Source organism: Chitinimonas koreensis, from assembly GCF_014353015.1.
GTDB classification, from domain to species: domain Bacteria; phylum Pseudomonadota; class Gammaproteobacteria; order Burkholderiales; family Chitinimonadaceae; genus Chitinimonas; species Chitinimonas koreensis.
Map to the genome: position 1 here is coordinate 983,268 of NZ_CP060704.1, position 112,972 is coordinate 1,096,239.

Here is a 112,972-nt window from a genome sequence, read left to right on the forward strand (position 1 = left end):
GGCCAGCGCGATCTTCTCGAGATCGGTCAGCGGGGCGGCCTGCTTCTGCTTGGCCCAGGTATCGAACAGGAAGCGGCGCGCCTGGTCGCGCGAAGGATTGAACATGGCGGTGCGGTCGGGAAGGAATCGCCGCCATTTTACCGGAGCGCAGCCACCACCACGCTCTGGTGCAGCAGCCGGGTGGAGGCGCCCAGCGTGGCGATCTGGGCGTTGCCGTAGAAGCCGGCCAGCGGCGTGGCGGGCCAGGCGCCGACCAGTGCCTGCCATTCGGCGTCGAGCCCGCCGTGCAGCGCCGGGCCTCGGCTGCCGCAGGAGAACATCAGCGCGGCGGCCGGCGTCGGCTGGCGCGCGATGGCGCGCAATTCGTCCAGCGCGGCGGCGGCCGAGCGGCCCATCCAGGCCACCCGCATGCCCGGCGTCAGGCGTGCCGCCACTGTCACGCTGCCGTCCGGATTGAGCGAAACCAGCGGCCAGCAGCCGCTCGGCCGACCGTCGTCGTCGAGCACGGCCAGCGCCAGTTCGTGCAGCGGCGGCAGCGGATCGAGACTGCGGCGCAGCGTGGCGCTGGCCATGCGGCCGTCGAGCGTGCGCAGGTCGAAGCCATCCGTTTCGGTGACCTGGAACGGCCGGCCGACCTGGCTCAGGCCGAGCGAGACATGGACTTGCGCACCCGGCAGCGCCAGCTCGCAGCGGCCGTCGCCGGCCAGTTGGCCGTGCCGCCAGACCTTGTAGGGGCCGAGCCCGGTCGCATCGCCGGCCACGCCGCCGAAGCGCTGCGGCCCCTGCTCGAGCCAGCCGAGATCGAGCGTGTTGGGCGCGGCCAGCGTCAGCCGCGGCGCCGGCGGCTCGTCGCCGGCCGCGTTCATGTCGGCGATCGCCAACGCGCAGGCGGCCGGCGCGTCGAGCACCCAGTCGTCTTCGGTCAGTACGCCGAGCGCGGTGCAGCCGGTCACCGCCAGCGTCTGGCCGGCGCGGGCGGCGGCGACCAGCGCCGGGCGCGGATCCTGGGCGAAATCGGCGGAGAGGAACAGCAGCACCGCGTCGGCGCGCGGCCGTTCGAGCCGCTGCAGCGCTTGTTCGACGGCCTGGGCGGCCAGCTGCGGGGAAGGGCGGGTGGATTGGGCGAGGCCGGAGGCATAGGGCATGGCGCCATTATCGGCGATCCGGCGGCGCGCCGCTCCGGCCCAGGCGCTATCATGCCGGCATCGCCCCCAGACCGGAGAACCGCTCATGTCGTCCGCCCCGCTCTACGATTTTTCCGCCAAGCGCCTCGACGGCGCGCCCGCCGACCTGTCCCAGTGGCAGGGCAAGGTGCTGCTGATCGTCAACACCGCCAGCGAATGCGGTTTCACCCCGCAGTTCACCGGCCTGCAGGCGCTGCACGAGCAATACAAGGAGCGCGGCTTCGAAGTGCTGGGCTTCCCGTGCAACCAGTTCGGCGGCCAGGAACCGGGCGACAGCGAGCAGATCGGCGCCTTCTGCCAGAAGAACTACGGCGTCGACTTCCCGATGTTCGAGAAGATCGAGGTGAACGGCGACGGCGCCCACCCGCTCTACCAGTATCTGAAGAAGGAAGCGCGCGGCGTGCTCGGCACCGAGGCGATCAAGTGGAATTTCACCAAGTTCCTGGTCGACCGCCAGGGCCGCGTGATCGACCGCTTCGCGCCGACCACCAAGCCCGAGGAACTGGCGGCCAAGATCGAGGCTTTGCTGTAGCGCCTATTCGGGCTTCGATCCTGAGCGGTGGCCTGACGATCAGAGCGGGCGTCCGGGAAACCCGGACGCTTGCCATGCGTTCGGGCTGGGATAACGGCTCCCCTTGATTTCATTCCCACCCCGCCGCCCCGCCGCGGGGAACCTCGCTTCGCTCGCCGGCGCGTCGAACTGCTTTGCCGCCGCTGGAAGGTTGGCGCCGATGTCGAGACGGCGGTCGGCTTCGATGCGATTCATGCGCTGTCAGGGATGCCCGCGGATTGCCGGGCAAGGCGCTTTCGGCTAAAATTCGGCCCGAAAATCACAGCATTACCGAGGGAACGGGATAGGCGCGCCTATCCCGTTTTCTTACGTCTAGGGTAGGGGTTTCATCCTCCCGACTTCCCTCGACCCCAACGCATTCCAGGAGCCGCAGGTGTCCCAACAACGTTCCCCAGCCCTGCTCGCACTCGCCGACGGCACGCTGTTCCACGGCAGCAGCATCGGCGCAGCAGGCCAGACCGTCGGCGAAGTGGTGTTCAACACCGCGCTGACCGGTTATCAGGAAATCCTCACCGACCCGTCCTACAGCCGCCAGCTGGTGACGCTGACCTATCCGCACATCGGCAACGTCGGCGTGAACCGCGAGGACGCCGAGTCGAACGCGGTCTACGCCGCCGGCCTGATCGTGCGCGACCTGCCGCTGCGCGCGTCGAACTTCCGCCTGGAAGAGACGCTGGACGCCTATCTGGCCCGCACCGGCACGGTGGCGATCGCCGACATCGACACCCGCAAGCTGACCCGCATCCTGCGCGAGAAGGGCGCCCAGCCCGGCTGCATCGTGGCGGCCGACGGCAGCGGCCCGATCGACGCCGACCGCGCGGTCGAACTGGCGCGCGGCTTCGGTTCGATGGCCGGCCAGGATCTGGCCCGCGTCGTCAGCTGCAAGCAACCCTACGTCTGGACCACCCGCGAGTGGCGGCTGGGCCTGGGCTACGCGACCCAGACCGAAGCGAAGTTCCATGTCGTCGCCTACGACTACGGCGTCAAGCACAACATCCTGCGCATGCTGGCCGAGCGCGGCTGCAAGCTGACCGTGGTGCCGGCGCAGACGCCGGCCGAAGAGGTGTTCGCACTGAACCCCGACGGCGTCTTCCTCAGCAACGGCCCCGGCGATCCGGAGCCGTGCGACTACGCGATCGCCGCGATCCGCGCCTTCCTCGACCGCAAGCTGCCGGTGTTCGGCATCTGCCTGGGTCACCAGCTGCTGGCGCTGGCCGCCGGCGGCAAGACCAGCAAGATGAAGTTCGGCCACCACGGCGCCAACCACCCGGTGCAGGACCTGGACGACCGCCGCGTGCTGATCACCAGCCAGAACCACGGCTTCCAGGCCGACGAGACCAGCCTGCCGGCCAACGTCCGCGTCACCCACCGCTCGCTGTTCGACGGCACGGTGCAGGGCATCGCGCTGACCGACCGGCCGGCCTTCAGCTTCCAGGGCCACCCGGAAGCGAGTCCGGGGCCGCACGACGTGGCGTACTTGTTCGACCGATTCATCGCCTCGATGGAACAGGCGAAACGTGAAATGTGATGGCGCGCAGCGCCTGTGAAACGTGCGCGGCAAGGCCGCGCTAACCGCCCACCTTTCACTTTTCACGTTTCGCCTTTCACGGGATACACGCAATGCCCAAACGTACAGACATCCAGAGCATCCTCATCATCGGCGCCGGCCCCATCGTCATCGGCCAGGCCTGCGAATTCGACTACTCCGGCGCGCAGGCCTGCAAGGCGCTGCGCGAGGAGGGTTACACGGTCATCCTGGTCAATTCGAACCCGGCCACGATCATGACCGACCCGAACATGGCCGACGTGACCTACATCGAGCCCATCACCTGGGAAGTGGTCGCCAAGATCATCGAGAAGGAACGCCCCGACGTGGTGCTGCCCACCATGGGCGGCCAGACCGCGCTCAACTGCGCGCTCGACCTGTGGCGCCACGGCGTGCTCGAGAAGTTCGGCGTCGAGCTGATCGGCGCGACCCCGGAAGCGATCGACAAGGCCGAGGACCGCCAGAAGTTCAAGCTGGCGATGGACAAGATCGGCCTCGGCTCGGCGCGCTCGGGCATCGCCCACACGCTCGACGAGGCGCTGGCGGTGCAGGCCAAGGTCGGCTTCCCGGCCATCATCCGCCCGAGCTTCACCATGGGCGGCACCGGCGGCGGCATCGCCTACAACATCGAGGAATTCATCGAGATCTGCACGCGCGGCCTCGACCTCTCGCCGACCCACGAGCTGCTGATCGAAGAATCGCTGCTCGGCTGGAAAGAGTACGAGATGGAAGTCGTGCGCGACCGCAACGACAACTGCATCATCGTCTGCTCGATCGAGAACTTCGACCCGATGGGCGTGCACACCGGCGACTCGATCACCGTCGCGCCGGCGCAGACGCTGACCGACAAGGAATACCAGATCATGCGCAACGCCAGCCTGGCGGTGCTGCGCGAGATCGGCGTCGACACCGGCGGCTCCAACGTGCAGTTCTCGGTCAATCCGAAGGACGGCCGGCTGATCGTGATCGAGATGAACCCGCGCGTCAGCCGCTCCTCCGCGCTGGCGTCCAAGGCCACCGGCTTCCCGATCGCCAAGGTGGCGGCCAAGCTGGCGGTCGGCTACACGCTCGACGAACTGAAGAACGACATCACCGGCGGCCTGACCCCGGCCTCGTTCGAACCGTCGATCGACTACGTGGTCACCAAGATCCCGCGCTTCGCCTTCGAGAAATTCCCGCAGGCCAACGACCGCCTGACCACCCAGATGAAGTCGGTCGGCGAAGTGATGGCGATCGGCCGCAGCCTGCAGGAATCGATGCAGAAGGCGCTGCGCGGCCTCGAGACCGGCCTCGCCGGCTTCGACGAGCGCACCACCGACGCCGACAAGCTGGCCGCCGAGCTCGGCGCGCCCGGCCCCGAACGCATCCTCTACGTCGCCGATGCCTTCCGCGTCGGCATGTCGCTGGACGAGGTGTTCAGCCACACCAAGATCGATCCGTGGTTCCTGGCCCAGATCGAGGACATCATCCGCGACGAGCAGGCGCTGCGCGGCCGCACGCTCGACACGCTCGACGCGGCCGAACTGCGCCGGCTCAAGCGCAAGGGCTTCTCCGACCGCCGCATCGGCATCCTGGTCGGCAGCGAGGCGGCCGCGGTGCGCAGCCGCCGCCACGGTTTCGGCATCCGCCCGGTCTACAAGCGCGTCGACACCTGCGCGGCCGAGTTCGCCACCAACACCGCCTACATGTACTCGACCTACGAGGAAGAGTGCGAGGCCCAGCCGACCAATGCGAAGAAGATCATGGTGCTCGGCGGCGGCCCCAACCGCATCGGCCAGGGCATCGAGTTCGACTACTGCTGCGTGCACGCCGCGCTGGCGCTGCGCGACGACGGCTACGAGACCATCATGGTCAACTGCAACCCGGAGACCGTCTCGACCGACTACGACACTTCCGACCGCCTCTACTTCGAGCCGCTGACGCTCGAGGACGTGCTCGAGATCGTCCACGTCGAGAAGCCGGCCGGCGTGATCGTGCAGTACGGCGGCCAGACGCCGCTGAAGTTGGCCCGCGCGCTCGAGGCCAACGGCGTGCCCATCGTCGGCACCAGCCCCGACATGATCGACGCCGCCGAGGACCGCGAGCGCTTCCAGAAGCTCTTGCACGACCTCGGCCTCAAGCAGCCGCCCAACGCCACCGCGCGCAACGAGAAGGACGCGCTGGTGCTGGCCGCCGAGATCGGCTACCCGCTGGTGGTGCGCCCGTCCTACGTGCTGGGCGGCCGCGCGATGCAGATCGTGCACAGCGAGGAAGACCTGACGCGCTACATGCGCGAGGCGGTCAAGGTCTCGAACGACAGCCCGGTGCTGCTCGACCGCTTCCTCAACGACGCGATCGAGGTCGACGTCGACGCGATCAGCGACGGCGAGGCGGTGGTGATCGGCGGCATCATGGAGCACATCGAGCAGGCCGGCGTGCACTCGGGCGATTCGGCCTGTTCGCTGCCGCCCTACAGCCTGTCGCAGGCGCTGCAGGACGAGCTGCGCCGCCAGACGGTGGCGATGGCCCGCGCGCTCAAGGTGGTTGGCCTGATGAACGTTCAGTTCGCCATCCAGGGCGAGACGGTCTACGTGCTCGAAGTGAACCCGCGCGCCTCGCGCACGGTGCCCTACGTGTCCAAGGCCACCAGCCGCCCGCTGGCCAAGATCGCCGCGCGCTGCATGGTCGGCCAGACGCTCGAGCAGCAGGGCGTGCACGGCGAGGTGATCCCGCCCTACTACTCGGTGAAGGAAGCGGTGTTCCCCTTCATCAAGTTCCCCGGCGTGGACAGCATCCTCGGCCCCGAGATGAAGTCGACCGGCGAAGTGATGGGCGTGGGCGATACCTTCGCCGAGGCCTACGTCAAGTCGCAGCTCGGCGCCGGCGAACGGCTGCCGACCTCGGGCAAGGTGTTCATCTCGGTGCGCGATGCCGACAAGGGGCAGCTGGCCGAGATCGGCCGCATGCTGGTCGACGCCGGCCTCGAGCTGGTGGCGACGCGCGGCACCGCGGCCGTGCTGCACGCGGCCGGCATCCCGGTCAGCGAGGTCAACAAGGTCAAGGAAGGCCGTCCGCACATCGTCGACATGATCAAGAACGGCGAGATCGCCCTGATCGTGAACACGGTTGACGAGCGCCGCGCCTCGATTCAGGATTCCTACTCGATCCGCTACGAAGCCCTCAAGGGTCGCGTGCCCATCTACACCACCGTCGCCGGTGGCCGGGCCGCCGCCTACGGCATCAAGCACATGAAGGAATGGACGGTCTATTCGGTGCAGGGCCTGCACCAGCGCCTGGCGACCGCCTGATCTAGGATCGTCATGAGTCGGCCGCCGCGCCTCGCGTGGCGGCCCATGTTTTTGTCCCGATGGTCTTGCGCCATCGGGTTTGTTTTTAGCCCGGCCCGAAAGGCGGCCGGTATGGAGATAGTCAGAATGGTCAAAGTGCCGCTTACCGCCATCGGCGCGGAAATGCTGAAGTCCGAACTGCAACGCCTCAAGAGCGTCGAGCGCCCGCAGGTGATCGCCGCCATCGCCGAAGCGCGCTCGCACGGCGATCTGTCGGAGAACGCCGAATACGACGCCGCCAAGGAACGCCAGGGCTTCATCGAGGGCCGCATCGCCGACCTCGAGGGCAAGCTGTCCAACGCCGTGGTGATCAACCCGGCCGAGATCGACGCCGAGGGCCGCATCGTGTTCGGTACCACGGTCGACCTCGAGGACCTCGAGTCCGGCGACAAGGTCACCTACCAGATCGTCGGCGACGACGAGGCCGACATCAAGCAGGGCAAGATCTCGGTATCGAGCCCGATCGCGCGCGCGCTGATCGGCAAGTCGGCCGGCGACGTGGCCGAGGTGGTGGCGCCGGGCGGCATCCGCGAATACGAAGTGCTCGACGTCAAGTACATCTGAGCCAGGGACGCCGCCGGCCATGCAGACCTTTCCGAACGCGTTGCGCTCCTTCCTCTCCGTCTTCTGGATTGGCGGCCTGTGGGTGGTCGGCGTGCTGGTGGCGCCCATCCTGTTCCACCAGGTCGACAACGCCAGCGCCGGCCGGCTGGTCGCCCACCTGACGCGCGCGCTGGCCTGGGTCGGCATCGTCGCCGGCCTCTACATCCTGTTCCACATCCTGTGGGAAGAAGGCCTGCGCGCCTTCCAGACGCTCGAGCTGTGGCTGATCCTGGCCATGCTGGTGCTCACGCTGATCAACCATTTCGCCATCTTTCCGGTGATCGACGACGTCAAGCCGCAGATGCACACGGCCGCCGAGGGCGTGTTCGGCGGCGGCTTCCAGAGCTGGCAGGCGATCTCCAGCCTGATCTACCTGATCCAGAGCGTGTTCGGCCTGATCTACGTGGTGCGCGGGCCGGTCAAGTAGCCGTCGCCCCGGGTGCGCCCCAGGCGCCCGGCGTCTCGGCTCGCAGCGTGCCGCCCGGAGGGGGCGGGCGCCGCCGGACTATATAAATCAATCGCTTGCTCCGGTTTCGCTGCAATTCGTGCGGCTTTCGTGCCAGGGAATGGTGTTGCGCACACGCACGAACCGCAGCGATCCGGACGCGCGGCGGACCGTCCAGCCCGATCGGCGCGACCGTCTGTCTCATCGTCACGACGAGGCGGTTGAATATTAGGGTTTTCTATACCATCGGCCGCCCTCCGACGTTAATCTCCCTCCCTGCGCCCGCCTACCCCCGGCGGGTTGCCCAGGGGAGAAAAGAAGACATGTCCGAGATGAATCTGCTGGCGGTCTACGCCAGAACGGCGGCCGGGGACGGCGAGCTTGCCTCGCCCGCCAACGGCCTCAGCATCAACCAACGCAAGCTGCTGCAATGGTGCGACGGCAACAGTATGCTCAGCGAACTGGTCGAGCGCCTCGGCTCGGGCCAGACCGTCGATGCGACCAAGGTCGCGCGCGACGTCGAGCGGCTCGAAGCGCTGGGCCTGGTCAGCGTGGTCGGCGGCGCGGCCAAGGCCAAGCCGATCGAGGTCGGCAAGACCTTCGGCAGCAAGAAGAAGGTGCCGTGGTGGCTGGCCGGCGCCAGCGCCTGCGTGCTGGTCGGCGGCCTGGTCGCCTTCGCCCGCCAGTCGCCCGATCCGGCCGCCAGCCATCCCCAGCAGCCGGTCGGCGGCGAGATGCAGCAGGCCTCGCTCGACACGACCGAGAGCGAAGGCCGCATCTTCGGCGTGATGCCCAATCCGGCGCGCTGGTTCTCGCCCGGCAAGAAGGAAGCGCCTGCGCCCAAGCCGGTCGAGGAGAAGCCGACCGCCAAGCCCGAGACCAAGCCCGAGGCCGCGGTCGCCGACGCCAAGCAGGCCAAGCCCGAGCCGGCCAAGCCGGTGGTCGCGGCCGCCGCGGTGCCGGCCCCGGTCACCCAGACCACCGCGCCGGCCACGCTGGCGGTCGATCCGGCCGCCACCAAGCCGACGCCGACCGCGGCGCCGGTCCAGCTCGCCAGCGCCCAGCCGATGCTGGCCAAGCCCGAAGTGCCGGCGGCGCCGAACAAGAAGCCGATCTACCGCGAAGCGCCGGAGTTCCCGCGCGAGGCGATGCGCGACGGCGTCGAGTCGGGCCTGGTCAAGGCACGCATCAGCGTGAACGAGGCCGGGCAGGTGGTGAAGGTCGACATCCTCGAATCGAAGCCGCGCCGCGTGTTCGATCGCGCCGTGGTCAGCGCGTTGTCGAAGTGGCGCTTCCAGCCGGCGGCGGCCGGTTTTTCGGTGGATACCGAAATCAATTTCACCGAGAATTGAGCCTGCGACCAGGCAATAAACAGACAGGCCGGCAAATGCCGGCCTGTTCGTTTTGCGGGCGCTGCCGGCGAATGCCGGCCGGGATCAACTGCGCGGCGCCTTGGCCTTGGCTTTCGCCTTGGCGTTCTGCTTGCCGCCGCCGGCGCGGCCGGTATCGACCTTGGCGGCGGGCTTGGCCGTCTTGTCGGCCGGCTTGGCCGGGGTCTTGCGGCCCTCGCCAGGCAACTCGAGCCTGGACTTGCCGTCCGTGATCGGGCGGTAGAGCACCAGCAGCTTGCCGATGTGCTGCACCGCGGCGCAGCCGAGCGCTTCGCAGATCTCGGCATACCAGGCTTCGCGCTGGGCGCGGTCGTCGCCGAGCACGCGCACCTTGATCAGTTCGTGGGCGTCGAGGTTCACCGCGATTTCGCGGATGACCGCATCGGTGAGACCATTGTTGCCGATCATCACCACCGGATCGAGGCCGTGGGCCTGGGCGCGCAGGTAGAGGCGCTGGTCTCGGGTCAGTTCCATCTGGGTAACTCCGCGAAAAAACGGCTGATTTTAGCCGAAACCGCACACGGCATAACGACTTATCGGATGTAGTCGAACCAATGGCAAGAAGCAAAACCAGCAAGGCGTGGCTGCAGGAGCACGTCAACGATTCCTATGTGCAGCAGGCGCAGAAGGACGGCTACCGTGCCCGCGCGGCCTACAAGCTGCTCGAAATCGACGAAAAGGACAAGCTGCTCAAGCCCGGCCTGTGGGTCGCCGACCTCGGCGCGGCGCCGGGCAGCTGGTCGCAGGTGGCGCGGCGCAAGGTAGGCGACAGCGGCCGGGTGTTCGCGCTCGACATCCTCGAGATGGATCCGATCCATGGCGTCGAATTCATCCAGGGCGATTTCCGCGAGGATGCGGTGCTGGCGCAATTCACCGAATTGCTCGGCGGTCGTCTGGTGGACCTTGCGATCTGCGACATGGCCCCCAATATGAGTGGCATGGCGGTCACCGATCAGGCGCGCAGCTTTCTCCTGTGCGAGCTCGCGCTGGAATTCTGTCGCGACTGGTTGAAACCAGGCGGGCATTTTCTGGTCAAGACCTTCCAGGGTTCGGGATATACCGAGTATCTGCAGCAGATGCGCGAGATGTTCCAGACCGTCACCACCCGCAAGCCGGCCGCCTCGCGCGACCGTTCGTCTGAGATCTACCTGCTGGGCAAGGGAAAAAAGCCCTGACTGACCAGCATTCAGCCGATAAAATCGCTCCGTACTTTCAGGCCGTCGCCGGCGCGGCCGATTCCTTCGCCGGCAAGAGGAGTGTCCCGTGAATAATCTGGGCAAGAACATCGCCATCTGGGTGATCATCGGTCTGGTGTTGATGACCGTGTTCAACCAGTTCTCCAAGCGGCAGGAACAGAAGAGCCAGGTCAGCTACTCGTCCTTCATGCAGGACGTGCAGGAGGGCCGCGTCAAGGAGCTGGTCATCGAGAACAGCCGCGCCTTTCCCTTCGTGACCATCCGCGGCCGCAAGAGCGACAACTCGACCTTCACCACCATCGGCGTGCCCGATCAGCGTCTGACCGACACCCTGATCAAGCACAACGTCGACTTCTCGGCCCAGCCGCTCGAAGAGCAGTCGCTGCTGATGAGCCTGTTCCTCAACTGGTTCCCGATGCTGCTGCTGATCGGCGTGTGGATCTTCTTCATGCGCCAGATGCAGGGCGGCGGCAAGGGCGGCGCGTTCAGCTTCGGCAAGAGCCGCGCCCGCATGCTCGACGAGAACAACAACTCGATCACCTTCGCCGACGTCGCCGGCTGCGACGAGGCCAAGGAAGAAGTGACCGAGGTGGTCGATTTCCTGCGCGACCCGAGCAAGTTCCAGAAGCTCGGCGGACGCATCCCGCGCGGCGTCCTGATGGTCGGCTCGCCCGGTACCGGCAAGACGCTGCTGGCCAAGGCCATCGCCGGCGAGGCCAAGGTGCCATTCTTCTCGATCTCGGGTTCCGACTTCGTCGAGATGTTCGTCGGCGTCGGCGCCGCCCGCGTGCGCGACATGTTCGAGAACGCCAAGAAGAACGCGCCCTGCATCATCTTCATCGACGAGATCGACGCGGTCGGCCGCCAGCGCGGCGCCGGCCTCGGCGGCGGCAACGACGAGCGCGAGCAGACGCTGAACCAGATGCTGGTCGAGATGGACGGCTTCGAAGGCAATTCCGGCGTGATCGTGATCGCCGCCACCAACCGTCCCGACGTGCTCGATCCGGCGCTGCTGCGCCCCGGCCGCTTCGACCGCCAGGTGGTGGTGCCGCTGCCGGACATCCGCGGCCGCGAGCAGATCCTCAACGTGCACATGCGCAAGGTGCCGATCGCCAACGACGTCGACCCGTCCGTGCTGGCGCGCGGCACGCCCGGCATGTCGGGCGCGGACCTCGCCAACCTGGTCAACGAAGCCGCGCTGTTCGCCGCGCGCAGCAACAAGCGCCTGGTGGACATGGACGACTTCGAGAAGGCCAAGGACAAGATCTTCATGGGCCCGGAACGCCGCTCGATGGTGATGACCGAGGACGAGAAGAAGGCCACCGCCTACCACGAGTCGGGCCACGCCGTGGTCGCCCGGCTGCTGCCGGGCACCGACCCGGTGCACAAGGTCACCATCGTGCCGCGCGGCCGCGCGCTCGGCGTGACCTGGCAACTGCCCGAGCGCGACGCGATCTCGCTGTACAAGGACCAGATGCTGTCGCGCCTGTCGATCCTGTTCGGCGGCCGCATCGCCGAGGATCTGTTCGTCGGCCGCATCTCGACCGGCGCCTCGAACGACTTCGAGCGCGCCACCTCGATCGCCCGCGACATGGTGACGCGCTACGGCATGTCCGAGACGCTGGGCCCGATGGTGTACGGCGAGAACGACGGCGAGGTCTTCCTCGGCCGCTCGGTCACCACCCACAAGAATCTCTCCGAGGCGACCATGCAGAAGGTCGACAGCGAGATCCGCCGCATCATCGACGAGCAGTACGCGCTGGCGCAGAAGCTGCTCGAAGAGAACCGCGACAAGGTCGAGGCGATGACCGCGGCGTTGCTCGAATGGGAGACCATCGACGCCGAGCAGGTCGAGGACATCATGTCCGGCCGTCCGCCGCGGCCGCCCAAGCCGGCTGCCGGCCTCGCCTCCAGCAGCGGCGGCGACAGCCCGAGCGGTCCCGCGCCCGAGCCGACCACCCGGCCGGCGCAGGAACTCTAGTCCGATCGATCATGACGACAGCGGCTCCGCCGCTGTCGTTTCCGTTTGCGCCCTATGTCCCGTTTGCTCCAGGCCGGCCGTTTCCAGCTCACCCTCGACCGACCCCTGGTCATGGGTATCCTTAACCTGACTCCCGATTCGTTCTCCGACGGTGGCCGGCACGCCTCGCTCGAGGCGGCGCTGGCGCATGCGCGCCGCATGCTCGACGACGGCGCCGATCTGCTTGACGTCGGCGGCGAATCGACCCGGCCCGGTGCGGTGCGGGTCACGGTCGAGGAGGAGCTTGCGCGGGTGCTGCCGGTGTTGCGCGAGCTGGCGCGCTGGAACGTGCCGCTGTCGATCGACACCTGCAAGACCGAGGTGATGCGCGCCGCGCTCGAGCTCGGCGTCGACCTGGTCAACGACATCGCCGCGCTCGAGGCGCCCGGCGCGCTCGAGACGGTGGCGGCCAGCGGCGCGGCGGTCTGCCTGATGCACAAGCAGGGCGAGCCGCAGACCATGCAGGCGGCGCCGCACTACGACGACGTATTCGAGACGGTGTGCGCCTATCTGGCGCAGCGCCGCGAGTCGGCCCGTGCGGCCGGCATCGCCGACGCGCGTATCGTGCTCGACCCCGGCTTCGGCTTCGGCAAGACTTTCGAGCACAATCTGGCGCTGTTCCGCCGCCTGCCCGAGCTGGCTGCACGCTGTGCGCCGGTGCTGGTCGGCGTATCGCGCAAGTCCATGCTCGGCCGGTTGCTGCCGGCTTCGCGCAGCGCGGCCGAGCGCGACGCGGCGAGTGTGGCGGCTGCGCTGCTGGCGGCGCAGGCCGGCGCGTCAATCCTGCGGGTGCATGCGGTGCGTGATACCGTCGATGCGCAGAAGGTATGGCATGCGCTGGCGGCTGCAACCGAGGCCGATTCGGCGCATGGTGAATTTCCTTACGGCTAAATTTCACTAAATTTCAATAGAATTCCACGTGATGGGCGGGCTGCCGGTCCGCCCGATCGCCGCATAGACGGCGTTACGAAGGGAGCGGTAGATATGAGCAGAAAATATTTCGGTACCGATGGGGTGCGCGGCCGGGTCGGCGACTACCCGATCACGCCGGATTTCGCCATGCGGCTCGGCTACGCGGCCGGCAAGGTACTGGCGGCGCGGCGCGGCGACGGCACCCATGCGGCGGTGCTGATCGGCAAGGACACCCGCATCTCGGGCTATATGCTCGAATCGGCGCTGCAGGCCGGCCTGTCGGCCGCCGGCGTCGACGTGCACCTGACCGGCCCGCTGCCCACGCCGGGCGTGGCCTACCTGACGCGCGCGCTGCGGTTGTCGGCCGGGGTGGTGATCTCTGCCTCGCACAACCCGTTCGAAGACAACGGCATCAAGTTCTTCGGCGAAGGCGGCCTCAAGCTCGACGACGCGGTCGAGCTGGAGATCGAAGCCGAGCTCGACCAGCCGATGAGCTGCGTGGAGCCCGACAAGCTCGGCCGGGTCTGGCGGGTGGCCGACTCGGCCGGGCGTTACATCGAATTCTGCAAGAGCACCTTCCCGAACGAGCTGGACCTGCGGGGCCTCAAGATCGTGGTCGACTGCGCGCACGGCGCCGGCTACCAGGTCGCGCCGCACGTGTTCCACGAGCTCGGCGCCGACGTGATCGCGATCGGCAACCAGCCCAACGGCCTGAACATCAACGATGGCCTCGGCGCCACCGCGCCCGAGGCGATGCGGCAGCGCGTGTTGGCCGAGCATGCCGACTTCGGCGTCGCGCTCGACGGCGACGGCGACCGGCTGATGCTGGTCGACCGCCACGGCAAGCTCTACGACGGCGACCAGCTGCTGTACGTGATCGCCAAGTTCCGCCACCAGCAGGGCACCTTGTCGGGCGGCGCGGTCGGCACGCTGATGTCCAATCTCGGCCTCGAGCATGCGCTGGGCCGGCTCGGCATCCCGTTCGCGCGCTCCAAGGTGGGCGACCGCTACGTGCTCGAGCTGCTCAAGAGCCGCGATTGGCTGGTCGGCGGCGAGAATTCCGGTCACCTGCTCTGCCTCGACAAGCACAGCACCGGCGATGCGCTGGTGTCGGCGCTGCAGGTGCTGGCGGCGACCCGGCTGTCGGGCCGTTCGCTGGCCGAGTTCTGCGCCGACCTGATGATCTACCCGCAGGTGCTGAAGAACGTGAAGGTGCAGAAGGGCTTCGACTTCCACGACAACCTGGCGATCCAGGCCGCGCTGGTCGAGGCCGAGGTCGAGCTGGCCGGCCGTGGCCGCGTACTGCTGCGACCGTCGGGCACCGAGCCGGTGCTGCGGGTGATGGTCGAGGCCGACGATGCCGCGCTGACCGAGCGCTGGGCGACGCGGCTGGCCGAGGTGGTGGCCAAGCAGGCGGCCGTGGCGGCCTGATCCGCTACTCGCCCGGGCGGCCAAACAAAAAAGCGACGCATGGCGTCGCTTTTTTGTTGCCTGGGGCCCTGCGATGGACGCATCGAGCGTCCCAGGGCCAGGCTATTTCAGCCGAACTTGCCGGTGATGTAGTCCTCGGTTTCCTTCCGGCTCGGCTTGGTGAAGATCTTGTCGGTCTCGCCGACCTCGACCAGCTCGCCCAGGTACATATAGGCGGTGAAGTCCGATACGCGCGCCGCCTGCTGCATGTTGTGCGTCACGATGGCGATGGTGTAGTCCTGCTTGAGCTCGTGTACCAGCTCCTCGATATGGGCGGTCGAGATCGGGTCGAGCGCCGAGGTCGGCTCGTCCAGCAGCACGACTTCGGGCTTCACCGCCACCGCGCGGGCGATGCACAGGCGCTGCTGCTGGCCGCCCGACAGGCCGAGGCCGGATTGACGCAGCTTGTCCTTCACCTCGTTCCACAGCGCGGCCTTGGACAGCGCCCACTCGATCCGGTCGTCCATCTCGGAGCGGCCCAGATTCTCGTACAGCTTCACGCCAAAGGCGATGTTGTCGTAGATCGACATCGGGAACGGCGTCGGTTTCTGAAACACCATGCCGACCTTGGCGCGCAGCGTGTTGAGGTCGGTGCCGCGGTCGAGCACGTTCTGGCCGTTGAGCAGGATCTGACCTTCGGCGCGCAGCTTGGGGTAGAGGTCGTACATGCGGTTGAAGGTGCGCAGCAGCGTCGACTTGCCGCAGCCCGACGGACCGATGAAGGCGGTGACCTTGCGCTCGGGATGTCGAGGTTGATGTTCTTCAGCGCATGGAAATTGCCGTAGTAGAAATTCAGGCCACGGACGGCAAGCTTGGATTGGGCGTTGGTCGAGGTCATGTCGTCACTTTCTGGCGAGTCGTCGAAGCGCGATCGCGTGGTCTTATTACGAATGTTCTTTCCTGACCAGGGCGCGGGCCAGGATGTTGAGCGTCAGCACCGCCAGCGTCACCAGCAGGGCGCCGGCCCAGGCCAGCGTGATCCAGTTCTCGTACGGGCTCATGGCGAACTTGAAGATGGTCACCGGCAGGTTGGCCATCGGCTGGTTCATGTTGGCGCTGAAGAACTGGTTGTTGAGCGCGGTGAACAGCAGCGGCGCGGTCTCGCCCGAGATGCGCGACACCGCCAGCAGCACGCCGGTGATGACGCCGGCCTTGGCCGAGCGCAGCGTCACCGAGCTGATCACCTTCCAGCGCGGCGTGCCGAGCGCGTAGGCCGCCTCGCGCATCGCATTGGGCACCAGCTTCAGCATGTTCTCGGTGGTGCGCAGCACGACCGGGATCACCAGGAGCGCAAGCGCGAAGCTGCCGGCCCAGCCGGAGAAGTGGCCGACATACTGGACATAGACGATCCAGACGAACAGGCCGATCACGATCGACGGCGCGGACAGCAGGATGTCGTTGATGAAGCGCACGGTCGGCGCCAGCCAGCCGCGCTGACCGTACTCGGCCAGGTAGATGCCGGCCAGGATGCCGATCGGCGTGCCGATCAGCGTGCCGAACAGGCCCATCAGCAGGCTGCCGAAGATGGCGTTGGCCAGGCCGCCGCCGACGCTGTCGGGGCCGGGGGTGGCGCTGGTGAAGACGTGCACGCTGAGCGCCGAGAGGCCGTTGGCGAACAGCGTGAACAGGATCCAGCCGAGCCAGAACAGGCCGAACAGCATGGCCAGCGTGGACATCGTCAGGTTGAAGCCGTTGATCAGGCGACGGCGGGTATAGATGGCGTTGTTCATCGTGGTTCCGTCCGGATCAGGAGTGGCTGCCTTCGCCGCGTTGCAGGCGCAGCAGCAGCAGCTTGGAGCAAGACAGCACGACGAAGGTGATCAGGAACAGGATCAGGCCCATTTCGATCAGCGCGCCGTAGTGCAGCTCGGCGCTCGCTTCGGCGAACTCGTTGGCGAGGATCGAGGCGATCGAGTTGCCGGCGTGGAACAGCGAGGCGATCTCGTCGTAGGAATTGCCGATCACGAAGGTGACCGCCATGGTCTCGCCGAGCGCACGGCCCAGGCCGAGCATGATGCCGCCGATCACGCCGGTCTTGGTGTAGGGCAGGACCACGTTCCAGACCACTTCCCAGGTCGTGGCGCCGAGGCCGTAGGCCGATTCCTTCAGCATGGCCGGCACCACCTCGAACACGTCGCGCATCACCGAGGCGATGTAGGGGATCACCATGATCGCCAGGATCAGGCCGGCGGTGAACATGCCGATGCCGAAGGGCGGGCCGTCGAACAGCCTGCTGATCAGCGGGATGCCGGCGGTGGCCTCGGTCAGCCAGGGCTGGATCGGCGGGATGGTGATGCCGAGCCAGGTCAGCTCCTTGCCTTCCATCAGGATCGGGCCACCACGAACAGGCCCAGATGCCGTAGATGATCGACGGGATGCCGGCCAGCAGTTCGATCGCGATGCCCAGCGGGCGGCGCAGCCAGATCGGCGACAGCTCGGTCAGGAACAGCGCGATGCCGAAGCTGATCGGCACGCCGATCAGCAGGGCGATGAAGGAAGTGATCAACGTGCCCTGGATCGGGCGCCAGGCACCGAAGTTCTCGCCGACCGGGTCCCACGACGGCGAGAAGATGAAACCGAAGCCGAAATGAGTCAGCGAATCCCAGCTGCCGTGCACCAGCGAGATGATGATGGCGGTGAGCAGCAGCAGGACCAGGATGGCGGCGGCGCGCGTCAGGTTGAAGAACAGGGTGTCGGCCAAATGAAAGCGCGAGGGGCGGGCTTGGTCGGACATGGGGTCACTCACGGCTCGTTACGAACGAATCGGCAGGAATCGGTGTTGCTCGATTCCTGCCGTTGCAGGCGGACCTGCGCCGCAGGGCGGCGCGGGGTACGCAGCTTACTTCACGATCGGCGCGCCGGCGTTGTCGGTGATCTGCTTCCACGACGCCTTGATCTGGGCCACGACTTCTTCCGGCATCGGGATGTAGTCGAGGTCCAGCGACATCTTGTCGCCTTCGGCGCTGTAGGCCCAGTCGAAGAACTTCAGCACTTCCTGCGCGTTGGCCGGCTTGTCCTGCTTCTTGTGCACCAGGATGAAGGTCGCGCCGACGATCGGCCACGAAGCCTTGCCCGGCTCGTTGGTGAGGATTTCGTAGAAGCCGGGAGCATTCTTCCAGTCGGCGTAGGAAGCGGCCGCCTTGAAGGCATCCTCGCTCGGCGTCACGAAGGCACCCTCCTTGTTTTGCAGGGCGACGTAGGACAGGTTGTTCTTCTTGGCGTAGGCGTACTCGACGTAGCCGATCGCGCCCTTCAGGCGCTGCACGTAGGCGGCCACGCCTTCGTTGCCCTTGCCGCCGATGCCGGCCGGCCAGGCCACCGCCGTGCCTTCGCCGACCTTGGTCTTCCACTCGGGGCTGACCTTGGACAGGTAGTTGGTGAAGATGAACGAGGTGCCCGAGCCGTCGGCGCGGCGCACGATGTTGATGGCCAGTTGCGGCAGGTTCACGCCCTTGTTCAGCGCGGCGATCGCCGGATCGTTCCAGGACTTGATCTTGCCGAGGTAGATGTCGGCCAGCACGGCCGGGGTCAGCTTCAGCTGGCCGGCGGCGACGCCGGGCAGGTTATAGACCGGCACCACGCCGCCCATCACGGTGGGGAACTGCTGCAGGCCGTTCTTGGCCAGGTCTTCGGGCTTCATCGGCGCGTCGGAGGCGCCGAAGTCGACCGTCTTGGCCTGGATCTGCTTGATGCCGCCGCCCGAACCGATCGACTGGTAGTTCAGGCCGGTACCGGTCTTCTGCTTGTACACCTCGGCCCACTTCGCGTAGAGCGGGTAGGGGAAGCTGGCGCCCGCGCCGGTGATGTCGGCTGCGTGGGCGTAGCCGAAACCCAGGCCCAGGATGGCGGTCGCGATCAGTTTGCGGCCAAGAGACGAGTACATGCTGAGTTCTCCGTTATGGATTTGGAACCAATGCTCTGATAGGTGGAGCGAGGACGGTGCGGAAGTCGAACCGGTACTGCGATGGCGGCGATAGTAATGTTCGTATATTGCGGAAACATTACAACTCGGCGACATTCCGGCGCGCCGAACGGCCTCGGCCGGCGGTTTGACGCACCGCAAAACAGACCGTAAAATGCGCGGCCTTTGCTAAGTGGCAGATGGACGAAACGGCATGCGCAAACAGGTGGTCGGCAACTGGAAGATGAACGGTTCCACCGCCGTGATCGACGAGGTGCTCGACGCCTTGAAGACCGAGCGCCACGCTGCCGACGTCTCGGTCTCCGTGCCTTATCTGTATCTTGGCGGGGCGGTGGCGAAGCTGGCCGGTACGCAGTACCGGGTCGGCGCGCAGAATGTCAGCGAGTTCGGCGACGGCGCCTATACCGGCGAAGTGTCGGCTCGCATGCTCAAGGATGTCGGCTGTTCGCTGGCGATCGTCGGGCACTCGGAGCGGCGCCGCTATTTCGCGGAGTCGGACGAGGCGGTGATCGCCAAGCTGGCGCGCTTGCTTGAGGTGGGTCTGTATGCGGTGGTCTGCGTCGGCGAGACGTTGGCCGAGCGCGATTCAGGGCGTGCCGAGTCTCGCATCGAGGCGCAGCTCGCCAGGTTGCACACGCTGATGGCGCGTGGTGCGGGGCCGGATCGGTTCTGCATCGCCTACGAGCCGGTATGGGCGATCGGAACCGGTCGCGCGGCTTCGGGCGATCAGATCGCGGCCATGCATGAGGTCATTAAGCGTCACCTTGGAGCGTCCTATGCGGTGCTTTACGGTGGCAGTGTGAAGGCGGCGAACGCGGCGAGCATCATGGCCCTTCCGGGGGTCGATGGGGTGCTGGTCGGCGGTGCGTCGCTGGATGCCAGGGAATTTGGCGAAATCTGCCGGGCTGCGGGCTGAAAGCAAAATGGAAGTCTTCAAGGGTTTGATCCAGATCATCAACGTGCTGTCGGCGTTGACGGTCATCGTGCTGGTGCTGCTGCAGCACGGCAAGGGCGCCGACATGGGCGCCGCGTTCGGTAGCGGCTCGTCGGGCAGCCTGTTCGGTGCTTCAGGTTCTGCAAATTTTTTGAGTAGAACCACGGCGGTCTGTGCTACAATCTTCTTCTTGACGCTGTTCATGTTGGTCAAGGTCGATGCGGGCGGTGCGGTCAAGTCCGACGGTGTAATGTCGGGCGTCGTGCAAGAACAGCAAAAGACCGACAAGCAGGGTCAGCCGGCCAAGCCGGCGCAAAACAATGGTCAGAGCAGTATCCCTAACTGATTGTTGTTCAAATATTTGGTGCGCTGCCGTCATGGTGGAATTGGTAGACACGCTATCTTGAGGGGTAGTGGCGAAAGCTGTGTGAGTTCGAGTCTCACTGACGGCACCAAATTCAAGTACGCCAACGCAGGTCCTTCCCGATGTCCGGGCTTGCGGTGGTTTCAATGAGGGCTAATCTCTAAGCCTTCATCAAGTCTTAAAACGTAAACCGTACCTGGGAGCTTTCATGCTCGAGAACTACTTCCCAGTCCTGCTATTCATGCTGGTCGGGTTGCTGGTCGGTGTCGCGCCTATGGCGCTCGGCAAGGCGGTCAGCCTGCTGCTCGGCACCAATCGACCCGACGCTGAAAAGCTCTCTCCCTACGAGTGCGGTTTCGAGGCGTTCGAAGATGCGCGCATGCAGTTCGACGTGCGTTACTACCTCGTCGCCATCCTGTTTATCCTGTTTGATCTCGAAGTGGCTTTCCTCTTGCCGTGGGCTGCCGTCATCAAGGACGTCGGCTTCGCCGGCTTCGTCGCCATGATGGTCTTCCTCGGCATTCTGGTCGTCGGCTTCGTCTACGAGTGGATGAAAGGGGCGCTGGAATGGGAGTAGCCGAGAATCCGGTGGCTCAAGGCGTGATGGACAAGGGTTTCATCACCACCACGGTCGATACCGTCGTCAACTGGACGCGCACCGGCTCGCTGTGGCCGATGACCTTCGGTCTGGCCTGCTGCGCGGTCGAGATGATGCATGCCGGTGCGGCGCGCTATGACCTCGATCGCTTCGGCATCGTGTTCCGCCCGAGCCCGCGCCAGTCCGACCTGATGATCGTCGCCGGCACGCTGTGCAACAAGATGGCGCCGGCGCTGCGCAAGGTCTACGACCAGATGCCCGAGCCGCGCTGGGTGCTTTCGATGGGCTCCTGCGCCAACGGCGGCGGCTACTACCACTACTCCTATTCCGTGGTGCGCGGCTGCGACCGCATCGTGCCGGTCGACGTCTACGTGCCGGGCTGTCCGCCCACGGCCGAGGCGTTGCTCTACGGCCTGATCCAGCTCCAGAACAAGATCAAGCGCACCAACACCATCGCGCGCTAACCCGAAGACGCAACATGGCGACCAAACTCGAAGCGCTGTACCAAACGCTGCAAACGGCCTTGGGAGACAAGGCCGTTTCCTTGATGAACACCCTCGGCGAACTCACCCTGGTGGTGAAGGTCGCCGACTGGCCGGCCGTCGCGGTCGTGCTGCGCGATCATCCCGAACTCGCTTTCAAGAGCTGCGTCGATGCCTGCGGCATGGACTACAGCGCCTACAAGGACGGAGCCTGGGACGGCGCGCGTTTTGCCGTCGTCTACCACCTGCTCTCGTTGTCCAATAACAGCCGCCTGCGCGTGCGGGTGTTCTGCGAAGACGACGACCTGCCGACCATCCCGACGATGCTCGACGTCTGGCCCGGCCTCAACTGGTACGAGCGCGAGGCGTTCGACCTCTACGGCATCGTCTTCATCGGCCACCCCGACCTGCGTCGCATCCTGACCGACTACGGTTTCGTCGGCCATCCGTTCCGCAAGGACTTCCCGCTGTCGGGCCACGTCGAGATGCGCTACGACCCGAGCCAGGGCCGGGTGATCTATCAGCCGGTCACCATCGAGCCGCGCGAGATCACGCCGCGCATCATCCGCGAGGAGAACTACGGTGGCTGAGATCAAGAACTACACGCTCAACTTCGGTCCGCAGCACCCGGCCGCGCACGGCGTGCTGCGCCTGGTGCTCGAGCTCGACGGCGAAGTCGTGCAGCGCGCCGATCCGCACATCGGCCTACTGCATCGCGCCACCGAGAAGCTGGCCGAGCACAAGACCTTCATCCAGTCGGTGCCCTATATGGACCGGCTGGACTACGTCTCGATGATGTCCAACGAGCACGCCTACGTGATGGCCATCGAGAAGCTGCTCGGCATCGAGGTGCCGATCCGCGCCCAGTACATCCGCGTGATGTTCGACGAGATCACCCGCATCCTGAACCACCTGATGTGGATCGGTGCGCACGGTCTCGACTGCGGCGCGATGACCATCTTCCTGTACGCCTTCCGCGAGCGCGAAGACCTGATGGACTGCTACGAGGCGGTGTCGGGTGCGCGCATGCATGCGGCCTATTACCGGCCGGGCGGCGTCTATCGCGACCTGCCCGACACGATGCCGCAGTACCAGGCCTCGAAGGTGCGCAACGCGGCCGCGATCAAGCAGCTCAACGAGAATCGCCAGGGCTCGCTGCTCGATTTCATCGAGGACTTCACCCGTCGCTTCCCGACCTATGTCGACGAGTACGAGACGCTGCTGACCGACAACCGGATCTGGAAGCAGCGCACCGTCGGCATCGGCGTGGTCTCGCCCGAGCGCGCCGTCGCGCTGGGGCTGACCGGCGCCATGCTGCGCGGCTCCGGCGTCGAGTGGGATCTGCGCAAGAAGCAGCCCTATGAGGTCTATGCCGATCTCGACTTCGACGTGCCGGTCGGCGTCAACGGCGACTGCTACGACCGCTATCTGGTCCGCATGGAGGAAATGCGCCAGTCCAACCGCATCGTCAAGCAATGCGTGGACTGGCTGCGCAAGAATCCCGGCCCGGTCATCGTCGACAACCACAAGGTCGCGCCGCCGAGCCGCGAGTCGATGAAGTCGAACATGGAAGAGCTGATCCACCACTTCAAGCTCTTCACCGAAGGCATGCACGTGCCCGAGGGCGAAGCCTATGCCGCCGTCGAGCATCCGAAGGGCGAATTCGGCATCTACCTCGTGTCGGACGGCGCCAACAAGCCTTACCGCCTGAAGATCCGCGCACCGGGCTTCAACCACCTGTCCGCGCTCGACGAGATGGCCCGCGGCCACATGATCTCGGACGTGGTGGCCATCATCGGCACCCAGGACATCGTGTTTGGGGAGATCGACCGCTAATGGATACCAACCTGCTTTCCGCCGAATCGCTCGCCCAGATCGACCGCGAAGTCGCCAAGTACCCCGCCGACCAGAAGCGCTCCGCCGTGATGTCGGCGCTGCGCATCGCCCAGGTCGAGAAGGGCTGGCTGTCCACCGACACCATCAAGTTCGTGGCCGACTACCTCGGCATCGCGCCGATGGCGGCCCACGAAGTGGCGACCTTCTACAACATGTACGACCGCAAGCCGGTCGGCCGCTACAAGCTGACTGTCTGCACCAACCTGCCGTGCGCGCTCTCGGGCGGCGCCGATGCGGGCGAATACCTGCAGAAGAAGCTCGGCGTCGGCTATGGCGAGACCACCGCCGACGGCAAGTACACACTGGTGGAGGGCGAGTGCATGGGCGCCTGCGGCTACGCGCCGGTCCTGCTGGTCAACAACCACACCATGTGCAACCACATGACGCCGGATGCGCTCGACCGCAAGCTGGCCGAACTGAACTGAACTGAGCCGAGGCGAAAGCGATATGACCGTTTACGTCAAAGGCGTGGTATTCGACGGGGTCGATTTCGACGACCCGAACTGCTGGACGCTCGACGCCTACGTCAAGCGCGGCGGCTACGCGGCACTGCGCAAGATTCTCGACGAAAAGATCACCCAGGACGCGGTGATCGCCGAGGTGAAGACTTCCTCGCTGCGCGGCCGCGGCGGCGCCGGCTTTCCGACCGGCCTCAAGTGGTCGTTCATGCCGCGCAGCTTCCCGGGCCAGAAGTACCTGGTCTGCAATACCGACGAGGGCGAGCCGGGGACCTTCAAGGACCTCGACATCATCCAGTACAACCCGCATGCGCTGATCGAAGGCATGATCATCGGCGGCTACGCGATGGGCATCACCGTCGGGTACAACTACATCCACGGCGAGGTGTTCGAGGCGTATCAGCGCTTCGAGGCCGCGCTGGAAGAAGCGCGCCGCGCCGGCTTCCTCGGCGACAACATCCTCGGCACCGACTTCAGCTTCCAGCTGCACGCGCACCATGGCTACGGCGCCTACATCTGCGGCGAGGAAACCGCGCTGCTCGAGTCGCTCGAGGGCAAGAAGGGCCAGCCGCGCTTCAAGCCGCCGTTCCCGGCCAGTTTCGGCCTCTACGGCAAGCCGACCACCATCAACAACACCGAGACCTTCGCCTCGGTGCCCTACATCATCCGCGAGGGCGGGCAGAAGTTCCTGGAACTCGGCAAGCCCAACAACGGCGGCACCAAGCTGTTCTCGGTCTCCGGCCACGTCAACCGCCCCGGCAATTTCGAAGTGCCGCTGGGCCTGCCGTTCGCCGAGCTGCTCGAGATGGCCGGCGGCATGCGCGGCGGCAAGAAGCTCAAGGCGGTGATCCCCGGCGGCTCGTCCGCCCCGGTGCTGCCGGCGCACATCATGATGGAAACCACGATGGACTACGACGCCATCGCCAAGGCCGGCTCGATGCTCGGCTCGGGCGCGGTGATCGTGATGGACGAGACCGTCTGCATGGTCAAGGCGCTGCGTCGCCTGTCCTACTTCTACTACGAGGAATCGTGCGGCCAGTGCACGCCGTGCCGCGAAGGCACCGGCTGGCTCTACCGCGTGGTCGATCGCATCGAGAAGGGCCAGGGCCGGGTCGAGGATCTCGAGCTGCTCGAATCGGTCGGCAAGAACATCGCCGGCCGTACCATCTGCGCGCTCGGCGACGCCGCCGTGATGCCGGTGCAGGGCATGCTCAAGCACTTCCGCGACGAGTTCCTGTACCACATCGAGCACAAGCAATGCATCGTGCCGGGCTACTGAGCCGGGCATGAACGAGCGGGGCGCCAAGCGCCCCGCGCCCTGTACCGCCGGCATGAGCGCCGGCAGGGCAGGGGACAGCGCAATTTTATCTAGCGGAAAGTTCGGGCAGTCCGACCATGCTTGAAATCGAAATCGACGGTAAGAAACTGACGGTACCCAATGGCACGACGGTCATCGAGGCCGCACGTTCCATCGGTACCCACATCCCGCACTTCTGCTACCACAAGAAGCTGTCGATCGCGGCCAACTGCCGCATGTGCCTGGTGCAGGTCGAGAAGGCGCCCAAGCCGCTGCCCGCCTGCGCCACGCCGGTCAACGACGGCATGAAGGTGTTCACGCATTCGGACATGGCGGTCAAGGCCCAGCAGGGCGTGATGGAATTCCTGCTGATCAACCACCCGCTCGACTGCCCGATCTGCGACCAGGGCGGCGAATGCCAGCTGCAGGATCTGGCGGTCGGCTACGGCAAGTCCGGTTCGCGCTACGAGGAAGAGAAGCGCGTGGTGCCGAACAAGGATCTCGGCCCGCTGATCTCGACCGACATGACGCGCTGCATCCACTGCACCCGCTGCGTCCGCTTCACCGAGGAAATCGCCGGCCTGCAGGAAATGGGCATGGCCGGCCGCGGCGAGCATTCCGAGATCATGTCCTTCATCGGCATGACGGTGGATTCCGAAATTTCGGGCAACGTGATCGACCTGTGCCCGGTCGGCGCGCTGACCTCCAAGCCATTCCGCTACACCGCCCGTACCTGGGAACTGTCGCGCCGCAAGAGCGTGAGCCCGCATGACGGCCTGGGCGCCAACCTGATCGTGCAGGTCAAGGGCGATCGCGTGATGCGCGTGCTGCCGCTCGAGAACGAAGCGATCAACGAATGCTGGATCGCCGACCGCGACCGCTTCTCCTACGAAGCGCTGAACGCGCCGTCGCGCCTGACCCGCCCGATGCTCAAGCAGGGTGGCCAGTGGATCGAGACCGACTGGCAGACCGCGCTCGAATACGTCGCCAACGGCCTGAAGTCGATCGTCCGCGAGCACGGTACCGATGCCGTCGCCACGCTGGCCACGCCGCACTCGACGGTCGAGGAACTGTTCCTGCTGAACAAGCTGAGCACCGCGCTCGGCACCGGTGCCGCCGCCTTCGGCGCACGCCATGCCGATGCCCGTCTCGGCGCTGCCCGCCAGGGCGCTGCCTGGCTCGGCCAGCCGATCGCCGAACTGGCCGCCAACAAGGCCGTGCTGGTGATCGGCTCGACGCTGCGCAAGGAACAGCCGCTGCTGGCTCAGCGCCTGCGCCAGGCCGCCAAGCGCGGCAGCAAGCTGTCGCTGATCCACGCGGCCGACGACAACCTCTACAGCACGCCGGTCGGCAAGCTGATCGTGCGCCCCGACCAGTGGGTCGAGGCGTTGGCCGCCGTGGTCAAGGCCGCGGCCGAAGCCAAGGAAATCGCGGTGCCGGCCGAAGTGGCCGCTGCCGAGGCGAGCGACGCCGCCCGCGCCATCGCCCGCAGCCTGATCGATGCGACCGCCGCCGATGCCGAAGGCAAGGCCGGCCGCGCTGCCGTGCTGCTCGGCCACGCTGCCGCCCATCATCCGCGCGCCGCCGAGCTGGCCACGCTGGCTGGCCTGCTGGCCGCGACCACCGGCGCCACCGTCGGCTGGCTGGCCGAGGCCGCCAACACCGTCGGCGCCCAGGTGCTCGGCCTGGCCGCGCAGGACGCGCTGGCCGCACCGCGCAAGGCCGTGCTGCTGTTCAACAACGAGGTCGAATTCGACAGCCACGACGCGCAGGCGGCGCTGGCCGCGGTGAAGTCGGCCGAGATGGTGGTGGCCTTCTCCGCCTTCAAGCATGGCGGCCTCGACTACGCCGACGTGCTGCTGCCGATCGCGCCGTTCTCCGAGACCGCCGGCAGCTTCGTCAACATGGAAGGCAGGCTGCAGACCTTCAACGGCGTGGTGAAGCCGCTCGGCGAAACCCGTCCGGGGTGGAAGGTGCTGCGCGTGCTGGGCAACCTGCTCGAACTGCCGGGCTTCGATTTCGACAGCGCCGAAGCGGTGCGCAAGGCCGCGCTGCCGCAAGGCGAGGCCGGCATCGCCGCCAAGCTGAACAACGACGTGACCGGCGTCGCGGTCGCGCTCGCACCGGCCGCCGCCGGCCTGGTCCGGCTCGGCGAAGTGCCGATCTACCAGAGCGACGCACTGGTCCGCCGCGCCCCGTCGCTGCAGAAGACGCGCGATGCCGCGGCACCCGTGGCCGGCCTTTCGGCCGCCACCGCCGCCAAGCTCGGCCTCGCCGCCGGCGACAGCGTGAAGCTCGTCCAGGGCGAGGGCGAAGCGGTGCTGGCCGTGGCCATCGACGCCGGCCTCGCCGACGACGTGGTCCGCGTCGCCGCGGCCCATCCGGCGACCGCCGCGCTCGGCGCGATGTTCGCTCCCATCCAACTGTCGCGCGCCTGAGGAGAGCCAGATGATCGACGCGCTGCATAACGGCTTCCTCTCGCTGCTGGGCCCGACGCTCGGCACCCTGGCCTGGACCCTGCTCAAGATCGTGCTGATCGTCGCCCCGCTGTTCGGCGCGGTGGCCTACCTGACGCTGGCCGAGCGCAAGGTGATCGGCTACATGCAGATCCGCATCGGCCCGAACCGGGTCGGCCCCTTCGGCCTGCTGCAGCCGATCGCCGACGGCGTGAAGCTGCTGCTCAAGGAAATCGTTTCCCCGTCGGCCGCTTCCACCGGGCTGTTCTTCTTCGCCCCGATCATGGTGCTGGCGCCGTCGCTGGCGGCCTGGGCGGTGGTGCCGTTCGCGCCGGAGGTGGTGCTGGCCAACGTCAACGCCGGCCTCCTCTATGTGATGGCGATCACCTCGCTCGGCGTCTACGGCATCATCGTCGCCGGCTGGGCCTCGAACTCGAAGTACGCCTTCCTCGGCGCGCTGCGCGCCTCGGCCCAGGTGATCTCCTACGAACTGGCGATGGGCTTCGCCCTGGTCGGCGTGCTGATGGTGTCGGGCAGCCTGAACCTGACCGACATCGTCAACCAGCAGGGCCATGGCATCGGCGGCGGTTCGATCCTGTCGTGGAATCTGATCCCGCTGTTCCCGCTGTTCCTGGTCTACCTGATCGCCGGCGTGGCCGAGACCAACCGCGCGCCGTTCGACGTCGCCGAAGGCGAATCGGAGATCGTGGCCGGCCACATGATCGAATACTCGGGCATGTCGTTCGCGCTGTTCTTCCTCGGCGAGTACGCCAACATGTGGCTGATCGGCGCGATGACCTCGATCATGTTCCTCGGTGGCTGGCTGTCGCCGCTGCCGGCCTCGGTGCCCTTCCTGGGCGCGCCGAGCGCGTTGTGGCTGTTCGCCAAGATGGCCTTCGTGATGTTCTGCTTCCTGTGGTTCCGCGCCACCTTCCCGCGCTATCGCTACGACCAGCTGATGCGCCTCGGCTGGAAGGTGTTCATCCCGGTGACCCTGGTGTGGATCGTCGTGGTGGCGGCCTGGATGCAGACCCCGTATTCGCTCTGGTAAGCGGAGAGAGGAGAGCGAAATGGAAAAGATTCAGAACTTCTTCAAGACCTTCCTGCTGGTCGAACTGGTCAAGGGCATGGCTCTGACCGGCCGGCATTTCTTCCAGCGCAAGATCACGGTCCAGTTCCCCGAGGAAAAGACCCCGTACAGCCCGCGCTTCCGCGGCCTGCACGCGCAGCGCCGCTACGCCAACGGCGAGGAGCGCTGCATCGCCTGCAAGCTGTGCGAGGCGGTCTGCCCGGCGATGGCCATCACCATCGAATCGGAAGTGCGCGACGACGGCACCCGCCGCACCTCGCGCTACGACATCGACCTGACCAAGTGCATCTTCTGCGGATTCTGCGAGGAAGCCTGCCCGGTCGACGCGATCGTCGAGACCCATGTGCTCGAGTACCACGGCGAGAAGCGCGGCGACCTGTACTACACCAAGCCCATGCTGCTGGCGGTGGGCGACCGCTACGAAGGCGAGATCGCGAAGAACCGCGCTGCCGACGCCAAGTACCGCTAACAGTAACCGACCGGAATCGACGAGCGGGCCATGACCCTGACTACCGTGATCTTCTACATCTTCGCCGCGATCCTGATCGTGTCCGCCCTGCGCGTGATCACGGCCAAGAACCCGGTGCACGCCGCACTGAGCCTGGTGCTGTCCTTCTTCACCGGCGCCGTGCTGTGGATGCTGATCGAGGCCGAGTTCCTCGCCATCTCGCTGGTGCTGGTCTACGTCGGCGCGGTGATGGTGCTGTTCCTGTTCGTGGTGATGATGCTCGACATCAACTTCGAGGAGCTGCGCAAGGGCTTCTGGAACTACCTGCCGGTGGCCGGCCTGGTGGCCGCGATCATGGCCGGCGAGATGGTGATGATCCTGGCCGCACAGAGCACCGGCCTGTCCGGCTTCTCCTCGGTGCCGCCGCTGCCCGAGGGCGTGTCCAACATCAAGCAGCTCGGCGTGCCGATCTACACCGACTACCTGCTGCCGTTCGAGCTGGCCGCCGTGCTGCTGCTGGTCGCCATCATCGCCGCCATCTCGCTGACGCTGCGCCGCCGCAAGAACACCAAGTACATCAATCCGGCCGACCAGATCGCGGTGAAGCGCAACGACCGCGTGCGCATCGTGAAGATGGCCGCCGAGGTGGAAGCGCCCGAGGCGCCGGCCGAGGGCGGCGACAAGCCCGCCGCCTGAACCCAGACGAGATCAACACGCCATGACCCTGACTCATTACCTCGTGCTGGCCGCGATCCTGTTTTCGATCTCGGTGTTCGGCATCTTCATGAACCGCAAGAACGTGATCGTGCTGCTGATGGCGATCGAGCTGATGCTGCTCGCCGTCAACATGAACTTCATCGCCTTCTCGAAGTACCTCGGCGATACCGCCGGCCAGATCTTCGTCTTCTTCATCCTGACCGTGGCGGCCGCCGAATCGGCCATCGGCCTCGCGATCCTGGTCGTGCTGTTCCGCAACAAGCGCTCGATCAACGTGGAAGACCTCGACAGCCTGAAGGGCTGATCGAACCCATCGAATCAACAAGAGAATCGACAAGAAATAGCCCGCGCCATGGATAAACCGACGCTCTACCTGCTGATTCCCCTGTTCCCGCTGTTCGGCGCCATCCTGGCCGGCCTGTTCGGCCGCGCCATCGGCCGCGCCGGCGCGCACTGGGTGACCATCCTCGGCGTGGCGGCCGCCTGCGTGGGCTCGTTCTACGTGCTGTTCGACCAGATCAACGGCGGCCAGGCCTACAACGGCAACGTCTACACCTGGCTGACGGTCGACGGCCTCGACGTCTCGGTCGGCTTCCTGGTCGACAAGCTCACCGCGATGATGATGGTGGTGGTGACCTTCGTGTCGCTGATGGTGCATATCTACACCATCGGCTACATGGAAGAGGATCCCGGCTACCAGCGCTTCTTCAGCTACATCTCGCTGTTCACCTTCTCGATGCTGATGCTGGTGATGGCCAACAACTTCGTCCAGCTGTTCTTCGGCTGGGAAGCGGTCGGCCTGGTGTCCTACCTGCTGATCGGCTTCTGGTTCAAGCGCCCGACCGCGATCTTCGCCAATCTCAAGGCCTTCCTGGTCAACCGCGTCGGCGACTTCGGCTTCCTGCTCGGCATCGGCCTGGTACTGGCCCACTTCGGCTCGTTCTACTACGCCGACGTGTTCGCCACCGCTCCGGCCATGAAGGACGCGACCATCAGCCTGATCCCGGGCGTGCAGTGGTCGCTCTTGAGCGTCGCCTGCATCCTGCTGTTCGTCGGCGCGATGGGCAAGTCGGCCCAGTTCCCGCTGCACGTCTGGCTGCCCGACTCGATGGAAGGCCCGACCCCGATCTCGGCGCTGATCCACGCCGCCACCATGGTGACGGCCGGTATCTTCATGGTCGCCCGCATGTCGCCGCTGTACGAGCTCAGCGACACCGCGCTCAACTTCGTCATGATCATCGGCGCCATCACCGCGCTGTTCATGGGCTTCCTCGGCATCATCCAGAACGACATCAAGCGCGTGGTGGCCTACTCGACGCTGTCGCAGCTGGGCTACATGACCGTCGCGCTCGGCGCCTCGGCCTACTCGGTCGCGGTGTTCCACCTGATGACGCACGCCTTCTTCAAGGCGCTGCTGTTCCTGGCCGCCGGCTCGGTCATCATCGGCATGCACCACGACCAGGACATCCGCAACATGGGCGGCCTGCGCAAGTACATGCCGATCACCTGGCTGACCTCGCTGATCGGCTCGCTGGCGCTGATCGGCACGCCCTTCCTGTCGGGTTTCTACTCGAAGGATTCGATCATCGAGGCGGTGCACGCCTCGCACCTGCCCGGCGCCGGCTTCGCCTACGCCGCGGTGCTGATCGGCGTGTTCGTCACCGCCTTCTACTCGTTCCGCATGTACTTCCTGGTGTTCCACGGCAAGGAGCGCTGGATGGACGCGCATCACGCCCACCACGACGATCCGGCCGACGAGCACCACGATGAGCATCACCACGGCCTCGGCCCGAACGACAAGCCGCACGAGACGCCGTGGGTGGTCACCCTGCCGCTGGTGCTGCTGGCCATCCCGTCGGTGGTGATCGGCTTCATCGCGATCGAGCCGATGCTGTACGGCGACTTCTTCAAGGGCGTGATCGACACCAGCCACCACGGCGTGATGCACGAGCTGGCCGAGGAATTCCACGGCGCCGTCGCGATGGGCCTGCATTCGTTCGGCACTGCGCCGTTCTGGCTCGCGCTGGCCGGCGTGGTGGTGGCGTGGTTCTTCTACATGAAGCGTCCGGACATCCCGGCCGCCATCAAGGCACGCTCCGGCCCGATCTACACGCTGATGGAAAACAAGTACTACATGGATCACCTCTACATCCAGGGCTTCGCCGCTTTCGGCCGCAGCCTGGGCAAGGTGTTCTGGAAGGGTGGCGACACCATGCTGATCGACGGCCTCGTGGTGAACGGCGCCGCCAAGCTGGTCGGCGCGGTGGCCGGGCTCGTGCGCCGCGTGCAGACCGGCTACATCTATCACTACGCCTTCGCCATGATCATCGGCGCCTTGCTGCTGCTGACGTTCTGGCTGGGTCGCTTCGTCTTTCCGCATTGATCCGGCGACGATGTAAGCGCGTCGACGCGAAACGAAAATATTCAGGTAAGGGTGGATATGTCTGAACATCTGTTGAGTCTGGCGATCTGGGTGCCGATCGTGTCCGGTCTCATCGTGCTCGCCACGGGCGGCGACCAGCGCGCCAAGCTGGCCCGCGTGCTGGCCCTGGCCGGCGCCTTGCTCGGCTTCCTCGTCACCATCCCGTTGTACACCGGCTTCGCGCCGCTGCACGGCGGCATGCAGTTCGAGGAAATGAAGCCCTGGATCGCTTCCTTCAACGTCAACTACCACCTCGGCGTCGACGGCCTGTCGATGTTCTTCGTGATCCTCAACGCCTTCACCACGCTGCTGGTGGTGGTGGCCGGCTGGGAAGTGATCGAGCGGCGCGTGGCGCAGTACATGGCTGCCTTCCTGATCATGTCCGGCCTGATCAACGGCGCTTTCTCCTCGCTCGACGCGATGCTGTTCTACGTGTTCTTCGAGGCGATGCTGATCCCGCTGTACCTGATCGTCGGCGTGTGGGGCGGCCAGAACCGCGTCTACGCCGCCATCAAGCTGTTCCTCTACACCCTGCTCGGCTCGCTGCTGCTGCTGGTCGGCTTCATCTACTTGTACTTCCAGGCCGGCAAGAGCTTCGAGATCGCCGACTTCCAGCGCGTGGCGCTGCCGCTGGCGGCCCAGGGCTGGCTGATGATCGCCTTCTTCTTCGCCTTCGCGGTGAAGGTGCCGATGTTCCCGGTCCACACCTGGCTGCCCGACGCCCACGTCGAAGCGCCGACCGGCGGCTCGATGGTGCTGGCCGCGATCACGCTGAAGCTCGGCGCCTACGGCTTCCTGCGGTTCGCCTTGCCGATCGCGCCCGACGCAGCCCGCCAGTACGGCTGGATCATCGTCCTGCTGTCGCTGATCGCGGTGGTCTACATCGGCCTGGTCGCGCTGGTACAGAAGGACATGAAGAAGCTGGTCGCCTATTCCTCGATCTCGCACATGGGCTTCGTCACGCTCGGCTTCTACATGTTCGCCGACGGCGCGCCGACCACCTACGGCGTCGAGGGCGCGCTGGTGCAGATGATCTCGCACGGCTTCGTCTCGGCCGCCATGTTCTTCAGCATCGGCGTGATGTACGACCGCGTGCACAGCCGCAAGATCGCCGACTACGGCGGCGTGGCCAACACCATGCCCAAATTCGCCGCCTTCTTCCTGCTGTTCGCCATGGCCAACTCGGGCCTGCCGGCCACCTCGGGCTTCGTCGGCGAATTCATGGTCATCATCGGCGCGGTCAAGGTGAACTTCTGGTACGCCGCGCTGGCCGCCACCACGCTGATCTTCGGCGCCGCCTACACGCTGTGGATGTACAAGCGGGTGATCTTCGGCGAAGTCGCCAACAGCCACGTCGGCGAGCTCAAGGATGTGAACCTGCGCGAATTCGCCGTGCTGGCGGTGCTGGCCGTGGCCGTGCTGGGCATGGGCCTCTATCCGCAGGCCTTCACCGAAAAGATGCACACCAGCGTCGACACGCTGATCACGCACGTCAAGCAGACCAAGCTGCCTTGATTGGCGCGACACCGATACGGGATTGAACAAGAATGACGCTCGCTAGTTTGAATCTGGTCGCCGCCCTGCCGGAAATCTGGCTACTCTGCGCGACCTCGGCCATCCTGCTGATCGACCTGTTCATCAAGGACGAAGCGGTCGATACGGCGGCCTACGCCAAGGGTGGCAAGAGCCACCCGCGCGACCTGACCTACGCGCTGTCGCTGCTGGCGCTGCTCGGCGCCGGCATCTTCACCGTCTACAACTTCAGCTGGGCGCCGCGTCCGGCCTTCTCGGGCATGTTCGTCGCCGACGCGATGAGCGACGTGCTCAAGGTCGGCATGTACGCCGCGGTCGGCCTGATGCTGGTCTACAGCCGCGGCTACGCCGCCGCGCGCGGCATCTACCGCGGCGAGCTGTTCACGCTGTCGCTGTTCGCTCTGCTGGGCATGATGGTGATGGCATCAAGCACCAACCTGCTCACGCTCTATGTCGGCCTCGAGCTGCTGTCGCTGTCGCTGTACGCGCTGGTGGCGCTGCCGCGCGATTCGACCGTCGCCACCGAGGCGGCGATGAAGTACTTCATCCTCGGCGCGCTGGCTTCGGGCATGCTGCTGTACGGCATGTCGATGATCTACGGCGCGACCGGCAGCCTCGACCTGCACGCGATCGCCCAGAAGGTCGCCGCCGGTACCGCCAACCCGGTGCTGCTGGTGTTCGGCCTGGTCTTCATCGTCACCGGCATCGGCTTCAAGCTCGGCAACGTGCCGTTCCACATGTGGGTGCCCGACGTCTACCAGGGCTCGCCGACCGCCGTCACGCTGCTGATCGGCTCGGCGCCCAAGCTCGCCGCCTTCGCCTTCGTCATGCGCCTGCTGGTGCAAGGTCTGCCGGGCCTCTTGGCGCAATGGCAGGGCATGCTGATCGTGCTGGCGATCCTGTCGATCGGCATCGGCAACCTGGTCGCCGTGGCGCAGACCAACCTCAAGCGCATGCTGGCCTACTCGACCATCTCGCATATGGGCTTCCTGCTGCTGGGCATCCTGGCCGGCACGCCGGCCGGCTACGCCGCCTCGATGTTCTACGCGATCGTCTACGCCGTGATGGCGGTGGCCGGCTTCGGCATGATCCTGCTGCTGAGCCGCGAAGGCTTCGAGGCCGAGCAGCTGTCCGACCTCAAGGGCCTGGCCAAGCGCAGCCCGTGGTTCGCCGCCATGATGCTGATGGTGATGTTCTCGATGGCCGGCATCCCGGTGTTCGTCGGCTTCTTCGCCAAGCTGGCGGTGATCAAGGCGGTGGTCGACCTGCAGCTGTACTGGCTGGCGATCGCGGCCGTGCTGTTCTCGCTGGTCGGCGCCTTCTACTACCTGCGCGTGGTCAAGCTGATGTTCATGGACGAGCCGACCGACACCAGCCCGATCGCGATCAAGCTCGACCTGCGCGTGCTGTTGTCGCTCAACTGCCTGGCCATGCTGGTGCTCGGCCTGATGCCGGACCGGCTGCTGCAGCTGTGCTACGAATCGGTGCGGCAGAGCCTGGGGCTGCTGTGAACGCGGCATTGATCGCACTGATCGGATTGGCGGCCCTGGCCGCCAATTTGCCGTTCATGGTCGAGCGCATCCTGTTCGTGCGCGAACCCGCCGGTGGCCGCAAGGCCTTCGGCTGGCGGCTGCTGGAGCTGGTACTGCTCTACCTGGTGATCGGCGGCCTCGGCCTGTGGCTCGAAAGCCGCTTCGGGCCGGTGCACCAGCAGCGCTGGCAGTTCTACGTCACCACCTTCGCGTTGTTCGTGGTGGCGGCCTATCCGGGCTTCGTGCTGCGCTATTTCTGGCGCAAGCCGGGCATGTAGTCAGGCCTGCCGATCCGCGCCATCTCCTTTCGATTCAGTCGGATAGGGTAGGGTGCGCTCGATACAGGCAAATTTTTTGCATGAAGGGCTTGCCAGAAGTACCGGGGATCCCTAGAATGCGCAGCTCTTCAGGCGCGTAGCTCAGCTGGTTAGAGCACCACCTTGACATGGTGGGGGTCGTTGGTTCGAGTCCAATCGCGCCTACCAACATCGGAGCAAGCGAATCATGTCCTTCCGAACTACCACTACCGGCATCAAGCATTTCGCCTGAGTCGGCATTTCGGAAGTTCGTTTGTTCAAAAGAAAAGTGCGACTTAGGTCGCACTTTTTTTTCGTCCGTAGCAAACGCAGCTCATTCTCGTCGCAGTTCAAAAAGATAAGGTGGAATCGAAATGCCCATCGTCACGCTTCCCGACGGCTCCCAACGCAGCTTCGATCAACCCGTGCGCGTCGCCGATGTGGCGGCCAGCATCGGTGCCGGCCTGGCCCGCGCCGCTCTGGCCGGCAAGGTCGATGGCAAGCTGGTCGATACCTCCTACCTGATCGACCGCGACGTGCAATTGGCCATCGTGACGGAGCGCGATGCCGACGGCCTCGAGGTGATCCGCCACTCGACGGCCCACCTGCTGGCCTACGCGGTGAAGGAGCTGTTTCCCGATGCCCAGGTGACGATCGGCCCGGTCATCGACAACGGCTTCTACTACGACTTCAGCTACAAGCGCGCCTTCACGCCGGAAGATCTCGAGGCGATCGAGAAGAAGATGGCCGAGATCGCCAAGCGCGATGTGCCGGTCGAGCGCTACGAGCTGCCGCGCGACGAGGCGATCGCCTACTTCAAGGGCATCGGCGAGCACTACAAGGCCGAGATCATCGAGAGCATTCCGCAGGGCGAGGTGCTGTCGCTGTATCGCGAAGGCGAGTTCACGGACCTGTGCCGCGGCCCGCACGTGCCGTCGACGGGCAAGCTCAAGGTGTTCAAGCTGATGAAGCTGGCCGGCGCCTACTGGCGCGGCGACAGCCGCAACGAGATGCTACAGCGCGTCTACGGCACGGCCTGGGCCAAGAAGGAAGACCTCGAGCAATACCTGCACATGCTGGAGGAGGCCGAGAAGCGCGACCACCGCAAGCTGGGCAAGCAGCTCGACCTGTTCCACATGCAGGACGAGGCGCCCGGCATGGTGTTCTGGCACCCGAAGGGCTGGAGTCTGTGGCAGTCGGTCGAGCAGTACATGCGCAAGCGGCTGGGTAAGGCCGGCTACCAGGAAGTCCGCACGCCGATGGTGATGGACCGCGTGCTGTGGGAGAAGTCGGGCCACTGGGAGAACTACCGCGAGAACATGTTCACGACGGAATCGGAAAAGCGCGACTACGCGGTGAAGCCGATGAACTGCCCGGCCCACGTACAGATCTTCAACAGCGCGCTGCGTTCCTACCGCGACCTGCCGATGCGGCTGGCCGAGTTCGGCGCCTGCCACCGCAACGAGCCGTCCGGCGCGCTGCACGGCATCCTGCGGGTGCGCGGCTTCGTCCAGGACGATGCCCACATCTTCTGCATGGAAGACCAGATCGTGGCCGAATCGCAGGCCTTCAATGAGCTGGCGATGTCGGTCTACCGCGATTTCGGCTTCGACGACGTGGCGGTCAAGCTCAGCCTGCGGCCGGAGAAGCGGGCCGGCACGGACGAGACGTGGGACAAGGCCGAGGACGGCCTGCGCACGGCCCTGCGCGCCTGCGGCGTGGAGTGGGAGGAGCTGCCGGGCGAGGGCGCCTTCTACGGCCCCAAGGTCGAGTACCACATCAAGGACGCGCTCGGCCGCTCGTGGCAGTGCGGCACGCTGCAACTGGACTTCGTGCTGCCCGAACGGCTCGGCGCCGAGTACGTCAGCGCCGAGGAAAGCGCCCGCAAGCGGCCGGTGATGCTGCACCGTGCGATCCTCGGTTCGCTCGAGCGCTTCCTCGGCATCCTGATCGAGAACCACGCCGGTGCCTTCCCGCTGTGGCTCGCGCCGGTGCAGGCCGTGGTGATGAGCATCAGCGAACACCAGGCCGATTACGCCGCCGAGATCGCGGCGCAACTCAAGCAACGCGGCTTCCGGGTCGAGTCGGACTTGAGAAGTGACAAAATAGGCTTTAAAATCCGCGAACATAGCTTGCAGAAGCTTCCTTATCAGATCGTATGTGGCGATAAGGAAAAAGCAGCTGGATTGGTTGCCGTGCGTTCCCGCGGTGGCGAAGATCTGGGACAGATGACGGTGGACGCGCTGATCGAGCGCTGGGACGCCGAGCTGATCAAGGTCTGAGTCCAGACGGCCTCGTTCAATGCGAGGCCGTTTTCGGTCGGGTCGCGCGGTTTTCGTTTTTTACTTGGGAGTAAGTGCTATCGCTCAGGATAAAGAGCCGCGGATCAACGGTGAGATCACCGCCCGCGAGGTTCGCCTGTCGGGTGACGACGGCGAACAATTGGGGATCGTCAGCCTGGCCGAAGCCATGCGCATGGCGGAGGAGCGTGAAGTCGACCTGGTCGAGATCGCGCCCAACGCGACGCCGCCGGTCTGCCGCCTGATGGACTACGGCAAGTTCAAGTACCGCGAGAGCAAGAAGCGGCACGAACAGAAGCTCAAGGTCAAGCAGGTCCAGATCAAGGAAGTCAAGTTCCGCCCCGGCACCGACGAGAACGACTACCAGGTCAAGCTGCGCAATGTGACGCGCTTCCTGGAAGAAGGCGACAAGGCCAAGATCACGCTGCGTTTCCGCGGCCGCGAGATGGCCCACCAGGAAATCGGCATGGCCCAGCTCAAGCGCATCGAGTCGGACCTGGTCGAGCTGGCCGTCGTGGAGCAGTTCCCCAAGCTCGAAGGCCGCCAGATGATCATGATGCTGGCGCCTAAGAAAAAGATCTGAGCGGGCCGAACCGGATTTAGGGGCGACGGGCCCCCGGATGGCGCAAGCCGGCCATCCGATCCCGTCGAAAAGCGTGGTAGTGGGCACTAAGCGCGGATTTCCGCCACCCACCGCCGGATATAACTAGGCAAAAACGGAGTACGTCATGCCGAAGATGAAGACCAAGTCGAGCGCCAAGAAGCGCTTGAAGGTGTTGGGCAATGGCGGCGTCAAGCGCAGCAAAGCGTTCAAGCGCCACATCCTGACCAAGAAGACCACCAAGAACAAGCGCCAGCTGCGCGGCACCACCATGGTCCACCCGACCAATATGGCTTCCGTGCGCGCCATGCTGCCGTACGCTGCTTAATCTTCTCGGGAAAGGATATAAACCATGCCTCGCGTCAAACGTGGTGTAACTGCCCGCGCTCGTCACAAGAAGGTCCTGGCTCTGGCCAAGGGCTATCGCGGCCGTCGCAAGAATGTCTATCGCATCGCCAAGCAGGCGGTGATGAAGGCCGGTCAATACGCTTACCGTGACCGTCGTCAACGGAAGCGCCAGTTCCGTCAGCTCTGGATCACCCGTATCAATGCGGCTGCCCGTGAGCTCGGTCTGAGCTACAGCAAGTTCATGAATGGCCTCAAGCGCGCTTCGATCAACGTCGATCGCAAGGTGCTGGCCGATCTCGCCGTCTTCGACAAGGCCGCGTTTGCGCAGATCGTCGCGCAAGCCAAGGCCAGCCTCGCGGCCTGAGCTTCTGAGCGGTAGGAAGGGAGGCGCGAGCCTCCCTTTTTTTATCGCTCCCGCGCCGCGACCGCGTTTCGCCGTCCCGCTCGCCATGGGTTTTCCGCCGAGAATCCATCGCCAGCGTTGATGAGGAGCGATGCAGTATGAGCAACGTCCAAACCATTCTCGACCAGGGCATCGCCGCGCTCGCGGCGACCAGCGATGCGGTCGAGCTCGAAAACGTCAAGGCGCGCTACCTGGGTAAATCCGGCGCCCTGACCGAACTCCTCAAGCAGCTCGCCGCGCTGCCGCCCGAGGAAAAGCGCGCCCAGGGCGCCGTCATCAATCAGGCCAAGCAGGCCTTCGAGCAAGCGCTCAACGGTCGCCGCGAAGCGATCGCCGCCGCCCAGCTCGAAGCCCAGCTCGCCGCCGAAGCGCTCGACGTGACCCTGCCGGGCCGCGGCGAGGGCAGCGGCGGCCTGCACCCGGTGACGCTGGTCAAGGAGCGCATCGTCTCGCTGTTCCAGTCGATGGGTTTCGAAGTGGCCGACGGCCCCGAGATCGAAGGCGACTGGCATAACTTCGAAGCGCTCAACATCCCCAAGGATCACCCGGCGCGCGCGATGCAGGACACCTTCTACGTCGAAGGCGCCGGCGCCGAGCCGCTGGTGCTGCGCACCCATACCAGCCCGATCCAGATCCGCTACATGCTGGACCACCAGCCGCCGATCAAGATCGTGGCGCCGGGCCGCGTCTATCGCGTCGACTCCGATGCGACCCATTCGCCGATGTTCCACCAGATGGAAGGCCTGTGGGTGGCCGAGGGCGTCAGCTTCGCCGACCTCAAGGCCACGCTGATCGACTTCCTGCGCCGCTTCTTCGAGCGCGACGATCTGCAGGTGCGCTTCCGTCCGTCCTTCTTCCCGTTCACCGAACCGTCGGCCGAAGTCGACGTACTCGGCGAGCGCGGCTGGCTCGAAGTCGGTGGCTGCGGCGTGGTGCATCCGAACGTGCTGCGCAACGTCGGCATCGATCCCGAGATCTATACCGGCTTCGCCTTCGGCATCGGCCTCGACCGTTTCGCCATGCTCTATTACGGCGTGAACGACCTGCGCCTGTTCTTCGACAACGATCTGACCTTCCTGCGCCAGTTCCGCTGAGCCGGTTGCAGCCGGCGGCCGCTCGGCGGCTTGCCGCCGGGGCCACGCCATCCGGTGCTGCCGCACCGCTGGATCGAAGTTCCGGCACGTCTATGTGAAGCACGTGCCGCCCGAAATACGAGGAATCACGCCATGAAATTCTCCGAATCCTGGCTCCGCGAGCTGGTGAACCCCGCGCTGGACAACGCGCAACTGGCCGAACTGCTGACCATGGCCGGCCTCGAGGTCGAAGAGAACGAGCCGGCGGCGCCGGCCTTCGACCGCGTAGTGGTGGCCGAGGTGGTCGAGGTGAAGAAGCACGAGAACGCCGAGAAGCTCAATGTCTGCAAGGTCGACGCAGGGCAGGGCGGCGAGCTGCTGCAGATCGTCTGCGGCGCGCCCAACGTGGCGGCCGGCGTCAAGGTGCCGTGCGCGCTGGTCGGCGCCACGCTGCCGGGCGACTTCCGCATCAAGGACGCCAAGCTGCGCGGCGTGGAGAGCTTCGGCATGCTGTGCTCGGCGCGCGAGCTCGGCGTCAGCGAGGACAGCGACGGCCTGCTGCTGCTGCCGGCCGACGCACCGGTCGGCGCCGACTTCCGCCAGTACCTCGACCTCGACGACCGCATCCTCACGCTCAAGCTCACGCCCAACCGGGCCGACTGCCTGAGCCTGACCGGCATCGCGCGCGAAACCGCCGCGCTGACCGGCGCCGAATTCAAGCCGGTCGCCATCGCACCGGTCGCGCCGCAGCACGACGAGCAGCGCAAGATCACGCTGGCCGCGCCCGACGCCTGCCCGCGCTACGCCGGCCGGGTGATCCGCAACGTCGACGCGGCCGCGCCGACGCCGGCCTGGATGAAGCGCAAGCTCGAGCGCAGCGGCCTGCGTTCGATCTCGGCCCTGGTCGACATTACCAACTACATCCTGCTCGAGCTGGGCCAGCCGATGCACGCGTTCGACCACGGCAAGCTCGACGGCGACATCGTGGTGCGCTTCGCCCGTGCCGGCGAAACGCTGAGCCTGCTCAACGGCAAGACCATCGAGCTGACCGAGGACCTGCTGGCGATCACCGACGCCAGCGGCCCGGTGGCGCTGGCCGGCATCATGGGCGGCGAGCCGAGCTCGGTGCAGGTCGGCCAGACCCGCGACGTCTTCCTCGAGTCGGCCTTCTTCGCGCCCGAAATCATCGCCGGCAAGGGCCGCCGGCTCGGCTTCTCGTCCGATTCGAGCCATCGCTACGAGCGCGGCGTCGACTTCGGCAACTGCCGCAATGCGCTCGAACGCGCCACTGCGTTGGTGCTGGAGATCTGCGGCGGCGAACCCGGCCCGGTGAGCGAGACGCTGGCGACCCTGCCCGCGCGCAAGCCGGTGCAACTGCGGGTGCCGCGGGTGGCGCGCGTGCTCGGCGTGACGCTGCCGGCCGGCGAGATCGTCGCCATGCTCGAGAAGCTCGGCCTGGCCGTGGCGGCCGACGGCGAGGTGCTGACCGTGACGCCGCCGAGCTACCGCTTCGACATCAATATCGAGGAAGACCTGATCGAGGAGGTCGCCCGCCTGTACGGCTACGACAACGTGCCGACCCGGCCGCCGGTGTCGGGCCAGGCCATGCTCAGGCAGGACGGCAAGCGCCGCTCCGCGCTGGCGGTCAAGCAGCTGCTGGCCGCGCGCGACTACCAGGAGATCGTCAGCTACGCCTTCGTCGAAGCCAAGTGGGAAGCCGATTTCGCCGCCAATGCGGCGCCGATCAAGCTGCTGAACCCGATCGCCAGCCAGATGGGCGTGATGCGCTCGACGCTGATCGGCGGCCTGGTCGACACGCTGATCGGCAACCTCAACCGCAAGCACGAGCGCGTCCGGCTGTTCGAGGCTGCCCGCGTGTTCCACGGCGTCGAAGCCGATCGCCAGCCCGAGAAGCTGGCCGGCCTCGCCTATGGCGCACGCCAGCACGAACAATGGGGCGTGCGCGGCGAGCGGGTCGACTTCTACGACGTGAAGGCCGACGTGGAGGCGCTGCTGGCGCCGCGCAGCGCGCGGTTCGAGCGCGCCGAGCATCCGGCGCTGCACCCCGGCCGTTGTGCCCGCGTGCTGATCGACGGCCGCGACATCGGCGTGATCGGCGAGCTGCATCCGAAGTGGGTGCAGAGCTACGACCTGCCGGCCGCGCCGGTACTGTTCGAGCTGGATCTCGAAGCACTGACCGCGCGCGAACTGGTCGCCTCGCAGGTGGTCTCGAAGTTCCAGCCGGTGCGCCGCGACCTCGCCTTCGTGGTCGACGATGCGGTGCAATACCAGGACCTGATCGACGCCATGCAGGCGGCCGGACAGGCTGCCGTGACGGCCGTCGAAGGCTTCGACGTGTACCGCAGCAAGGGGGTGCCGGAAGGGAAAAAGAGCCTTGCTTTCAAGGTGATATTGCAAGATACTCAGAAAACGCTTTCTGACGCCGAGATCGATTCGGCCGTCTCGCAGCTCGTCGCCGCACTGCAACAACGCTTCGACGCCCAGCTCCGCAGCTAGTCTCCGCTGGGTCCATCGCGACGAACTTCCGTAGTAAAAAATCATGACGATGACACTGACCAAAGCTGAACTCGCTGACCTGCTTTTCGACAAGGTCGGCCTCAACAAGCGTGAAGCCAAAGACATGGTGGAGGCCTTCTTCGAAGAGATCCGCCAGTCGCTCGAAGCCGGTGAAAGCGTCAAGCTGTCCGGTTTCGGCAATTTCCAGCTGCGCGACAAGCCGCAGCGTCCCGGCCGCAACCCCAAGACCGGCGAAGAAATCCCGATCTCCGCCCGGCGCGTGGTCACCTTCCACGCCAGCCAAAAACTGAAGGGCATGGTGGAAGACAACTATGCAGACGGAAAGCTCGTCACCGAAAGCTGAGCTGCCGCCGATCCCCGCCAAGCGCTACTTCACCATCGGTGAGGTCAGCGAGCTGTGCGGGGTGAAGCCGCACGTGCTGCGCTACTGGGAGCAGGAATTCACCCAGCTGCGGCCGGTCAAGCGGCGCGGCAACCGGCGCTACTACCAGCACCACGAGGTGCTGCTGGTGCGCCGCATCCGCACGCTGCTGTACGAAGAAGGCTTCACCATCAGCGGGGCGCGCAACCGGCTCGAACACCAGGCGCTGGATGCCGCCGAGCAGGGCGCCGTCAACTTCGCCGAGGCGCTCGAGCAGGAAGCGCTGGCCGCCACGGCAGCCGACGAAGCCTTGCAGGCGGTGCGGCGCGAGCTGGTGTCGCTGCGCGATTTCCTGGCCGGCTGAGCGGCTTGCCAGGCCGGGAAAGTCGGGTATAATCCGGCCTCCTTCGAGTCGGAGCGTGGCGCAGCCTGGTAGCGCACCTGCATGGGGTGCAGGGGGTCGGAGGTTCGAATCCTCTCGCTCCGACCAACAAGAACATCTGGCAATACCAAAACCGGCCGCGGATCCTCTCCGCGGCCGGTTTTGTTTTTGCCGCGCCGATGCGCGATGATTTGTAGCGACTTTGACCAGGACGACGATGGGCGCCAGCCAAGGCGTTCCAGGGCCTGCAAGCAGTCTGGCCGCGGTCTGCGCTTCTTCCGCTTCTCTCCGCAAACCGCGTCCGAAGCGCCGCTGCAGGCGCGAGAGCGGTCGAAACGCCGGCCATTGCCGCGCTCGCCGAGCTCGCCAGGCCGACAAACGGCGCAGCGCGAAATGAGCAGGATCGTTAAGGTTGTCCATCCTGCATCGTGTAATCTTTGCAACCATGCACCTGACATCAGCCTATACGGCCGGCGCCGACGAGCTGCTGCGCCGCCAGTTCTTCAGCCACGCCCAGGCGGCCAGCGGCCTCGATTTCGAGCGCGAGGACCTGGTCACCACCACGCAGACCGTCGACGAGCTGATCGCGGCCTACGGCGAGCCGGTCGGCCGCTTCAGCGTGGCGGGCCATCCGGGCGTGGTGCTGCGCGGCCTCGGCACCATCCACGTGCTCGATGCGTGCGCCGAGCGCTGGTGCCTGTCCTGATCGTCCGCTCCGAATCCCGCTCGAGCCACCCGACCCCTTAGCCCCGCTACGGGGTTTTGCACGTTTGGCGCCGAACCGCGCCGTGCATGCCGCATCAGCCATCCTCCTTTCTCTTCCCCTTCCCGGATTTCACGATGAACGCTTCCGTTCCCCCCGCCGCCGGCCGCATCGCCGCGCTGCGCCACGCGATGGCGGCACAGGGCCTGGCCGCCTGCCTGGTGCCCTCGGCCGATCCGCACCTGTCCGAATACCTGCCGGCGCGCTGGCAGGGGCGGCGCTGGCTGACCGGCTTCAAGGGTTCGGTCGGGACGCTGGTGGTGACCGCCGATTTCGCCGGGCTGTGGGTCGACGGCCGCTACTGGGCCCAGGCCGAGCAGGAGTTGGCCGGTTCGGGCATCGAGCTGATGCGCACCACCTCGTCCGGCAGCACCGCGCACCTGGACTGGCTGGCGGCGCACATGCCCGCCGGCGGCGTGCTCGGTGTCGACGGCGCGGTGCTCGGCCTTGCCGCCGGCCGCGCGCTCGAGGCCGCGCTGGCGGCACGTTCTGCCGTGCTGCGCACCGACCTGGACCTGCTCGAGGCGGTCTGGACCGACCGGCCGCTGCCGCCGGCCGATCCGATCTACGAGCACCTGCCGCCGGCCGCAGTGGTGAGCCGTGCCGACAAGCTGGCGCTGCTGCGCGCCGAGATGGCCGCCGCCGGCGCCGACTGGCATTTCGTCGCCACGCTGGACGACCTCGCCTGGCTGTTCAACCTGCGCGGCGGCGACGTGCGCTACAACCCGGTCTTCCTCGGCTATGCGCTGATCGGCCGCGACGAGGCGACGCTGTTCGTCGCCGACGGCAAGATCGACGCCGCGCTGGCAGCCCGGCTGGCCGCCGACGGCGTGCGGCTGGCGCCCTATACGGCGGCGGCCGCGGCGCTGGCCGGCCTGCCCCTGACGGTGCCATCCTGCTCGATCCGCGCCGCGTCACGCTGGGGCTGGTCCAGGCGATCCCGGCCGCGCTGCGGCGGATCGAGGCGATCAATCCGTCGACGCTGGCCAAGTCGCGCAAGACCGCCGGCGAGGTCGCCCATATCCGCACCGCGATGGAGCAGGACGGCGCCGCGCTGTGCGAATTCTTCTGCTGGCTCGAAACAGCGCTGGCGCGCGGCGAGTCGTTGACCGAGCTGACGATCGACGCCGAGATCACCGCGGCGCGCGCGCGGCGGCCCGGTTTCGTCAGCCCGAGCTTCGCCACCATCGCCGGCTTCAATGCCAACGGCGCGCTGCCGCACTACCGCGCGACCGAGGCGAGCCACGCCGCGATCGAGGGCGACGGCCTGCTGCTGGTCGATTCGGGCGGCCAGTATCTCGGCGGCACCACCGACATCACCCGCACGGTGGCGGTCGGCGCCGTGAGCGAGGCGCAGCGCGAGGATTTCACCCGCGTGCTCAAGGGCATGATCCAGCTCACGCTGGCGCGTTTCCCGCGCGGCACCCGCAGCCCGCAGCTCGACGCGCTGGCGCGGGCGCCGATCTGGGCCGCCGGCATCGACTACGGCCACGGCACCGGCCATGGCGTCGGCTACTTCCTCAACGTGCACGAAGGCCCGCAGGTGATCTCGCCGCACGCGGCGGCCGAGCCGCAGACGGCGATGGAGCCGGGCATGGTGACCTCGAACGAGCCCGGCATCTACCGGCCGGGCCGCTGGGGCGTGCGGATCGAGAACCTGCTGCTCAACGTGCCGGCCGGCAGCGGCGAATTCGGTGAATTCCTGGGGTTCGAGACGCTTACGCTGTGCCCGATCGATACGCGCTGCGTGGTGGCCGGGCTGCTCGATGCGCGCGAGCGCGAGTGGCTCGACGGGTATCACGCCGAGGTGCGGCGGCGCTTGTCGCCGCTGCTGGCGGGCGAGGCGCTGGCATGGCTGCAGCGGGCGACCGAGCCGCTGTAGCGGATGGATTCGAGCCGATCGACGCGAGTTGTGCTGCATGGAACCCTCTCCCCTGGGAGAGGGCAGGGTGAGGGAGCGGCGGTTCAGTGAGTGCTGCCGGTTGCGGTGTGCTCCTTTCGGAACCGGCAGTGAGGACTGAAACGGGCGCTCCCTCACCCTACGCCGGGCGCCCCTCCCCGTTCCTGCGCAGCAGGAACGGGTGCCTCTCCCGGGGGAGAGGGGCTAAAACCGCGCTCGCTCGCTCGATCACCTCTGTGACTCATCGCCGTCACCTTTGTAGTTCACTGTCGGCCGCTCAAGTCGCAAACCCCTCGATGATTCCCCCCAACCGCTCCCCGGCCTGCCGCAAATCCTGCGTCGCATGCTGGATGGCCCGCATGCTGGCCAGGTTGTCGTCGTTGCCCTGGCGGATGTGATGCACCGCGGCGGCCACCTGCTGCACGCCGGTGGCCTGCTGCAGGGTGGTCACCGCCACCTGCTGGGCGGCCAGCGCGTTGGCGGCGGCGGTGGCGGCCATGCGCGCCAGCGCGTCGCCGGCCACGTCCGACTGCGCCATGCCCTCGGCCACCGCCCGGCTGCTCTGCTCGGTGGCGCCGACCAGCGCCGAGATCAGCTGCTGGATCTCGGCCAGCACCGTGCGCACCTGGCCGACCGCGCGCTTGGACTGGCCGGCCAGCTGCTTCATCTCCTGCGCCACCACCGCGAACCCCAGGCCCTGCTCGTCGGCATGGGCCGCCTCGATGCTGGCGTTGACCGCCAGGATGGCCGACTGCTCGGCCAGGCTGTTGACCGCGTCGACGATGTCGCTGATCGCCATGCTGCGCTCGGTCAGCTCGGCGATCCGCTCGGCCACCGCACCCATGCGCTGCTGGATGGTCTGCATGCCGTCGGCCAGCCCGCGCACCGCGGCCTGGCCGGTCTGCGCGACGTCCGAGGCCGCGTGCGCGCTGCCCGAGACCTCGGCCATGCGCTGCGAGGTCAGCTCGGTGGTCTGCCGCAGCTCGGCGATGGTGGTGGCGAGCTGGGCGGTGGCGGTGGCGGTCTCGTCGGCGGCGGTCGCCACCTGGGCGGTGCCGCTGAGCACGGTGTCCACCACCGAGCCCAAGGTCGCGCTGCCCTGGCGCAGGTCCTGCACCACCCGCTGCAGGTTCTCGACCATGGTGCGGAAGGCGCGGCCGAATTCGTCGCGCTCCGACAGCGGCGCCGGCTGCACCCGCAGGTCGCCGCGCGCGATCTGGCTCGCGATGCCGGCCTTGTTCCGCAGCACGGCCGCCATCTGCTCGAAGGCGCGGTTCAGGGTGCCGAGCTCGTCGCTGCGGCGGCCGTCGCGCAGGCCGGGCGCCAGGTCGCCGGACGAGATTGCGTCGGCCGCCGCCGCCAGCGCGCGCAGCGGGCCGGCGATGTCGCGCACGACCAGCACCGCCACCAGCGACACCAGCAGCGTGGCCAGCGGGATGCCGTAGCCGGCCAGCTGCATGGCGAAGTCGGCGTTGTGCTGCATGGCGCGTTCGCGCTGCTGCAGCAACTGGCGCTCGTCCAGCTCCATCTCGCCGATCAGCCGGCGGATGGTGTCCATGTCCTGCTTGCCGCGGTCGCTCTTCACCACCGCCAGCGCCGGCTCCAAGCCGCGGTCGCGCCGCAGCGCGACGGTCTGCTGCAGCTCGGCCAGCTTGCCGGCCACGGCCTGCTGCAGCGCCTCCAGCCGCCGCTGCTGGGCGGCGTTGTCGGCGATGCGGCTGCGCAGCGCCGCCAGCGTGCCGTCGAGCTGGAGCACCGACTGTTCGTATGGCGCCAGATAGGCGGGTTCTCCGGTCAGCAGGTAGCCGCGCTGGCCGGTCTCGGCGTCCTTGAGCAGGCCGCCGATCTTGCCCAGGTCGCCGAGCACCGCGTAGGTGTGGTCCTTCCAGTGGGCTGCGTCGAGCAGCCCGGACAGGCTGCGGTGCGCCGTCACCCCGATCGCGGCCAGCGCCGCCAGCGCCAGCACGTAGCCGAGCGCGATCTTCCTGCCTACCGTCCATTGCATGGCTGTCCTCCGGTCGAAAGCCGTCTTCCGCCTGCCTTATTCCCATTGGGTCAGATGTAACCCCTGCCTCATGACAAAGGCTTAGCAAGCTGTGCGGGCTTGTCCTAATCTAGGACGAAAACCCTGGAAAGGCAGTGGCCGGACTGCCCCAACACGTATCGACGGAGAGGAAACCATGTCCGCGGCGCGCACCGTGCTGCCTTTCGACGTGCATGGCCTGCGCTTCGCGCTGCCGGTCGCCCAGGTCGTGCGCGTGCTGCCGCCGCTGGCGCCGCAGCCGCTGCCCGAGGCGCCGGCGGCGGTCGGCGGCATTTGCGAATTGCACGGCCGGCTGGTGCCGGTCTACGACATCCGTGCCCGGCTCGGCTGGCCGCCGGCACCGGCCGCGCGCTGGGCGCACTGGATCTGGCTGCGTACCCGCACGCGTGAAATGCTGCTGCCGGTCGACCGGACCGAGCCGGTGCGCCGCCTGGTCACCCCGCTCGAATCGGTCTCGACGCTGCAGCGCAGCGACGCCGTGGTGGCCGGCGTGCTGCGTACCGGCGACGGCTTCTACCTGCTGCACGACGCCGAGCTGTTCCTGACCGGGCCCGAGCAACGGGCCCTCGATGCGGCGCTCGACCATGTCCGCCGCTGAGCCGCCACGCCACTTGAGCCCAGCCGATCCGGTGAGCGGCCTGGCCGAGCGCATCGCCGCCGAGCTCGGCCTCGATTTCTCCGCCGACCGGCGCCTGCGGCTGCACGCCGCGCTGGCGCAGGCCGAGCATGCCGGCTACCGGCCCGACGGCTCGCTCGATGCGCTGCTGCCCTTCCTGGTGGTCGGCGAGACCTATTTCCTGCGCGATCCCGACACCCTGGCGGCATTGCGGCGCGAGCTGCTGCTGCCGCTGCTGGCGGTGCGCGAGGCCGCCGGCGAGCGCCGGCTGCGGCTGTGGAGCGCGGCCTGCTGCACCGGCGAGGAAGCCTGGACGCTGCTGTTCCTGCTCGACGAGCTGCTCGGCCCGGCGCTGCCGGACTGGCGCATCGAATTCTTGGCCACCGACCTGAACCCCGCTTACATCGAACACGCGAGCGCCGGCCGCTACGGCGACTACGCCTTCCGCCAGGCCGATCCGGCCTGGCGCGACCGCTACTTCGCCGCCGAGGGCAAGGACTGGCGGCTGCGGCCGCAGTGGCGCGGCCGCATCCGCTTCGCCGTGCACAACCTGGCGCAGGACGACTACGGCGTGGCCGGCGACGACCCGGCGGGCTACGACCTGATCGTCTGCCGCAACGTGCTGATGTACCTGACGCCGGCCGTAGTGCGGCACAGCCTGCGCCAGTTGCAGGCGCGGCTGGCGGCCGACGGCCGGCTGCTGCTGGCCGCCGCCGAGTCGGGCCTGGCCGCCGCCGCCGGTTTCGAGGGCCGGCTGCTGGGGCTGGGCTATGCGATCGATGCGCGACCGCCGGCGGTGGCCGACGATGCCGGCGCGGAACCGGCCGCCCCGGTGCCGTCCCCGCCGCCGCCGCGCGAAGCGGCGCGTGGCCGCCGGCCGAAGACACCGCAGCGGCCGCCGGCCCGGCCGCTACCGGCCGTGGCGCCGGCGGAGGCAGATCCCGCTACGCCAGATGCCGCGGCGCCGGCCGCCGCCGCGCAACGGCTGGCCGAGGCGCGGCGATGCGCCGACCGCGGCGAACTCGGCCGGGCGCGCGAGGCCTGCGGCGAGGCGATCCGGCTGGCGCCCCTGCAGCGCGACGGCTACTGGCTGCTGGCGCTGGTCGAGGTCGCAGCCGATCGCCACGCCGCCGCGCTGCAGGTGCTGCAGAAGCTGGCCTACCTCGAGCCGGACCTGATCATGGCGGCCTATCTGGCGGCCCAGCTGCGCTTCCGGCTCGGCCAGGCGCGCGAGGCCGAACGCGAACGCGCCCACTGCCTGCGGCTGCTCGATGGCTGCGCCGACGATGCCGTGCTGCCGCTGGGCGACGGGCTCGGCGTGGTCCAGTTGCGCCAGCTGTGCCTGGCGCTCGGCGAGACGAGGCCATGAGCGACATCGACGACCCCCGGCCGAGCCGTGGACCGCGCTGCGCCGCCGGCTCGACACGCTGGCCGGGCAATTGCGCAGCGGCCGCGAACCGAGCGCCGAGCAACTGGCCGAGGAGCGCGCCGAGCGCAGCCGCCAGTGGGCCGCGCCGCCGCCGGCTGTGGCGGCCGACACGCTCGTGCTGCTGCTGTTCACGCTGGGCGAGGAGACCTACGCGGTCGAGCTGGCGCACGTCGACACCGTGCTGCCGATCCGCCAGCTGACGCCGCTGCCCGGCACGCCCGATTTCGTGCGCGGCATCGTCGGCGTGCGCGGCCGGGTGGTGTCGGTGCTCGACCTGCGGCTGCTGTTCGCGCTGCCGCGGCGCGGCCTGGCCGACCGCAACCACCTGGTGGTGCTGCGCAGCGCCGAGATGGAATTCGGCCTCCTGGCCGACCGCATCGTCGGCGTGCAGTCGCTCGATCCGGCACTGCTGCAGACCGAGCAGGCCGGTCTCGCCGGCCTGCGCCGCAGCGTGCTGCGCGGCATCGGCCCGCAGCAGTGGCAGGTGCTCGACGGCGCGCGCCTGCTGGCCGAACCGAGCCTGCGCATCGACGACAACGATTGAGAAGACCGAGGGGAAAACCGCCATGTGGCTGCTGAACCTGCCGACCCGCGTCAAGTTGACGCTCTCGTTCGCGCTGATCCTGCTCGGCGCCGGCGGCCTGCTCTACCTGGCCCAGGCCAGCCTGCAGGGCGTGCGCGCCAACAACCAGGCGATCGCCCAGCTCAACCGCGACCTGGCCGGCTTCAAGAGCGTGCGCTTCCACGTCCACGACGCGCGCGCCGAGGTGCTCAACGCGCTGCTGACGCACGACGCCGGCCGCGCCGCCGAGCTGGCCGAGCAGTTCAAGGTCATCGTCGCCGAGGATGCCGCGGCGTTGCAGGACCTGCGCGCCCACACCCGCGACGACGCGGTGCTGGGCCGGCTGACCGACGAGGTGGCGACGGTGTGGCAGGACTTCGTCGCCGCGCGCGACCAGCGCATCGTGCCGCTGATCGGCGCCGGCCAGTTCGACGAAGCGCGCCAGCTGGCCACCGGCGCCCAGCGCGAGCGGGTGGGGCGGCTGCGCGACCTGGCCACCCAGCTCGACCGGCTGGTGGCGCAGCGGGTGCGCTCGCTGGACCTGGACAACGAGCGGCTGATCGCCCGCCAGCTCGACCGGGTGATCTGGCTCGGCAGCGGGCTGATCGCGCTGGTGGCGGCGCTCACGCTGCTGCTGAGCCGCAGCATCGCCCATCCGCTGCAAGTGCTGACCGGCTACGCCCAGCGCATCAGCGTGGGCGACGTGCCCGAGCGCATGGAGTTCGCTGGCCGCGGCGACGAGGTCGGCCGGCTGAGCCAGGCCTTCGCCGCGCTCGGCGACTACATCCGCAGCCTGGCCGGCCAGGCCGAGCGGCTGGCGGGCGGCGACCTCGGCGTGGCCTGGACGCCGCGCTCGGAACAGGACGTGCTGGGCCGCTCCTTCGCCACCATGGTGCAGCGGCTGAGCGAGCTGACGCTGGAGATGCGCGAGGGCATCGTGGTCATCGCCAGCGCCAGCGAGGAGATCCTGGCCACGGCCGGCCAGGTGGCGGGCGGCGCGCAGGAGAGCGCGACCTCGATCACCGAGATCGCCACCACGGTCGAAGAGGTGAAGCAGACCGCGCTCCTGGCCAGCCGCCGCGCGGTCGAATCGAGCCAGGCGGCCGAGCGCAACCGGCTGGTCGCCCAGGCCGGCCGCCAGTCGGTGGCCGAGACGCTGGGCAGCATGACGCTGGTGCGCGACCAGATGCACGCGATGGCCGAGGGCATCCTGCGGCTGGGCGAGCAGAGCCAGGCGATCAGCGAGATCGTGGCCAGCGTCAACGAGCTGGCCGAGCAGTCGAACCTGCTCGGCGTCAACGCCTCGATCGAGGCCGGCAAGGCGGGCGACGCCGGCAAGGGCTTCGCCGTGGTGGCGCTCGAGGTGAAGGCGCTGGCCGAGCAGTCGAAGCAGGCGACCGCCCAGGTGCGCGCCATCCTGGGCGACGTGCAGCGCGCCATGACGCGCGCCGCGCTGGCGGCCGAGCAGGGCAGCAAGGCGGTCGACCAGGGTTTCGAGCGCACCCGGCTGAGCGACGAGGCGATGCGGAAGCTGGCCGAAAGCATCGAGGAGAGCGGCGACATGGCGCAGCAGATCGCCTCGGTCAGCCAGCAGCAGGTGGCCGGCATGGACCAGGTGGTGGCGGCGGTTCTGACGCTGCGCCAGGCCAGCCAGGACAACGCCGCCGGCGCGCGCCAGGTCGACCAGTCGGCGCGCGACCTGCACCGCCTGGGCAGCCGGCTCAAGCTCCTGGCTGGCCAGTTCCGCCTGCCGGGCCGGCAGGAGGGCTGAGCGCCATGCCGCTCGACCGCGAGGCGCTGATGCAGCGGCTGATGGCCAGCTTCCGGGAGGAGGCGGCCGAGCGGCTGGCCATCCTCGACAGCGAGCTGGTGCGCTGGCGGTCCGCCGCGCCCGGCCCGGCCGCGCTCGAATCGGCCTTCCGCGAGGTGCACAGCCTCAAGGGCGCCGCGCGCGCCGTGGGCCAGCGCGAAACCGAGCGGATCTGCCACGCCTGGGAATCGGTGCTGCATGCGCTGAACCAGGGCCGGCGGCCGTTCCGGCCGGAGATGGCGCCGGTGTTCGCCGCCGCCTTGCAGATGCTGCAGCGCAATCACGCCGGCGAAACGCCGGACCCCGGCCAGGTCGAGCGGATGTGCGAGCGGCTGGCGCAGTTCGGCGAGGAGGCCGCGGCAGCCGTCGCTGCGGCAGCCGGTGCTGCGGCAGCCGTCGCTGCGGCGGCCCCTCCCGCCCAGCCCGAAGCCGTATCGGTCGAACCCGCCACGGTCGAACCCGCCACGGCCGAGTCCCTGCCGGCCGCGCCGATCCAGCCGTCTGCCCCGCCTGCCGCGGCCGAACCGGCCGGACCCCAGCCCGCCGACCGGCCGGCGGCCTGGCGCAGCCAGACCATCCGGGTGCGCGCCGAGCAGTGCGAGGAGCTGGCCTACCACGGCGAAACGCTGCGCCAGTCGCGCCTGCAGCTGCACGACCTGCATCGCCGCAGCACCGAGCTGCGGGCCGGATTCCAGCGGCTGTGGCAGCGCCGGCTGCAGCACGAAGGCCTGCTGACGCGGCTGCGCGACCAGCTCGCCCAGGGCGGCACGCCCGATCGCGAGGCGGTGCTGACCCTGCTCGAATGGCAGGACTGGGGGCTCGACCGGCTGGCCGCCATGCAGGCCGAGGCGCTGGCGCTGGACAAGCTGGCCGGCGGGCTCGACCGCGAGCTCGGCGGCCTGGACGATGCCTATGCGCGCACCGTCGAGGAGCTGCTGCAACTGCCCTGCCGCGGCCTGCTCGACGAGATGCCGGCGCTGGTGGCCGACCTGGCCGGGCAGACCGGCAAGGCGGTCGAGCTCAAGCTGCCCAATACCGCGCTGCGGGTCGACAAGCGCATCCTCGACGCGTTGCGCACGCCGCTGATGCACCTGCTGCGCAACGCGGTCGACCACGGCATCGAGCCGCCGGAGCGGCGGCGGGCGGCCGGCAAGCCGCCCGTCGGCACGCTGCGCATCGACATCGGCCAGGCCTCGGCCAGCCATTTCACGCTGACGCTGGAGGACGACGGCGCCGGCATCGATACCGCGCGGCTGCGGCAGCAGGCCGAGGAGCGCGGCGTCCTGCCGCGCGGCGGGCCGGCGCTGCCGCCCGAGCAGTTGCTGCCGCTGGTGTTCGAATCGGGCCTGTCGACCCGCCGCGCGGTGTCGACGCTGTCGGGCCGCGGCGAGGGGCTGGCCATCGTGCGCGAGGCGATCGAGCAGCTCGGCGGCAGCATCGCCGTAGCGTCCACGCCGGGCCTGGGCTGCCGTTTCGCGCTGCAATTGCCGTTGAACCGCTCGACCTTCCGGGTGGTGCTGGTGCGGGTGGCCGAGGCGCTGTTCGCGGTGCCGGCCAGCGCGATCGACCGCACCCTGCGGCTGCCGGCCGGCGAGCTGATCCGGCGCGAGGGCCGCAGCGAGGTGATGGTGGAGGGCCTCGACGTGCCGCTGCGCTCGCTGGCGGGCGTGCTCGACCTGGCCGAGACGGCGCCGGGCGCCATGCTCAACCTGCTGGTGCTGGGCAGTCCGCCGCAGCAGATCGCGCTGCGGGTCGACGCGCTGCTGGGCGACCAGGAGATCACCCTCAAGCCGCTGGGCAAGCAATTGCGCCGGGTGCGCAACCTGCTCGGCGCCACCGTGCTCGGCGACGGCACGCTGGTGCCGGTGCTGCATCCGCAGGATCTGTACCGCAGCAGCCTGCAGGCGGCCGGCCTGCATGCGGCCGCCGCGCCGGCCGAGCCACCGAAGCGGCAGCCGCGCATCCTGGTGGCCGACGACTCGTTCACCTCGCGCGGCCTGTTGCGCGCGCTGCTGGAGACCGCCGGCTACCAGGTGCAGACCGTCAACGACGGCCTCGAGGCATGGAACGCCCTGCGGCAGGGCGAATTCGACCTGCTGGTGTCCGACATCGAGATGCCGCGCATGGACGGCTTCAGCCTGACCGCCCGGCTGCGCGCCGACCGCGGCCTCGCCGAGCTGCCGGTGGTGCTGGTCACCGCGCTGCATTCGGCCGAGGACCGCGCGCGCGGCCTGGAGGTCGGCGCCAACGCCTACCTGGTCAAGGGCGGGCTGGAGACCGACACGGTGCTGGCGGCGGTGAAGCGGCTGCTGTAGGCGCAGCATGGGCAAGCGGTTCCGGTTTGTGGCCGGCACCGTCGTAGGTCGGGATTCATTCCCGACAGCGGACTCGGGGCGTGCGCCGTCGGGAATGAATCCCGGCCTGCAGCAGCCAAGGAACCGTACCCGGCGATGCGCCGGGAGAACAACGAGAGGGGGCAACATCATGCGGGTCATGCTCGTCGACGATTCCAGCAGCAGCCGGATGCTGCTGCGCGCCATCCTCGAAGACGCCGGCTTCACCGTCTGCGAGGCCGACAGCGGCCAGGCGGCGCTCGATCGGCTCGAGGCCGAGCGGCCCGACCTGATCACCATGGATGTGCACATGCCGGGCATGAGCGGCTTCACCACCACCCGGCGGATCATGGCGCAGCGGCCGACGCCGATCGTGATCGTGACCGGCGGCGGCAGCCTGCCGGCGGCGCAGACGGCGATGCAGGCGCTCGAGGTGGGCGCGCTGCAGGTGCTGGACAAGCCGGCCGGCCCGGCCGACCCGCAGTTCGCGCTGCATTGCGAGGTATTGGTCGCGGCGCTGCGGCGGCTGGCCAGCACCCAGGTGCACCAGCCCGATCGGACGGCGGCCGATGCCGCGGCGCCCGACGCGGCGCTGGCCGGCTGGCTGCGGCGGCCGCTGCGGCTCCTGGCGGTCGGCGCCTCGGCCGGCGGGCCGCCGGCGATCAAGAAGCTGCTCGAACAGATCGGGCCGGCTTGCCCCTGGCCGGTGCTGCTGGTGCAGCACATCTCGCCCGGCTTCGCCCAGAGCTATTGCGAATGGCTGACGGCGCAGACGCCGCTGCCGGTGCAGCTGGCCGGCGCCGGCAAGGTGGCGCGGCCCGGCCATATCTACGTGGCGCCGGACGATCTGCACCTGCTGGTGGACGGCCAGCTGCGGATGAGCCTGGACCCGAGCGACCGCCAGCCGCACATCCGGCCGTCGATCGACGTGCTGTTCGACAGCATGGCGCGCGCCTTGCGCGGCGACGCGATCGCGGTGCTGCTGTCGGGCATGGGCCGCGACGGCGTCGAGGGCCTGGCCCGGCTCAAGGCGCTCGGTGCGCTGACGCTGGTGCAGCAGCCGGCCTCGGCGGTGGTCGAGGGCATGCCGCAGGCCGCGCTCGAACGCCAGGCCGGCTGCTTCGTCCAGACGCCGCGGGCGATCGGCGAGACGCTGAATCGGCTGATCGCTTTGCGGCAGCCGGCGCAGTGAGGCTGTGAAATGTGAAACGTGAAAAGTGAAACGTGGACCCCATCCCCACCCCAACCCTCCCCTTGAAGGGGAGGGAGCCCGGTGGCGACACGTTTGACGATCACTGCCGATTGTGTTGGCGCGCCCGACTCCTCCCCCTTCAAGGGGGAGACCGGAGCGGCCGGCTTAGGCAGGGGGATGGGGTCCACGTTTCACTTTTCACGTTTCACCTTTCACATGCTTAAGAGGCCGACACAGGCCAACGCAGGAGGAAACCCATGCTCCGTGGCTTCGACATCTTGATCGCCGAGGACAGCGCCACCCAGGCCGAGCAGTTGCGCACGCTGCTGGAAAGCCTCGGCTGCACCGTCCGTACCGCCGACGACGGCGAGGTCGCGCTCGACCTGATCCTGCAGCGGCCGCCGGCGGTGGTCGTCAGCGACGTGGTCATGCCGAAGATGGACGGCTACGAGCTGTGCCGCCGCATCAAGGCCGGCCCGGCCACCCGCCATATCCCGATCATCCTGGTCACCACCCTGGCCGATCCTCGCGATGTGCTGCACGGCCTGGCCTGCGGCGCCGACAACTTCATCCTCAAGCCCTACGACGAGAAATACCTGCTGTCGCGGCTGCGCTACCTGCTGGCCAACAGCGAGCTGCGCGGCCAGGACCGCGTCTCGATGGGCGTCGAGGTGGTGCTCGAGGGCGAGCGCCATTTCATCACCGCGGCGCGCCAGCAGATCCTCGACCTCTTGATCTCGACCTACGAGCAGGGCGTGCGGCTCAATTCGCAGCTGCATGCCAAGCACGCCGAGCTGGCCGAATCGCACAGCCTGCTCGACAGCCTGTTCCGCTTCTCGTCGGGACTGAGCGAGCCGCAGACCGAGCAGCAGGTGGCGCAGGCCGCGCTGGCCGCGGTCGGCCGCTTCCCGCGCTGCGGCGGCGCCTGGCTGCTGCTCGACGACGGCGCCGGCCGGCCGTCGCGGCTGGCCGGCAGCACCGGTACGCTCGACGCCGACCGCATCGCCCGCTCGGCCGCCGCCGATTGCCCCTGCCGCCACGCGATGCGCAGCGACGGCCTGCAGGCCGCCTTCAACGTCGGCAACTGCGGCGTGCTGGCCGGCGCCGAGGCGCACGCCTGCGTGCCGCTGTTGCTGGGGCCGGACCGGCTCGGCGTGCTCAACGTGCTGCGCGACGACGGCGCGGCCTGGCCCGAGGCCGAGCTGGCGACGCTGACCGCGCTGGGCCAGCAGCTGGCCATCGCGCTGGCGCGCGCGCGGCTGTTCGAGCGGCTGGAATCGCTGGTGCAGGAGCGCACCCGCGCGCTGCGGCTGGAGATGGCCGAGCGCGAGCGCGCCGAGATCGCGCTGCGCCACAGCGAGGCGCTGATGCTCAAGGTGCTGGAGACGCTGCCGACCGGCGTCTGGGTCACCGACCGGCAGGGCGAGATCCTGCTGCACAACCCCGAATCGATCCGCATCTGGGGCGGCAGCGCGCCGTTCGCCCGGCCGGCGCAGATCGACGCGGTGGAGGCGCCGGCGGTGGCGGCGATCCGGCGCACGCTGGCGCGGGTGCTGGCGGTCGGCGACAGCGTGCTCAACGAGGCGCTCGAGATCGAGACGCCCGACGGCGCGCGCCGCACGCTGCTGCATTCGGCGGTGCCGCTGAGCGACGCGCGCAACCGCATCGACGGCGCCATCGTGGTGCAGCAGGACATCACCGCCCAGCAATTGCTCGACCTCGAACTGCGCATCCGCAACCGCGCCATCGAGGCCAGCGTCAACGCCATCGTGATCACCGACAACCGCCAGCCCGACAACCCGGTGGTCTACGTCAACCAGGCCTTCGAGCGGATCACCGGCTACAAGCGCGAGGCGGTGACGGGCCGCAACTGCCGCTTCCTGCAGGGCGAGGACCGCGACCAGGCCGGCCTCGCCGCGATCCGCTCGGCGATCCGGCTCGGCCAGGAGGGCAAGGCGCTGCTGCGCAACTACCGCCGCGACGGCTCGATGTTCTGGAACGAGCTGCGGGTCGCGCCGACCTTCGACGGCCAGGGCGGCATCAGCCACTTCGTCGGCGTGCTCGACGACGTGACCGAATCCAGGCGCTACCAGCACGAGCTGGAGCGGCAGGCCAACTTCGACACGCTGACCGGACTGCCCAACCGCAACCTGCTGACCGACCGCGTCCGCCAGGCCATCGTCCAGGCCAACCGCCGCAACGAGCGCTTCGCGCTGGCCTTCATGGACCTGGACAACTTCAAGTACGTCAACGACAGCCTCGGCCACTCGGTCGGCGACAAGCTGCTGCAGGAGGTGGCGCAGCGGGTGCGCGACTGCGTGCGCGAGTACGACACGGTGGCGCGGCTGGGTGGCGACGAATTCGTGCTGCTCTTGCCCGAGACGCGCAGCGAGCACGAGACCGAGCAGACCCTGAAGCGGCTCGGCAACCGGCTGGCCGAGCCGATCCGGCTGTCGGACGGCGCCGAGTTCCACGTCTCGGCCAGCATGGGCTATTGCTTCTACCCGGTCGACGGCGCCGACGCCGACGAGCTGCTGCGCAACGCCGACACCGCGATGTACGAGGCCAAGGAGCAAGGCAAGAGCCAGATCAGCCGGTTCGAGCTGACGATGACCGACAGCGTGCAGCGCCGGGTGGCGCTCGAGCGCGATCTGCGCCGGGGCCTGGCGCAGGGCGAGCTGGAGATGTTCTACCAGCCGCAGCTCGACCTCTCGGCCGGCGCGCTGTGCGGCTTCGAGGCGCTGATCCGCTGGCGCCGGCCCGACGGCCGCATCGTCTCGCCGGCCGAGTTCATCCCGATCGCCGAGGAATCGGGCCAGATCCGCGAGGTGGACCGCTACGTGATCGACGCCGTGTTCCGCCAGGTGGCGCAATGGCGCGGCGCCGGGCTCGATCCGGGCGAGGTGGCGCTCAACATCTCGACCTACAGCCTGCAGGAGCCCGGCATCGTGCAGTACATCGTCGAGGCGCTGGCGCGCCACGGCGTGCAGCCCGAGGGCATCAAGCTGGAGGTGACCGAGGGCCTCCTGATGAAGAACGTCGACACCGCCCAGCGCATCATGCGCGAGCTCAAGGCGGTCGGACTGAAGTGGTCGATCGACGATTTCGGCACTGGCTATTCGGCGCTGAGCTACCTGCGCAAATACCCGTTCGACCAGCTGAAGATCGACAAGAGCTTCGTCGACGACGTCCACCTCGACCTCGAGAACGCCTCGGTCACGCGCGCCATCATCAGCATGGCGCAGTCGCTGGGCATCGCCGTGATCGCCGAGGGGGTGGAGACCGCCGAGCAGCTCGGCTTCCTGCTGCAGGCCGGCTGCGGCCAGATCCAGGGCTATTACTACTCGCCGCCCTTGCCGGCCGGCAGTTGCGCCGAGCTGCTGCAGGTGGGCGGCATGCTGTCGCTGCCGGCGGTGCCGATGCGGCGCAATCCGCGCACGCTGCTGGTGGTCGACCCCAAGCCCTCGATCCACACCTACCTGCTGCGCGACCTGCACCGCGAGGGCTACCACATCCTCAACGTCGACTGCCCCGAGGACGCGTTCAAGATCCTGGCGATCAACCAGGTCGGCGTGGTGCTGGCCGACCAGCAGTTGCCCGGCCCCGACGGCGCCGATTTCATGCGCCAGGTGAAGACGCTGCACCCGGACATCGTGCGGGTGGCGATGGGCAGCCACGCCAACGCCGAGGCGATCCTGGCCTCGATCAACGAGGGCGACATCTTCCGCTTCCTGCCCAAGCCGTGGCAGGCGCAGCCGCTCAGGGACCAGTTGCGGGAGGCGTTCCGGCAGTACGAGTTGAATCGGGGGGCGGGGAAAGGGTGATCCGGCGCTGCGCGCCCTGGCGCCGGGCATGCCCGGCCGGGGGCACATCCGGGCGCCGCAGGCCGCGCCGCCAAGGAGAGCGTCTCCGGCGCGGCCGCATGGCGCGCGATCTCGCCCGATTGGTCCGATTTCCTGGACGATCCATTCGGCCCCGGCCGGCTGATCGCCGGACGGCCGGCGCCTAGACTGCGGACTCCTTTCCAACCGATCCGAGGAGACCCGCATGACCGACCATTCGATCCAGGGCAAGACCGTGCTGATCGCCGGCGGCGCCAAGAACCTGGGCGGGCTGATCGCCCGCGACCTGGCCCGCCACGGCGCGCGCGCCGTCGCCATCCACTACAACAGCGCCGCCACCCGCGCCGACGCCGAGGCGACCGCGGCGGCGGTCGAGGCGGCCGGTGCCCGCGCGGTGGCGCTGCAGGCCGACCTGACCTCGGCCGGCGCGATGGAGCGGCTGTTCGCCGACGCCGTGGCGGCGGTGGGCCGGCCCGACATCGCGATCAACACCGTCGGCAAGGTGCTCAAGAAGCCGATCCTGGAGGTGAGCGAGGCCGAGTACGACGAGATGGCGGCGGTCAACGCCAAGACCGCCTTCTTCTTCCTCAAGGAGGCCGGCCGCCACGTCAACGACCACGGCAAGATCCTGACCCTGGTGACCTCGCTGCTCGGCGCCTTCACGCCGTTCTACGCGGCCTACGCCGGCGGCAAGGCGCCGGTCGAGCACTTCACCCGGGCGGCGGCCAAGGAATTCGGCGCGCGCGGCATCTCGGTGACCGCGGTCGGCCCGGGCCCGATGGACACGCCGTTCTTCTACCCGGCCGAAGGCGCCGACGCGGTGGCCTACCACAAGACCGCCGCCGCGCTGTCGCCGTTCTCCAGGACCGGCCTGACCGACATCGAGGACGTGGTGCCCTTCATCCGCTACCTGGTCAGCGAGGGCTGGTGGGTCACCGGCCAGACCATCCTGATCAACGGCGGCTATACCACCAAGTGAGGCCGGCGGCGCCGGCCCCGAACGGGGAGGGGGATCGACATGCATGTGTTGTTGGTGATCGTCGGCGGCACGGTGCTGCTGGGGCTGTTCCTGCTGTTCGGCAAGCTGTGGGGCAACGATGCGGCGGCGATGGCGCTGGCGGCCAAGCTGTTCCTGCCGGTGTGGCTGGCGGTATCGGTGGCCAATCTGTGGGTCGGCGTCCACCACGCCGGCTACGGCCTGCGCGAGGAATTGCCGATCCTGCTGCTGGTGTTCGCCGTGCCGGCGGCGCTGGCGGCGGCCGCGATCTGGCGGCTGGCGCAGGGCTGAGGCCGGTTGCGGGTTTACCGATCGCGTCTTCGGCGGCATGCTCGCGGCGGGACGGCGGCCGCGCGCATGCGGCCGCCCGTCGAACCTCCAACCCGACCGGTCAACACAGCCATGCAAATCGCCACCTGGAACGTCAATTCGCTGAAAGTCCGCCTGCCGCAGGTGCTCGACTGGCTCGCCGCCCGGCCCGAGCTCACGGTGCTGGCCCTGCAGGAAACCAAGCTCGAGGATCATGCGTTCCCGCGCGCCGAGCTCGAGGCGGCCGGCCTGCACGTCGCCTTCACCGGCCAGAAGACCTACAACGGCGTGGCGCTGCTGTCGCGCCTGCCGCTGGAAGACGTGCAGTACAACCTGCCCAATTTCGACGATCCGCAGAAGCGGGTGATCGCCGCCACCGTCGGCGGCGTGCGGGTGATCGGCGCCTACGTGGTCAACGGCCAGGCGCTCGATTCCGAGAAGTACCCGTACAAGCTGGCCTGGCTCGACGCGCTGATCGCCTACGTCAAGGCCGAGCTCGAACGCCATCCGCGGCTGGCCCTGGTCGGCGACTACAACATCGCGCCGGAAGACCGCGATGTGCACGACCCGAAGGCCTGGGAGGGCAACGTGCTGGTCAGCCCGCCCGAGCGCGAGCGCTTCCGGCTGCTGCTCGAGGCGGGGCTGATGGACAGCTTCCGGCTGTTCGAGCAGGAAGAGAAGAGCTTCAGCTGGTGGGACTACCGCGCCGCCGGCTTCCGCCGCAATGCCGGCCTGCGCATCGACCACGTGCTGCTGTCGGCGCCGCTGGCGGCCGCCTGCACCGCCTGCGAGATCGACCGCGAACCGCGCCGCGCCGAGCGGCCGAGCGATCATGCGCCGGTGGTGGCGGTGATTGCGGATTGAGCGTCGGTAGCAAGCCGGCCGTAGGTTGGTCTCGCTGAATGGACTAGTCAGCGCCATGGTTTTAAGCCCCTCTCCCCCGGGAGAGGGGGGGGCGTAGACCCCATGCAGCAGCGACCGCTCCGATGTACCTGACGCATGCGAAAACGCGCCATGCGTTGCGCCAAGACGGCGCTGTAACACGGCCTCAGCGACTACATAAGGCGCTGTACCAAGCAGAACACGCCACTCTGCCGACAAAAATCCAAAGCGGTTTTGCTGATTCGACAAGCGCTTGCGCCACGCCCGGCCGCGACGCGACGCAAGCCGCGTGCAAATTTCGCCGGCACATGAGATATAACGGTTGAAACGCCCAGCCGAAGGCGGACCCGCACCGCCCGGCCCGGACTCCGCCGCGAACCGTTCCCGAGCCGATCATGACCGTCCAGATCCATCCCACCGTGCCGATTCCCGGCCAGAAACCCGGCACCTCCGGCTTGCGCAAGAAGGTGGCCGTGTTCCAGCAGCCCGGCTACCTCGAGAATTTCGTCCAGGCCATCTTCAACGCGGTGCCCGAGCTGCGCGGCGGCCTCCTGGTGGTCGGCGGCGACGGTCGCTACCACAACGACGCGGCGATCCACACCATCCTGCGCATGGCCGCCGGCAACGGCGTGGCGCGCGTGCTGGTCGGCCGCCACGGCCTCCTGTCGACGCCGGCCGCCTCGCACCTGATCCGCAAATACGGCGCGGTCGGCGCCATCGTGCTGTCGGCCTCGCACAATCCGGGCGGGCCCGACGGCGACTTCGGCATCAAGTTCAACGCCGCCAACGGCGGGCCAGCGCCCGAGAAACTGACCGAGGCGATCCATGCCGAGACGCTGAAGCTGGCCGAGTACCGCGCCAGCGACGCCGGCGAGATCGACCTGGCCCGGCTCGGCGCCAGCGATCTGGACGGCCTGCGCGTCGAGGTGATCGACCCGGTGGCCGACTATGCGGCGCTGATGCAGACGCTGGTCGACTTCGACGCGATCCGCGACTGGCTGCGTGCCGGCCACCGCGTGCGGCTCGACGCGCTGCACGCGGTCGGCGGCCCCTACGCGGTGCACCTGTTCGAAGACCTCTTGGGCGCGCCGCTGGGCAGCGTGCGCAATGCCGCGCCGCAGGCCGATTTCGGCGGCGGCCATCCCGATCCGAACCCGGTCTACTGCACCGAGCTGGTGGCCGCCATGCACGGCGCCGGCGCGGCCGATTTCGCCGCCGCCTTCGACGGCGACGCCGACCGCAACATGATCCTGGGCCGCGACTTCGTGGTGACGCCGTCGGACAGCCTGGCGGTGCTGGCCGCCAATGCCGCGCTGCTGCCGCAGTTCCGCCACGGCCTCGCCGGCGTGGCGCGCTCGATGCCGACCTCGCGCGCGGTCGACGCGGTGGCGGCGGCGCTGAAGTTCGACTGCTACGAGACCCCGACCGGCTGGAAATTCTTCGGCAACCTGCTCGACGCCGGCCGCATCGCGCTGTGCGGCGAGGAGAGCTACGGCACCGGCGCCGACCACGTGCGCGAGAAGGACGGCGTCTGGGCGGCGCTGGCCTGGCTCAACCTGGTGGCGGCGCGGCGGCAGCCGGTCGGCGAGATCGTGCGCGCGCACTGGGCGCGCTTCGGCCGCCACTTCTATTCGCGCCACGACTACGAGGGCCTGCCCAACGAAGCCGGCGACGCGGTGATGGCGCGGCTGCGCGGCCAGCTGGCCGGCCTGCCCGGCAGCGCGGTGCAGGGCATGGCGGTGATGCTGGCCGACGACTTCGCCTATACCGACCCGGTCGACGGCTCGGTATCGCAGCGCCAGGGCATCCGGGTCGAATTCGAAGGCGGCGCGCGCGCGGTGTTCCGGCTGTCGGGCACCGGCACCGAGGGCGCCACGCTGCGCGTCTACCTCGAACGCTACGCGGCCGATGCGGCCGAGCACGGCGTCGAGACCCAGGCCGCGCTGGCGCGCCCGATCGCCGCGGCGGCCGAGCTGGCCGACATCGCCGGGCTGACCGGCCGCAGCGCCGCCGACGTGGTGACCTGATGCCAGGCCGCCTCGCCGTCTCGCTCGATGCCTTCGAACTGCCGCCGGGCTGCCGGGTGCGGCCGGCGCGGCCGGACGACGCCGAGGCGGTCGGCCGCATCCGCGTCGCCGCCTGGCAGGCGGCCTACCGCGGCGTGATGCCGGACGACTACCTCGACGCGATGGAGGCCGGGGCGCGGCTCGACGGATTGCGCAGCCGGCTGGCGGCGCCGGGGCCGGCGTTTCGCGTGCTGGCCGGGGAACTCGACGGGGCGATGCAGGGTTTCATCATCATCGGCACGCCGCGCTTCGACACCGCGGCGGCGGTGGCCGAGCTGTGCGCGCTGAACCTGGCGCCCGCGGCCTGGGGCCGCGGCCTCGGCCAGGCGCTGATCGCGGCAGGGCTCGATGCGGCCCGCGGCGACGGCGCGCAGCGCATGGGGCTGTGGTGCATCGAAGCGAACACGCGGGCCCGGCGCTGCTACGAGCGCGCCGGGTTCGCCGCCGGTGGCGCGCGCCGCACCACCGACGATCTCACGGGCCACCCGCTCACCGAGGTCGACTACTGGCGCAATCTGCAGAGCCTGTTATGAAATCATTGGCGTTCGAGTGTGGATGGTTGCTGCGCAGGTGCCTGGGAAACCCGGGCGCTAGCCGCAGGGGCGGGCCGAGACACCGGCTTGCCCTGATTCGATCCACCCCGCCCGTCCCCGCCGCCGCGGGGAAGCCTCGCTGACGCTCGTGAGTGATCTGAATCGGCAGCCTGTTCGTCACTCGATTTCATGGCATGCGCTGGAATCCAAGAACCGATCCGGGCGCCCGTCGCCCGACCCAAGCACATGGCAAAGAGGGAGCAACAAGAATGGATGACCTGATCATCGCGCGCCAACTGCCTCGCCGCAGCATCGCGCTGGTCCTGGCCGGCGGCCGCGGCAGCCGGCTCAAGCAGCTCACCGACAAGCGCGCCAAGCCGGCCGTGTATTTCGGCGGCAAGTTCCGCATCGTCGACTTCGCGCTGTCCAACTGCCTCAATTCCGGCATCCGCCGCATCGGCGTGGTCACCCAGTACAAGTCGCACTCGCTGCTGCGTCACCTGCAGCGCGGCTGGGCGATGTTCCGCTCGGAGATGGGCGAGTTCATCGACCTGCTGCCCGCCCAGCAGCGCATCGACGAGGACAGCTGGTACCGCGGCACCGCCGACGCGGTCTACCAGAACCTCGACATCGTGCGCGGCTACCGGCCCGAGTACATCGTGATCCTGGCCGGCGACCACATCTACAAGATGGACTACGCGCGCATGCTGCTGGACCACGTCCAGTCGCTCGAGCAGCTCGGCGTCAAGGGCGGCGTCACGGTCGCCTGCATCGAGGTGCCGCTGGCCGAGGCCAGCGCCTTCGGCGTGATGGCGGTCGACGACCGGCGCAAGATCGTCGACTTCGTCGAGAAGCCGGCCGATCCGCCGCCGATGCCGGGCCGGCCGGACCAGGCGCTGGCCAGCATGGGCATCTACGTGTTCGACGCCGACTACCTGTACCGCCTCCTGGAGGAGGACATCCTCGACGAGGCCAGCGAGCACGATTTCGGCAAGAACCTGATCCCCAAGGCGGTGAGCCAGGGCCGCGCGGTGGCGCACCCGTTCTCGCTGTCCTGCGTCTCCAGCTATCCGCACGCCAGCCCCTACTGGCGCGACGTCGGCACCATCGACGCCTACTGGGCGGCCAACCTCGACCTCGCCTCGATCACGCCCGAGCTCGACCTGTACGACCGCAACTGGCCGATCTGGACCTACCAGGAGCAGCTGCCGCCGGCCAAGTTCGTGCAGGACGCCGGCGGCGAGCACCGCGTCTACAACACCATCATCTCGGCCGGCTGCATCGTCTCGGTCGCCCAGGTGACCTCGTCGGTGCTGTTCAACAAGGTGCGCGTGCATCCGCACTGCGTGATCGACCAGACCGTGATCCTGCCCGACGTCGACGTCGGCGCCGGCGCGCGGCTCAGCAAGGTGGTGATCGACCGCGGCTGCAAGATCCCGCCCGGCCTGGTGGTCGGCGAGGATGCCGAGCAGGACGCCAAGCGCTTCTACCGCAGCGAGGGCGGCGTGGTGCTGATCACCCGCGAGATGCTGGCGGGGCTGCAGCCATGAGGGCGGCCGCCTGCATCCTGGCGGCGGCGCTGGCGGCCGGCGCGGCCGCGGCGGACGACCCCTGCCCGAACGCCACCAGCCAGTTCGATCTCAACCAGTGCGCCGGCGAGGCCTACGGCCGGGCCGATCAGCGGTTGAACCGCGAGTACGCGGCCTTGCGCGGCGAGCTCGACGCGGCCGGCCAGGCGCGGCTCAAGGCGGCGCAGCAGGCCTGGCTCAAGCTGCGCGACCTCGACTGCGCCTACCAGACCCACCGCAGCATCGGCGGCTCGATCCACGGCATGAACGTGGCGTTCTGCCGCGCCGCGGCCAGCGAGGCGCGCGCCAGCCAGTTCGAGCGATGGCGCCGCGAGCTGGGCGAGCCGCAATGATTGCCGTCCTTTTCCGATCGAGAGCCTTGCCGACATGTCCATGAAGATCCTCCACGTCGCCGCCGAATGCTTCCCCCTGCTCAAGACCGGCGGCCTGGCCGACGTGGTCGGCGCGCTGCCGGCGGCGCAGCGGGCGGCCGGCGCCGACGCGCGGGTGCTGCTGCCGGGCTTTCCCGGCATCCGCGCCGGCCTCCTGGACGCGCGGCCGGTCGGCACGCTGCCGCCCAAGTTCGGCCCCGGCCCGATCGTGCTGTGGCAGGGCCGCCTGCCCAACGGCGTGCCGGCCTACGTGATCGACGCGCCGATGCTGTATGCGCGCGACGGCAATCCCTATGCCGACGCGCAGCAGCAGCCCTATGCCGACAACCATCGCCGCTTCGCCCTCTTGGGCCGGGTGGCGGCGCAGGTGGCCGAGGGCTTCGCCGACGACTGGCTGCCCGAGGTGCTGCACGGCCACGACTGGCACGCGGGCCTGGCGCCGGCCTATCTGCGCCAGTTCGCCATGGTCAGCGGCCGCGAGGTGCCGGCCACGGTGTTCACCGTGCACAACCTGGCCTACCAGGGCGTGTTCCCGGCGGCCTGCTTCGGCGAGCTGGACCTGCCGCCCGGCTTCATGCAGATGAATGGCCTCGAGTTCCACGGCCAGGTCAGCTTCATCAAGGCCGGCCTCTATTACAGCGACCAGCTCGCCACGGTCAGTCCGAGCTATGCGCGCGAGATCCAGACCGCCGAGCACGGCTGCGGCCTGGGCGGCCTGCTGGCCGGCCGGGCCAAGACCCTGAGCGGGGTGCTCAACGGCGTCGACGAAGCGCAGTGGAACCCGGCCACCGATGCCGCGCTGGCGGCGCCCTACGACGAGGACAAGCCGGCCGGCAAGGCGCGCTGCAAATCGGCGCTGCAGGCCGAGCTGGGCCTCGCTGCCGAGCCCGGCGCGCTGCTGTTCGGCGTGGTCAGCCGGCTGACCGAGCAGAAGGGCCTGAACCTGGTGCTGGCCGGCGCCGAGGCGCTGCTGGCCGGCGGCGGCCAGCTGGTGGTGCTGGGCAGCGGCGATCCGGCGCTCGAAGCGGGCTTCCGCACGCTGGCCGCCGCCATGCCCGAGCGGGTGGCGGTGCGGCTCGGCTTCGACGAGGCGCTGAGCCACCGCATCTTCGGCGGCTGCGACGTGGCGCTGGTGCCGTCGCGGTTCGAACCGTGCGGCCTGACCCAGCTCTACGGCCTGCGCTACGGCACGCTGCCGCTGGTGCGCCGCACCGGCGGCCTGGCCGATACGGTGGCCGACTGCAGCCTGGAGAACCTGGCCGACGGCACGGCGACCGGCTTCGTGTTCGAGCGCTTCGAACAGGCCGACTTCGACGCCGCGGTGCGCCGCGCCTACGCGCTGCACGCCGACCCGGTGCGCTGGCGCGAGGTGCGCCGCAGCGCGATGCGCCAGCGCTTCGGCTGGGACGGGCCGGCGGCGCAGTATCTCGAGCTGTATCGCAAGGCGATCGCGCGGGCGCGCTAGGGCATCTCGCTTGCCGCTGTCGTTTGCGTAGGAGCGGCTTCAGCCGCGAATGGCCATCGTGGAATCCCGGCCATTCGCGGCTGAAGCCGCTCCTACGAGATCTGGCTGCCGGAGGTCGGACTCCGGTCCGACGGCGCCGCAGGCCGGGATCGCTGTCGGACTGAAGTCCGACCTACCGCTCAAATCCGGCCGGCCATTCGTACGGCGGATCGCCAGGCGGCGAGGGGCATATCCTCCGGACATGCCATCCGGCCGCGCCGCGTCACAAATCGCTAACCGTTTTTACCGATCCCTCGCATCCCCGACACACTTGGCCAACGCGCGCCGCCCAAGCTCGCTCCGTTTCGCCCGGCTGGCGGGCGATGTTTCGAGCGAGGGATCGGGTATGCAAAGGCGTGGGTGGCGATGGACGGCGGGCGTGCTGGGGCTGGGCGCGGCGCTGCTGGGGCTGGCGGGCTGCAATGTGAAGGGTGACGACGGCGACAGCATCCACCCCAATATCCGCGTGGTGAACCTGCTGCCCGACCAGGCCACGGTCGACGTGCTGCTGAACGACAGCGAGAAGTTCAGCGACGTCGGCTTCGGCACGGCGACCCGCTACCAGGACAATCCGTGGGCGACCTACACGGTCGAGGTGAACAGCGCCGCCGGCAGCCAGCTCGGCAGCTTCAGCCTGGCGACCGACCAGGGCGGCCATCACACCGTCTACCTGTACGGCAGCGGCAGCAAGCTGTCCTACAGCATCGTCGGCGAGGGCTCGCAGAGCGTGACCGACGGCAAGTTCGTGGTGCGCACGCTGATGGCCGGCTCGCAGCTGCCGGGCTACGACCTCTACCTCACCGCCGCCGGCGACGACATCGCCGGCCTCACGCCGACGCTCTACGCCGCGGCTTCCGGTTCGCTGACCAGCTACAGCGGCGAGCTGGCCGCCGGCGACTGGCGCGTGCGGCTGACCACCGCCGGTACCAAGACGGTGGTGTACGACCGCACCGTCAACTTCGGCGCCAAGAGCGCCAGCACGCTGGTGCTGTACTCGTCCGGCAGCGCGGTGCTGCCGACGGTGATGCGCATGCGCTACGACGACGACAGCGCCGAGGCGCTGCCCAATACGCTGAGCCGGCTGCGGGTGGTGCAGGGCACGCCCGACGTGGCGGCGGCGCGGGTGGCGGTCGACGGCGCCACGATCTACCAGAGCGTGCCGTTCGCCGGCGTGACCAATTACGCGATCGTCGCGGCCGGCTCGCGCACGCTCGGCTTCGGCGACGAGAGCGGCGGCGCGCTGTTCACCACGCTCGACGCCGCGCTGGCGGCCGGCCGCGACTACTCGGTGTTCCTGCGCGGCACGGCTGGCGCGGCCTCGGCGCTGCTGCTGGAGGACGCCAACCTGCCGGTGTCGAGCACCCAGGTGCGCGGCCGCTTCGTCAACGCCGCGGCCGACGTGGCCGGCGCCGACGTGGTGGTCAACTACCAGCCGCTGGTCAGCGCGCTGGGCGGCGGCGCGGCCACCGCGCTCGACAGCCTCGAGGCGCTGGCCTATCCGCTGTCGTTCAGCAGCGGCGGCACGGCGCTGGCGGCGCTGACCACCGATACGCTGGCGGCCGGCGGCAGCTATACCTTCGCGCTGATCGGGGCGGGCGGGCAGTACCGGGCGGTGTACTACAAGACCAATTGAGGCGGCTGAACAGGCCGGGAATCATTCCCGACCTACGGCTTTCGCCGCGGAGGACGCCGAGGACGCGGAGGAAGGGCGCGCAATGGGTCTGCCCCGCTGCGTCCTCGGCGTCCTCCGCGGTAAAGCTTTTCCGATCGTACCGACAGGCTCGAGACAGCCTGGCTTCAGGCGCTCGCCAGCGCCTCGACCTCGGCGATGGTCTTGGGGATCGGCTTGCCCAGCACGCGGGCGCCGTCGGCCGTCACCAGCACGTCGTCCTCGATGCGGATGCCGCCGAAATCGGCGAACTGGCGCGCCACCGCGTAGTCGATCTGGCCGGCATGGCGGCCTTCGGCTTCCCAGCGCTCGATCAGCGCCGGGATGAAGTAGGCGCCCGGTTCCACCGTCACCACCCAGCCCTCGCGCAGCGGACGGCCCAGCCGCAGCGAGCGGCGGCCGAAGTCGGCGCTGCGCGTCACGCCTTCGCCGTAGCCGACGCGGTCCTCGCCGAGGCCTTCCAGGTCGTGCACGTCGAGCCCGATCAGGTGGCCCAGGCCGTGCGGGAACACCAGCGCATAGGCGCCGCTGGCCACCACCTCGGCGGCGTCGCCGCGGAACAGCCCGAGCGGCGCCAGGCCCTCGACCAGCACCCGCGCGGCCAGGTCGTGCACTTCGCGGTAGGGCACGCCCGGCTTCATCGCGGCGATGGCGGCCAGCTGGGCGTCGAGCACCGCCTGGTAGACCACCTTCTGCCGCTCGTTGAAGCGGCCGCCGACCGGGATGGTGCGGGTGATGTCGCTGGCGTAGTGCAGCGGGCTCTCGGCGCCGGCGTCGTTGACCACCAGGTCGCCCGACTTCAGCACATGGCCGTGGCCATGGTTGTGCAGGATGTGGCCGTCGCGGCTGAAGATGATGTTGTAGGCCAGCGCCCGGCCCTGGCTCGCGGCCAGGCCCTGCATCAGGCCGACGATCTCCTGCTCGCGCACGCCCGGCCGGGCCGAGCGCAGCGCCAGGAGGTGCATGCGGTAGGCGATCTCGAGCGCGTTCTCCATCTCGGCGATCTCGGCCGCCGACTTGACCGCGCGCAGCTCGATCACCGCGCGCGCCAGCGCATCGGATGCGCCGGCGTCGATCGCCGCCACCGGCTGGTCGAGCAGCGCGGCCAGCTGGATGCGCTGCTCGCCGCGGTAGGGCGGCAGGTAGTGCACGCTGCGGCCCTGGCCGCGCGCGGCGGCGATCGCGCCGGCCAGCGCGGCGAGGCCCTCGGTGCGCGCGACCGCGACCTCGGCCGCCTGTTCGGCCAGCGTCGGCAGCGGGCCGGTCCAGACGATGCTGTCGAGCCCGCCGTCGTCGCCGAACAGCACGGCTTCGCCGCTGTCGGCGTCGATCAGCGCGGCGAGGCCGGGCAGGTCGAGGCCGAAGAAGTAGAGGAAGCTCGAATCCTGCCGGAACGGGTAGATGTTGTCGGTGTAGTTGAACGGGCTGTCGACGTTGCCGATCAGCAGGATCAGGCCGGAACCCACCTTCTGGGCGAGTTCGGCGCGGCGGGCGCGGTAGGTGTCGGGAGAGAACATGGAATGCTCGCGGGCTGGGGTAGGCGCGCATGATCCCAGAGCCGCCGGCAAATGTGGATAGCCGCTGCGCCGGCGCGGCCCCCGCAGCCGTTCGCCGCAACAATTCTTTTTGCCTGGCCCGGCCGCTGGGCGGATTAAAATCCCGGCTTTCCGCAGCGCAACAAATCGCGCCCTTCCTCGCCCAAGAAAACAGGACGACCGCCATGCCCGTGAATCTCGCCGCTCCCGATCCTTCCACCCTGCACGCCGTGCCCGGCGTGACGCTCGGCATCGCCTCGGCCGGCATCAAGCGACCGGGCCGCAAGGACGTGCTGGTGATGAAGCTGGCGGACGGCGCCCGCGTGGCCGGCGTGTTCACCCGGAACCGCTTCTGCGCCGCCCCGGTGCAGCTGTGCCGCGAGCACCTGGCCGCCGCCCAGCCGCGCGCGCTGGTGGTCAACACCGGCAATGCCAACGCCGGCACCGGCCTCGACGGCCGCCGGCGCGCCCAGGCGGTGTGCGATGCGCTGGCCGGCCTGCTCGATGCGCCGCGCGAGGCGATCCTGCCGTTCTCGACCGGCGTGATCCTCGAGCCCTTGCCGGTCGACAAGATCGTCGCCGCGCTGCCGGCCGCGGTCGCCGCGCTGGCGCCGGCCAACTGGGCCGAGGCGGCCGAGGCGATCATGACCACCGACACGGTGGCCAAGGCCGCCAGCCGCCAGGTCGCCATCGGCGGCGCCACCGTCACCGTGACCGGCATCGCCAAGGGCGCCGGCATGATCCACCCGAACATGGCCACCATGCTCGGCTACGTCGCCACCGACGCGATCGTGGCCCAGCCCTTGCTGCAGGCCATCGTCAAGCACGCGGCCGACCGCTCGTTCAACTGCATCACCATCGACGGCGACACCTCGACCAACGACAGCTTCATGCTGGTCGCCAGCGGCCAGACCGGCGACGCCATCCTCGACGCCGACGGCGCCGACTACCTGGCGCTGCGCGACGCGGTGACCGCGGTGGCGCAGGAACTGGCCCAGGCCATCGTGCGCGACGGCGAGGGCGCCACCAAGTTCATGACCGTGCAGGTCGAGGGCGGCCGCGACGAGAGCGAATGCAAGGCGGTCGGCTACGCGATCGGCCGCTCGCCGCTGGTGAAGACCGCCTTCTTCGCTTCCGACCCCAACCTGGGCCGCATCCTGGCTGCGATCGGCTACGCCGGCATCGACGATCTCGACGTCGACAAGCTCGACCTCTACCTCGACGACGTGCTGGTCGCCACCGGCGGCGGCCGCAACCCGGCCTACCGCGAGGAAGACGGCCAGCGCGTGATGGCCAAGGCCGAGATCCTGATCCGCGTGCTGCTGAACCGCGGCGAGACGGCGGCCACGGTGTGGACCTGCGATTTCTCTTACGACTACGTCAAGATCAACGCGGACTACCGCACATGAGCATGGTCGAGCTGCGGCCGATGGCGCCGGAGGAGGTCGAGCGGCTGCGCGGCGTCAGCGTGGCCGAGTTCGCCGACGAGGCGGTGCGCCATGGCCGCTGGACCGCGGCCTCGCGCGACGAGCGCGAAGCGCAGATGCGTGGGCGCCTGCCCAGGACGGCCGAGGCCGGCGACCATTACCGCGAGGTGGTGTGCGACGGCGCGGTGATCGGCCGGCTGTGGTACAGCCTGGTGGCCGACGAGGCCTACCTGTTCGACATCCTGATCGAGCCGGCTTGGCGCGGCCGCGGCCTGGGCCGCGCCGCGATGGCGGCCTTCGAGGCGGAAGCGCGGACGCTCGGCGCGCGCCAGCTGGCGCTCAACGTGTTCGTCGGCAATGCCGGCGCACGCGGCCTGTACGAGGCGCTCGGCTATGGCGCGATCAGCCAGCAGATGGTGAAAGCCTTGTGATTCGCACTGCTATCGATGTCGGCTCAGTCTTCGGTGCGGCACCCGGCGGAGCCGGGCGTTCATAGGAGGCTTGGGCCCGGGCTGCGGCTTTCCCTGTTTCATCCCGACTCCCCCGCCCTCGCCGCCGCTCTTTGGTGATCGTGAATCAGATCGTGCAGCGCTGATCGTGGGCGGCGGTATTGCACTACAGCGTGTCGGGGTATCTAATTCCTTACGTATGCTCACTTCGTAAGGAGTCGCCATGTACACCGCCACCGTGACGAGCAAGGGCCAGACCACCATCCCGGCCGAGCTGCGCGAGCGGCTCGGCATCGAGCCCGGCACCAAGCTGGTCTTCACCGTGCTGCCCGATGGGCGGGTGGTGATGCGCGTCAAGAATCGCTCGATCCTCGACCTGGCCGGCATGCTGGGCTCCCCGCCGAGCGGGCCGAAGACGCTCGAGCAGATGGATGCCGAGATTGGCATCGACCGCGGCAGGTAAGACGAATGATCGGCCTCGACACCAATGTGCTGCTGCGTCTCCTGGTCGTCGACGATGAAGCGCAGACCCGCACGGCCAAGCGTCTGCTGGCGGATGCCATCGCGCGCGGCGAGCCGATGTACTGCAATCTGTTGGTGCTGGCCGAATTTGCCTGGGTGCTGAGCCGTTCCTACGGCTACGACCGCGGCCGGGTCGCCGAAGCGATCGACGCGCTGCTCAATGTGGCGCTGCTCGAGATCGAACGCGACGACCTGATCGAGGCCGCGTTGGCCGATGCCATCCGCCACAATGCCGACTTCGCCGACGCCCTGATCGGCTGTATCAACCGCGAGGCCGGCTGCGCCGCGACCTGGACCTTCGATCGCCGCGCGACCCGTCTCGCCACCCATACCTTGCTGACCTGATTTGATTCCATGTCCACGCTCGAATCCCTGCTGCAACGCCTCGACGCCCTGCTGCCTCCACTCGACCGCCAACCCGACTGGACCGCGCCCGCCTTCCGCTGGCGCAAGCGCTCGGTGCTCGGCGTCGCGGCCGGCTGGCTCGAGGCCGTCCACCAGCCGCACCGCATCCGCCTCTGCGACCTGCAGAACGTCGAACCGCAGAAGGCCGAGATCGACCGCAACACGCGCCAGTTCGTCGAGGGCCGGCTGGCCAACAACGTGCTGCTGACCGGTGCGCGCGGCACCGGCAAGTCGTCGCTGGTGAAGGCGGTGCTCAACGAATACATGGACCGCGGCCTGCGCCTGGTCGAGGTCGACAAGGACGAGCTGCACGAACTGGCCGACCTGGTCGCGCTCTTGGCGCCGCGGCCCGAGAAATTCATCGTGTTCTGCGACGACCTGAGCTTCGAGGAGGGCGAGGGCGGCTACAAGGCGCTCAAGTCGGTGCTCGACGGCAGCGTCTCGGCCCAGAGCGGCAACGTGCTGATCTACGCGACCTCGAATCGCCGCCACCTGCTGCCCGAGTATTTCGACGAGAACGCCCGCACCCGCCACGTCGACGGCGAGATCCATCCGGCCGACAGCGTCGAGGAGAAGATCAGCCTGTCCGAGCGTTTCGGCCTGTGGCTGAGCTTCTACCCGTTCAGCCAGGACGAGTACCTGGCCGCCGCGCGTCATTGGCTGGCCGAATTCGGCCTGAGCGCTTGGAACGAGGCGACCGAGCGCGCCGCGCTCAACTGGGCGCTGGGCCGCGGCTCGCGCTCGGGCCGGGTGGCCTGGCAGTTCGCCCGCGACTGGGCCGGGCGGCAGGCCTGATGCCGGTGCTGAAGCGCCTGGCGATCGGCGCCGCGCTGGCCCTGGTCGCGGGGATCGGCTACGGCTGGTTCAAGGGCGATGGCGTTGCGGTGGCCGCCGTGGGTCCGCAGGCATCGGCGGCCGCGGCTTCGGCAGCCGTGCCGGCGCCAATCGCTTCGGCGGATGTCGGCGCGGGGGCCGCAGTCCCGACCGATGCGCCGTCTTCGAAGCTGCCGCCGGCGGTGCAGGCGCTGTTCCACGCGCCGGACCTGTACGCCGTCCACCTGCGCTACCGCGACAGCGGCAAGCCGGAGGAACTCTACGCCGCCTGGCGCGCCATCGACGTCTGCGGGCGGATGGCCAAAGGCCTGCGCGCCGGCAAGTCGGCCGATGCGCTGACCCGCGATCCGGACGGCGAGCGGCCGACCTACCACGAGGAGCCGAAGCTGCAGCAGGCGATGGAGCGCCTGCGCGCGCCGCATCTGGCGCGCTGCCGCGGCTTCGTCGAACTGGCCGATGCCGGCAGGGTGCGGGCCGAGCTGATCCGCCGCGCCGCCGCGCTCGGTTCGCTGCCGGCGCGGCTGTCGCTGTCGCGGCCGCCGAACCCCAAGCGCGATCCCGAGCGCTTCGCCGCCTGGCAACAGGATTTCCGCCGGCTGGCGGCCGAGGCGCTTAGCGGCGGCGACCCGCTGGCGCTGTGGACGCTGGCCGAGCACAACGGCGGCTTCGTGCCGGCGCTGGACTACGCTGTGGTCCGGCAGCAGGAAAAGGACCGGCTGGCGCTGCTGGACCGGCTGGTGCCCGGCATGGGCGCGGCCTTCGCGCCGCGCCAGGATGCCGACTACCGCAGCGAGCGCGCACTGGTGCAGCAGGCCTTCGCCGCCGTGCTGCGCGAACGGGCGGTGCAGGGCGGTTACGACCTCGGCCCGCGATCCAGCGCCGCGATGCTGTATTGCGAGCGGCACAGCTATGTGCAATGCGGCGATGCGCGCGGCCTGCGGCAGCGTCTCGACCTCGGCGACCGCGACCTGGCCATCCGCCGCTTCAAGGCGGCTGGCCACAGCGATGCGGCGGTGGCGGAGGTGCTGCGCGCCGTCGACCAGCAGGCGCGCGACGAGGACGCGCGCCATGCGCAGCTGAAGCGGATGCTGGACGAAGCGATCGAACGCGGCGATTTCGGCCCGCTCGGCCTCGGGGAACGGCTGATCTAGGCGTAGGCCTGAATTCGCCGGCGCTGCGCCGGACGTCAATACGGACGGGCACCCGGAGCGATCCGGCTGCCCGTCGTCATTGAAGCCACGGCGGCAGCGATGCCGCCGCCGCGGAGAAGCGCCGGCCTCAGATCCCGGCCTGGCTCGCCATCTTCGCCAGCGTGCCGTCCTTCTGCATCGCCTCCAGCCCCTGGTTCAGCGCCTTGAGCTTCTTGTCGTGGTCCGGCGCCTTGCGCGAGATCGCCACGTAGAGCGGCAGCTTGTCGACCGCCGGCTCGATCCAGCCGACCTGGCCCTTGGCCGCGGCGGCCGAGGTATCGAGCAGGTGGCGCGCCACGCCCTTGTCGATCAGCACCAGGTCGACCCGGCCGGCGCCGAGCTTGAGCAGGTTGGTGCTGTCGTCGACCACCTCGGTGGTGCGCAGCTTGGCCTCCTCGAAGGCCTGCGGATTGGCGTAGCCGCGCACGGTGCCGATGCTGTAGTTCTTCAGGTCCGCCAGCGACTTGTAGGCGATGGCCTTGTCGTTGCGCTTGTAGAAGCCGATCTGGTTCGAGCCCAGCGGCTCGGAGAACAGGAACCACTGCTCGCGTTCCTTGTTGCGCCAGATGCCGATCACGCCGTCGGCCTGGCCTTCCTTGCCGTCGTCGAGCGCGCGCGCCCACGGCAGCACCGAGACCTTGGCGGTGTAGCCGCCGCGCTTGAAGGCCTCGGTCGCGATCGCCACGATCACGCCGCCCTGCGGCAGGCTGGCGCTCATATAGGGCGGGTAGTCGGTGGTGGTCAGGTTGACCGTGTCGGCGGCCAGCGCCGGCACGAGCGATGCGCCGAGCACGGCGGCGGCGAGGAAGGGCAGGGCGTGGCGGGCGAACATGGCGGCCTCCTTGGCGGTCCGGACGTCCTTCGTGTTAGTTTCGCCGCTTCCCCAAATCAAGCCGAGCCGCCAGTCGCGCCGCATTTTATTGATGCGCCGCACCGCGGTCCGTGCTCGGGCCGGTGGCCTGGCAATTCGCAACTGTCTCGGGAGACGGACATGAGACCCAGATCGAAACGGTTGGTGGCAGGCCTCGCGGTCGTGCTGCTGTTGGCCGCCGCCGGCTATGGCTGGCTCAAGTACGGCGGGAAGCGATCCGTAATGCTCCCGCTGCGGCCGGCCGCTGCTGCGGTGCCGGCCGTGCAGGCCGTCGCATCGAGGGATATCGAAGCGGGCTCCCAGGTACCGGCGACCGCTCCAGCATCGAACCTGCCGCCTGCGGTACGGGCCTTGTTCTATGCGCCGGACCTGTACGCCGTCCATCTTCGCTACCGCAATGGCACGCGGCCTGAGGAGCTCTACGCCGCCTGGACCGCCATCGACGTCTGCCGGGAGATCGCCGAGAGGCTGCGCGCCGGCAAATCGGTCGAGGCGTTGAGCCGCGATAAATATGGCAACCAGTTGCTCAAACTGGCTCCCGAGCTTCAGCAGTCGGTAGAAAAGCGGCAGCAGTTGGTAGAACGGATGCGCAAGCCGCATGTGGCGCGTTGCCAAGGCTTTGTCGAACTGGCCGACGTATTCAAGGTCAGGACCGATATCGTGCGTCGCGCGGCGGCACTCGGGTCGCTGCCGGCCCGGTTGTCGCTTGCTTGGCAACCGGACCCGCCGGCCGATCCCGCGTACCGTACCGCCTGGCAACAGGAGGCCCGCCTGCTGGCGATCGAGGCGCTCAAGAGCGACGATCCGCTGGCCTTGTGGGCGTTGGCTCGGTCCGGCTTCTACGTACCGGCTGCGGACCTTGCAGCGATCCGGCAACAGGAAATCGAGCGCAAAGCGTTGCTGGAACGATTCACGCCCGGCTACGGTCGGCTCTCCCCGCAGCCGCTGCATGCCGATTACCGCGACGAGCGCATGTTGATGCATTGGACACTTGCCGCGGTGCTGCGCGAGCGGGCGGTACGGCGCGGCTACGACCTGGGGCCGCAGTCCAGCGCCGCGATGCAGTACTGCCAGGACGAGAACTACATCCAATGCGACCGCACGCTCGGTTTCCGGCTGCGCATGAGCCGCGACAACCACGATATCGCGATCCGCTTGTTCGGCGAAGCCAGCCGCAGCGATGCCGCGGCCGCGGAGACGATACGTCTTGCCGAGCAGCAGGTCCGCTACGACGAAGCGCGCTATGCGCAGGTCGAACGGATGCTGGATGAGGCGATCGCACGAGACGACTTCGGCCCGTTGGGCCTGGGCGAATTCGTGCTTTTCAATCGCTGATCGGCACTGGCCGTGGGCTCTCCCGGCGGAATCCGGATCGGATATGCCCGGAATCGTGCCTGCGGGTTCGAAGCGGTCCGGGCGCATGCAGCGGCCCGATCGATCGAAGCGAGTCCTGACCGAGGCAGTGCCTGCCGGGGTCTTCTTTTGCATGGGCGGACGGCGCAGAGATGAGGACCTGCGGCTCGGACCGGGGATGGACGCCGGGTTCGGCCTGATCGGATCGAAGACGGTCCTTTGGTGGAGCGGGCACGCTTCGTGTTAGTTTCGCCGCTTCCCCAATCCAAGCCGGCCCGCCGATCGTCTTCCGGCGGTGGGCCGGCGCACGCACCGCCATGACCGAAACCAAGATCACCCACGTCGCCGCCGGCATCCTGATCCGCCCGGACGGCCAGTTCCTGCTCGGCTCGCGCCCCGAGGGCAAGCCCTATGCCGGCTGGTGGGAATTCCCCGGCGGCAAGCTCGAGGCCGGCGAGACCGCGCTGGCTGCGCTCGGGCGCGAGCTGGAGGAGGAGATGGGCATCCGCGTGACCGCGGCCCAGCCCTGGCTGGTGCAGACCTTCACCTATCCGCATGCGCGCGTGCGGCTCAATTTCTTCAAGGTCACCGGCTGGGACGGCGAGCCGCATCCGCACGAGGGCCAGGCCTTCGCCTGGCAACGGCCCGGCGCGCTGACGGTCGAGCCGGTGCTGCCGGCCAACACGCCGATCCTGCGTGGCCTGCAGTTGCCGGCCGAGCTGGCCTTCTCCAACGTCGCCGAGCTCGGCGAAGACGCTTGGCGCGAGCGGCTCGAACAACGGTTGCAGGCCGGCCTGGGCTGGCTGGTGCTGCGCGAGCCGCAGCTCGATCCGGCCGGCTATGCCGCGCTGGCGGCGCGCGTGCTGGCGCAGGTGCGCCGCCACGGCGCGCGGCTGCTGCTGCACGGCGCGCCCGGGCTGGCAGGCGAGCTCGGCGCCGACGGCGTGCACCTGCCGGCGCGCGAGCTGATGAAACTGGGCGAGCGGCCCGAGGGCTGGTGCGGCGCGTCGGTGCACGGCGCCGAGGAATTGGCCCGCGCCGGCGAGTTGGGCCTGGATTACGCGGTGCTCGGCACCATCAAGCCTTCGCTCAGCCATCCGGGCGTCGCCCCGCTGGGCTGGGACGGCTTCTCGGCGCTGGTCGGCCAGGGCTGGCCGCTGCCGGTCTACGGCATCGGCGGCCTCGCGCCGGCCGACCTGGCCGATGCCTGCGCCGCCGGCGGCCAGGGCGTGGCCATGCTGCGCGCTGCCTGGGCATGACGCGCGCGGCGGGCCTGGGCCTGGCGATCGCCGTGCTGCTGGCCCTGCTGGCGGCCGGCTGGTGGCTGCGGCCTGCCGAGCCGGCGGCGGCCACGGTGGTCGAATGCGCCGACCTGGCGCATGCCTGCCGCTTCCGGCATGCCGGCCGGAGCTGGACGGTGCAGGCCGACCGGCCGCCGTCGGCGCTGCGGCCGTTCCGGCTCGGCGTGACGGGGACGGATGTGCCGCTGACTGCGCGTTTCGGCATGGCCGGCATGGAGATGGGGCCGATCGCGGTCGCGCTGAAGCCGGCCGGGCCGGGCGAGCAGGCTGCCCAGGCGCTGTTGCCGCTGTGCGTGCAGGGCCGGCGCGACTGGCGGCTGTGGCTCGACGGCGACGGCGGGCGGATCGAGCTGCGCTTCACGGCCGCCGGCTGAGCGGCCGCCGCTGGCCGCGGCAATTTGTTGCACTGCGGGAACTCTGCCGCGCCGGCCCGCTCCTAACGGCGGAGCCGGCCGACTCGCCGCGTTTGGCAGCGGTCATTTCGCTTTATAATCCCGCGTTCTCGCCTCACCCCGCCTTCCATTCCCGCATGAAAAAAATCCTGATCGCCGCCGTGGCCGCGCTGTCGCTCCACGTATCGGCCGCCTTGCCCGTGCCGCCGGCCCCCGAACTGTCCGCCCGCGCCTACCTGCTGCTCGACGTGAAGAGCGGCGCCACGCTGGCCGCCAAGGATCCGGACGCCCGCGTCGAGCCGGCCTCGCTGACCAAGCTGATGACCGCCTACCTGACCTTCAAGGCGCTGCAGGAAGGCCGCATCAAGCCGAACCAGCAACTGACCGTGTCGCAGAAGGGCTGGAAGACCGAGGGCTCGCGCATGTTCCTCGATCCGAAGAAGCCGGCCACGGTCGACGAGCTGATCCGCGGCATGATCGTGCAGAGCGGCAACGACGCCTGCGTGACGCTGGCCGAGGCGATCGCCGGCAGCGAGGAGACCTTCGCCGGCATGATGAACCAGCAGGCCGCGCGGCTCGGCATGAAGAACACCCACTTCATGAACTCGACCGGCCTGCCGGACGCGCAGCACTACACCACCGCGCGCGACCTGGGCATCCTGGCCGCGGCGATCATCCGCGACTACCCGCAGTACTACCCCATCTATTCGATGAAGGAGTACCGCTACAACAACATCACCCAGCCCAACCGCAACCAGCTGCTGTACCGCGACGCCGGCGTGGACGGCATGAAGACCGGCCACACCGAGAGCGCCGGCTACTGCCTGGTCGCCAGCAAGCACGAGGCCGACCGCCGCGTGCTGAGCGTGGTGCTGGGCACCGATTCGGACAACACCCGCGCCAACGAGAGCGCGCGCCTGCTCGGCTACGGACTGCAGTTCTTCGATACTTCCAGGCTCTACGCCGCGCGCCAGCCGGTGAGCCAGGCCCAGGTCTACAAGGGCCAGGCCGCCAGCGTCGCCGTCGGCTTCGACCGCGACCAGTTTCTGACGCTGGCCAAGGGCGGCCTGGCGCGGCTGCAGAAGCAGGTCACGCTGCAGGCGCCGCTGGTGGCGCCGATCAAGGCCGGCCAGGTGGTCGGCAAGGTCACGCTGAGCCTCGACGGCCAGGCGCTGGGCGAGCTGCCGCTCAAGGCGCTGGCGCCGGTCGAGGAAGCCGGCCTGTTCGGCCGCCTGGCCGACAGCGTCAAGCTGTGGTTCCGCTGAGCATGACCGTGCGACTGCGCTCCGCCGTGCCGGGCGATGCCGCGGTGCTGGCGGAACTCGCCGGCGAACTCGGCTACTCCAAGTCGGCCGAGGCCATGGCCGGCACGCTGGCGCGCCTCTTGCCGCGCGACGATCAACTGCTGCTGGTGGCGGAGCGGGCCGGCCAGGTGGTCGCCTGGCTGCATGCCGCCGAACGGGAGGCGCTCGAATCGCCGCGCCGCCTCGAGGTGATGGGCCTGGTCGTCGCCGGCACGCAGCGCGGCCAGGGCCTCGGCGCCGCGCTGATGGACGCGGCCGAGTCGTGGGGCCGTGCGCGCGGACTGGAAATCGTCCAGCTCCGCTCCAATATTCAACGTGAGGCGGCGCACCGCTTCTACCGGCGGATCGGCTACGCCAGCAGCAAGACCTCGCTGCTGTTCCAGAAGCCGCTGTCGGACTGAACCCGGCGCGGCAGGCCCCGGCGCCGCCCAGCAAGGATCGCCATGCTCTATCTCAACGGCCAGTTCATGCGGCGCGAGGACGCCAAGGTCTCCGCGCTCGACCGCGGTTGCCTGTTCGGCGACGGCGTCTACGAGGTGATCCCGGTCTATTCGCGCAATCCGTTCCGGCTCGACGAGCACCTGTCGCGGCTCGAGGCCAGCCTCGCCGCCATCGGCCTGGACAACCCGCATCCGCGCGCAGAATGGGCGCGGCTGGTGCGCGAGGCGATCCGGCTGCAGGATTTCGACGACCAGTCGGTCTACCTGCACGTCACCCGCGGCGATGCCGGCGAGCGCGATTTCCCGTTCCCGCAGGGCGTCGCGCCGACGGTGCTGATCAACCCGACCGCGCTGGTCACCCCGCCGGCCGCGCTCAAGGCCGCCGGCGTCAAGGCGATCAGCCATGCCGACTTCCGCTGGCTGCGCTGCGACGTGAAGTCGCTCAACCTGCTGCCGACCGTGCTGCTGCGCGAGGCGGCCAGGCGTGCCGGCTGCGCCGAGTGCGTGATGTTTCGCGACGGCTTCCTCAGCGAGGGCGCGGCCAGCAATATCTTCGTGGTGCGGGACGGCGTGCTGGCCTGCCCGCCCAAATCCAACCTGATGCTGCCCGGCATCACCTACGACCTGGTGATCGAGCTGGCGCGCGCGAACGGCGTGCCGCTCGAAGTGCGACCGGTGAGCGAAGCCGAGGTCCGCGCCGCCGACGAGCTGTGGATGACCAGCAGCACGCGCGAAGTGCTGGCCATCGTCGAACTCGACGGCCGGCCGGTCGGCGACGGCCGCGTCGGCCCCATGGCGCAGCGGCTCGACGCGCTGTACCAGGACTTCAAGAACCAGGTGATGCGGGCAGGAAAGGAACAAGCATGAGCCAGGACCAGGACAAGCCCCTGATCGAATTCCCCGCGCGCTTCCCGATCAAGGTGATGGGCGCGCGCCACGACGATTTCTCGCAGACCATCTTCGAGGTGGTGCGCGTGCACGCGCCCGACCTGGTGGCCGAGGACATCGAGCTGCGCGTCAGCTCGGGCGGCAACTACGTGTCGCTGACGGTGACGGTGACCGCGATCTCGCAGGCCCAGCTCGACGAGATCTACCGTGCCGTGACCGGCCACCCCATGGTCAAGTACGTACTGTGAGCGCAGGCGCCGCATGGAAGTGAAACACCTCGGCCTGGTCGACTACGAGCCGACCTGGCGCGCGATGCAGGCCTTCACCGCCGAGCGCGGCGCCGACACGCCGGACGAGCTGTGGCTGCTCGAACACCCGCCGGTGTTCACCCAGGGCCAGGCCGGCAAGCCCGAGCACGTGCTGCAGCTCACCGACATCCCGATCGTGCCGATCGACCGCGGCGGCCAGGTCACCTACCACGGCCCGGGCCAGCTGGTCGGCTACCTGCTGGTCGACCTGTCGCGGCGCAAGCTCGGCGTGCGCGAGTTCGTCCGCCGCATCGAGCAGGCCATCGTCGACCTGTTGGCCGAGTTCGGCCTCGCCGCCTACGGCAAGGTCGACGCACCCGGCGTCTACGTGGTCCGCGACGGCGTCGAGGCCAAGATCGCCTCGCTCGGCCTGCGCATCCGCAACGGCCGCAGCTACCATGGCCTGGCGCTCAACGTGGCGATGGACCTGGCCCCGTTCGGCTACATCAATCCCTGCGGCTACGCGGGTCTGGCGGTCACCCAGCTGGCCGATTTCGGCCTGGCGGAAACCCCGTCCTCGCTCGCGCCGCGTTTGGCCGCTAAAATCAACGCCTTGCTCGCGCTCGACGGCACCGCTTCGGTGGCCGACTACGCGCTGACCGCCAAGCCGGCCACCGTCTGAGCCGGCAGCCCAGATCAAGAAAGAGCCCCCAAGCATGTCGTCGCCCGTCGTCACCACTCCGCCCGCCCGCGCCGAACAGGGCGTCAAGCTCAAGGGCGAGGCCAAGACCGCCCGCATCCCGATCAAGATCGTTCCGCTCGACAAGCCGCTGGAGAAACCGGACTGGATCCGCGTGCGGGCGCCGAGCGGCAACCGCTTCTACGAGATCAAGAACATCCTGCGCGAGCAGAAGCTGCACACGGTGTGCGAGGAGGCGAGCTGCCCCAACATCGGCGAATGCTTCGGCAAGGGCACCGCGACCTTCATGATCATGGGCGACATCTGCACCCGCCGTTGCCCGTTCTGCGACGTCGGCCACGGCCGGCCCAACCCGCTCGACGAGAACGAGCCCAGGCACCTGGCCGAGACCATCGCCGCGCTGCGGCTCAAGTACGTGGTGATCACCTCGGTCGACCGCGACGACCTGCGCGACGGCGGCGCCCAGCATTTCGCCGACTGCATTCGCCTCACCCGCGAGGCCTCGCCCGGCACCCAGATCGAGGTGCTGGTGCCCGACTTCCGCGGCCGGCTCGAGATCGCCATCGACATCATGACCGCCACGCCGCCGGACGTGATGAACCACAACCTGGAAACCGTGCCGCGGCTGTACAAGCAGGCGCGGCCCGGTTCGGACTACCTGCATTCGCTCAAGCTCCTGAAGGACTACAAGGCCAGGAACCCGGCCGTGGCGACCAAGAGCGGCATCATGGTGGGCCTGGGCGAGACCGACGAGGAGATCCTCGAAGTGATGCGCGACATGCGCGCCCACGACATCGACATGATCACCATCGGCCAATACCTGGCGCCGTCCAACAGCCACCTGCCGGTGCTGCGCTACGTGACGCCGGAGCGCTTCAAGTTCTTCGAGGAAGAGGCCTACCGTATGGGCTTCCGCCACGCCGCGGTCGGCGCGCTGGTGCGTTCGTCCTATCACGCCGATCAGCAGGCGCACGACGCGGGCGTCTGATTCGTCGGTACCGTAACGACGAAAGGCCGCCTTCAGGGCGGCCTTTTCCATTCGTGCGGATTGGCAGGTTCGAGTGGCGATTGGCTAGCCCAGCTCGACCCGTCGCCCCTCGCGCTGGCTCCCGAGCGCCGCTGCCAGCACCCGCATCACCGCCACCGCCTCGCCCGCCGCTACCGGGTTGGGACCGTGGCCGAGCACGGCGTCGCGCACGCCGGCGTAGTAGGCCGCGTAATCGCCGGCCGGCAGGGCCAGCGCGCTGCGGCCGCCGGCGCCGTGCAGCACGGCGCTGCGCGTCTCCTGCGCCCAGCCGGCGTCGCCGGGCCGCAGGCCCTGCTTGAGCTGGTCTTCCTGCGCGTCGAGGCCGTGGATCTCCAGCGAGCCGGCGGTGCCGTGGACCAGGAAGCGCGGCGCGCCGCCGGCCACCAGGCAGCTCGCCATCAACAGCACGCGTCGGTCGGCGTAGTGCAGCGTCACCAGCGCGTCGTCGTCGGCCTCGGCGCCGTCGCGCCGCGCGGCGAGATCGGCGCTGACCGCCTGCGGCAGGCCGAACAGGCATAGCGCCTGGTCGACCAAGTGCGGGCCGAGGTCGTACCAGATGCCGCCGCCGGGCTCGGCCGATTCGCGCCAGCGCTGGCGCACTTGCGGCCGGAAGCGGTCGAAGCGCGATTCGAAGGCGGTGACGCGGCCGAGCCGGCCGGCTTCGATCGCTTGCCGGACCAGCAGGAAATCGCTGTCCCAGCGCCGGTTGTGGAACACCGACAGCAGCCGGCCGGCCGCCGCGGCCGCGGCTTCGAGCCGTTCGGCCTCGGCCAGCGTGACGGTGAACGGCTTGTCGACCACCACGTGGCGGCCGGCCGCCAGCGCAGCCAGCGCGAGCGGGGCATGGCTGGCGTTCGGGGTGGCGAGCACCACCAGGTCGATGCCGGGATCGGCGAACAGCGCCTCGGGCGTGGCATGGATCCGGGCGGCCGGGAAGTCGGCGGCGACCGCCGCGGCCTGGCTGCTGGCGACGGCGGCCAGCCCGAGCCCTGGCGTGGCGGCGATCAGCGGGGCGTGGAAGGTGCGGCCGGCGTAGCCGTAGCCGACCAGGCCGACGGAAAGGGGTTGGGACATGGCAGGTGCTCCGGTCGATGCCGCGTTTGTACCGAAGGAGTGCGCGCTTGTCGCCTACGAAGCGCCGCGCCCGATCGCCGCTCTGGTACTGCCGTACAAATAAACTGCCGGCACGGTTGAACCCTGTGCGAGCATGCCGGTCCGAACAGGCGCCGCCGCATCGTCGACATGCGGCCCGGCCGGCCTGGTCCGGCTCACTCACAGGAAACAGCGGTATGAAACGAATCTTTCTCTCCCTGCTCGCGATTTGCTTCAGCTTCGGCCTGGTCGCGCTCGAGGCCGACGCCAAGCGCTTCGGCGGCGGCAAGTCGTCCGGCATGCAGCGCAACGTCGCGCCGAAGCAAGCACCGCAGCGCCAAGCGGACCAGCCGGCGCAGCGCCAGCAGCAGCCCGCCGCCGCACCGACCCAGAAACGCAGCTGGCTCGGCCCGCTGGCCGGCCTCGCCGCCGGCATCGGCCTGGCTGCGCTGTTCTCCCACCTCGGCATGGGCGAGGGCATGGCCAATTTCGTCATGCTGCTGCTGCTGGGCCTGGTCGCTTTCGTGGCGATCCGCTGGATCATGGGCCGGCTGCGGCCGGCGGCCGCTGCGCCGCGGCCGCTGCAGTACGCCGGCGGCCCGTCGCTCGACAAGCCGGCCCCTGCGTTCGATCGGCCTTCCCATTCGGGCCCGTCGCTCGACAAGGCGCCCGCGCCGTTCAAGCCGCAGTCGCCGTTCACCAGCACCGGCGCCGAGCCGGTCGCGGTGGCCGGCTTCCCGGCCGATGTCGACGCCGAAGCCTTCCTGCGCGTCGCCAAGCTCAATTTCGTGCGGCTGCAGGCCGCCTACGATGCCGGCGACCTGGAAGACCTGCGCAGCTTCACCTCGCCCGAGATGTTCGCCGAGATCAAGCTGCAGCTCGGCGAGCGCGGCCAGGCCGGCAACCATACCGACGTGGTGACGCTCGAGGCCGATCTGCTCGACTACAGCCGCGAGCCGCAGCGCGACCTGGCCAGCGTGCGCTTCCACGGCCTGATCCGCGAAACCGCCGACGGCGCCGCCGACCCGTTCGACGAGACCTGGCACCTGCTGCAGCCGCGCGACGGCCGCCATGGCTGGGTGGTGGCGGGGATCACGCAGAACGGCTGAAGCGCGACGGCCATTCACAGGTAAGGCGCGTAAACGACGGGGCAGCATGCTGCCCCGTTGTCGTTTATTGGCCGCGGTATCATCCGCGCTCGCCTGCCTGCGAGATCCAGATGGACATTCGCGGCTTAAGCCGCTCCTACGCCGAGCCACGGCACCCTGTTAGGTATGCGCACTTGCCGTGCCTACGGAGAAAAAACGAGCGAAGCGAGGCGCCCTCGCGGCGGCGAGGGCGGGAGGAGCGGGAAGGAATCAGGGATGGACCGCGGCCCCAGTCATCACCCATCTCAAACGCCCGGGTTCCCTGGGTGTTGCACTGCACGCAGACCTATCCACAACGTTTAGCCAGATCAAAAGGCCCATGCAGCCTCGCAAGTCCCCACTTCCGATCCGTGACGGCGTCTCGCCGAGCTACCTGTGGCTGCCGGCCGGCCAATGGCCCGATCTGATCGCCTTCTTTCGCGCCCGCTTTCCTCACCTCGGCGACGACGTCCTGCTCGGCCGTTTCGAGCGCGGTGACCTGGTCGACGAGGAAGGGCGGCCGCTGCGCGCCGGCGATCCATACAAGCCCGGCCGCCGCATCTGGTACTACCGCGAGGTGCCGCCCGAGACGCCGGTACCGTTCGAGGAAGCGGTGCTGCATCGCGACGAGCGGCTGCTGGTGGTCGACAAGCCGCATTTCCTGGCCATGATCCCGGCCGGCCGCCACCTGCGCGAGACGCTGCTGTCGCGGCTGCGCAACCGGTTCGGCCTGCCCGAGCTGACGCCGCTGCACCGGCTCGACCGCGAGACCGCCGGCGTCACGCTGTTCTGCCTGCATCCGCCGAGCCGCGGCGCCTACCAGTCGCTGTTCCAGGCGCGCACGGTGCAGAAGACCTACGAGGCCGTCGCGCCTTACCGTGCCGGGCTCGACCTGCCGCTGGTGCACCGCAGCCGGCTGGAGGAGGGTGCGGACGGCTTCACCATGGTGGAGACGGCCGGCGAGCCCAACAGCGAGACGCGGGTCGAGCTGATCGAGCGGCTGGGCGAGCTGGCGCGCTACCGGCTGTCGCCGCACACCGGCCGTAAGCACCAGCTGCGCGCCCATATGGCGGCGCTCGGCATTCCGATCGTCGACGATCCCTGGTACCCGGCCTGGGCCGGCGTGGACAAGCACGGCGACGACTTCTCGCGGCCGCTCAAGCTGCTGGCGCGCTCGATCGCCTTCACCGATCCCTTCAGCGGCGAGCCGCGCCGCTTCGACAGCCTGCGCACGCTCTAGCGCCGCGCTGCGAATCTTCGGCGCCATTCACCTGTCGCACCTGTAAGCAGGCCGCTCGCGGCCCCCTTGCAACCGACGATGGAGATGGCAGCCATGAGCAGACCGAATTCCAGCGAAGAGCAGCGCGTGGTGCGGCCGGACGACCCGGCCTTCGACCTCGACGACGGCGAGATCCCGCTGGCGATCGACCAGCAGATCGAGCGCGAGGACGTGCGGGTCGACGTGCTCGGCGGCATCACGCCCGGCGCGGTGGTGCCGGGCGTCGATGCGCCCGGGCCGGCGCGGCCGCGCATCGACAGCGTGGTGGAGACCGGCGATGTGCCGCTCGAGATCGAGGACGTGGCGATGGACGACGTGGCCGAGGACAACCGCTCGGTCGAGCCGGCCGACGACGACCCGGCCCTGCGCGTCGATCCGGTCTATGCCGATCTGCGCGGTTTCGACAGCGATCGTGATTGATGGATGTGCAGGTGCGGTCGAGCGAGTTGCGAACGCGCGCTGGCGAGGCCTTCCGCCCCGCGAAGTCTGCGTCTTTGCGCTGGCCGCCACGCGGTGCCGCAAGGCCGCAAGATGAGGGCGCCGATCGAGGATTGCCGCAGGGCCGCAGGCGCTGAATGCAAACGCCCGGCTTGGCCGGGCGCTTGCACTTCGCTCAGTTCGACCGGCCTCTAGCCGATCCGCCAGGCGATCACCGGGTGATCGGCTTGTAGCGGATCCGCTTGGGCTTGGCGCCTTCCTCGCCCAGGCGTTTCTTCTTGTCGGCTTCGTATTCCTGGTAGTTGCCGTCGAAGAAGGTCCACTGCGAATCGCCCTCGGCCGCCAGGATGTGGGTGGCGATCCGGTCGAGGAACCAGCGGTCGTGGCTGATCACGAACACGGTGCCGGCGAATTCGAGCAGCGCGTCTTCGAGCGCGCGCAGGGTTTCCACGTCGAGGTCGTTGGACGGTTCATCGAGCAGCAGCACGTTGCCGCCCTTCAGCAGCGTCTTGGCCAGGTGCAGCCGGCCGCGTTCGCCGCCCGACAGCATGCCGACCTTCTTCTGCTGGTCGCCGCCCTTGAAGTTGAAGCGGCCGAGGTAGGCGCGGCTGCTCATCTCGAAGCGGCCGACCTGGATCATCTCGTGGCCGTTCGCCACGTCCTCGAACACCGTCTTCTCGCCCTCGAGCCCTTCGCGGTGCTGCTCGACGAAGGCCATCTGCACGGTCTGGCCGATCTTCACCGTGCCGGCGTCGGGCGCTTCCTTGCCGGCGATCATCTTGAACAGCGTCGACTTGCCGGCGCCGTTGGGGCCGATGATGCCGACGATGGCGCCGGCCGGCGCCTTGAAGCTCAGGTTGTCGATCAGCAGGCGGTCGCCGAAGCCCTTGGAGACGCCGTCGAACTCGATCACCTCGTTGCCCAGCCGCTCGGCCACCGGGATGAAGATTTCCTGGGTCTCGTTGCGCTTCTGGTGCTCGACGCTCGACAGTTCCTCGAAGCGGGCGATCCGTGCCTTGGACTTGGCCTGGCGGCCCTTGGGATTCTGCCGCACCCATTCGAGCTCCTGCTTCATCGCCTTCTGGCGCGCGGCTTCCTGGCGGCCTTCCTGCTCCAGCCGCTCGTCCTTCTGCTCCAGCCAGCTCGAATAGTTGCCCTTCCACGGGATGCCGTGGCCGCGGTCCAGTTCGAGGATCCACTCGGCGGCGTTGTCGAGGAAGTAGCGATCGTGGGTGACCGCCACCACGGTGCCGGGGAAGCGCACCAGGAACTGTTCGAGCCACTCGACCGATTCGGCGTCGAGGTGGTTGGTCGGTTCGTCCAGCAGCAGCATGTCGGGCTTGGACAGCAGCAGCTTGCACAGCGCCACGCGGCGCTTCTCGCCGCCCGACAGGTTGCCGATCACGGCGTCCCACGGCGGCAGCCGCAGCGCATCGGCGGCGATTTCGAGCTGGTGTTCGATATTGTCGTTGGCGCCGGCGGCGATGATGGCCTCGAGCCGGCCCTGTTCCTCGGCCAGCTTGTCGAAATCGGCGTCCGGATCGGCGTAGGCGGCGTAGACCTCCTCGAGCCGGGCCTTGGCTTCCATCACTTCGCCCATGCCGCTCTCGACTTCCTCGCGCACGGTCTTGGCGGCGTCGAGCTGCGGTTCCTGCGGCAGGTAGCCGATCTTGATGTTGGGCAGGTGCTGGACCTCGCCCTCGTATTCCTTGTCCGCGCCGGCCATGATGCGCAGCACGGTGGACTTGCCCGAGCCGTTGAGGCCGAGCAGGCCGATCTTGGCGCCGGGAAAGAAGCTGAGGGAAATGTCCTTGATGATTTGCCGCTTGGGCGGAACGATCTTGCTCACGCGGAGCATGGACATCACGTATTGGGCCATGGGGTTTCCAGTTGGAGGGCGATGAAGTGCCCAGATTCTAGCAAACACGGCCCGTCCAGACCCGCTCGCCGCGGGCCGGTTCAGCCGCCCGGCCGGCCTTGGCGCGCCAGCGCGGCGCGCAGCAGCAGGCTGGCGCCGTTCGGCTCCAGTCCGGGCGTGGCCGGGGCGGCGCCGGCGCGCAGGCCAGGCGCGGCTTCGAGCAGCTCGGCCAGCAGCCGCTCCTGCCCGGTCAGCGGCCGCCAGTGGGTCGGGTCGTGTTCGAGCGGCAGCGCGGTCTCGCCGTCGCACCACAGCGCCAGCCGCGGCGAGGCGTGGGCGTCGCCGTGCTCGCCGAGCACCGCGGCCAGCCGCGCCGGGCCGAGTCGGACCACCGCCTGGGCATAGGCGCGCAAGGCGTCGCCGTGGCGGACGAAGGCGAAGCCGGCCAACAGGCGCTGGCCTTGGCGCGCCAGCGCCGGGCGTTCGCCGAACAGCATGCGCAGGGGCAGTTCGCGCGGATCGCCCGGCAACAGCGGCGAACCGGCGGCATCGAGTTCCAGGATCAGCGCGGGCGGCAAGACGATCGCCGCCGAACGGCAAGCATTGCCGAGGTTGCGGCCGAATGCCGCCAGTGTGGCGCGCAGGTGGCGCGCCACTTCGTCCAGATCGAGCCGTCCTTCGCCGTCCGGCGCACCGCCCCACAGGCCGAAGTCGGCCGGGCCGTGGGTCAGCTCGGGATCGGCCGGCGCCGGCTCGGCCGCCAGCGCCTGGGCGAACAGCAGCTCGAAGCCGGGCGCCGCCGCGTCGCCGGCCTGCGCCGCGGCCTGCCGCCGCGTGGTCGGCAGGCCGAGGGCCGGTGGGATGAGGGAAGGGCGCATGGGCTATCCGTCGGTCGCCGTCGCGGCCTCAACTGATGCGCAGCGACAGCCTGGTCAGCGGGTTTTCCGCCTCGCCGTCCTTCGGCTCCAGCGGCTTGGCCGGGCGTTCGCCGTCCTCGGCGCGGGCCGGGCCCTGTGCCGGCCGGCTCGACACCGCCTGCATCAGGCTGTCGAACAGCGCCTGGTCGTCGCTGCCGTAGCGCAGCGAGGCCTGGGCCAGCTCCCAGCCGAATTCGTCCTCGGTCTTCAGCGGCCGCCAGCCGTCCGGGCCGCGTTCCTGCGCGGTCACCGCGCCGCCGTCGAAGCGGAGCGAGATGTCGACGTTGCCGTTCTCGCGTGTGTAGCGGTCGACCACCGCCGAGGCGTGGCGCGGGTCGGCCGCGTGCTTGAGGAAGTGGTCGGCCGCGCTGGCCAGGGCGGCGGCGCGCTGGGCGCTGCTGGCGCCGAGCGTGGCCGAGGCCAGCTCGCGCAGCCCGGGTTGGCCGGCCAGCATCGATTCGAAGGCCGCGGCGCGCGGATCGTCGGCGAGGGTGGGGCCGTTCGGGCCGGATTCGATACGCAGCGCCGGCGGCACGGCGATGCCGGCCGCGCGCAGGGCGGGCCGCAAGGCCTGGGCGAGTTCGAGGCTGAGCTCCTGCGGCGTGCGCATGGCCGCGACCTGAAGGCCGCCGGTGCGCACCTGCACGGCATCGCTCAGGCTGGCGGCGAAGCTGCCGCCGCCCTTGTCGGCGACGGGGGCGGACGGCAAGCGTGGCGAAGCGCGGCCGAGCGTATCGATGGGCGACACCATGGTTTCCTCCTCCAAGGACTGGATGCCCGGGAAAGAAAGCAAACGGCGGGCCACAATGCGAACGGCCCGCGCAGGGCGGGCCGTCGGGCTGGCGGAGCGACGCTCAGGCCGCGATCAGCTTCAGGTATTTCTGATGCAGCGCATCCTGGCTCTCCTTGCGGTCCGGGTCGAACGGGATGCAGTCGACCGGGCAGACCTGCTGGCATTGCGGCTCGTTGAAGTGGCCGACGCACTCGGTGCAGCGCTCGGGATCGATCTGATAGATCTCCGGGCCCTGCGAAATCGCCTGGTTCGGGCATTCGGGCTCGCATACATCGCAGTTGATGCATTCGTCGGTGATCATCAGGGACATGGTCTGATCTCGGCTGTTGAGGGAAGCGGGGCGGATTGTAGCACCGCGATGTGACAGTGCCGCCATGCGCCGCAGCTTAGTCCTTGTTTCCAGATATGAATTCCCGCCGGGCCGACGAACGCGGCCGGGATCGCGCAACAAAAAAGCGCATCCGGAGATGCGCTTTTCTGGATTGCCGCGACGCTTACTTGGACGCGTTGATCATGTACTCGGCCGCGGCGTGGAATTCGGCGTCGGAGCCGCCGTAGCCACCCTTGGGCGGCATGGCGCCCTTGCCGGCGATGCCGATCTTGATGGCTTCCTCGGCGCCGTCCTTCAGGCGCGGCGCCCAGGCTGCCTTGTCGCCGAATTTCGGCGCGCCGGCGGCGCCGGTGGTGTGGCAGGCCATGCAGACGCTGTCGTAGATTTCCTTGCCCTTGACCGCCGGGTCGACCTTGGCGACTGCGCCGGCTGCCGCGCCCTGGACGGCCGGCTCGGTGAACTTGCCGCCGCCGGCGTTGCCCATGTAGGCCACGGCACGGGCGACTTCGTCGTCGGTCAGGTCGGCCGCGCCGCCCTTGGCCGGCATCGCGCCGATACCCTTCACCGCATGCTCCACCAGCGTGGCGAAGCCCTTGGCGACACGTGCGCCCCAGGCGCCGGCATCGCCGAACTTGGGTGCGCCGGCCAGGCCTGCGCCATGGCAGGAGATGCAGACGTTCTCGTAGACGGCCTTGCCGTTGCGGCTGCCGGGCGGGCCGGATTCGTCGAGCTTGGAGAAGCCGACCGGCTGGACGCGAGCCACGACCGCCTCGTTGGTCATGGTCGGGCCGCCGGCGTCGACCTGCATGCCGCCGGTGGCGACCTTGATGACCAGGAAGATGAATACGGGAATGCCGACAATGACGGCCAAAACCGCACCGATCAGGGCTTTGACTGACATCTGGGATTCGGCTTGCGCTTCGCTCATGCTGCCATTCCTTTTATATGCGCTGTGTGGGAAGACCAGTACAGAAAAACCCCGCGATTATAGCGGGGATTCGGCGCGCTTGGCCGTTTTGCGCCGCCGAGGCGGCTTTGGCGCACGGCGGCTGGACGCTGCCGGGCAAAACCGCTATTCTTGCACGCCTTTCGAGCAGCGCCCGTAGCTCAGTTGGATAGAGTGTCAGTTTCCGAAGCTGAAGGTCACAGGTTCGATCCCTGTCGGGCGCGCCACCCCTCCCTCCCATGAATCTCCCCGCCGCCTTTCTCGACCGTCTCGCCCGCATCGTGCCGGCCGACCGGTTCGACGCGGTCATCGCCAGTTTTTCCACCGACAAACCGGTCGCCCTGCGCGTGAACACGCTCAAGGCCGAGTCGTCCGCCGTCGCGGCCGAACTTGCGGCCGCGGGCTTCGCCTTGCAGCCGTCCGGACTGTCGCCGCTGGCCTGGATCGTGCCGTTCGAAGCCAAGCGCGCGCTGACCGAGACCGAGGCCTTCTACGCCGGTCGCATCTATCTGCAGAACCTGAGCTCGCAGCTCGCGCCCATCGTGCTCGGCCCCGAGGCCGGCGAGACGGTGCTCGATCTGGCTGCCGCCCCAGGCGGCAAGACCAGCCAGATGGCCGCCATGATGCGCGGCGAGGGGCGGCTGTCGGCGGTCGAGCCGGTACGCGATCGTTTTTTCAGGCTGAAGGCCAACCTGGAGCAGCAGGGCGCCGGTTTCGTGAAGTGCTATCTGACCGATGGCCGCAGCGTGGGCGGCAAGTGTCCCGAGATGTTCGACCGGGTGCTGCTCGATGCGCCATGCTCGTCCGAGGCGCGTTTCGATCCGCGCGATCCGGCCAGCTTCGAGCACTGGTCGCCGCGCAAGGTGAGCGATTGCGCCCACAAGCAGAAGCGCCTGCTGCAATCGGCCTGGGCCGCGCTCAAGCCGGGCGGCCGGCTGCTGTATTCGACCTGTTCGTTCGCTCCCGAGGAGAACGAGGGCGCCGTCGCGGCCCTGCTCAAGCAGGTGGGCGAGCAGGCGAGCGTGCTGCCGATCGGGCTCGACCTGCCGAACCGGCAACCGACGCTGGCCGAATGGGACGGCAAGCGCTACCCGGATGCGCTGGCGCACGCGGTGCGCGTGCTGCCCGATGCCGTCATGGACGGATTCTTCCTCTGCCTGCTCGAGAAGCGCGGCGCCTGAGGCGGCGCGCCTCGCCCCTTTTCCTCTTGCCGCTTCAATCTTCCAGCGGACGGGTCGGCAGGACCGTTTCGCGGATCCCGCCCGCTTCGTCGCGCTCGACCCGCCAGGCCCGCGCAGCGGCTCGCGAGCACACCGCCGCATGGAACTGCTCGTCGACGAAATGCAGGGCGGCGCCGTCGTCGGCTGCCCAGCTGGCCGGCATCTCGCCGCCGGCGACCAGCGCCTGCAGCCGGGGCCGGCGCTCCGCTTCGCCGTCGTAATGCGGGCAGCCGCCGCCGGCCAGCCAGCCGAGTCCGTCCAGCGCCGACAGCGGGCCCGGCACCGAGTCGGTCAGGCCGCGTTCGAACCAGCAGATCATGCCGGCGCTGATGCCGCCGATCACCGTGCCGGCCTCGTAGGCCGTGCGCAGCGCCGCATCGAGCCCCAGTCGCGCCATAGCGCCAGCATCGAGCGGGTGTTGCCGCCGCCGACGAAGATCGCGTCGTGATCGGCCACGAAGCCGGCCAGGTCGGCGCTCGGCGGCCGGAACAGCGACAGGTGGCTGGCCTGGCAGTCGTAGCGCGCGTGGGCGGCATAGAACTTCAGCAGGTACTCGGGCGAATCGCCGCTGGCGGTGGGGATGAAGCAGACGCGCGGCCGCACCTTGCCGGTGGCGGCGAGAAAGTAGCGGTCGAGCCGCGGCGAGGTTTCCATCGAGAAACCGCCGCCGCCGAGGACGATCAGTTGTCGGGCCATGAGGCGATCCGGATTTGCTGGCGCGGCGATCAGAGCTGCGAGGTGCAGCAGGGGCAGCGCGTGGCCTTGATCGGGATCGCACGGTAGCAGAAGCGGCATTCCTTGGTATCGGGCTCGGCCGGTGCGGCGGGTTCCTGGCTCTTGAGCTTGTTGAGCGTGCGGATCAGCAGGAAGACGGCGAAGGCGACGATCACGAAGCTGATCACCGCGTTGAAGAACACGCCGACGTTGACCGTGACGGCGCCGGCTTCCTGCGCGGCCTTGAGCGTCTCGTAGGGGCCGGGCGCCTTGGCGCCTTCCTTCAGCACCGCGAACAGGTTGGAGAAATCGACGTTGCCGAGCAGGAGGCCGATCGGCGGCATGATCACGTCCTTGACCAGCGAGTCGACGATCTTGCCGAAGGCGGCGCCGATGATCACGCCGACGGCGAGATCGACCACGTTGCCGCGCATGGCGAATTCCTTGAACTCCTTGAGCATCGTTTTCTCCTTGTGTCAGATGGGGTGCCCGGTGGCGGGCGAGTCGGCGTCACGTTAGGCGAGGGCCGGCAAGGCCGTCAAGCGCGCCGGGCCTGGCTTGCAGGGCGATGCGGGTGCGGCGGCGAAAAAGAAAAAAGGCAGCCGAAGCTGCCTTTTTTCCTGCCAAGCGTCGAATCGCGGGAAGCGATTAGAAGCTGTGGTAGATACCGCTGGAGAACTGCGACTCGGTCTTGCGCGAACCGCCGAAATCGGTACCGACGAATTCGGTGGCGATCACGGTGCGCTTGGACAGCGGCACAGCCAGGCCCAGGCCGTACTTGGTGAACTCGCTGTCGTTCAGCTTGGTGCTGCCGTACTTCAGCTTGTCGCCGTAGGTCACGCCGCCGTAGAAGCTCGACTCGCCCAGCGCCAGAGCGGCGGTCAGGGTGTAGTTGTTGCGCTTGTTGGTGCCGTAGCCGTCGGCGCTGTACACATGGCGCAGCCAGGCAGCGCTCAGCGACAGGTCGCCGAAGGTGGTGCCGCCGCCCAGCAGGGCGTTGCGCAGCTTGCTGTTGTTGCCGGTGGTGCTGTTGGCGATGTTGCCGGCGCCGATGATCCAGAAGTTGCCGATCGTGCCCTTGCTCGAGAAGCTGTAGATGTCGCCGTTCTTGGTGTTGGTGGCGTCGTTCTTGCTCTCGGTGGTGGCGTAGTCGACGTTAATGTCGAGGCCTTCCATGCCGAAGGAATAGCGCACGGTGTTGTTGGTGCGGTAGGCGTAGCCGGCGTCGCCTTGATCCGGGATCAGGCCGGTACCGGTGTAGCCCTGGATGTCGTAACCCATCTGGGCGAAGCTGGTGTTCTGGTACCAGGGATCGAACTCTTCGTAGGCCTTGGTGAAGGCGCTCTTGCCGCGACCCAGGCCGATGCTGTGGCCGCCGCTCTTGAGGCCGACCCAGCCTTCGCGGGTGGCGAAGCCGCCGCGGGAGCCATCGTCGATGTTGACGGCGCTTTCGATCTGGAAGAAGGCGCTCAGGCCGTTGCCCAGATTCTCGGTGCCCTTGAGGCCGATGCGCGACGATTCGCTGTCGATCGAGAACAGGTTGTCGTTGGTGTTGTCGATGACGATGGCGGCGTTGGCTTGGCCGTACAGGATGACTTCGTTTTCGGCGGCGAAGGCGGCGGGCGCGACGGCGGCGGCCACGGCCAGGGCAATCAGCTTCTTGTTCATTGCGTCTTCCTTTGCGAAGGTTTTGGAAAAGCGGTACTGCGTCAAGCGTTCGCTTAAAGCATATTCAGCGAGACATTACGGCAACATGATAGGCGGCGCCCGGCGAGGCAGGCAACGCACTCCAGCCTCGACCGGCACTGGACTTGAGAAGTTCCGTATTTGAAATCATTTTCCAAGTCCATGTTTTAATTGATAATTTAATTGAAATTCCGGCATTGTCCGGGTTGCGGCGATGCAACACAAACCGCTTGCGCGGAATGCCGGCTCTCATATGTAAAAATTGCGCGAACGGGCGCTGCAGTTCCGCGAGGGGCGCATTTTAGCCGCAATCGCCGATGCCGTCCCGCCTTAACGACATTGACAAGTTATTTACATATGGCGGTTATCGCCTCTTGCGCGAATCGATCAGGGCCGGATGAATGGGGCGGCGATCAGCAGGTAGCGCGCCGATTTGCCCAGCAGGATGGCCAGGGCGGCCCGTCCCGGCGGCAGATTCAGCCAGCCGGCCGCGAGACAGAGGCCGTCGCCGATCAGCGGCAGCCAGGCCAGCAGCAGGCTGGCGGCGCCATAGCGCTGCAGCCAGGCCAGCGCGCGCGGCGACAGGCCGGGCGCCCGGCCGCCGCCGCGCAGCCGGAGGCCGAGCCAGAAGGTGGTGAGGCTACCGGCCGTATTGCCGAGCGTGGCGACCAGCACCGCGGCCGGCCAGCTGGCCGGTTGCGCCTGCAGCCAGAAGGCCAGCGCCAGCTCGGAATTGCCGGGCAGCAGCGTGGCCGACAGCAGCGCCGACAGGAACAGGCCGCCCAGGCCCCATTGCACGGGCAGCGCGGCGAGCGAGTCGAGCATCGTCGTGCGGGAGACCGGCCGGACCGATCAGAACTGCGCGGTTTCGCCGGTATGGCTGCGCACCAGCTCGCCGAGCTGGCCGAACAATTCGCCGTCGTCGCGCGTGCTGCACCAGCGGCCGTCCTGCAGGCGGTAGTGGAAGCCGCCCGAGCGCGCGGCCAGCCAGATCTCCTGGTTCGGCACGTGGCGGTTCACCACCAGCTTGGCGCCGTCGTCGAATTCGATCTCGAGCACGTTGCCTTTGCGGTCGAGGTCGACGTCGAAGTCGTCGAGCGCGGCTTCGATGCGATCGAATACCGCATCGCTGATCTGTAGAAATTCGCTTTCGTTCATTGGCCCGGTCCTGCCTGGTTGCTAGTATCGGCATTTTACCGCCGGGCCAAGCCATGCGTTTGCTCGTTCTCTGCCTGATCGCCAGTCTCCTGGCCGCCTGCGGCTACAAGGGCCCGCTCTACCTGCCCAAGCCCGACCAGACTTCCTCCTCGCCCAAGACCCCCGCCCATGAAGCTCACACCCGCCCCGGACGGCGGGCTCGCCCTCGACGGCGTGCCGCTGTCCGCCATCGCCGAGACCTTCGGCACGCCGTGTTACGTCTATTCGGAAGCCTTCCTCAGCGAGACCTACCGCGCCTACCGCGACGCCTTCGCCAGCGTCGAGACGCTGATCTGCTACGCGATGAAGGCCAATTCGAACCTCAGCGTGCTGCGCACTTTCGCCCGGCTCGGCGCCGGCTGCGACATCGTCTCCGGCGGCGAGCTGGCCCGTGCACTGGCGGCCGGGGTGCCGGCCGAGCGCATCGTGTTCTCCGGCGTGGCCAAGCGCGCCGACGAGATGCGCGCCGCGCTCGAAGCCGGCATCCATTGCTTCAACGTCGAATCCGAGGCCGAGCTGCAGCGGCTGAACGAGGTCGCCGCCGGCGTCGGCCGCCGCGCCTCGGTCAGCCTGCGGGTGAATCCGGACGTCGACGCGCGCACCCATCCGTATATCTCCACCGGCCTCAAGGACAACAAGTTCGGCATCGGCTGGGCCGAGGCGCGCCGCGTTTACGGCGTGGCGGCCGGGCTGCCGCACCTGAAGGTGGTCGGCATCGATTGCCACATCGGTTCGCAGCTGACCGAGCTCAGCCCCTTCGTCGACGCGCTCGACCGCCTGCTGGCGCTGGTCGACACGCTGGCGGCCGACGGCATCGTGCTCGAGCACCTCGACCTCGGCGGCGGCCTCGGCATCCGCTACACCGACGAGACGCCGCCCGAGGTCGACGAGTACGCGCGCGCGGTGCTGGGCCGGCTGGCCGGCCGCAAGCTCAAGCTGGTGCTGGAGCCGGGCCGCTCGCTGGTCGGCAATGCCGGCCTGCTGCTGACCCGGGTCGAATACCTGAAGCCGGGCGAGGGCAAGCATTTCGCCATCGTCGATGCGGCGATGAACGACCTGATGCGGCCGGCGCTGTACGGCGCCTATCACGACATCGTCGCGGTGCGGCCGAACCAGGCGCCCGAGCGCGTGTACGACGTGGTCGGCCCGGTCTGCGAGAGCAGCGATTTCCTCGGCAAGGACCGCCGCCTGGCGCTGGAGCAGGGCGACCTGCTGGCGGTGCTGTCGGCCGGTGCCTACGGCATGACCATGAGCTCGAACTACAACACCCGCGCCCGCGCGGCCGAGGTGCTGGTCGGCGACGGCCGCGCCCGGCTGATCCGGGCGCGCGAGACGCTGGACGAGCTGCTGGCCAACGAGCGCGCGCTGCTGGTCGACTGATCCTCCACCCGGCGCCATGTGAAAAGGCCGCATCCATGAGATGCGGCCTTTTTCGTTGGGGCGCGGAATGGCGGCGGTTCGCCAGGAAGGCTTGGCCGGGCCGGCGCGCCAAAAGACGAAAGCCCGACCGCCTTGGAGGCGATCGGGCTTTGCTTGTCTGGCTCCCCGACCTGGGCTCGAACCAGGGACCTACGGATTAACAGTCCGGCGCTCTACCGACTGAGCTATCGGGGAAAGGACGCGCAAGATATCGGCGAGCCGGCGGCTTGTCAAAGGTTTTCGCGTATTTCCGCATGCCCGGTTGCGCGGACGGGGATGCCGGCCGGCCCGACGAGCGCGGTGGCGACGGGCATGGACCGCGGCGCGGGCTGGACTACACTGGAAAATATAATAGGCGGCGACAAGCGGAGGCCGGCATGAGGGCGCGATCCACCCATACCCTGATTTCCGATCCCTACCGGGCCGGCGTGGCGCTGGGCGAGGCGCTGGCCGATCTCGAGCCCGAGGTGGTGTTCCTGTTCAGCGCGGTCCATTACGGCGGCAGCGCCGAGCTGCTCGAAGGGCTGCGCGACGTATTGGGACGCGACGAGCTGGTGGTGATCGGCAACAGCGGCGACGGCTTCTACAGCGGCGACCGCGCCTCGGATCTCGGCGCGGTGGCGCTCGGCCTGAACAGCGAAGGCGAGGTGGCCTGGACGCTGGCCGCGGCCGCCGGCCTCGGCGCCGATCCGGCCGGGGCGACGCGCGAGGCCTTCGTCCGCCTGCGCGCGGCGGCCGGCGGCGAGCCGGACCTGGTGTTCCTGGCCGCCGATTTCCGCGCCGACGCCAGCCTGATCGAGGCCGTGCTGCGCGACGAGGTCGACTGCCCGGTGATGGGCGGCCTGGCCGCCGACGACAACCGCATGGCCGGCTGCTACCTGTACGCCGGCGACGAGGTGCTGCAGGACGCGGTGGTGCTGCTCGGCGCGCGCGGGCCGATCCGCTTCGACATCCGGGTGGCGAACGACCTGACGCCGGTCGGCCGGCCCGGCCGGGTCGACGAGGCCGAAGGCACCCAGCTGCAGCGCATCGACGGCATCGGCGCGATGGCCTTCATCGAGCGCGAGACCGGCAAGCCGGTGCTGCAGACCGATCGCGGCGTGGTGGCGCTGAGCGTGATCGATCCGGCGCGGCCGGCGCAGCGCAGCCTGCGCGCGATCGTGCCCGACTTCGGCGCCGCCGAGGGCGCGATCGGGCTCTACGGCGGCATCGAGCCCGGCAAGACGGTGCAGGTCTGCCTGACCGGCCCGGCCGAGCTGCTGCGCGAGGTGAAGGGCATCGCCGAGCAGGCCCGCTCGCTCGAATTCGAGCCGGTGGCCGGCCTGTTGGTCAGCTGTACCGGCCGCAAGCAACTGCTCGGCGGCGAGATCGCGCGCGAGGCCGGCCTGCTCGGCGAGGCCTTCGGCGGCGGCCTGCCGCTGGCCGGCTATCCCTCCTTCGGCGAGATCGGGCCGTTGCGCGACGGGGCGGGCTATACCCGCAACCTGTTCCACAACATGACCTACATCGTGCTGCTGATCGGCGCCTGAGCCCCGCGATGCGAGTCCTGCTGAGCACCATCGATCCGCCGCCGCCCGGCTTCACCTGGGTGGCGGAGGTGCAGAAGCGCGAGCTGCTGGCCGGCCCGGTGGCGGTCTATTGCCAGTCGATCGACCTGCTGCTGCCGCGCGTGGAGCTGTTCCTGCGCCGGGTGGCCGGCGTGCTGGTGGTGCCGGGCGACGACTTCGGCCAGCTCCAGCTCGGCGCGCTGCTGTGGCAGATGACGGTGCCGGACGCCCTGCTGCCGATGCTGCGGGTGCTGGTGGCGCCGCTCCTGGCGGCGGTCGAGGCGGCGATGAGCCAGCGCGAGCAGGCGGTCGAGCTCGGCTGCGTGCTGGCGCGCACCCGGCACGATCTCGACACGGTGCGCAGCGACTACCAGCGCGTGACCGGCCGGCTGCAGCAGCAGGTGCACCAGCTGGTCGAGGCGCAGGCCGAGCTGCTCCAGAGCGAGACCGAGCTGCGCACCATCGTCGACCTGCTGCCGCAGCACATCTACGCGACCGGTTCCGACGGCCGGCTGCTGCTGGCCAACCTGGCCTTCGCCCGGGCGCAGGACGTGGAGGCGCCGGCGATGCTGCTGGGCCGGTACGAGGCCGAACTGGCGCTGCCGGCGCGCTGGCTGTCGCTGTCGGCCGAGGTCGATCGCCAGGTGCGCGAAGGCGGCCATTCGGTCGAATTGCCCGAGATGGCGCTGGTCTGCCCCGACGGCGAGGTGAGGCATTTCGAGGCGGCCAAGCTGCCGTGGAAGACCGGCGGCGAATCGGCGGTGCTGACCGTGCTGCACGACATCTCGGTGCGCTACGCGCTCGAGCGGCAACTGCACGGGCTCAACGAAGAGCTCGAGCGGCGGGTGGCGCAACGCACCGCGGCGCTGGAGGAAGCCAACCGCGAGCTCGAGGCGTTCTCCTACTCGGTGTCGCACGACCTGCGCGCGCCGCTGCGGGCGGTGATGGGCTTCAGCCAGATCCTGGCCGAGGAGGCGCAGGACCGGCTCGAGCAGGGCCAGCAGGACCTGCTGGGCCGGGTCCAGGCCGCGGCGGCGCGGATGAACCAGCTGATCGACGACCTGCTGAACCTGGCGCAGACCTCGCGGCAGAACCTGCAGCGCGGCGCGCTCGACGTATCGGCGCTGGCGGCCACCGTCTGGCGCGATTTCGCCCACCTGCGGGTGGCGCGCACCTTCGAATTCCATTGCGAGCCGGCCATGTCGGTGCGCGCCGACGGCCGCCTGCTGCGGCTGGTGCTCGAGCAGTTGCTGGTCAACGCGATCAAGTTCACCCGCGGCCGCGAGCCGGCGCGGGTGGCGGTCGGGCGGATCGAGCAGGGCGGCGAGGTGGCGTTCTTCGTCAGCGACAACGGCGCCGGCTTCGACATGGAGCGGGCCGACAAGCTGTTCGCGCCGTTCCAGCGGCTGCATGCGGCCAGCGAATTCGAAGGCAGCGGCATCGGCCTCGCCACCGCCCGCCGCGCGATCAGCCGCCACGGCGGCCGCATCTGGGCCGAGGCGGCGGTGGGGCAGGGGGCGACGTTCTGGTTCACCTTGCCGGAGTGATGTGAGGGGTGAAGCGTGAGGAGTGAGGTGTAACCCATCCCCTCCCAGCCTCCCCTTGAAGGGGGAGGAGCGGGGTAGCGATGGTTCCATCGCTTGCGATCATTCAATCGACCGCAATCGGCCCCTCCCCTTCAAGGGGAGGGTCGGGGTGGGGATGGGGTTACCCCTCACGCCTAACCCTCACACCTCACTGCCAATCAGCTCTCCAATCGCCTCCTCGACCACCGCCACCAGCCGATCCACATCCCCGCCGTCGTCTCCGGGCACACCAGCATCATGTTGTGGAACGGCGTGATCAGCACGCCGCGGTTGAGCAGATAGAGGTGCAGCGCATGCTCCAGTCCATGGTCCATCGCCGCCTCGGCCTCGCTGCCGTTGACCGGCGGCGCGGCGCAGAACTGGAATTCGGTGCGCGCGCCGACCTGGCTCACGCACCAGGGCAGGCCGTGGCGGCCGATCGCGGCGCGCAGGCCGGCGGCCAGCCGTTCGGCCAGCGCGAACATATGGGCGTAGGCCGCCTCGGTCATCACCGACTCGAGGTTGGCGCGCATCGCCGCCATCGCCAGCGCGTTGGCGGTCAGCGTGGTGCCGATGCCCGAGTGGCCGGGCGGGGCGGCCGACTTGGTCGCCTGCATGCGGGCGGCCAGCTCGGCGGTGAAGCCGTAGACCGCGCAGGCCACGCCGCCGCCGACCGGCTTGCCGAGCACGAAGAAGTCCGGCTCGAGGCCGTGCGCGCGCGCATAGCCGCCGGGGCCGGTCGAGATGGTGTGGGTCTCGTCGCAGACCAGCAGCGCGCCGGCGGCGCGGATCAGCGCGCGGGCCGCGGCCCAGAAGCCCGGCTGCGGCAGCACCATGCCGACGTTGGTCATGGCCGGCTCGGCCAGCACGCAGGCGACGTCGCCGGCCGCCAGCGCGACCTCGAGCGCGGCCAGGTCGTTGAATTCGACCACCGCGGTGTGACGGGTCAGGTCGTAGACCTGGCCCAGGAGGCTGTCGCGCTGGGTCGGCACGCCGTCGACCAGGTCGACGAAGACGTCGTCGACGGTGCCGTGGTAGCAGCCGTTGAACACCAGCACCTTGCTGCGGCCGGTGACGGCGCGCGCCCAGCGGATCACGAAGCGGTTGGCGTCGGTGGCGGTCAGCGCGAACTGCCAGAACGGCAGGCCGAAGCGCTGCGCCAGCAATTCGCCGACCACGGCGGCGTCCTCGCCCGGCAGCATGGTGGTGAAGCCCTTTTGCGCCTGCGCCGCCACCGCGGCGGCCACCGGCGCCGGGCGTGACCGAACATCGCGCCGGTGTCGCCGAGGCAGAAGTCGACGTAGTCGTGGCCGTCGGCATCGTTGAAGCGCGCGCCGCGCGCCGATTCGACGAACAGCGGGAAGGGCGTGCCCCAGTCGGTCATCCAGTGCAGCGGCACGCCGTACAGGAGATGCGCGTCGGCGCGGCGGGCCAGCGCCTGCGAGCGCGGCCGGGCGGCGGCGTAGCGGTCGCGCTCGCGCGCCAGCAGGGCGGCCAGTCGGTCGGGTTGGATGCCGGTATGCGATGCCATGTCGTCCTCGCTTCGGTGAAAAAATTCATCACTCTGTTTAAAATACGCATCATTCTGCACGCCGCCCGCCGCGCTCGTAAACAGCCCGGGCGGGACCTTCCCCGTTCCAGATCAGCGAGCCCAGCCATGCAGCCCATCGCCATCATCCAGCACGTCGCCGACGACGGTCCGAGCTACTTCGCCACCTGGCTGGAGCGAGCCGGCCTGCCTTACCGGGTGTTCCGCCTGTACGAGGGCGACGCGCTGCCGAAGCGGGCCGCCGATCATGCCGGCCTGTGCATCCTCGGCGGGCCGATGAGCGCCAACGACGCGCTGCCTTACTTCCCGCAGCTGTTCGGCCTGGTGCGCGAGGCGGTGGCGGCCGAGGTGCCGCTGCTCGGCCATTGCCTCGGCGGCCAGATCATGGCGCGTGCGCTCGGCGGCACGGTGCAGGCATCCGAGCAGGTCGAGATCGGCTGGAGCGAACTGACGGTCGAGCCGGCCGGCGTGCGCTGGCTCGGCGAGGTGCAGCGGCCGCGGCTGTTCCAATGGCACGGCGAGAGCTTCAGCATCCCGCCCGGCGCGACCCGGCTGGTGACCGGCGACCATTGCGCCAACCAGGCCTTCGAATACGGCGGCCGCCACCTGGCCATGCAGTTCCACTGCGAGGTGGACGAGGCCAAGGTGCGGCGCTGGCTGGTGATCGGCGAGCAGGAGCTGGCGAGCTGCGCGTCGCCCGCGGTGCAGCAGGCCGAGGCGATCCTGCCGGACCTGGCCGAGAGGCTGGTGCCGAGCCAGCGGCTGGCGGACCGGATCTACGGCGAGTGGGCGAAGGGTTTGGCGCGTTGATCGCGCGCCGGTTGGGCTGCGCTGCGCTCAGTCCAACCTGGGTGCTGTAGGCGCGTTCCCGTAGGAGCGGCTTCAGTCGCGAATGGTGGGCGCATCTCTTTCAGCCATTCGCGGCTGAAGCCGCTCCTACGACACCTTTGCATCGCACCGCGGCGTGAAAAGGATGCGGCCCACCCTCTCCCACCGGGAGAGGGCAGGGTGAGGGAGCGGCGGTTGAGTCGGGGCTGCCGGTTCCAGCGCGCTTCTTATCGGCACCGGAAAGCGTGTTGCCGGCATCCGCAGCGATGGGTCGAACCGTCGCGCCCTCACCCTGCGCCGGGCGCCCCCGACCCCGCTCCCGGAGGGGCTTTAACCCCCTGCTCCCGCTTCAAACTTCACATCCAATCAGGCGCGCCGTACTTGGCCAGGATCGCCTTCAGCCGCCCATCCTTCCGCATCGCCTGCATCCCCTCCGCCAGCAGCCTGGCGTACTCGCGCGCCTTGGGGTTGCGCGGCGAGAAGGCGATGTAGAGGCCGGCGCTGCCGCTGTTCTTCTCGCAGCCGGCCTCCTTGACCTCGCTGCCGATCTTCTTGCTGGCCAGCGTATAGAGCAGCACCGCGCGGTCGTCGACCAGCACGTCGAGCCGCTTCCTGGCCAGCTTCTCCAGGTTGCGGTCGAGCGCGTCCTCGCCGGTCACCGGCTGGGCCACGCCGGGGTTGGACTTGAAGAAGCCGTCGAGCGCCAGGCCGTAGGAGTAGTCCTGGATGGTGCCGACCTTGAGCCCGGCCAGCGAGGCCGGCCCGGCGTATTGCCAGGCGCTGTCGCGCGGGGCGAGGAAGCAGTTGATCGAGCGGCCCAGCGACTGCGGCGTCGGCACCAGCTTGTATTCGACGATCTCCTGGTCGCTGGCGCCGGCCACCGCCACGATCCTGCCGTCGCGCGCCTCGGCCAGCGCGCGGCTCCAGTTGAGGCTCTGGTAGTCCACCGTGTGGCCGGCCGCGCCGAACACCGCCTGGGCGATCTCGATCATGTAGCCCGGCCGGGCGTTGCCCGGCGCGCAGTTGTACGGGCACCACGGGTCGGCGCGGATGCTGATGGTGTCGGCGCGCGCTTCGGTGGCGGCCAGGGCCAGCGCGCCGGCGAGCGCGACGGTGAACAGGATGGCGTGGTGCATGGCGTCCCTCGTGGATCGATCGTCTTCATTGTCAGCAATTGCGCCGGCGAATTCACCCCGGCCGGCATTGCCGGTCGTCAGCGACCGGCCTGGTCGGCCAGCCAGCCGTACAGCCGGCTGTCGTCGGCCCAGGCGGCGTTGAAGCGGAAATGCCGGCTGGCCTCGCCACCGGGCAGGTAGAAGCGGCCCGGCGCCAGCGCGATGCCGGCCGCGGCTGCGGCGGCGGTGAGCCGTTCGGCATCGAGCCCGCTCGGCGCCTCGGCCCACAGGAACAGGCCGCCGGCCGGCCGGTGGAACACCTGCCAGCCGAGCTCGGCCAGCCTGCCGCAGACGCGCGCCTGCGCTTCGCCGAGCCGCTCGCGCAGGCGGTCGAGATGGCCGCGGTGGTGGCCGTCGCCGAGCATCGCCAGCGCGGCCGATTCCATGATCTCCGAGCCGGTCAGGCCCGAGCTCATCTTGAGCTGGCTGGCGCGCGCCACGGTGGCGGCGTCGGCCGCCAGGTAGCCGACCCGCAGCGCCGGCGACATCGTCTTGGAAAAGCTGCCGAGGTAGATCACGCGCTCCAGGCCGTCGAGGCTGGCCAGCGTCGGCGCCGGCGTCGCCACCAGGTCGGCGAACGGGTCGTCCTCGATCACGCGGAAGTCGTGCCGCTCGGCCAGCTTGAGCACCTGATGCGCCACCGCGGCGGTGGTGCTGGTGCCGGTCGGGTTGTGCAGCGCGCTGGTGGTGAAGAAGGCGACCGTCCGGTGTTCGGCCGCCAGCCGGGCCAGCGCGGCCGGGTCCGGGCCCTGCGCGGTGCGCGGCACGCCGTGGAGGCGCGCGCCGTGGGCGAGCAGCGCGGCGATCAGGGTCGAGTAGCCGGGCGCGTCGATCAGCACCGCGTCGCCCGGCCGCACCAGCAGCCGCAGCGCCAGGTCCAGCCCCTGGCTGGCGCCGTGGGTGAGCACGATGCGCTCGGCCGGCGCCTCGATGCCGCGCAGCGCCAGCCGCCATTGCAGGTGGGCGCGCAATGCCGGCAGGCCCTGCGGATGGCCGTAGCGGGTGAGCAGCTCGCCCGGCGCCTTGGCCAGTTGGCGTAGCGCGGCGCGCACGCCGTCCTCGTACAGCCAGTCGGGCGGCAGCCAGCCGCCGCCGGCCTGCAGCTGCAGGCCGCTGTCCTCGTAGACGCGCTGCAAGAGCCAGCTGTCGTCGACCGGCGCGCGCGGCGCCGGCTCGGCCGCCGTGCGGCGCGGCGCGACGAAATAGCCGCGCGCGCGCTGGGCGCCGATCCAGCCGGCCGCCACCAGCCGGTTGTAAGCCTCGGCCACGGTGAACGGGCTGACGCCGACCGCCTGGGCCAGCCCGCGCACCGACGGCAGGCGGGCGCCCTCGGCCAGCACGCCGCGCTCGATCTTGGCGACGACGCCGGCGACGATCTGCTCGGTCAGCGGGGTGGCAGCGGTGGGGTCGAGCTGGAGCATGCGGTCTTTCGTGAATGGGCCGATCCGGACTGCATCGGCTAGGTCGGCAATCATTCCGGCTGCGGCCTAGCTTGCGTCATGGTCGGAATGAATTCCGACCTGCATGGCCAAGCGCGCGGCCTCGAATTCTCCATCGCGGCGGAGGCCGGGGGCGAGACGCAGGAGCGGCTTCAGCCGCGAATGGCTGGGGCGGAGCCGTCCCTTTCGCGGCCGAAGCCGCTCCTACGGCAGCGCTCGGGAACTGTATCGGGGTTCGGTCCAGTACATCGAGCTGGCGGAATGCTGTCCATGTATATGGCGATTCTACTCGGCCATGGCCGATACTGCGCCCATCCCGCGTATCGGCAGCCCGCCCGGACCAGTACGCCAACCGATACAGATGACCCGGAGACGACGATGGACCTCAGCCCCGCCGACAACCTGAACGCCTACTGGATGCCGTTCACCCACAACCGCTACTTCAAGCAGCACCACGAGCGCCGCCAGCTGGCGCGCGCCGAGGGCAGCTACTACTGGACCACCGAGGGCGACAAGCTGTACGACGCGCTGTCCGGCCTGTGGTGCTGCGGCCTGGGCCATCGCCACCCGAAGATCGTCGAGGCGGTGAAGCGCCAGCTCGACGTGCTCGACTACGGCACCGCCTTCCAGATGGGCACGCCGCAGGTGTTCAAGCTGGCCGAGCGGATCGCCGAGCAGGCGCCCGAGGGCTTCGAGCACGTGTTCTTCTGCAATTCGGGCTCCGAGGCGGTCGATACCGCGCTGAAGATGGCGCTGGCCTACCACCGCGCCCGCGGCGAGGCGCACCGCACCCGCTTCATCGGCCGCGAGAAGGGCTACCACGGCGTCGGCTTCGGCGGCATCTCGGTCGGCGGCATGGTGGCCAACCGCAAGATGTTCGCCGCCGGCATGCTGAACGGCGTCGACCACCTGCCGCACACCCACAACCTCAAGGAAATGGCCTTCTCGCGCGGCGAGCCGCAGTGGGGCGCCCACCTGGCCGACGAGCTGGAGCGCCTGGTGGCGCTGCACGACGCCTCGACCATCGCCGCGGTCATCGTCGAGCCGATGCAGGGCTCGGCCGGCGTGATCGTGCCGCCGGCCGGCTACCTCAAGCGGCTGCGCGAGATCTGCTCCAAGCACGGCATCCTGCTGATCTTCGACGAGGTGATCTGCGGTTTCGGCCGCATGGGCATGCCGTTCGCATCGCAGTACTACGGCGTGACGCCGGACCTGATCACCTTCGCCAAGGGCGTCAACAACGGCCTGGTGCCGATGGCGGCGTGATCGCCACCCGGCAGATCCACGACGTGTTCATGACCGGCCCGGACCACATGGTCGAGTTCTTCCACGGCTACACCTACTCGGGCCATGCGCTGGCGGTGGCCGCCGCCCACGCCACGCTCGACGTGATCGCCGAGGAAGGCATCTACGAGCGGGTGAACGCGCTGTCGCCGGTGCTGGAAGAGGCGGTGCACGGCCTCAAGGGCGAGGATGGCGTGATCGACGTGCGCAACTGCCGGCTGGCCGCCGCGGTCGAGCTGGCGCCCTACGAGGGCAAGCCGGGCCTGCGCGCGATCCGGGTGTTCGAGGAGGCGCTCAAGCGCGGCGTGCTGTTCCGCTTCACCGGCGACATCCTGGCGATGGGGCCGACCTTCGTCTCGACGCCGGAGGAGATCGGCCGCATGACCGAGGTGCTGCGCGAGTCGATCCGCGCGGCGGGTTGAGGCGGGCTGGCTGCTCTGAGAAAGGCGCTTGAGCTGTTCACTGCGTCTCGAATTGAACTGACCCACCCTCTCCCTCCGGGAGAGGGCAGGGTGAGGGGGCGCCGGTTCAGGCACGGCTGCCGGTTCCAGCGTGCTGCGGTCAGCATGCTGTTGTCGGCGCCGACAGTGATTAGCTGAACCGCCGCTCCCTCACCCCAACCCCTCTCCCGGTGGGAGAGGGCTTAAAACAAGGACACCCCAACATGGCAACCACCCTGCACCACTGGATCAACGGCGCCGAAACCGCCGGCAGCTCGGGCCGCTTCGGCGACGTCTACGACCCCTCGCAAGGCGAAGTCACCGCCCGCGTGCCGCTGGCCTCGCCGGCCGAGCTCGACGCCGCCGTCGCCGCCGCGCAGGCCGCCTTCCCGGCCTGGGCCGCCACCCCGCCGCTGCGCCGCGCCCGGGTGATGTTCAAGTTCAAGGAGCTGCTCGAGCGCCATGCCGACGAGCTGGTCGCGGCGATCTCGACCGAGCACGGCAAGGTCCGCGCCGACGCCCACGGCGAGCTGGTGCGCGGCATCGAGGTGGTCGAGTTCGCCTGCGGCGCGCCCCACCTGCTCAAGGGCGAGTTCTGCGAGAACGTCGGCACCGCGGTCGACAGCTACAGCCTGCGCCAGCCGCTGGGCGTGGTGGCCGGCATCACGCCGTTCAACTTCCCGGCCATGGTGCCGATGTGGATGTTCCCGCTGGCCCTGGTGGCCGGCAACTGCTTCATCCTCAAGCCCAGCGAGCGCGACCCGTCGGCTTCGTTGCTGATGGCGCGGCTGCTCAAGGAAGCCGGCCTGCCCGACGGCGTGTTCAGCGTGGTGCACGGCGACAAGGCCGCGGTCGACGCGATCCTGGCCAACCCGGACATCCAGGCGGTCAGCTTCGTCGGCTCGACCCCGATCGCCCAGTACATCTATGCCGAGGGCACCGCGCGCGGCAAGCGCGTGCAGGCGCTCGGCGGCGCCAAGAACCACATGGTGGTGATGCCCGACGCCGACCTCGACCAGGCGGTCGACGCGCTGATGGGCGCCGCCTACGGCTCGGCCGGCGAGCGCTGCATGGCGATCTCGGTGGCGGTGGCGGTCGGCGACGCGACGGCCGATGCGCTGATCGAGCGGCTGGCGCCCAAGGTGCGCGCGCTCAAGATCGGCGCCTGGGACAGCTCGGCCGACGTCGAGATGGGCCCGCTGGTGACGCGCCAGCACCGCGACAAGGTGGCCGGCTATATCGATGCCGGCGTGGCCGAGGGCGCCAAGCTGGTGGTCGATGGCCGCGGCTTCGTTGCGGCCGGCTGCGAGAGCGGCTTCTTCCTCGGCGGCACGCTGTTCGACGGCGTGCGCACCGAGATGAAGGTGTACCAGGAAGAGATCTTCGGCCCGGTGCTGTGCGTGGTGCGGGTCGACAGCTACGAAGAGGCGGTACGCATCACCAATGCCCACGCCTACGGCAACGGCACGGCGATCTTCACCCGCGACGGCGACGCGGCGCGCGACTTCGTGGCGCGCATCCAGGTCGGCATGGTCGGCGTCAACGTGCCGATCCCGGTGCCGATGGCCTTCATGAGCTTCGGCGGCTGGAAGCAATCGCTGTTCGGCGACCACCACGCCTACGGCGCCGAGGGCATCCGCTTCTACACCCGACTCAAGACCGTGACGGCGCGCTGGCCGCAGTCGATCCGTTCGGGCGCCGAGTTCGTGATGCCGACGATGAAGTGATCGCGCCGCGATCGGCGACGACGCGCCCCGGCTTTGCCGGGCGTTGTCTTTTCTGCGTCTCGATCGCGCTGTTGCATCGGCGCCTATGCCGGCCGCCGGCTGGCGCGGCGGCCGCGCGGCCTGTGGCATGCTCTGCCGCCGGCGCCCTGGCGCCCGTCGCGGCCGAACCGGCCGGCGATGCCCGACCCGAATCCACCGGAGCCCCGCATGACCCGTCACCGCCTCGCCAGCGCCCTGGCCTGCCTCGCCATCGCCCTGCCGGCCGCCGCCGCTTCGCCCAGCCCGGCCGACATCATCAAGCAGTCCAAGCCGGCCGACTGGCGGCCGCTCGATCCGCAGAACACGGTGGTGATGGAGGTGAACGGCAGCCCGGTGGTGTTCGAACTGGCGCCGCGCTTCGCCCCGCGCCACGCCGCCAACGTCCGCAAGCTGGTGCAGGGCGGCTATTTCAGCGGCCTGGCGGTGATCCGGGTGCAGGACAACTTCGTCGCCCAGTGGGGCGATCCGAACGAAGAGAGCGAAGACAAGAGCAAGCTGCGCCCGCTCGGCGCGGCCGAGGCCAAGCTGCCGGCCGAGTTCTCGATTCCCTACCAGGGCCTGCCGATCGCGCGGCTCAGCGGCGCCGACGGCTATGCGCCGGTCACCGGCTTCGTCGACGGCCTGCCGGTGGCGGCCGATCCCAAGCGCAACCGCGCCTGGATTCCGCACTGCTACGGCGTGATCGGCGCCGGCCGCGGCGACACCGTCGACAGCAGCAACGGCAGCAGCCTGTACGCCATCATCGGCCAGTCGCCGCGCGCGCTCGACCTCAACATCACGGTGGTCGGCCGGGTGCTCAAGGGCATGGAGGCGCTGTCGTCGCTGCCGCGCGGCGGCGGCGCGATGGGCTTCTACGACAAGCCCGAGCAGAACGTGCCGCTGGGCAAGGTGCGGTTGCTGGCCGACATCCCGCCGGCCGAGCGGCCCGCCTTCGAGGTGATGCGCACCGACACCGCCACCTGGCGCGCGCTGGCCGAGGCGCGCCGGCATGCGAGCGGCGACTGGTACGTGCATAGCGCCGAGCACGTCAACGTGTGCAACGTCAGCGTGCCGACGCGGCCGCTGGCGCAGCCGGCGAGTTGAGCGGGCGTAGGCGGGTATTGCCCGACCGTTGAATGACCTAACCCTTCTCCCGCGAGCGGGAGAAGGGTTTATGGCGCCGGCGCATCTAGGGGATTAAGGGGATGAGTCCCTTCTTCTCTACCGGGAAGACGACCGGGAAAGCCCTCCAAGGAAACTACGACGGGTTCTCGCACCTTTCGCAGCTCCGGCTCTTCCCGTCCCAGACCGCACCGCCAGGCTGTAACGTGATTGCGGTCCGCCGCGATGGCCGGGCGGCGCCAAGCTCCGTACCATGGCGGATTGGTCCGTCCGCCCCAAGTTGCCCATGTATTCCCTGCTCGACCAACTGCTGCCCCCCGAGCCGATGCGGCGTCTCTTGATGTCCGCCTCGGAATTGCTCGACACCCATCCCGGCCAGTTGCTGGAATTGGCCGACGAGGCGCTGGCCGCCTGCCGCGAGGCGGGCGACGCGCCGGGCCAGCTGCAGGCCGCCTACTGGCGCGCGCTGGCGCTGCGCTTCCTGGGCGACTGCGCGGCCGCGATCGAGACCCTGCACGCGGCGCGCCAGCTGGCGACGGCCACCGAGGACCGCGAGGGCATGGTGCTGATCCAGCTCGGCTACGGCCGCGTCTCGACCGCCACCGGGCTGTACGACGCCGCGCTCGAATTCCTCACCCGCGCCGCCCGCCTGGCGCGCGCCGCGCTGCCGCCCGATCACCCGGTGCTGCTCGATATCGAGCGCGGCTTCTGCATCCTCAAGTCGCGCGTCGGCCACCACGTCGAGGCCGTGCAGGAATACCTCGAACTGGCCGAGCGCTATCTCGAACGCGACCAGCTGCGCGACGCCGCCTACTGCTTCAACAACGCCGGCAACAACTGCTCGCGGAT

The 112,972-nt window shown here is 68.8% G+C and carries 102 protein-coding genes, 5 tRNA genes and 6 pseudogenes (2 of these 113 only partly in view); 85 read left to right on the forward strand and 28 right to left on the reverse strand.

Annotation, left to right across the window (positions count from 1 at the left end; genetic code table 11):
• Both H9L41_RS04095 and H9L41_RS04100 read right to left on the reverse strand, forming a co-directional pair.
• On the reverse strand, positions 1-105 hold the start of the coding sequence (locus H9L41_RS04095) for a DUF1841 family protein (RefSeq protein WP_028445425.1). 336 nt of this gene lie to the left of the window's left edge; only the first 105 of its 441 coding nucleotides appear in the window; its start codon is at positions 103-105; its stop codon lies off the left edge, out of view.
• Positions 106-137: 32 nt separating this feature from the next.
• Entirely contained in the window at positions 138-1,145 is a 1,008-nt protein-coding gene (locus H9L41_RS04100) for an FIST C-terminal domain-containing protein (protein WP_034606446.1), read from the reverse strand.
• Between the two features lie 85 nt (positions 1,146-1,230).
• Here H9L41_RS04100 and H9L41_RS04105 point away from each other — a divergent pair, with 85 nt between their 5' ends.
• Positions 1,231-1,716 (forward strand): glutathione peroxidase, encoded by a 486-nt coding sequence (locus H9L41_RS04105; protein WP_028445427.1) that lies wholly within the window; start codon positions 1,231-1,233, stop codon positions 1,714-1,716.
• A gap of 39 nt (positions 1,717-1,755) precedes the next feature.
• Here the strand turns inward: H9L41_RS04105 and H9L41_RS04110 are convergent, their stop codons facing one another.
• Complete coding sequence (locus H9L41_RS04110; protein WP_157461905.1) at positions 1,756-1,950, reverse strand: hypothetical protein; 195 nt, start codon at positions 1,948-1,950, stop codon at positions 1,756-1,758.
• A 178-nt stretch (positions 1,951-2,128) separates the two neighbouring features.
• Between H9L41_RS04110 and carA the strand changes: the two genes are divergently transcribed.
• From carA to H9L41_RS04135, 5 genes are all read left to right on the forward strand, one after another.
• Positions 2,129-3,283, forward strand: a complete 1,155-nt coding sequence (carA, locus tag H9L41_RS04115) for a glutamine-hydrolyzing carbamoyl-phosphate synthase small subunit (RefSeq protein ID WP_028445428.1) — start codon at positions 2,129-2,131, stop codon at positions 3,281-3,283.
• Positions 3,284-3,375: 92 nt separating this feature from the next.
• Complete coding sequence (carB, locus tag H9L41_RS04120; protein WP_028445429.1) at positions 3,376-6,588, forward strand: carbamoyl-phosphate synthase large subunit; 3,213 nt, start codon at positions 3,376-3,378, stop codon at positions 6,586-6,588.
• A 126-nt stretch (positions 6,589-6,714) separates the two neighbouring features.
• Positions 6,715-7,191: a transcription elongation factor GreA gene (gene greA / locus H9L41_RS04125; RefSeq protein ID WP_028445430.1), complete on the forward strand. Its 477-nt coding sequence runs from the start codon at positions 6,715-6,717 to the stop codon at positions 7,189-7,191.
• A gap of 19 nt (positions 7,192-7,210) precedes the next feature.
• On the forward strand, positions 7,211-7,657 hold the full coding sequence (locus tag H9L41_RS04130; protein WP_028445431.1) for a DUF4149 domain-containing protein: 447 nt from the start codon (positions 7,211-7,213) through the stop codon (positions 7,655-7,657).
• 341 nt (positions 7,658-7,998) lie between these two features.
• Positions 7,999-9,027 (forward strand): TonB family protein, encoded by a 1,029-nt coding sequence (locus H9L41_RS04135; RefSeq protein WP_028445432.1) that lies wholly within the window; start codon positions 7,999-8,001, stop codon positions 9,025-9,027.
• An 84-nt stretch (positions 9,028-9,111) separates the two neighbouring features.
• Here H9L41_RS04135 and H9L41_RS26005 read toward each other — a convergent pair whose 3' ends face one another.
• Positions 9,112-9,540: a YhbY family RNA-binding protein gene (locus H9L41_RS26005; protein WP_028445433.1), complete on the reverse strand. Its 429-nt coding sequence runs from the start codon at positions 9,538-9,540 to the stop codon at positions 9,112-9,114.
• Positions 9,541-9,620: 80 nt separating this feature from the next.
• On the opposite strand from H9L41_RS26005, the gene rlmE reads away from it, so the two are divergent.
• From rlmE to glmM, 4 genes are all read left to right on the forward strand, one after another.
• Positions 9,621-10,241, forward strand: a complete 621-nt coding sequence (rlmE, locus tag H9L41_RS04145; RefSeq protein ID WP_028445434.1) for a 23S rRNA (uridine(2552)-2'-O)-methyltransferase RlmE — start codon at positions 9,621-9,623, stop codon at positions 10,239-10,241.
• Positions 10,242-10,329: 88 nt separating this feature from the next.
• On the forward strand, positions 10,330-12,243 hold the full coding sequence (gene ftsH, locus H9L41_RS04150) for an ATP-dependent zinc metalloprotease FtsH (protein ID WP_028445435.1): 1,914 nt from the start codon (positions 10,330-10,332) through the stop codon (positions 12,241-12,243).
• Positions 12,244-12,297: 54 nt separating this feature from the next.
• Positions 12,298-13,173, forward strand: coding sequence for a dihydropteroate synthase (gene folP, locus H9L41_RS04155; protein WP_034606449.1), 876 nt, complete (start codon positions 12,298-12,300; stop codon positions 13,171-13,173).
• A gap of 93 nt (positions 13,174-13,266) precedes the next feature.
• Positions 13,267-14,625 carry a phosphoglucosamine mutase gene (gene glmM / locus H9L41_RS04160; protein ID WP_028445436.1) on the forward strand — a complete coding sequence of 453 codons (1,359 nt, stop codon included), beginning with the start codon at positions 13,267-13,269 and terminating at the stop codon, positions 14,623-14,625.
• Positions 14,626-14,732: 107 nt separating this feature from the next.
• Here glmM and pstB read toward each other — a convergent pair.
• The 4 genes and pseudogenes from pstB to pstS form a co-directional block, all read right to left on the reverse strand.
• A pseudogene (gene pstB / locus H9L41_RS04165) lies at positions 14,733-15,502 on the reverse strand (phosphate ABC transporter ATP-binding protein PstB).
• 46 nt (positions 15,503-15,548) lie between these two features.
• Complete coding sequence (gene pstA / locus H9L41_RS04170) at positions 15,549-16,394, reverse strand: phosphate ABC transporter permease PstA (protein WP_034606451.1); 846 nt, start codon at positions 16,392-16,394, stop codon at positions 15,549-15,551.
• Between the two features lie 16 nt (positions 16,395-16,410).
• Positions 16,411-17,398: pseudogene (gene pstC / locus H9L41_RS26010) on the reverse strand (phosphate ABC transporter permease subunit PstC).
• A 105-nt stretch (positions 17,399-17,503) separates the two neighbouring features.
• Positions 17,504-18,547 (reverse strand): phosphate ABC transporter substrate-binding protein PstS, encoded by a 1,044-nt coding sequence (gene pstS / locus H9L41_RS04180; protein WP_028445439.1) that lies wholly within the window; start codon positions 18,545-18,547, stop codon positions 17,504-17,506.
• A gap of 232 nt (positions 18,548-18,779) precedes the next feature.
• On the opposite strand from pstS, the gene tpiA reads away from it, so the two are divergent.
• The 30 genes and pseudogenes from tpiA to H9L41_RS04330 all read left to right on the forward strand — a co-directional run bounded on the left by tpiA (position 18,780) and on the right by H9L41_RS04330 (position 45,760).
• Entirely contained in the window at positions 18,780-19,502 is a 723-nt protein-coding gene (tpiA, locus tag H9L41_RS04185) for a triose-phosphate isomerase (protein WP_028445440.1), read from the forward strand.
• A gap of 7 nt (positions 19,503-19,509) precedes the next feature.
• The gene (gene secG, locus H9L41_RS04190; RefSeq protein WP_028445441.1) at positions 19,510-19,866 is read left to right on the forward strand and encodes a preprotein translocase subunit SecG; all 357 of its coding nucleotides are present in this window, start codon (positions 19,510-19,512) and stop codon (positions 19,864-19,866) included.
• 25 nt (positions 19,867-19,891) lie between these two features.
• A tRNA-OTHER gene (locus H9L41_RS04195) sits at positions 19,892-19,975 on the forward strand.
• Positions 19,976-20,092: 117 nt separating this feature from the next.
• Positions 20,093-20,461, forward strand: a complete 369-nt coding sequence (locus H9L41_RS04200) for an NADH-quinone oxidoreductase subunit A (RefSeq protein WP_028445442.1) — start codon at positions 20,093-20,095, stop codon at positions 20,459-20,461.
• Between the two features lie 26 nt (positions 20,462-20,487).
• On the forward strand, positions 20,488-20,946 hold the full coding sequence (locus H9L41_RS04205; RefSeq protein ID WP_265584022.1) for a NuoB/complex I 20 kDa subunit family protein: 459 nt from the start codon (positions 20,488-20,490) through the stop codon (positions 20,944-20,946).
• Positions 20,947-20,960: 14 nt separating this feature from the next.
• Positions 20,961-21,554 carry an NADH-quinone oxidoreductase subunit C gene (locus H9L41_RS04210; protein ID WP_028445444.1) on the forward strand — a complete coding sequence of 198 codons (594 nt, stop codon included), beginning with the start codon at positions 20,961-20,963 and terminating at the stop codon, positions 21,552-21,554.
• Entirely contained in the window at positions 21,547-22,800 is a 1,254-nt protein-coding gene (locus tag H9L41_RS04215) for an NADH-quinone oxidoreductase subunit D (RefSeq protein WP_028445445.1), read from the forward strand. The genes H9L41_RS04210 and H9L41_RS04215 overlap by 8 nt, the downstream gene beginning before the upstream one ends.
• A gap of 11 nt (positions 22,801-22,811) precedes the next feature.
• Entirely contained in the window at positions 22,812-23,285 is a 474-nt protein-coding gene (gene nuoE / locus H9L41_RS04220; protein ID WP_028445446.1) for an NADH-quinone oxidoreductase subunit NuoE, read from the forward strand.
• A gap of 22 nt (positions 23,286-23,307) precedes the next feature.
• A complete protein-coding gene (nuoF, locus tag H9L41_RS04225; RefSeq protein ID WP_028445447.1) occupies positions 23,308-24,597 on the forward strand; it encodes an NADH-quinone oxidoreductase subunit NuoF in 1,290 nt (429 codons plus the stop codon).
• Positions 24,598-24,713: 116 nt separating this feature from the next.
• On the forward strand, positions 24,714-27,053 hold the full coding sequence (nuoG, locus tag H9L41_RS04230) for an NADH-quinone oxidoreductase subunit NuoG (RefSeq protein WP_028445448.1): 2,340 nt from the start codon (positions 24,714-24,716) through the stop codon (positions 27,051-27,053).
• Between the two features lie 10 nt (positions 27,054-27,063).
• Positions 27,064-28,122, forward strand: coding sequence for an NADH-quinone oxidoreductase subunit NuoH (nuoH, locus tag H9L41_RS04235; RefSeq protein ID WP_028445449.1), 1,059 nt, complete (start codon positions 27,064-27,066; stop codon positions 28,120-28,122).
• Positions 28,123-28,141: 19 nt separating this feature from the next.
• Positions 28,142-28,630, forward strand: coding sequence for an NADH-quinone oxidoreductase subunit NuoI (nuoI, locus tag H9L41_RS04240; RefSeq protein WP_028445450.1), 489 nt, complete (start codon positions 28,142-28,144; stop codon positions 28,628-28,630).
• 30 nt (positions 28,631-28,660) lie between these two features.
• Positions 28,661-29,305, forward strand: a complete 645-nt coding sequence (locus H9L41_RS04245; protein ID WP_028445451.1) for an NADH-quinone oxidoreductase subunit J — start codon at positions 28,661-28,663, stop codon at positions 29,303-29,305.
• Positions 29,306-29,327: 22 nt separating this feature from the next.
• The gene (gene nuoK / locus H9L41_RS04250; protein WP_028445452.1) at positions 29,328-29,630 is read left to right on the forward strand and encodes an NADH-quinone oxidoreductase subunit NuoK; all 303 of its coding nucleotides are present in this window, start codon (positions 29,328-29,330) and stop codon (positions 29,628-29,630) included.
• Positions 29,631-29,678: 48 nt separating this feature from the next.
• Positions 29,679-31,709 (forward strand): NADH-quinone oxidoreductase subunit L, encoded by a 2,031-nt coding sequence (gene nuoL, locus H9L41_RS04255; protein ID WP_028445453.1) that lies wholly within the window; start codon positions 29,679-29,681, stop codon positions 31,707-31,709.
• A 57-nt stretch (positions 31,710-31,766) separates the two neighbouring features.
• Positions 31,767-33,263, forward strand: a complete 1,497-nt coding sequence (locus tag H9L41_RS04260) for an NADH-quinone oxidoreductase subunit M (protein ID WP_028445454.1) — start codon at positions 31,767-31,769, stop codon at positions 33,261-33,263.
• A 32-nt stretch (positions 33,264-33,295) separates the two neighbouring features.
• A complete protein-coding gene (gene nuoN, locus H9L41_RS04265) occupies positions 33,296-34,792 on the forward strand; it encodes an NADH-quinone oxidoreductase subunit NuoN (RefSeq protein WP_028445455.1) in 1,497 nt (498 codons plus the stop codon).
• Positions 34,793-34,800: 8 nt separating this feature from the next.
• Complete coding sequence (locus H9L41_RS04270; RefSeq protein WP_245589179.1) at positions 34,801-35,091, forward strand: DUF2818 family protein; 291 nt, start codon at positions 34,801-34,803, stop codon at positions 35,089-35,091.
• A gap of 130 nt (positions 35,092-35,221) precedes the next feature.
• Positions 35,222-35,298: transfer RNA gene (locus H9L41_RS04275), tRNA-Val, on the forward strand.
• 185 nt (positions 35,299-35,483) lie between these two features.
• Positions 35,484-37,391 (forward strand): threonine--tRNA ligase, encoded by a 1,908-nt coding sequence (gene thrS / locus H9L41_RS04280; protein ID WP_028445457.1) that lies wholly within the window; start codon positions 35,484-35,486, stop codon positions 37,389-37,391.
• Positions 37,392-37,410: 19 nt separating this feature from the next.
• Entirely contained in the window at positions 37,411-37,992 is a 582-nt protein-coding gene (infC, locus tag H9L41_RS04285) for a translation initiation factor IF-3 (protein WP_084300024.1), read from the forward strand.
• A 145-nt stretch (positions 37,993-38,137) separates the two neighbouring features.
• The gene (gene rpmI, locus H9L41_RS04290) at positions 38,138-38,338 is read left to right on the forward strand and encodes a 50S ribosomal protein L35 (protein ID WP_028445459.1); all 201 of its coding nucleotides are present in this window, start codon (positions 38,138-38,140) and stop codon (positions 38,336-38,338) included.
• A gap of 24 nt (positions 38,339-38,362) precedes the next feature.
• Positions 38,363-38,722: a 50S ribosomal protein L20 gene (gene rplT / locus H9L41_RS04295; RefSeq protein WP_034606454.1), complete on the forward strand. Its 360-nt coding sequence runs from the start codon at positions 38,363-38,365 to the stop codon at positions 38,720-38,722.
• Between the two features lie 137 nt (positions 38,723-38,859).
• On the forward strand, positions 38,860-39,855 hold the full coding sequence (gene pheS, locus H9L41_RS04300; RefSeq protein WP_028445460.1) for a phenylalanine--tRNA ligase subunit alpha: 996 nt from the start codon (positions 38,860-38,862) through the stop codon (positions 39,853-39,855).
• Positions 39,856-39,987: 132 nt separating this feature from the next.
• The gene (gene pheT / locus H9L41_RS04305; RefSeq protein ID WP_028445461.1) at positions 39,988-42,351 is read left to right on the forward strand and encodes a phenylalanine--tRNA ligase subunit beta; all 2,364 of its coding nucleotides are present in this window, start codon (positions 39,988-39,990) and stop codon (positions 42,349-42,351) included.
• A gap of 49 nt (positions 42,352-42,400) precedes the next feature.
• Positions 42,401-42,715: an integration host factor subunit alpha gene (locus H9L41_RS04310; RefSeq protein WP_028445462.1), complete on the forward strand. Its 315-nt coding sequence runs from the start codon at positions 42,401-42,403 to the stop codon at positions 42,713-42,715.
• A complete protein-coding gene (locus H9L41_RS04315; RefSeq protein ID WP_028445463.1) occupies positions 42,684-43,097 on the forward strand; it encodes a MerR family transcriptional regulator in 414 nt (137 codons plus the stop codon). The genes H9L41_RS04310 and H9L41_RS04315 overlap by 32 nt, the downstream gene beginning before the upstream one ends.
• 49 nt (positions 43,098-43,146) lie before the next feature.
• Positions 43,147-43,223: transfer RNA gene (locus tag H9L41_RS04320), tRNA-Pro, on the forward strand.
• Positions 43,224-43,560: 337 nt separating this feature from the next.
• A complete protein-coding gene (locus H9L41_RS04325) occupies positions 43,561-43,821 on the forward strand; it encodes a hypothetical protein (RefSeq protein ID WP_028445464.1) in 261 nt (86 codons plus the stop codon).
• Between the two features lie 134 nt (positions 43,822-43,955).
• Positions 43,956-45,760, forward strand: a pseudogene (locus H9L41_RS04330) (aminopeptidase P family protein).
• Between the two features lie 295 nt (positions 45,761-46,055).
• Here the strand turns inward: H9L41_RS04330 and H9L41_RS04335 are convergent.
• On the reverse strand, positions 46,056-47,783 hold the full coding sequence (locus tag H9L41_RS04335; RefSeq protein ID WP_028445466.1) for a methyl-accepting chemotaxis protein: 1,728 nt from the start codon (positions 47,781-47,783) through the stop codon (positions 46,056-46,058).
• Between the two features lie 175 nt (positions 47,784-47,958).
• Here H9L41_RS04335 and H9L41_RS04340 point away from each other — a divergent pair, with 175 nt between their 5' ends.
• From H9L41_RS04340 to H9L41_RS04415, 16 genes are all read left to right on the forward strand, one after another.
• A complete protein-coding gene (locus H9L41_RS04340) occupies positions 47,959-48,420 on the forward strand; it encodes a chemotaxis protein CheW (protein ID WP_028445467.1) in 462 nt (153 codons plus the stop codon).
• A 13-nt stretch (positions 48,421-48,433) separates the two neighbouring features.
• The gene (locus H9L41_RS04345; protein WP_169730154.1) at positions 48,434-49,807 is read left to right on the forward strand and encodes a CheR family methyltransferase; all 1,374 of its coding nucleotides are present in this window, start codon (positions 48,434-48,436) and stop codon (positions 49,805-49,807) included.
• Between the two features lie 70 nt (positions 49,808-49,877).
• Positions 49,878-50,411 (forward strand): chemotaxis protein CheW, encoded by a 534-nt coding sequence (locus H9L41_RS04350; RefSeq protein ID WP_051318866.1) that lies wholly within the window; start codon positions 49,878-49,880, stop codon positions 50,409-50,411.
• 22 nt (positions 50,412-50,433) lie between these two features.
• On the forward strand, positions 50,434-52,200 hold the full coding sequence (locus tag H9L41_RS04355) for a methyl-accepting chemotaxis protein (RefSeq protein WP_028445468.1): 1,767 nt from the start codon (positions 50,434-50,436) through the stop codon (positions 52,198-52,200).
• 5 nt (positions 52,201-52,205) lie between these two features.
• A complete protein-coding gene (locus H9L41_RS04360; RefSeq protein ID WP_028445469.1) occupies positions 52,206-54,554 on the forward strand; it encodes a hybrid sensor histidine kinase/response regulator in 2,349 nt (782 codons plus the stop codon).
• 169 nt (positions 54,555-54,723) lie between these two features.
• The gene (locus H9L41_RS04365; RefSeq protein WP_028445470.1) at positions 54,724-55,764 is read left to right on the forward strand and encodes a chemotaxis protein CheB; all 1,041 of its coding nucleotides are present in this window, start codon (positions 54,724-54,726) and stop codon (positions 55,762-55,764) included.
• A 257-nt stretch (positions 55,765-56,021) separates the two neighbouring features.
• Positions 56,022-59,588 carry an EAL domain-containing protein gene (locus H9L41_RS04370; RefSeq protein ID WP_051318854.1) on the forward strand — a complete coding sequence of 1,189 codons (3,567 nt, stop codon included), beginning with the start codon at positions 56,022-56,024 and terminating at the stop codon, positions 59,586-59,588.
• A gap of 223 nt (positions 59,589-59,811) precedes the next feature.
• On the forward strand, positions 59,812-60,585 hold the full coding sequence (locus H9L41_RS04375) for an SDR family oxidoreductase (protein WP_028445471.1): 774 nt from the start codon (positions 59,812-59,814) through the stop codon (positions 60,583-60,585).
• 39 nt (positions 60,586-60,624) lie between these two features.
• Entirely contained in the window at positions 60,625-60,894 is a 270-nt protein-coding gene (locus tag H9L41_RS04380; RefSeq protein ID WP_028445472.1) for a hypothetical protein, read from the forward strand.
• 111 nt (positions 60,895-61,005) lie between these two features.
• On the forward strand, positions 61,006-61,776 hold the full coding sequence (locus H9L41_RS04385; RefSeq protein ID WP_028445473.1) for an exodeoxyribonuclease III: 771 nt from the start codon (positions 61,006-61,008) through the stop codon (positions 61,774-61,776).
• A gap of 413 nt (positions 61,777-62,189) precedes the next feature.
• Entirely contained in the window at positions 62,190-63,821 is a 1,632-nt protein-coding gene (locus tag H9L41_RS04390; RefSeq protein WP_028445474.1) for an alpha-D-glucose phosphate-specific phosphoglucomutase, read from the forward strand.
• Positions 63,821-64,393, forward strand: coding sequence for a GNAT family N-acetyltransferase (locus H9L41_RS04395; RefSeq protein WP_051318855.1), 573 nt, complete (start codon positions 63,821-63,823; stop codon positions 64,391-64,393). Before H9L41_RS04390 ends, H9L41_RS04395 begins: the two co-directional genes overlap by 1 nt.
• A gap of 269 nt (positions 64,394-64,662) precedes the next feature.
• Positions 64,663-65,943: a glucose-1-phosphate adenylyltransferase gene (glgC, locus tag H9L41_RS04400; RefSeq protein ID WP_028445476.1), complete on the forward strand. Its 1,281-nt coding sequence runs from the start codon at positions 64,663-64,665 to the stop codon at positions 65,941-65,943.
• Positions 65,940-66,314, forward strand: coding sequence for a lysozyme inhibitor LprI family protein (locus H9L41_RS04405; RefSeq protein WP_028445477.1), 375 nt, complete (start codon positions 65,940-65,942; stop codon positions 66,312-66,314). Before glgC ends, H9L41_RS04405 begins: the two co-directional genes overlap by 4 nt.
• A 40-nt stretch (positions 66,315-66,354) precedes the next feature.
• Positions 66,355-67,818 (forward strand): glycogen synthase GlgA, encoded by a 1,464-nt coding sequence (gene glgA, locus H9L41_RS04410; protein ID WP_028445478.1) that lies wholly within the window; start codon positions 66,355-66,357, stop codon positions 67,816-67,818.
• A gap of 418 nt (positions 67,819-68,236) precedes the next feature.
• Positions 68,237-69,490: a DUF4397 domain-containing protein gene (locus H9L41_RS04415; RefSeq protein WP_034606457.1), complete on the forward strand. Its 1,254-nt coding sequence runs from the start codon at positions 68,237-68,239 to the stop codon at positions 69,488-69,490.
• A 164-nt stretch (positions 69,491-69,654) separates the two neighbouring features.
• Here H9L41_RS04415 and H9L41_RS04420 read toward each other — a convergent pair whose 3' ends face one another.
• Positions 69,655-71,043, reverse strand: coding sequence for an aminopeptidase P family protein (locus H9L41_RS04420; protein ID WP_028445479.1), 1,389 nt, complete (start codon positions 71,041-71,043; stop codon positions 69,655-69,657).
• A gap of 203 nt (positions 71,044-71,246) precedes the next feature.
• On the opposite strand from H9L41_RS04420, the gene argJ reads away from it, so the two are divergent.
• The 6 genes from argJ to H9L41_RS04450 all read left to right on the forward strand — a co-directional run bounded on the left by argJ (position 71,247) and on the right by H9L41_RS04450 (position 75,849).
• Positions 71,247-72,470, forward strand: a complete 1,224-nt coding sequence (gene argJ / locus H9L41_RS04425) for a bifunctional glutamate N-acetyltransferase/amino-acid acetyltransferase ArgJ (RefSeq protein ID WP_028445480.1) — start codon at positions 71,247-71,249, stop codon at positions 72,468-72,470.
• The gene (locus tag H9L41_RS04430; protein ID WP_084300032.1) at positions 72,467-72,919 is read left to right on the forward strand and encodes a GNAT family N-acetyltransferase; all 453 of its coding nucleotides are present in this window, start codon (positions 72,467-72,469) and stop codon (positions 72,917-72,919) included. Before argJ ends, H9L41_RS04430 begins: the two co-directional genes overlap by 4 nt.
• A 241-nt stretch (positions 72,920-73,160) precedes the next feature.
• Entirely contained in the window at positions 73,161-73,400 is a 240-nt protein-coding gene (locus tag H9L41_RS04435; protein WP_028445481.1) for an AbrB/MazE/SpoVT family DNA-binding domain-containing protein, read from the forward strand.
• Between the two features lie 5 nt (positions 73,401-73,405).
• Complete coding sequence (locus tag H9L41_RS04440) at positions 73,406-73,804, forward strand: type II toxin-antitoxin system VapC family toxin (RefSeq protein WP_028445482.1); 399 nt, start codon at positions 73,406-73,408, stop codon at positions 73,802-73,804.
• A 9-nt stretch (positions 73,805-73,813) separates the two neighbouring features.
• A complete protein-coding gene (locus H9L41_RS04445; protein WP_028445483.1) occupies positions 73,814-74,659 on the forward strand; it encodes an ATP-binding protein in 846 nt (281 codons plus the stop codon).
• Positions 74,659-75,849 (forward strand): hypothetical protein, encoded by a 1,191-nt coding sequence (locus tag H9L41_RS04450; RefSeq protein WP_028445484.1) that lies wholly within the window; start codon positions 74,659-74,661, stop codon positions 75,847-75,849. Before H9L41_RS04445 ends, H9L41_RS04450 begins: the two co-directional genes overlap by 1 nt.
• A 127-nt stretch (positions 75,850-75,976) precedes the next feature.
• Here H9L41_RS04450 and H9L41_RS04455 read toward each other — a convergent pair whose 3' ends face one another.
• Positions 75,977-76,720, reverse strand: a complete 744-nt coding sequence (locus H9L41_RS04455; protein WP_034606459.1) for a substrate-binding periplasmic protein — start codon at positions 76,718-76,720, stop codon at positions 75,977-75,979.
• Positions 76,721-76,879: 159 nt separating this feature from the next.
• Here H9L41_RS04455 and H9L41_RS04460 point away from each other — a divergent pair, with 159 nt between their 5' ends.
• The 9 genes from H9L41_RS04460 to lipA all read left to right on the forward strand — a co-directional run bounded on the left by H9L41_RS04460 (position 76,880) and on the right by lipA (position 84,373).
• The gene (locus H9L41_RS04460; RefSeq protein WP_169730155.1) at positions 76,880-78,094 is read left to right on the forward strand and encodes a hypothetical protein; all 1,215 of its coding nucleotides are present in this window, start codon (positions 76,880-76,882) and stop codon (positions 78,092-78,094) included.
• A 335-nt stretch (positions 78,095-78,429) separates the two neighbouring features.
• Positions 78,430-79,371, forward strand: coding sequence for a Nudix family hydrolase (locus H9L41_RS04465; RefSeq protein WP_028445487.1), 942 nt, complete (start codon positions 78,430-78,432; stop codon positions 79,369-79,371).
• Positions 79,368-79,787, forward strand: a complete 420-nt coding sequence (locus tag H9L41_RS04470) for a hypothetical protein (RefSeq protein WP_028445488.1) — start codon at positions 79,368-79,370, stop codon at positions 79,785-79,787. Before H9L41_RS04465 ends, H9L41_RS04470 begins: the two co-directional genes overlap by 4 nt.
• Positions 79,788-79,942: 155 nt before the next feature.
• Positions 79,943-81,070: a D-alanyl-D-alanine carboxypeptidase family protein gene (locus tag H9L41_RS04475; RefSeq protein ID WP_028445489.1), complete on the forward strand. Its 1,128-nt coding sequence runs from the start codon at positions 79,943-79,945 to the stop codon at positions 81,068-81,070.
• A gap of 8 nt (positions 81,071-81,078) precedes the next feature.
• Complete coding sequence (locus H9L41_RS04480) at positions 81,079-81,510, forward strand: GNAT family N-acetyltransferase (protein WP_028445490.1); 432 nt, start codon at positions 81,079-81,081, stop codon at positions 81,508-81,510.
• A gap of 42 nt (positions 81,511-81,552) precedes the next feature.
• Positions 81,553-82,416, forward strand: coding sequence for a D-amino acid aminotransferase (locus H9L41_RS04485; protein WP_034606463.1), 864 nt, complete (start codon positions 81,553-81,555; stop codon positions 82,414-82,416).
• A complete protein-coding gene (locus H9L41_RS04490; RefSeq protein WP_028445492.1) occupies positions 82,413-82,685 on the forward strand; it encodes an HP0495 family protein in 273 nt (90 codons plus the stop codon). Before H9L41_RS04485 ends, H9L41_RS04490 begins: the two co-directional genes overlap by 4 nt.
• A gap of 13 nt (positions 82,686-82,698) precedes the next feature.
• Positions 82,699-83,367, forward strand: coding sequence for a lipoyl(octanoyl) transferase LipB (gene lipB, locus H9L41_RS04495; RefSeq protein ID WP_028445493.1), 669 nt, complete (start codon positions 82,699-82,701; stop codon positions 83,365-83,367).
• A gap of 34 nt (positions 83,368-83,401) precedes the next feature.
• Positions 83,402-84,373 carry a lipoyl synthase gene (gene lipA / locus H9L41_RS04500; protein ID WP_028445494.1) on the forward strand — a complete coding sequence of 324 codons (972 nt, stop codon included), beginning with the start codon at positions 83,402-83,404 and terminating at the stop codon, positions 84,371-84,373.
• 84 nt (positions 84,374-84,457) lie between these two features.
• On the opposite strand, the gene H9L41_RS04505 is transcribed toward lipA, so the two are convergent.
• A complete protein-coding gene (locus H9L41_RS04505) occupies positions 84,458-85,486 on the reverse strand; it encodes an oxidoreductase (protein WP_028445495.1) in 1,029 nt (342 codons plus the stop codon).
• 215 nt (positions 85,487-85,701) lie between these two features.
• Between H9L41_RS04505 and H9L41_RS04510 the strand changes: the two genes are divergently transcribed.
• The 3 genes from H9L41_RS04510 to H9L41_RS04520 all read left to right on the forward strand — a co-directional run bounded on the left by H9L41_RS04510 (position 85,702) and on the right by H9L41_RS04520 (position 88,330).
• Entirely contained in the window at positions 85,702-86,613 is a 912-nt protein-coding gene (locus H9L41_RS04510) for a Tim44 domain-containing protein (RefSeq protein WP_028445496.1), read from the forward strand.
• 358 nt (positions 86,614-86,971) lie between these two features.
• Complete coding sequence (locus H9L41_RS04515; RefSeq protein ID WP_028445497.1) at positions 86,972-87,871, forward strand: pseudouridine synthase; 900 nt, start codon at positions 86,972-86,974, stop codon at positions 87,869-87,871.
• Positions 87,872-87,964: 93 nt separating this feature from the next.
• Positions 87,965-88,330 (forward strand): hypothetical protein, encoded by a 366-nt coding sequence (locus tag H9L41_RS04520; protein ID WP_028445498.1) that lies wholly within the window; start codon positions 87,965-87,967, stop codon positions 88,328-88,330.
• Positions 88,331-88,559: 229 nt separating this feature from the next.
• Here the strand turns inward: H9L41_RS04520 and ettA are convergent, their stop codons facing one another.
• The 5 genes from ettA to H9L41_RS04545 all read right to left on the reverse strand — a co-directional run bounded on the left by ettA (position 88,560) and on the right by H9L41_RS04545 (position 93,148).
• Positions 88,560-90,227: an energy-dependent translational throttle protein EttA gene (gene ettA / locus H9L41_RS04525; protein WP_028445499.1), complete on the reverse strand. Its 1,668-nt coding sequence runs from the start codon at positions 90,225-90,227 to the stop codon at positions 88,560-88,562.
• A gap of 80 nt (positions 90,228-90,307) precedes the next feature.
• A complete protein-coding gene (locus tag H9L41_RS04530) occupies positions 90,308-91,084 on the reverse strand; it encodes a hypothetical protein (protein ID WP_028445500.1) in 777 nt (258 codons plus the stop codon).
• A 28-nt stretch (positions 91,085-91,112) separates the two neighbouring features.
• Positions 91,113-91,874, reverse strand: a complete 762-nt coding sequence (locus tag H9L41_RS04535) for a hypothetical protein (protein ID WP_028445501.1) — start codon at positions 91,872-91,874, stop codon at positions 91,113-91,115.
• Positions 91,875-91,977: 103 nt separating this feature from the next.
• Entirely contained in the window at positions 91,978-92,226 is a 249-nt protein-coding gene (locus H9L41_RS04540; RefSeq protein WP_028445502.1) for a YfhL family 4Fe-4S dicluster ferredoxin, read from the reverse strand.
• Positions 92,227-92,410: 184 nt separating this feature from the next.
• On the reverse strand, positions 92,411-93,148 hold the full coding sequence (locus H9L41_RS04545; protein WP_265583931.1) for a c-type cytochrome: 738 nt from the start codon (positions 93,146-93,148) through the stop codon (positions 92,411-92,413).
• Positions 93,149-93,343: 195 nt separating this feature from the next.
• On the opposite strand from H9L41_RS04545, the gene H9L41_RS04550 reads away from it, so the two are divergent.
• Positions 93,344-93,420, forward strand: a tRNA-Arg gene (locus tag H9L41_RS04550).
• 12 nt (positions 93,421-93,432) lie between these two features.
• Positions 93,433-94,374: an RsmB/NOP family class I SAM-dependent RNA methyltransferase gene (locus tag H9L41_RS04555; protein WP_028445504.1), complete on the forward strand. Its 942-nt coding sequence runs from the start codon at positions 93,433-93,435 to the stop codon at positions 94,372-94,374.
• Positions 94,375-94,408: 34 nt separating this feature from the next.
• Here the strand turns inward: H9L41_RS04555 and H9L41_RS26015 are convergent.
• The 6 genes and pseudogenes from H9L41_RS26015 to cyaY all read right to left on the reverse strand — a co-directional run bounded on the left by H9L41_RS26015 (position 94,409) and on the right by cyaY (position 97,971).
• Positions 94,409-95,208 (reverse strand): annotated as a pseudogene (locus tag H9L41_RS26015) (Type 1 glutamine amidotransferase-like domain-containing protein).
• Positions 95,139-95,588, reverse strand: a complete 450-nt coding sequence (gene mscL, locus H9L41_RS04565; RefSeq protein WP_028445506.1) for a large conductance mechanosensitive channel protein MscL — start codon at positions 95,586-95,588, stop codon at positions 95,139-95,141. Before mscL ends, H9L41_RS26015 begins: the two are co-directional and overlap by 70 nt.
• Positions 95,589-95,775: 187 nt before the next feature.
• Complete coding sequence (locus H9L41_RS04570; protein WP_028445507.1) at positions 95,776-96,795, reverse strand: porin; 1,020 nt, start codon at positions 96,793-96,795, stop codon at positions 95,776-95,778.
• A gap of 64 nt (positions 96,796-96,859) precedes the next feature.
• Positions 96,860-97,066, reverse strand: a complete 207-nt coding sequence (locus tag H9L41_RS04575; protein WP_187523686.1) for a hypothetical protein — start codon at positions 97,064-97,066, stop codon at positions 96,860-96,862.
• A 134-nt stretch (positions 97,067-97,200) separates the two neighbouring features.
• Positions 97,201-97,638 (reverse strand): YqaA family protein, encoded by a 438-nt coding sequence (locus H9L41_RS04580; protein ID WP_034606466.1) that lies wholly within the window; start codon positions 97,636-97,638, stop codon positions 97,201-97,203.
• A gap of 27 nt (positions 97,639-97,665) precedes the next feature.
• Entirely contained in the window at positions 97,666-97,971 is a 306-nt protein-coding gene (gene cyaY / locus H9L41_RS04585) for an iron donor protein CyaY (protein ID WP_028445509.1), read from the reverse strand.
• A gap of 53 nt (positions 97,972-98,024) precedes the next feature.
• Between cyaY and H9L41_RS26020 the strand changes: the two are divergent.
• A pseudogene (locus tag H9L41_RS26020) lies at positions 98,025-98,069 on the forward strand (hypothetical protein); the annotation flags it as partial.
• A 70-nt stretch (positions 98,070-98,139) separates the two neighbouring features.
• Entirely contained in the window at positions 98,140-99,390 is a 1,251-nt protein-coding gene (gene lysA / locus H9L41_RS04595) for a diaminopimelate decarboxylase (protein ID WP_028445510.1), read from the forward strand.
• 158 nt (positions 99,391-99,548) lie between these two features.
• On the opposite strand, the gene H9L41_RS04600 is transcribed toward lysA, so the two are convergent.
• A tRNA-Asn gene (locus H9L41_RS04600) sits at positions 99,549-99,624 on the reverse strand.
• Positions 99,625-99,806: 182 nt separating this feature from the next.
• Here H9L41_RS04600 and H9L41_RS04605 point away from each other — a divergent pair.
• Positions 99,807-100,958 (forward strand): FIST signal transduction protein, encoded by a 1,152-nt coding sequence (locus H9L41_RS04605; RefSeq protein ID WP_028445511.1) that lies wholly within the window; start codon positions 99,807-99,809, stop codon positions 100,956-100,958.
• 8 nt (positions 100,959-100,966) lie between these two features.
• Complete coding sequence (locus H9L41_RS04610) at positions 100,967-102,523, forward strand: sensor histidine kinase (protein ID WP_051318857.1); 1,557 nt, start codon at positions 100,967-100,969, stop codon at positions 102,521-102,523.
• A gap of 197 nt (positions 102,524-102,720) precedes the next feature.
• Here H9L41_RS04610 and H9L41_RS04615 read toward each other — a convergent pair whose 3' ends face one another.
• The gene (locus tag H9L41_RS04615; protein WP_308419653.1) at positions 102,721-103,743 is read right to left on the reverse strand and encodes a transaminase; all 1,023 of its coding nucleotides are present in this window, start codon (positions 103,741-103,743) and stop codon (positions 102,721-102,723) included.
• Positions 103,662-104,072 carry a PLP-dependent aminotransferase family protein gene (locus H9L41_RS25515; protein WP_308419592.1) on the reverse strand — a complete coding sequence of 137 codons (411 nt, stop codon included), beginning with the start codon at positions 104,070-104,072 and terminating at the stop codon, positions 103,662-103,664. The genes H9L41_RS04615 and H9L41_RS25515 overlap by 82 nt, the downstream gene beginning before the upstream one ends.
• A 126-nt stretch (positions 104,073-104,198) precedes the next feature.
• On the opposite strand from H9L41_RS25515, the gene H9L41_RS04620 reads away from it, so the two are divergent.
• Positions 104,199-104,900, forward strand: coding sequence for a type 1 glutamine amidotransferase (locus tag H9L41_RS04620; RefSeq protein ID WP_028445513.1), 702 nt, complete (start codon positions 104,199-104,201; stop codon positions 104,898-104,900).
• 374 nt (positions 104,901-105,274) lie between these two features.
• On the opposite strand, the gene H9L41_RS04625 is transcribed toward H9L41_RS04620, so the two are convergent.
• Together H9L41_RS04625 and H9L41_RS04630 are read right to left on the reverse strand one after the other, a co-directional pair.
• The gene (locus H9L41_RS04625; protein WP_028445514.1) at positions 105,275-106,054 is read right to left on the reverse strand and encodes a substrate-binding periplasmic protein; all 780 of its coding nucleotides are present in this window, start codon (positions 106,052-106,054) and stop codon (positions 105,275-105,277) included.
• Positions 106,055-106,131: 77 nt separating this feature from the next.
• Positions 106,132-107,514: an aminotransferase-like domain-containing protein gene (locus H9L41_RS04630; protein WP_028445515.1), complete on the reverse strand. Its 1,383-nt coding sequence runs from the start codon at positions 107,512-107,514 to the stop codon at positions 106,132-106,134.
• Positions 107,515-107,949: 435 nt separating this feature from the next.
• On the opposite strand from H9L41_RS04630, the pseudogene aptA reads away from it, so the two are divergent.
• The 4 genes and pseudogenes from aptA to H9L41_RS04650 form a co-directional block, all read left to right on the forward strand.
• Positions 107,950-109,238: pseudogene (gene aptA / locus H9L41_RS04635) on the forward strand (omega-aminotransferase AptA).
• 242 nt (positions 109,239-109,480) lie between these two features.
• Positions 109,481-110,983, forward strand: a complete 1,503-nt coding sequence (locus H9L41_RS04640) for a CoA-acylating methylmalonate-semialdehyde dehydrogenase (RefSeq protein WP_028445517.1) — start codon at positions 109,481-109,483, stop codon at positions 110,981-110,983.
• A gap of 207 nt (positions 110,984-111,190) precedes the next feature.
• Positions 111,191-112,105, forward strand: a complete 915-nt coding sequence (locus H9L41_RS04645; protein WP_028445518.1) for a peptidylprolyl isomerase — start codon at positions 111,191-111,193, stop codon at positions 112,103-112,105.
• 304 nt (positions 112,106-112,409) lie between these two features.
• On the forward strand, positions 112,410-112,972 hold the 5' end (the start) of the coding sequence (locus tag H9L41_RS04650; RefSeq protein WP_051318858.1) for a tetratricopeptide repeat-containing diguanylate cyclase. Its footprint extends 1,108 nt past the window's final position; 563 of the gene's 1,671 nt are visible here — the first part of the coding sequence; its start codon is at positions 112,410-112,412; its stop codon lies beyond the right edge, outside the window.

Bases quoted from the DNA above. Each gene is read 5' to 3' on its own strand.
- H9L41_RS04100 (WP_034606446.1), bottom strand. From the start codon at position 1,145: ATGCCCTATGCCTCCGGCCTCGCCCAATCCACCCGCCCTTCCCCGCAG.
- H9L41_RS04105 (WP_028445427.1), top strand. From the start codon at position 1,231: ATGTCGTCCGCCCCGCTCTACGATTTTTCCGCCAAGCGCCTCGACGGC.
- H9L41_RS04110 (WP_157461905.1), bottom strand. From the start codon at position 1,950: ATGAATCGCATCGAAGCCGACCGCCGTCTCGACATCGGCGCCAACCTT.
- carB (WP_028445429.1), top strand. From the start codon at position 3,376: ATGCCCAAACGTACAGACATCCAGAGCATCCTCATCATCGGCGCCGGC.
- greA (WP_028445430.1), top strand. From the start codon at position 6,715: ATGGTCAAAGTGCCGCTTACCGCCATCGGCGCGGAAATGCTGAAGTCC.
- H9L41_RS04130 (WP_028445431.1), top strand. From the start codon at position 7,211: ATGCAGACCTTTCCGAACGCGTTGCGCTCCTTCCTCTCCGTCTTCTGG.
- H9L41_RS04135 (WP_028445432.1), top strand. From the start codon at position 7,999: ATGTCCGAGATGAATCTGCTGGCGGTCTACGCCAGAACGGCGGCCGGG.
- H9L41_RS26005 (WP_028445433.1), bottom strand. From the start codon at position 9,540: ATGGAACTGACCCGAGACCAGCGCCTCTACCTGCGCGCCCAGGCCCAC.
- rlmE (WP_028445434.1), top strand. From the start codon at position 9,621: ATGGCAAGAAGCAAAACCAGCAAGGCGTGGCTGCAGGAGCACGTCAAC.
- folP (WP_034606449.1), top strand. From the start codon at position 12,298: ATGTCCCGTTTGCTCCAGGCCGGCCGTTTCCAGCTCACCCTCGACCGA.
- glmM (WP_028445436.1), top strand. From the start codon at position 13,267: ATGAGCAGAAAATATTTCGGTACCGATGGGGTGCGCGGCCGGGTCGGC.
- pstA (WP_034606451.1), bottom strand. From the start codon at position 16,394: ATGAACAACGCCATCTATACCCGCCGTCGCCTGATCAACGGCTTCAAC.
- pstS (WP_028445439.1), bottom strand. From the start codon at position 18,547: ATGTACTCGTCTCTTGGCCGCAAACTGATCGCGACCGCCATCCTGGGC.
- tpiA (WP_028445440.1), top strand. From the start codon at position 18,780: ATGCGCAAACAGGTGGTCGGCAACTGGAAGATGAACGGTTCCACCGCC.
- secG (WP_028445441.1), top strand. From the start codon at position 19,510: ATGGAAGTCTTCAAGGGTTTGATCCAGATCATCAACGTGCTGTCGGCG.
- H9L41_RS04200 (WP_028445442.1), top strand. From the start codon at position 20,093: ATGCTCGAGAACTACTTCCCAGTCCTGCTATTCATGCTGGTCGGGTTG.
- H9L41_RS04205 (WP_265584022.1), top strand. From the start codon at position 20,488: ATGGACAAGGGTTTCATCACCACCACGGTCGATACCGTCGTCAACTGG.
- H9L41_RS04210 (WP_028445444.1), top strand. From the start codon at position 20,961: ATGGCGACCAAACTCGAAGCGCTGTACCAAACGCTGCAAACGGCCTTG.
- nuoF (WP_028445447.1), top strand. From the start codon at position 23,308: ATGACCGTTTACGTCAAAGGCGTGGTATTCGACGGGGTCGATTTCGAC.
- nuoG (WP_028445448.1), top strand. From the start codon at position 24,714: ATGCTTGAAATCGAAATCGACGGTAAGAAACTGACGGTACCCAATGGC.
- nuoH (WP_028445449.1), top strand. From the start codon at position 27,064: ATGATCGACGCGCTGCATAACGGCTTCCTCTCGCTGCTGGGCCCGACG.
- nuoI (WP_028445450.1), top strand. From the start codon at position 28,142: ATGGAAAAGATTCAGAACTTCTTCAAGACCTTCCTGCTGGTCGAACTG.
- H9L41_RS04245 (WP_028445451.1), top strand. From the start codon at position 28,661: ATGACCCTGACTACCGTGATCTTCTACATCTTCGCCGCGATCCTGATC.
- nuoK (WP_028445452.1), top strand. From the start codon at position 29,328: ATGACCCTGACTCATTACCTCGTGCTGGCCGCGATCCTGTTTTCGATC.
- nuoL (WP_028445453.1), top strand. From the start codon at position 29,679: ATGGATAAACCGACGCTCTACCTGCTGATTCCCCTGTTCCCGCTGTTC.
- H9L41_RS04260 (WP_028445454.1), top strand. From the start codon at position 31,767: ATGTCTGAACATCTGTTGAGTCTGGCGATCTGGGTGCCGATCGTGTCC.
- nuoN (WP_028445455.1), top strand. From the start codon at position 33,296: ATGACGCTCGCTAGTTTGAATCTGGTCGCCGCCCTGCCGGAAATCTGG.
- thrS (WP_028445457.1), top strand. From the start codon at position 35,484: ATGCCCATCGTCACGCTTCCCGACGGCTCCCAACGCAGCTTCGATCAA.
- infC (WP_084300024.1), top strand. From the start codon at position 37,411: ATGCGAGGCCGTTTTCGGTCGGGTCGCGCGGTTTTCGTTTTTTACTTG.
- rpmI (WP_028445459.1), top strand. From the start codon at position 38,138: ATGCCGAAGATGAAGACCAAGTCGAGCGCCAAGAAGCGCTTGAAGGTG.
- rplT (WP_034606454.1), top strand. From the start codon at position 38,363: ATGCCTCGCGTCAAACGTGGTGTAACTGCCCGCGCTCGTCACAAGAAG.
- pheS (WP_028445460.1), top strand. From the start codon at position 38,860: ATGAGCAACGTCCAAACCATTCTCGACCAGGGCATCGCCGCGCTCGCG.
- pheT (WP_028445461.1), top strand. From the start codon at position 39,988: ATGAAATTCTCCGAATCCTGGCTCCGCGAGCTGGTGAACCCCGCGCTG.
- H9L41_RS04310 (WP_028445462.1), top strand. From the start codon at position 42,401: ATGACACTGACCAAAGCTGAACTCGCTGACCTGCTTTTCGACAAGGTC.
- H9L41_RS04315 (WP_028445463.1), top strand. From the start codon at position 42,684: ATGCAGACGGAAAGCTCGTCACCGAAAGCTGAGCTGCCGCCGATCCCC.
- H9L41_RS04325 (WP_028445464.1), top strand. From the start codon at position 43,561: ATGCACCTGACATCAGCCTATACGGCCGGCGCCGACGAGCTGCTGCGC.
- H9L41_RS04335 (WP_028445466.1), bottom strand. From the start codon at position 47,783: ATGCAATGGACGGTAGGCAGGAAGATCGCGCTCGGCTACGTGCTGGCG.
- H9L41_RS04340 (WP_028445467.1), top strand. From the start codon at position 47,959: ATGTCCGCGGCGCGCACCGTGCTGCCTTTCGACGTGCATGGCCTGCGC.
- H9L41_RS04355 (WP_028445468.1), top strand. From the start codon at position 50,434: ATGTGGCTGCTGAACCTGCCGACCCGCGTCAAGTTGACGCTCTCGTTC.
- H9L41_RS04360 (WP_028445469.1), top strand. From the start codon at position 52,206: ATGCCGCTCGACCGCGAGGCGCTGATGCAGCGGCTGATGGCCAGCTTC.
- H9L41_RS04365 (WP_028445470.1), top strand. From the start codon at position 54,724: ATGCGGGTCATGCTCGTCGACGATTCCAGCAGCAGCCGGATGCTGCTG.
- H9L41_RS04370 (WP_051318854.1), top strand. From the start codon at position 56,022: ATGCTCCGTGGCTTCGACATCTTGATCGCCGAGGACAGCGCCACCCAG.
- H9L41_RS04375 (WP_028445471.1), top strand. From the start codon at position 59,812: ATGACCGACCATTCGATCCAGGGCAAGACCGTGCTGATCGCCGGCGGC.
- H9L41_RS04380 (WP_028445472.1), top strand. From the start codon at position 60,625: ATGCATGTGTTGTTGGTGATCGTCGGCGGCACGGTGCTGCTGGGGCTG.
- H9L41_RS04385 (WP_028445473.1), top strand. From the start codon at position 61,006: ATGCAAATCGCCACCTGGAACGTCAATTCGCTGAAAGTCCGCCTGCCG.
- H9L41_RS04390 (WP_028445474.1), top strand. From the start codon at position 62,190: ATGACCGTCCAGATCCATCCCACCGTGCCGATTCCCGGCCAGAAACCC.
- H9L41_RS04395 (WP_051318855.1), top strand. From the start codon at position 63,821: ATGCCAGGCCGCCTCGCCGTCTCGCTCGATGCCTTCGAACTGCCGCCG.
- glgC (WP_028445476.1), top strand. From the start codon at position 64,663: ATGGATGACCTGATCATCGCGCGCCAACTGCCTCGCCGCAGCATCGCG.
- H9L41_RS04405 (WP_028445477.1), top strand. From the start codon at position 65,940: ATGAGGGCGGCCGCCTGCATCCTGGCGGCGGCGCTGGCGGCCGGCGCG.
- glgA (WP_028445478.1), top strand. From the start codon at position 66,355: ATGAAGATCCTCCACGTCGCCGCCGAATGCTTCCCCCTGCTCAAGACC.
- H9L41_RS04420 (WP_028445479.1), bottom strand. From the start codon at position 71,043: ATGTTCTCTCCCGACACCTACCGCGCCCGCCGCGCCGAACTCGCCCAG.
- argJ (WP_028445480.1), top strand. From the start codon at position 71,247: ATGCCCGTGAATCTCGCCGCTCCCGATCCTTCCACCCTGCACGCCGTG.
- H9L41_RS04430 (WP_084300032.1), top strand. From the start codon at position 72,467: ATGAGCATGGTCGAGCTGCGGCCGATGGCGCCGGAGGAGGTCGAGCGG.
- H9L41_RS04435 (WP_028445481.1), top strand. From the start codon at position 73,161: ATGTACACCGCCACCGTGACGAGCAAGGGCCAGACCACCATCCCGGCC.
- H9L41_RS04440 (WP_028445482.1), top strand. From the start codon at position 73,406: ATGATCGGCCTCGACACCAATGTGCTGCTGCGTCTCCTGGTCGTCGAC.
- H9L41_RS04445 (WP_028445483.1), top strand. From the start codon at position 73,814: ATGTCCACGCTCGAATCCCTGCTGCAACGCCTCGACGCCCTGCTGCCT.
- H9L41_RS04450 (WP_028445484.1), top strand. From the start codon at position 74,659: ATGCCGGTGCTGAAGCGCCTGGCGATCGGCGCCGCGCTGGCCCTGGTC.
- H9L41_RS04455 (WP_034606459.1), bottom strand. From the start codon at position 76,720: ATGTTCGCCCGCCACGCCCTGCCCTTCCTCGCCGCCGCCGTGCTCGGC.
- H9L41_RS04460 (WP_169730155.1), top strand. From the start codon at position 76,880: ATGAGACCCAGATCGAAACGGTTGGTGGCAGGCCTCGCGGTCGTGCTG.
- H9L41_RS04465 (WP_028445487.1), top strand. From the start codon at position 78,430: ATGACCGAAACCAAGATCACCCACGTCGCCGCCGGCATCCTGATCCGC.
- H9L41_RS04470 (WP_028445488.1), top strand. From the start codon at position 79,368: ATGACGCGCGCGGCGGGCCTGGGCCTGGCGATCGCCGTGCTGCTGGCC.
- H9L41_RS04475 (WP_028445489.1), top strand. From the start codon at position 79,943: ATGAAAAAAATCCTGATCGCCGCCGTGGCCGCGCTGTCGCTCCACGTA.
- H9L41_RS04485 (WP_034606463.1), top strand. From the start codon at position 81,553: ATGCTCTATCTCAACGGCCAGTTCATGCGGCGCGAGGACGCCAAGGTC.
- H9L41_RS04490 (WP_028445492.1), top strand. From the start codon at position 82,413: ATGAGCCAGGACCAGGACAAGCCCCTGATCGAATTCCCCGCGCGCTTC.
- lipB (WP_028445493.1), top strand. From the start codon at position 82,699: ATGGAAGTGAAACACCTCGGCCTGGTCGACTACGAGCCGACCTGGCGC.
- lipA (WP_028445494.1), top strand. From the start codon at position 83,402: ATGTCGTCGCCCGTCGTCACCACTCCGCCCGCCCGCGCCGAACAGGGC.
- H9L41_RS04505 (WP_028445495.1), bottom strand. From the start codon at position 85,486: ATGTCCCAACCCCTTTCCGTCGGCCTGGTCGGCTACGGCTACGCCGGC.
- H9L41_RS04510 (WP_028445496.1), top strand. From the start codon at position 85,702: ATGAAACGAATCTTTCTCTCCCTGCTCGCGATTTGCTTCAGCTTCGGC.
- H9L41_RS04515 (WP_028445497.1), top strand. From the start codon at position 86,972: ATGCAGCCTCGCAAGTCCCCACTTCCGATCCGTGACGGCGTCTCGCCG.
- H9L41_RS04520 (WP_028445498.1), top strand. From the start codon at position 87,965: ATGAGCAGACCGAATTCCAGCGAAGAGCAGCGCGTGGTGCGGCCGGAC.
- ettA (WP_028445499.1), bottom strand. From the start codon at position 90,227: ATGGCCCAATACGTGATGTCCATGCTCCGCGTGAGCAAGATCGTTCCG.
- H9L41_RS04530 (WP_028445500.1), bottom strand. From the start codon at position 91,084: ATGCGCCCTTCCCTCATCCCACCGGCCCTCGGCCTGCCGACCACGCGG.
- H9L41_RS04535 (WP_028445501.1), bottom strand. From the start codon at position 91,874: ATGGTGTCGCCCATCGATACGCTCGGCCGCGCTTCGCCACGCTTGCCG.
- H9L41_RS04540 (WP_028445502.1), bottom strand. From the start codon at position 92,226: ATGTCCCTGATGATCACCGACGAATGCATCAACTGCGATGTATGCGAG.
- H9L41_RS04545 (WP_265583931.1), bottom strand. From the start codon at position 93,148: ATGTCAGTCAAAGCCCTGATCGGTGCGGTTTTGGCCGTCATTGTCGGC.
- H9L41_RS04555 (WP_028445504.1), top strand. From the start codon at position 93,433: ATGAATCTCCCCGCCGCCTTTCTCGACCGTCTCGCCCGCATCGTGCCG.
- mscL (WP_028445506.1), bottom strand. From the start codon at position 95,588: ATGCTCAAGGAGTTCAAGGAATTCGCCATGCGCGGCAACGTGGTCGAT.
- H9L41_RS04570 (WP_028445507.1), bottom strand. From the start codon at position 96,795: ATGAACAAGAAGCTGATTGCCCTGGCCGTGGCCGCCGCCGTCGCGCCC.
- H9L41_RS04575 (WP_187523686.1), bottom strand. From the start codon at position 97,066: ATGAGAGCCGGCATTCCGCGCAAGCGGTTTGTGTTGCATCGCCGCAAC.
- H9L41_RS04580 (WP_034606466.1), bottom strand. From the start codon at position 97,638: ATGCTCGACTCGCTCGCCGCGCTGCCCGTGCAATGGGGCCTGGGCGGC.
- cyaY (WP_028445509.1), bottom strand. From the start codon at position 97,971: ATGAACGAAAGCGAATTTCTACAGATCAGCGATGCGGTATTCGATCGC.
- lysA (WP_028445510.1), top strand. From the start codon at position 98,140: ATGAAGCTCACACCCGCCCCGGACGGCGGGCTCGCCCTCGACGGCGTG.
- H9L41_RS04605 (WP_028445511.1), top strand. From the start codon at position 99,807: ATGAGGGCGCGATCCACCCATACCCTGATTTCCGATCCCTACCGGGCC.
- H9L41_RS04610 (WP_051318857.1), top strand. From the start codon at position 100,967: ATGCGAGTCCTGCTGAGCACCATCGATCCGCCGCCGCCCGGCTTCACC.
- H9L41_RS04615 (WP_308419653.1), bottom strand. From the start codon at position 103,743: ATGCTGCCGGGCGAGGACGCCGCCGTGGTCGGCGAATTGCTGGCGCAG.
- H9L41_RS25515 (WP_308419592.1), bottom strand. From the start codon at position 104,072: ATGGCATCGCATACCGGCATCCAACCCGACCGACTGGCCGCCCTGCTG.
- H9L41_RS04620 (WP_028445513.1), top strand. From the start codon at position 104,199: ATGCAGCCCATCGCCATCATCCAGCACGTCGCCGACGACGGTCCGAGC.
- H9L41_RS04625 (WP_028445514.1), bottom strand. From the start codon at position 106,054: ATGCACCACGCCATCCTGTTCACCGTCGCGCTCGCCGGCGCGCTGGCC.
- H9L41_RS04630 (WP_028445515.1), bottom strand. From the start codon at position 107,514: ATGCTCCAGCTCGACCCCACCGCTGCCACCCCGCTGACCGAGCAGATC.
- H9L41_RS04640 (WP_028445517.1), top strand. From the start codon at position 109,481: ATGGCAACCACCCTGCACCACTGGATCAACGGCGCCGAAACCGCCGGC.
- H9L41_RS04645 (WP_028445518.1), top strand. From the start codon at position 111,191: ATGACCCGTCACCGCCTCGCCAGCGCCCTGGCCTGCCTCGCCATCGCC.